Raw genomic sequence first — 112900 nt, 5'->3', positions numbered from 1 at the left:
GCACGCAGGTGCAGATCTCGATGCTGGCTCATAGACAGTCGGTGACAGGATGTAGCGCGTGAGCTCCTCAGAGAAGATCGTCGTCCCGCACGCCTCGCCGGCCGCATCGACCGGCTCCGCACACGTCGAGGTCCCCGTCGCCTACGATGGCATCCTGCTCGCCGGTTTCGGCGGTCCCGAGGGCCAGGACGACGTCATCCCGTTCCTGCGCAATGTGACCCGCGGCCGCGGCATCCCGGATGAACGGCTCGAGGACGTCTCGCACCACTACCGTCACTTCGGCGGCGTCAGCCCGATCAATGCGCAGAACCGCGCGCTGAAGGCGGCGCTCGAGGCCGAGCTCGCGGCGCGATCGATCGACCTGCCCGTGTACTGGGGCAACCGCAACTGGGCGCCGTACCTCGCCGACGCCGTGGCCGAGGCCGTCTCGGACGAGCACACCACTCTGCTGGCGTTCGCGACCAGCGCGTACAGCTCGTTCTCGAGCTGCCGGCAGTACCGGGAGGACTTCGCCGGTGTGCTCGACGGCACCGAGTACGACGGCCTCGTCACCATCGACAAGATCCGTCCGTTCTTCGATCACCCCGGCTTCGTGCAGGCGTTCGTCGAGGGGGTGCACGACGCCGTGCGACAGCGCCTCGACGAGGGGTTCGCGGCGGATCAGATCCAGGTGCTGTTCTCCACCCACAGCATCCCGATGGACGACGCCGTGCGCTCGGGCCCTCGCGACATCGACTGGGGCGAGGGCGGCGCGTACGCCCTGCAGCATGAGGCGGTCAGTGCGTGGGTGATGGCGCGGGTCGCCGAACTGACACCCGCCGCCGCAGACGTGCCGTGGGAGCTCGTGTACCAGTCCCGTTCAGGCCCCGCGTCGCAGCCGTGGCTCGAACCCGACGTCTGCGACGTCATCGGCGAGCTGCCCGAGCGCGGACGACGTGCCGTCATCGTCGTCCCGGTCGGCTTCATGAGCGACCACATGGAGGTTCTCTGGGACCTCGACACCGAGGCGAAGGAGGCGGCGGAGGATGCGGGGCTCGCCTTCGCGCGCACGCCCACCCCCGGTGTCTCGCCGGCCTTCGTCGCGGGCATCGTCGATCTCGTGCAGGAGCGACTGGAGGGCCGGCCTGCCGCCGACCGAGCCCACGTGACCGACCTCGGGCCATGGTTCGACGTGTGCCGTCCCGGATGCTGCGAGAACATCCGTGCCGGCTTCAAGCCCGCGGCAGCGGGCATCGCTCCCTGATCCCCACGCCCCACTCGAGACATCGCGTCGCGCTGTCTTGAGCCTCCGGCGCGCGTGGCGCCCTCGCCATGCGCCCTTCACGTCGAAATAGGATTGCATCATGCGCATCCACATCGCCACCGATCACGCCGGACTCGACTTCTCGACCCGCCTGCAGCAGCACCTGCGCGACGCCGGACACGAGGTCATCGATCACGGCCCGGTGGAGTACGACGCCCTCGACGACTACCCCGCGTTCTGCATCCGCGCGGCGCAGGCCGTCGTCGCCGATCAGCACGCCGGCGTCGAGGCGCTCGGGGTCGTGTTCGGCGGATCGGGCAACGGGGAGCAGATCGCCGCGAACAAGGTCGCAGGGATCCGTGCGGCTCTGGTGTGGAACCTCTCGACGGCCGAGCTTGCGCGCGAGCACAACGACGCGAACGTGATCTCGATCGGCGCTCGCCAGCACAGCTTCGACGAGGCCAGCTCGTTCATCGACCGTTTCATCGCGACGCCGTTCTCGGGGGACGAGCGCCATGTGCGGCGCATCGGGCAGATCGCCGACTTCGAGAACGACGGGTCTCTGCTACCCGACCCGCGTCAGGAGGGTGTCGGCTCCGCCGACGGGCGGGCCCGACATGCCTGAGGGGCATTCCGTCCACCGCATCGCCCGCCAGTTCGCGCGCAACTTCACCGGTCGGCCCGTCGCGGCGTCGAGCCCGCAGGGGCGCTTCGCCGAGGGAGCCGCGGTGCTCGACGGCCGCGAGATGCTGCAGGCGTCGGCGGTCGGCAAGCAGATGTTCCTCGAGTTCGAGGACTCCGTCTGGCTGCGCGTGCACCTCGGTCTGTACGGCGCATGGGACTTCGCCGGCGAGATCGTGGCGGACCCGACCATCGCATCCGCGAACGGACGCATGGGGCAGACCAATCAGCGCGGCACCGACCTCGATGAGGCGATCTACGACGACGCCGGCGAGAACTCACTGACCTCGATCGGCGCTCCGCGCAGGTCGCGGGTGCACGTGCGCATGTCGGAGCAGACCCGCGGGCTCGACGACGAAGGCGACGAATGGCCCCCGCCGGTGGTCGGACAGGTGCGGCTTCGGCTGCTGAACGAGACCACGTGCGCTGATCTGCGCGGGCCGACGGCGTGCGCGCTGCAGACCCCCGACGAGATGCTCGCCACGGTCGCGAAGCTCGGCCCCGATCCGCTGGTCGGTGACCCCGCCGAGGGTGAGGAGCGCTTCGTGCGGACCGTGCGCCGCAAGCCCACCCCGATCGCGCTGCTGCTGATGGACCAGTCGGTGGTCAGCGGCATCGGCAACGTCTACCGCGCCGAGATGCTCTTCCGGGCTCGGCTCGAACCGCACACCCCCGGTCGCGATGTGCCCGAGGAGGTCGTGCGCGCCCTGTGGCACGACTGGGTGGAGCTGCTCTCGATCGGCGTCGAGACCGGCCAGATGATGACCATGGACGGCCTCACCGGCGACGCGTACCGCTCGGCCATGGCCAGTCGCGACGACCGCCACTGGGTCTATCACCGCGCGGGACTGCCGTGCCGGGTGTGCGGCACGGAGATCGCCCTGGAGGAGATCGGCGCCCGCAAGCTGTATTGGTGCCCGTCCTGCCAGCGCTGATCGCGACCCGCGCGCGATGACCCGACCTGAGTGCACGCTGTGAATAGGATTGCTGAGTCCGTTCGCAACGTCGCACGACAGGAGACCTCATGGACCTTTCCGCGCTGCAGGGCGTGCTCGAGAACATCAGCTCATGGATCTGGGGGCCGTGGCTCCTCATCCCGCTGCTGCTGGGCACCGGCCTCTACCTCACCATCCGCCTGGGTGGACTGCAGTTCATCCGCCTCGGCGCAGCGCTGCGCCTCGGCCTGTTCACCCGCAAGGACCCCGGTTCCGACGGTGACATCTCGCAGTTCCAAGCGCTGACCACGGCTCTCGCAGCCACGGTGGGCACCGGCAACATCGTCGGCGTCGCCACCGCCATCGGCATCGGCGGCCCCGGCGCGCTGTTCTGGATGTGGGTGACCGGGCTGCTCGGCATGGCGTCGAAGTACTCCGAGGCGTTCCTCGGCGTGCGCTTTCGCACCACCGACTCCGCCGGCGAGAAGAACGGCGGACCGCAGTACTACCTCGAGCGCGGCATTCCGAACCGGTTCGGCAAGTTCCTCGCGATCTTCTTCGCCGTCGCCGCGGTCATCGCCTGCTTCGGCATCGGCAACATGACCCAGGGCAACTCGATCTCGGCGAACCTCGAGAACAGCTTCAACGTGCCCACCTGGGTCACCGGCATCCTGCTCACGGTGTTCGCCATGCTGGTCCTCGTCGGCGGGATCAAGTCGATCGGCCGTGTCACCGCGGGTCTCGTGCCGGTGATGATCATCTTCTACGTGCTGGGCGCCATCTACATCCTCATCGCCAACATCGGCGGCGTGCCGGCGGCCTTCGCGCAGATCTTCACCGACGCGTTCACCGGCTCGAGCGCCGTCGGCGGGTTCGCGGGTTCGGCGATCATCATCGCGGTGCAGTACGGCGTCGCGCGCGGCATCTTCTCGAACGAGTCGGGCATGGGCTCGGCCGCCATCGCGGCCGCCGCGGCCAAGACCAGTCACCCCGTGCGCCAGGGGCTCGTGTCGATGACGCAGACGTTCATCGACACGATCATCGTCGTCACCTGCACCGGCCTGGTGATCATCACCACCGGGGTGTGGAACATGACAGACCCTGCGACGGGCAAGCAGTTCGACCCCGCTGTGATGACCGGCGAGGCCTTCTCGCACGGACTGCCCGGCGAGTGGGGCCACTACATCGTCACGATCGGTCTCGTGCTGTTCGCCGGCTCCACGATCCTCGGCTGGTCGTACTACGGCGAGCGCAGCATCGAGCGTCTCATCGGGCGCCGGGCGGTGATGCCGTTCCGCGTGGTCTTCTCGCTGGTCGTCTTCATCGGATGCACCGTGCAGCTCGGCGTGGTGTGGGCTTTCTCGGACGTGATGAACGGCCTCATGGCGCTGCCGAACCTCATCGGTCTGCTGCTGCTCTCGGGCCTCGTGGCGCGGGAGACGAAGAAGTACCTCGACAACGACCCGAAGCTCACCGCGACACCCGAAGAGGTCAACGCGTTCATGGCCGGTGACAAGGCGTTCGAGGACTGGAAGACCCAGTCGATCCCGGTGGTCAAGACTCCGGTGTGAGATGTCGTTCGGCCGGGCCGGTCATAGGCTTGCAGGGTGCGCCAGAACCCCAGCTTCGCCATGACCGACCCGGCCGAACTGCGCCGGGTCATCGAACGCCATCCGTGGGCGACGATCGTCAGCGCCGCGGACGACAGCCTGGTCGCGTCGCACTACGTGGTGCTGCTGGACGACACCCGTGACGACCTGACCGTGGTCGGCCATGTCGGGCGTCCTGATGACCTCATCCACGGGCTAGGCGACCGCGAGCTGCTCATCTCGTTCCAGGGGCCGCACGGCTACATCTCACCGGGATGGTACGGCGACGTCGCTTCGGTCCCGACCTGGAACTTCGTCTCGGTGCATCTGACCGGTGTACCCGAGATCCTCTCCGATGCCGAGAATCTGCGGGTGCTGGAGCGCATGGTCGATGTCTTCGAGAATCGGATGCCGGATCCGCGGGGCATGTGGACGCTGCCCAACGACGAGGCGTTCGTGCAGCGCCTGGCAGCGGGCACCGTCGGCTTTCGGCTGACCCCGACGAAGATCGTCGCGAAGCGCAAGCTCAGTCAGAACAAGCCGCTCGAGACGGTGGACGAGATTCTGGCCGCGCTGGAGGGCAGCGGCGCGTACGCGAACGCCGACCTCGCGGCCGAGATGCGCCGCGCGCACGAGCTGCGCAGGGAGCGTCAGTCATGACCGCGGCCGGCGAGCAGGTCGACGTCGTCCGCGCCGTCCGTCTCACGGGACCTGCCGGGGTGCCGTTCGGCGACGATCCGGTCGATCTGCTCATCGAGCGCGGCCGCATCGCCGACATCGCCCCGACCGGGGTGCTTCCCGCCCGTGGGGTCGTGCTCGACGGCGAGGGCGGCCGGGTGATCCCGGGGCTCTGGGACCACCACGTGCACACGGTGCAGTGGGCACTGGACGCCGAACGGGTGCAGCTCGGCGAGGCGCGCAGCGCCGCCGAGGCGGCTCGCATGATGGCATCCGCGGTGCCGTTGGCCGACGACCGTGTGATCGGCGCGGGCATGCGCGACGCGCTGTGGCCAGACGAGCCGTCGCTGGAGGCTCTCGACGCGGCGTGCGGCGACCGGGCCGCGTACGCCGTCAACATGGACGTGCACAGCGTCTGGCTGAACTCCGCCGCCTTCCGCCGCGAGGGCCTCGCCCCGACCGCGGACGGGATGCTGCGCGAAGAGGACGCGTTCGAGATCTCGCGGCGGCTGAACACCGCCGATGACGCGATGGCGGATGCTGCGGTGCTGCGCGCCGCGGGGCGGGCGGCCGCCCGCGGCATCACGGGGATCGTCGACTTCGACATGGCGTGGAACGCGGCTGCGTGGCAGCGCAGGTCGGATGCCGGATTCGACGCGCACCGGGTGGAGTTCGCCTTCTACGCGGCGAACCTCCAGCGGGCGGTCGCCGACGGACTGCGCACCGGAGAGCTGCTGTCGGGCACAGACGGGCTGGTGCGCGTGGGCGCGCTCAAGCTCATCACCGACGGGTCGCTCGGCACGCGCACCGCTGCCTGCTCGCACGCTTACGGAGATGATCCGAGCAACTTCGGGACGTTCACGATCGACCCGGACGCCGTGCGCGGGTATCTCACGGTCGCGACGGGGGCGGGGCTCGACGTGGCGGTGCACGCCATCGGCGACCGCGCGGTGGCGTCGGCTCTGGACGCCTTCACCTACACCCAGGCGCGGGGCACGATCGAGCACGCCCAGCTCGTGCGGCATGCGGATCTCGCTCGCTTCGCGCGGCTGGGTGTCGTCGCGAGCGTTCAGCCCGAGCATGCGGTCGACGACCGCGACCTGGTGGGCACGCTGTGGCAGCATCAGCGGGCGATCAGTCACCCCGTGGCGTCGCTGATGGCCGCAGGCGTCCCTGTCCGATTCGGGTCGGATGCCCCCGTCGCACCGCTGGATCCCTGGTTGACGATCGCCGCGGCAGTGCACCGCACCGGCGACCAGCGCGAGCCGTGGCACCCCGAGGAGCGCGTGTCGATCGAGGCGGCGCTGCGGGCCAGCAGTCATCACGGCGAGACGGAGCTCGAGATCGGTGGCGTCGCCGACCTGGTGCTCTGCGCCGGCGACCCGCTCAGTGCGGATCGCGAGCAACTGCGTCGGATGCCCGTGACCGCCACCCTGCTCGGCGGGCGTCTCACTCACCTGGCCTGATGGAGGGAGGCGGAACGCCCGACCCCCGGTTGTCGGGAGTCGGGCGTCCAGGCGGTGCGCTTGCACCTGTCTAAAGGTCAGGCCGCGATGTGCGAGATGAGGAACCAGCGGTCCTTCTCGAGACCGCGCTGGATCTCGATCGCCACGTCCTGGCTGGTGAGGTCGACCTCGTCGAGACCGTCGACTGCGGCCTTCACGTCGACGAGGATGGCGTCGATGTCGCTGATCACGGCCCGGATGAGCTCATCCGACTGCTCGAAGCCCGCCGGCACGGCGGTGCTGCCGGCCCGCTCGGCCACGGTCTGCACCCGGGCGTCGATGGGCAGGCCGAGGGCGACGATGCGCTCCGCGGCCGTGTCGGCGAAGTCTCCGGCGTGCGCAACGATCGTGTCGAGCAGCTCGTGGACGCCGACGAAGTTCGCCCCGCGGACGTGCCAGTGAGCCTGCTTTCCGTTGACGGTGAGGGCCTGCAGGCCGTGCACCACGGGGGAGAGGAACTGTGCGGCGGCAGCGGCGACGGTCGGGTCGGCAGCGATGCTGGGAACGGTCTGGGCCTTGCTCATGTGAACCTCCGAGGTATCTGCTTGCACGTCTACTGAGTACAACGCTACTCAGCGCGAACCATTCCGCAAGCAAGCGTAGGCAACGCTTACCGGCCCCATCTTCCCCGGAATCACGCGGAAGTGAGGGTAGTCTCACCTTCATGAGCATCGCCGGGAACGCCTCCCTCATCGCCCTCGGAACGCAGGTTCCCCGCATCGCCGCGGGGGCCTTCGTCGCAGACGGCGCGCGCATCGTCGGCGATGTCACTCTGGGCGATGCCGCGAGCGTCTGGTACAACGCGGTGCTGCGTGCGGATTCGGCATCCATCGCCGTCGGCGCGCGCAGCAATGTGCAGGACAACGCCTCGGTGCACGTCGACCGCGAGCATCCCGTCGTCATCGGCGTCGACGTGTCGATCGGTCACAACGCCGTCGTGCACGGGTGCACGATCGGCGACGGCTCGCTCGTCGGCATGGGAGCCGTCGTGCTCAGCGGCGCGGTGATCGGCGCCGGATGCCTGATCGCGGGCGGCGCTGTCGTGCTGGGTGGAACGCAGGTGCCGGAGGGGTCGCTCGTGGCGGGCGTGCCCGCTAAAGTGCGCAGGCCGCTGACCGACGACGAGCGTCGCGGCCTCATCGCGAACGCGGAGATCTACCTCGACCACACCCGCACGCATGCGGCCGCGCAGACGCGGTAGCCGGCGCTCCGGAGGGTAGGCTGGTCGTCTACGGGGCGGTGGCCAAGCTGGTTAAGGCAGTGGGCTCATAACCCAACGATCGTCGGTTCAAGTCCGACCCGCCCTACTCCTCTGCCGTCACTCGCTCAGTCATCGGTACGGAATCCGGAGGTCTTGTGCGCACCATCGCAGAACGGCTTGATCGACGACAGCCCGCACCGGCACAGCGCGATCGTGCGACGGTGGCGTTCGATCGGTCTCCCCGCAGCCGACTGCAGATCGACGTCTCCCCGCACGAGCAGCGGGCCGTCGGTGCATGCAATGATCGTCGGCGGGTCGGTCCTCGCGGTCATGTGATCTCCTCGTCGCGGTGAGCTCCGAGTCTTCTGCCCGGACGCTGCGGCCGGCAAGGACTTGACTGTCGGCCGCATGCCGTGTCAAGGCCTGTGATCGCGCGTCCGCACCGACCTAGGGTTGTGTCTCGCGCGCCGAGGACCCGGTCGGATCCTCGCCTGACGAAGGAGCCCCATGACACTCAGCCTGTCCTCCGATGCGACAGCCGTCGCCATCACACCGCGTGGCCCGCTCAGCGCCGCCCTGCTCGAGGTGCTCACGGAGCAGGCCTCGGAGCAGGCAGAAAGCCTGCCGCAGCTGGCCAGGGATGCGGTTCTCGTCGACGACCCGATCACCGATGACGACGTGCAGCTCTCGCTGTTCCTGCTGTACTCCCTGGCGTACGGGTCGCTGCCACAGTTCGGCGCGCACTGGGAGTGGGACCTCTCGCTGCTCACCGCGCGCGCAGCTCTCGAGCGGGCATTCGAAGATGCCGTGCGCGCCGCGGTGCCGCTGCCCGAGCCGCCGGAGCCCACCCGCGAGGCCGTCGCTGCGGCACTGTTCGCCCTGGCGGCTCCGCAGCCTGGGCCGAGTCTGTCGCACTTCGTCAGCCGGAAGGCCGACATCGAGCAGGCGCGCGAGCTGCTCATGCAGCGCAGCATCTACACGCTGCGCGAGGCGGATGCGCATTCGTGGGCGATCCCTCGACTCACTGGCCGGGCCAAGGCGGCCCTGATCGAGATCCAGGCCGACGAGTACGGAGGCGGACGGGTGGAACGCATGCACCAGGTGATGTTCGCCGACGCGATGCGCGGCGCCGACCTCGATGACACCTATGGCGCCTACGTCGACGCCGTGCCGGCGATCACCTTCGCCTCATTCAACCTGATGACGATGTTCGCTCTGAACCGCCGACTGCGGGGCGCCGTGGTGGGTCACCTGGCTGCCTTCGAGATGACCTCGTCGCTGCCGAGTCGAGCGATCGCCGAGGGACTGAGGCGGATCGGCTTCGGTGACGACGTCGCGGCGTACTACGATGAGCACGTCGAGGCCGATGCGGTGCACGAGCAGATCGCGGCGCGCGACCTGGCCGGCTCACTGGCCGAGGACTCACCTGAGCTTCTCGACGACATCATGTTCGGAGCCGCGGCCTGCCTCGCCGTCGACGGACGGGCGGGGGAGCACATCCTGCACGCATGGGAGGCGGGCCGCAGCTCTCTGCGCATCGAGCGTCAGCCGGCCTGATCGTCCTCGGGCGCCGGCGCGGATCCCCGATCGGCGGTGCCACCCGGATCGGCGGTGTCGCTCTGCGGACCGCCGATGACGCCGATGCCGACCGCTTCGTGGTCGGGCTCGGGGTCATCCGGATGCTCGACCTTGGGCTCCTCGCCCGGCTCCTTCTCGGTGCTCGGCTCGTCGAGCTCCTCGGTCGTGGGTTCCTCATCGGGCTGCTCGTGGATGTTCGACATCTCAGCTCCTTTCCGGCTTCCACGGTGGCCGAGGCGAGACGAGCGGGCAACGGGGTTGACCGGCGGGCGGGCCGAGGTAGCATCGCGCTCGGACAGGATGCAAGGCCGGTGCTCCATCCGCCCGGACGCGGCATCCTGAACCCATGGCCACAGATGCGCGGGACGCCGATGTGCACGACGACGGTGAGCGTCGGGAGGCGACGGCGCTCATCGTGCGGCGTGTCGCGCGAGGGTTCTTCCGCACCTATTGTCCGGATGCCGCGGCCGGGCTGACGTTCTACGCGATCCTCGCGATGTTCCCCGCCCTGATCGCGGCGTTCTCGGTCATCGGCGTGTTCGGTGAGAAGCGCGGTGCGACCGAGGCCGTGCTCGACCTGCTGCGCGAGGTCGCTCCGAAAGACATCGTGCAGGCGCTGCGGCAACCTCTGGAGCAGCTCGCATCGACAGCCGGCGCCGGGTGGGTGATCCTGCTGGCGCTCGTGTTCGCGCTGTGGTCGGTCGCCCGGTACGTCACCGCGCTCGGCCGCGCGATGAACCGCATCTACGGCGTGCCCGAGGGACGGATGTTCTGGAAGGCGAAGCCCGCGCATCTGCTCGTCACGCTGGCCGTGTTCGTGCTCGTCACGATCGCCTGCGCCCTGGCGGCTCTCAGCTGGCCTCTGGCGCAGGCGCTCGGACGATCGTTGGGCGCGGGCGAGGTCGCACTGACGATCTGGCGCATCGCGCGCTGGCCCGCCGTCGCCCTGGTCGTGTGCCTGATCGTTGCGATCCTGTACTACTTCGCGCCGAACGTCGACCACCCGCGCTTCCGCCTGATGAGTGTAGGGGCGCTGGTCGCGATCGCCGCCTTCGCCGCGGCATCCGTCGGCTTCGGGTTCTACGTCAGCAACCTCGCCGACTACGACCGGATGTACGGATCGTTCGCGGGAGTCGTGATCTTCCTGCTGTGGCTGTGGATCGGCAACATCGCCCTGCTCGTCGGTGCGCTGTTCGACGCCGAACTCGAGCGCGTGCGCGAGCTGCGTCGTGGGGTGCCTGCCGAGCGCGACCTGCAGGTGCCGCTGCGCGACACCATGCGCCTCGACAAGACCGCCGAGAACGATGTGGCAGACGAGCGGCTCGCACGCCGGCTGCGTCGCTCGCGCCGCTGAGCGGGTCAACCGTCGCCTGGACCGTCGCCGACCAGACGCGCGAGGGCGACCGCGTCGTGTGGCGCATGGCCGCGGACGTCGTTGTCGAAGTAGACGAAGACGTCGCGGCCCGTGCCCTGCGACGCCCACCGGCGGCACCGCTCCGCCCAGTCCTGGAGCTCGCGGGTCGTGTACCCGCTCGTGTACAGCTCTGACGCGCCGTGCAGCCGCACATAGACGAGGTCCGCGTCGCCGGGCTCGAACCGGGGCCATCTGCTGGCCGTGTCCGCGACCGTGAGGGCGACACCGTGTCGATTCAGGATCTCCGGGAGCCGGGGATCGTCGAAGGTGGCCGAGCGCGGCTCGAGGGCGTAGCGCAGCGGACGATCTTCGACATCCTCCAGCCAGGTGCGATCGCGCATCCTCGCGTCATGCTGCGCACCGAGGGCTTTCGCCTCGGCTGTGCTGCGCGGCAGCCCGGCGAGGAAGGCGTCGAGGACGACAGGGTCGAACTTCTGCCGCTCCGGCAGCTGCCAGAGGATCGGTCCGAGAGTCGGGCCGAGCGCGAGAACACCCGACGCGAAGAAGTTCGCCAACGCGGTGGAGGTGTCGCGCAGGCGCAGCATGTGCGAGATGTATCGAGACCCCTTGACCGCGAAGGTGAAGTGATCGGGCACTGCGTCGCGCCAACGCAGGTAGCTCTTCGGGCGCTGCAGAGAGTAGAACGAGCCGTTGAGCTCGACTGTGGAGAGGTGCTCGCCGATGTACGCCAGCTCGGCACGCTGCACCAGGCCTTCGGGATAGAAGTCACCGCGCCACGAGCTGTACCGCCACCCGGATGTCCCGACGCGGATGCGCGGCGGGGAGGCGGAGCGATCAGGCGGCGTCATCCCGATCACCATAGGCGCGGGCCCGGATCGGCGCGACGGCCTTGACGCGGGAGGGGACTGCGGTCACGCTGGGAATCATCGCGGAGGAGGACGACATGAGCGGTCATCACGACGATGAGAGCATCGGGATCCCCGAGGCGGATGCCGTGGAGCAGAGCCGCGAGGTCGCCGAGGAGCCGCACGATCCCGAGCGCACCACAACCCACCCCCTGCCAGACGGGCTCGACGCCGACCCGGCAGACGTCATCGATCAGAGCGTCGACGTCCCCGTGGACGACGACGAACGCGACGAGACGATCTGAGCGCCGCTCAGCGCACGCGGCGGTCGTGCGCGAGATCGATCAGGCGGGGAAGCACGTCGCCGGCGCGCAGGCCGTTGTGCTCGTGCTCGCTCGTCACCCAGGTGCGCACCCCGGGAAGCAGACGGGCGGTCTCCATCGAGAACTCGTACGGCACGTACACGTCGTCGACGTAGACCGCGGCCGCGCCGACGGCTCCGGATGCCTGCACCGCGGCCGCGTCGTAGATCCGCGGCCACTCGTGCTCCGCCAGCGCGAGGGCGACGTCGCGCCAGGGGCGGAACGCCGGCACCGTCTCCGTCCAGTCGCGGCGGATGTGCTCGCCGGTGAAGAGCGTCGGATCGGCGGCGAAGTCCGCCGGCTCCATGCGCTCCGCCGACCAGCGGCTGGCGTGGCCTGACGCGTAGCTCGACTCGTGGAACACGAAGTAGAGGGGGTTGCGCCCGTCGTACGGCATCGCCGCGGCCAGGTCGTGGCGAAAGGCGTTCGAGGTGGGATCCAGCTCGAGCAGCGACCAGAGCGACTGCCAGCCGTCGTTCGTGCCCAGAGCGGAGCCCGCCGAGCGCAGCCGCGACAGCGAGACCACCTCTCCGTCGGGCAGCGTGAGAGCGCCCGCGAGCGCGAGGTCTGCGAGCCGGCGCATCCGGTCGCGATGCTCGGGGAAGCGCCGGTAGTACCGCTCGGAGGCGTCGCGCATCTTGTCGTAGCAGAGCGCGTACACCTCGTCGGGGGAGCGATCGAGCGTGCTCAGACCGCCCGTGATGTAGACCCGCTCGAGCGATGACGCGTCGGTCGAAAGGTAGGCGAGGGTCGTGAACCCGCCGAACGACTGCCCGAGCACATTCCAGCGCTCCGCGCCGAGATGCTCGCGGAACGCCTCGCAGTCGCGCACGATGGCATCCGCCCGCAGGTGCGTGAGGTGCTCGGCGACCGCCTCCGTGCCTCGCACGAGATCCCCGTCTCCGACCGGCGTCGAGCGCCCCGTCCCGCGCTGATCGAGCAGCACGACACGATGCTCGGCGAGAGCGGCATCCAGCCACGAGGGAGCCGACGGCGAGTGGAACGGCCGGGGTGCCTCGTGTCCGGGACCGCCCTGCAGGAACACCAGGTAGGGCAGATCCTCGCCGCCGTCACGGCTGACGACGGCGGCGAAGACGTCGATCGTGCGCGTGTCGGCCGCATCGCCCCACACCAGGGGGAGGGTGAGGGTGTGCTCTTCGACGGCGAGGTCCTGCATGCGGCGCACGGTGGTCCTGGCGGTGATGGTCGCGGTCATCACATCACGTTCCCTATGTACGAGTACTTCACGAACACCTCGGCGGCGATGCCGCACTCCTCCAGCACGCCCTGCAGGGCCGTCATCATGTAGTGCGAATCCCAGCCCATGTAGAGGAAGTGCGATTCGTCGAGCTCATCCCACTGGCCCTTCCAGGCCATCTCGCCGTAGATCGGGCCGCCGTGCTTCGCGCTGTACGAGAGCGCGGCGGCGCGGTCGTCGGTCCACGCGCGACGGAAGATGCGGTTGAACAGCGCGCGGACGTCCTTGATCTCCCAGTGCTCACCGCGGTACTCGCAGTAGTCGAACTCGCGATCCCATCCGGCGGGCCAGCCGCGCCGGCGCACCGCATCGAGCACGGGGGTGAGCCCGTCGTCGTCGATCTCACCCGCATCCGGCCGGGGCCAGATCCGCAGCAGCTCCGCGGTCAGCCGCACCGTGCGGGCGGCGATGGCCGCCGTGTTCCACGCCGGGATCTCCGCCAGCTCCCTCGTGGCAGAGACGGCGCTGCGGGCGTAGGCGAGATCGCGCTTCTCGGGGAACGACGCGCCGAACACGCGCAGGGTGAGCGAGTCCTCGAGCAGCGTGAGGTTGCCGAGCGTCGGAGTCAGCGCCCGGTGCGCGTTCTGCTCGTCTTCGCTGTACTCGTTCCACGGGCGGATGCCGTCGCCGCTCCAGGTCGTGGCGGGAACAGGCGGGACGATGGTCTCCACGTCGTAGTCGGACAGGTCGTCGACGCCCTCGATCCGTCCGAGCACGTAGGCGGGGTGGGGGAGTTCGCCGTACTTCAGCACCGCGCTGACCCGCTCGTCGGACGGCATGATGCGGCCGATGGCCCGCATCAGCGCGTCGTGACCCTCGCTGCGCGCGCGGCACAGCCGGGCGATGAGACGGTCGGCCGGAAGCCCGACGATCGCGCGGCGCAGGAACAGCGCCTGCACCCACTCCAGCACGTCGATGAGCTGCTCGCGCGGGATGACGCCACGGCGGTGATCGGCGTAGGCGCTCATCACCAGCGGGTACGCGGTGCGTCCGAACGTGTTCAACAGCTCCAGCTGCAGTCGGAGGTCGGTGTCCGACTCGCGAGAGGGATCGAGCAGGATGCCGTAGATCTCGGCGTATTCGCGCCAGACGGCCGCATCGTGGCGGAGGTGCTCGAGATCGAGCCGGGGGAACGACCCGCGGAACGCCGCGTACACGCCGTGCTCGCCCGCCGCGTCGATCTCCCGCCCGGTCGTCATCACGAGGTAGTGGCGCCAGAAGGCGCCAATCGTCTCGCCGGTGTGCTGCTCGATCGGCAGCCAGAACTCCCGCTCGATCCGCAGCTGCTCGGCGTGCGAGAGGCCCATCAGGATGTAGTTGTGGATCAGCTCGTGATCGCGCAGCGGCCGCCCGGTCGAGTTCAGGCTCTCGAAGATCTGCTGAGCGCTGGCCTGGGGTCCGAGCGTGATCGACACGTGCTCGAGACGCTGCAGGCCGCGCCAGATGGCGGGGGCCTCGTCGGCGTGCACCTGGCTGCGGAAGAAGGCGTAGTTGTCGTCGAAGCGCGACTCGCGGTCCGCGTCATCGCGTCGGTCGAGCACCACCGACTCGTAGAGACCGGCCCACTCGTCGTGAGGGCGCAGCTTCGTGCGCGCGGGATCGTCGGCGCGCACGAGCACCCGCTGCAGCTCGGCGGCGAAGGCCGGGTCGCTGTCGCGGACGGCGTGGTGCAGAGCGGCGATGAGCAGCATGATCGTCGTGATCCGCTGCTGACCGTCGATGAGGATCAGGTCGTCATCCGTCGCTCCCGCGGCGTCGGCGGCGGCATCCCGGCCCGAGAGGATCGACCCGATGAAGTGCCGGTGACCGTCATCCTCACCGGCCACCGCCCGGATGTCGGAGAGCAGCTTCTCGCAGCCGCCGATGTCCCATCGGTACTGGCGCTGATAGACCGGGACGACGATGTTCGTCGTCGAAGCGGAGAGCCATTCGATCGTTCCCGTCGCGTGTGCTTCGACATTGGTCGCCGTTGCCATGACTGCGTGATTCCTCCGGATGGCGGGGTGACGAGCCGCCGCATCGAGTCTAGTCCGGGGCGATTTTCTCCGGCCGAGCAGCGGCGGTGCGTTCAGGACCCCGATGTAGGCTTGCCTAAGTAGGGCCTGTTAAAACGTGCTGGCCCATTACGAAAGGACATGACTCAGATCATGGGATACATCAAGTCCGCAGCCCTCGAAGACAAGGGATTCGTCATCCTCGACAGCTACGGCGGGGAGATGGACCCGAAGGAATGGCTCGACATCGAGTATGTCGACTGGAAGTCTTCGGGCGACACCCGCTTCTCGCCTCTCGCCAGCGCGAAGGGCGAGATCGAGTGCAACGGCTTCTGGAACCACAAGCCGCCGCGCACGGACAAGGACGGCGTCTGGATCGACTCGCAGACCGCGATCGCCCCGACCCTGACCGCTCGCGCCAAGGAGCCGGGTGCCAACGTCGGTCGCTGCCGCGTCATCGAGCTGCAGCCCACCCCGTACGGCGAGTGCCTGTACAACCTGCACCAGGACGACAACAACCGCCTGAACCCCGACGGCACCGGCTGGGTCGTGCGCGGGTTCTTCAACCTCACCGACGACAAGGACAGCTACTTCGTCCTGCGTGAGAACCGCACCGACCCGAGCGTCGAGTACCGCATCGCCCTTCCGGCCGGCGCTCAGCTCATCGTCGACACCCAGCGTCTGTGGCACGCGACCACCCACAACGGCACCGAGCCGCGCTACTGCCTCATCACCTCGTGGGAGTCGGGCCCCGAGCTCGACGCCTACATCGAGAAGTACAACGGCACCGACCAGCACGAGCAGGTCGAGGTCGCGCAGGACGTGCTCGAGGCCGGCTACGCGGAGCAGGCCCGGCGGGATGCCGCTCGCGCGGCCTACTACGCCGCGAAGGGCCAGCAGGCCAAGCTCGCGATGAGCGAGGCGTAACCTTTCGACAGGCTCGGGGACCGGCCTTCGACAGGCTCAGGGACCCATCGACAGAGCGGCCCCGGTCACTGCGACCGGGGCCGCTCTGGCATCCGGAATCACACGCTTGTGATTCGCGCGGTTCTGGGCGATAATCGCCGTACAACCGCATAGTTCGCCGCATCTTCGGTTCAGGTCGTAGGGGAAGACGTACCTGATGAAACGGAGAGATCATGGCGACGGGATACGCACGCGGAGTGGTGTTCATCCACTCCGCTCCACGCGCGCTCTGCCCGCACCTCGAATGGGCGGTGGGACGCGCCATCGGTCGTGCCGTCAACTTCGACTGGAGCGACCAGCCCGTGCAGCAGGGCACCCGCCGCGCGGAGTTCTACTGGGATGCGCCTGCCGGCACCGGTGCGGCGCTCGCGACGGCGATCCGCGGCTGGGAGCATCTGCGCTTCGAGGTGTCGGAGGATCCGACACCGGCCAGCGAGGGCGGCCGCTGGTTGCACACTCCCGATCTCGGCATCCACTACGCGCAGACCGATTCGGCGGGCAACATCGTGATCGGCGAAGACCGCATTCGCTATGCGATGGAGATCGCCGCCGGCAACGCGGCCGAGCTGCAGCGCGAACTCGACGTCGCTCTCGGCTCGGCGTGGGATGAGGAGCTGGAGCCGTTCCGGCACGCCGGTGACGACACGCACGTCGTCTGGCTGCACAAGGTCGGCTGATCGGGCCGACGCCGCCGCGCAGGACGTGCGGGCGAGGCGCGAGTAGCGGGATCCGGTGATCGCACCCGGAGACCGGGAAAGCGAATCTCCCGCATCAGACAGAAGCCCCCGCCGGGGAAGGCGGGGGCTTCGTCGTGTCTGTTCGGTTCGGTCGGGTCAGGCGCTGCGGAACGCGACGACCGCGTTGTGACCGCCGAAGCCGAACGAGTTGCTGATCGCGAGCAGGTCGCCCTCGCCCAGCGGCTGCGGCTCGGTGGAGAGCTTGAACGGCACCGCGGGATCGGGCTCGGTCATGTTGATCGTCGGGGGAGCGACGCGGTCGCGCAGCGCGAGGATCGCGAACACGGCCTCGAGCGCGCCCGTGCCGCCGAGCAGGTGACCGGTCGACGCCTTGGTCGCCGAGACCGGGATCTCGTCGATGCGGTCGCCGAACACGCGCTTGAGGGCTTCGTACTCGTTGGGGTCGCCGACCGGAGTGGAGGTCGCGTGCGCGTTGATGTGCGCGACCTCGTCCGGCGACGCGCCGGCTTGGGCGAGGGCCGCCTCGACGGCGCGTGCGGCGCCGGCCCCTTCGGGGTCGTTTCCGGTGATGTGGTACGAGTCGGCCGTCACGCCGCCGCCCACCAGGTAGGCGTAGATCTTTGCCCCGCGGGCGGTGGCGTGCTCCTCGGTCTCGAGCACGAGAGCGGCGCCGCCCTCGCCCATCACGAAGCCGTCGCGATCGATGGCGCCGGGGCGGGAAGCCGTGGCCGGGTCGTCGTTGCGGCGGGAGAGCGCCTGAGCTGAGGCGAACGATGCCATGGTGATCGGGTGGATGGCCGACTCGGCGCCGCCGGCGATCACGACATCGGCGAGGTCGTCCTGCAGGTGCTGGTAGGCGTTCGCGATCGACTCGGTGCTCGAGGCGCACGCGCTGACCACGGTGCGGGCGAACGCCTTCGCGTTGAAGTGCAGGGAGAGGTTGCCTGCGCCGGCGTTCGGCATGAGCATGGGCACGGTCAGCGGCATGACCCGCCGCGGACCCTTCTCACGCAGCGTGTCCCAGGCATCCAGCAGCGTCCAGACGCCGCCGATGCCGGTCGCCCAGTCGACTCCCAGACGCTCCGGGGCGACGTCGGGCGCACCCGCGTCCTCCCACGCCTCGCGAGCGGCGATCATCGCGAATTGCGTCGACGGGTCGAGGCGCTTCGCCTCGTGACGCGGCAGCACCTCTTCGGGACGCACGCTGGCCTCCGCAGCGAAGTGCACCGGGATCTGGTACTTCTCGATCCAGTCGTGCGGCAGGGTGCGGGTACCGGACTGGCCGGCGAGCAGGTTCGCCCAGTTCTCGGGAGCCGTGCCGCCCAGAGCGGACGTGGCGCCGATACCGGTGACGACGATGCGCTTGGTCATGGGAGTCCTTCGTGAGGAGGAGGGATCGGGGCAGGAGGATGCCACACCCCGCGGTCCGCGGGGGTGGCATCCGCGGGTGTCACTCCTGGCCGGCGACGATGAAGTTGACGGCGTCGGCGACGGTCTTCAGGTTCTTGACCTCGTCGTCGGGGATGGTGACGCCGAACTTCTCCTCGGCGTTGACGACGATCGTCATCATCGAGATCGAGTCGATGTCGAGGTCGTCGGTGAACGACTTCTCCATCGTGACCTCGGACGCGTCGATGCCCGTCTCGTCGGTGACCAGCTCAGCAAGGCCGGCGAGGACCTCGTCGTTGGTGAGAGCCATGGTGTTTCCTACTTTCTCGGAATGGGTTGAACCGGTGAACAGTCTAGGGAAGGCGCGCACCCGATCAGGGCAGCACGACCACCTGCGCGCCGAAGACCAGACCGGCGCCGAACCCGATCTGCAGGGCCAGACCGCCGCTCAGTTCGGGGTGCTCCTCGAGCAGCCGGTGCGTGGCGAGCGGGATCGAGGCGGCCGACGTGTTGCCGGTGGTCTCGATGTCGCGGGCGATGACGGTGGTCTCGGGCAGCTTGAGCTGCTTGGCGAACTCCTCGATGATGCGCAGGTTCGCCTGGTGCGGGATGAAGGCGGCGAGGTCGGATGCCTCGATGCCGGCGCGCTCGAGCGCTTCGCGGGCGACCTTGGCCATCTCCCACACCGCCCAGCGGAACACGCTCGGCCCCTCCTGGCGGAGCGTGGGCCACGGAGCCTTGCCGTCGCGGAAGTCGGTGAGGGTGTGGTTCATGCCCACGAGGTCGGACTTCGAGCCGTCCGAGCCCCAGACGGTCGACGAGATGCCGGGCGTCTCGCTCGGGCCGATGACCACGGCGCCGGCGCCGTCGCCGAGCAGGAAAGAGATGCTCCGGTCGGTGGGGTCGACGACGTCCGAGAGCTTCTCGGCGCCGACGACGACGGCGTGGCGGGCGGCTCCGGCGCGGATGAGCGCATCCGCCTGGGCGATGGCGTACGCGTACCCGGCGCATGCCGCGTTCATGTCGTAGGCGGCGGCAGGCGTCGCCCCGATCCGGTCGGCCACGATCGCGGCCACCGAGGGCGTCTGCTTCGGGTTGCTGATCGTCGCGATGATCACGAGATCGATCTCGGCCGGGTCGACGCCTGAGCGCTCGACGGCTTCCTTCGCCGCGTCGGTGGAGAGCTCGATCACACTCGTCTCGGCGACCGCACGGGTGCGGGTGATGATGCCGGTGCGCTGCCGGATCCACTCATCGCTGGAGTCGATCGGCCCGACCAGATCGTCGTTGGGGACGGCGTTCTCGCCGCGCGCCGCGCCGACCGAGTAGATGCGCGTGTAGGCGGGGCCGCTGGCTTGCTTGAGGATGGTCACGAGACTGCTCCGTTCTGCGATGACCCGGCGAGCAGCTCCGCGGCTGCGTCGAGGTCGTCGGGGGTCTTCACTGCGACATTCGGCACGCCGCGCAGGCCGCGCTTGGCGAGGCCGGTGAGAGCGCCGGCAGGGGCGACCTCGATGAATCCGGTGATGTCGGCGGCGGCGAACGCCTCCATGCAGAGATCCCAGCGCACCGGCGACGACACCTGGGTCACGATGCGGTCGAGGGCGGCATGTCCGTCGTCGACGACCGCGCCGTCGCGGTTCGACCAGAGTGTGACTGTCGGGTCGCTCGCCGAGATGGTGGAGACGGCGGCGCGCAGCGTGTCGACGGCGGGAGCCATGTACGAGGTGTGGAATGCCCCGGCGACCTGCAGCGGCATCACGCGCACCGCGCGCGGAGCCCGCTCGGCGAGCTGCGCGAGCGCGGGCAGCGCGCCCGCCGCGACGATCTGCCCGGCGACGTTGTAGTTGGCCGGGGTGAGCTCGAGCTCGTCGAGCAGCGCGAGCACCTCGTCGGCGTCGCCACCGAGCACCGCGCTCATCCCGGTGGGCGTGTGCGCGGCGGCATCCGCCATCGCGCGTCCGCGGATGCCGACCAGGCGCATGGCCTCGTCGGCGGCGAGCACCTCAGCGCCCGCGAGCGCGGCGAGCTCTCCCACCGAGTGGCCGGCGACCCCGTCGGGACGCCGCCGGGCGCGCAGGGTCAGCTGCTCGGCGGCGATCAGCGAGGCGGCCACGATGAGCGGCTGCGCGATGCGGGTGTCGCGGATGGTGTCGGCGTCCGATTCGGTGCCGTGCGCGATCAGGTCGACCTCGGCGGCCTCGGAATATGCGTCCAGCCGTTCGGCGACGCCGTCCAGCTCGAGCCAGGGAGCGAGGAAGCCGGGGGTCTGGGAGCCCTGACCGGGCGAGGCGACGACGATCACCAGACCAGTCTGCCAACGATCGGACGATGGTGGTGGATGAAACATCACAACAATCAGAGAATCGATTGTGCGTGGCGCACATCTCCCGGGCGGTGAGGCTCTGACGACTCAGCGACGCCGCGTCACGGCACGACGCCGGGCAGGCTCTGCCGTGCCGATCGAGCCGAGGATCAGGGCGGTCTGCAGGATCAGGGCCTCGCGTGGACCGGTCGCGTCCCAGCCGATCACCTCGGTCACGCGCTTGAGTCGGTAGCGCACCGTGTTCGGGTGCACGAACAGCTCGCGCGCGGTCGCCTCGAGCGAACGGCCGTTGTCGAGATAGCTCCACAGCGTCGTCACGAGGTCGGTGGAATGCGCCTGCAGGGGGCGGAAGATCCGCTCGATGAGCGTCTGCTTGGCCAGGGAGTCACCGGCCAGGGCGCGCTCGGGCAGCAGGTCGTCCGCCTCGACCGGGCGGGGCGCGCCGCGCCACGCGCGAGCGACCGCGAAGCCGGCGAGCGCCGCACGGGCACTCTGCCCGGCGTCGACGAGGGCGGTCACCGGCGGGCCGAGCACCACATAACCGGGGCCGAACGAGGGCTCCAGGCGCAGCGCGATCTCGCTGAACGGCAGATCCTCGGTCTCGTCCTCTTTGCCGGGCACGCGCGCGCGCCCGATGACGAGCACGAGTCTCGACCCCTGCACGCCGATCAGCACGTCGACGGACATACGCCGGGCCGTGCGTCGCACCAGGTCGACGTCGAACTGCGGGGGCGTCGTGCCGACGATGACGCTGACCTCGCCATGGCCGTGCCAGCCGAGGGCGGCGATGCGGCTGGGCAGCTCCTCGTCGGCCTCGCCCGTGAGGATCGAGTCGACCACGAGGGCCTCGAGTCGGGCATCCCACAGCCCCCGCGCCTCGGCGGCGCGGGCGTACACGTCGGCAGACGCGAACGCCACGTCGCGCGAATACAGCAGGATCGCCTCGCGCAGATCCGCGCCGCGTCCCGCGACGCGCTCCTCGGTGACCTCGACCGTGACGCGGATCAACTGCAGCGTCTGCTGCAGGCTGACGCTGCGCAGCAGCTCACGCGGTGCGGCGGCGAAGATGTCGGCGGCGATCCAGGGGGTCGACGTCGGATCCTCATACCACTGGATGAACGACGTGATGCCGGCCTGGGCCACCAGCCCGACGGCGGAGCGTCGGGCTGGTGGCATGTCGGCGTACCAGGGCAGGGTGTCCTCGAGCCGCTTGATCGTCACCGTCGCGATGTCACCGGAGATCCGGCGCAGCCAGGCGAGCGTCGCGGCCTTGTCCATGGCCTGCTGGGCGGTACTGGTCACGGGTTCAGCTCTCGCCGCCTGCGTTCCCGCTGGTGCCGGCGTTCACGTCGAACAGACGGTACTTCTCGATCGCCTGGCCGATGACCGCACGGTCGATCCTGCCCTCGTCGGCCAGGGCCTGCAGAGTGCGGACCACCATCGACGGACCGTCGATCTTGAAGAAGCGTCGAGCAGCGGCACGGGTGTCCGAGAAGCCGAAACCATCCGCGCCCAGCGTGTAGTACGGGTTCGGCACCCACGGGCGGATCTGGTCCTGCACGGCGTGCATGAAGTCGCTGACGGCGACGACCGGGCCGTCTGCGCCCTGCAGCTTGCGGGTGAGGTAGGCCGTCTGCGGCTCCTCCTCGGGGTGCAGGAAGTTGTGCTCGTCGACCGCGAGACCGTCGTGGCGCAGCTCGCTCCACGAGGTGACCGACCACACATCCGCGCTGACGCCCCAGTCGCGCTGCAGCAGCTCCTGCGCCTCCAGAGCCCACGGCACGCCGACGCCCGAGGCGAACAGCTGGGCCTTGTGTCCCTCGCCCGTGCCCGGCTTGATGCGGTGGATGCCGCGGATGATGCCGTCGATGTCCGCATCCTCCGGCTCGGCCGGCTGCACCAGCGGCTCGTTGTACACCGTGAGGTAGTACATGACGTCGGGGTCGGGGTGCGACCCGCCGTACATCCGCTCCAGACCCGAGCGCACGATGTGCGCGATCTCGTAGCCGTACGCGGGATCGTACGAGACGGTGGCGGGGTTGGTGGATGCCAGCAGCGGCGAGTGCCCGTCCGCGTGCTGCAGACCTTCACCGGTCAGCGTCGTGCGTCCTGCCGTGGCGCCGATGATGAATCCACGCGCCATCTGGTCGCCCGCGGCCCACATCGCATCTCCCGTGCGCTGGTAGCCGAACATCGAGTAGAAGATGTAGATCGGGATCAGCGGCTCGCCCTGCGTGGAGTACGACGTGCCTGCGGCGGTGAAGGCCGCCATGGCACCGGCCTCGTTGATGCCGACGTGCACGATCTGGCCCTGCGGGCTCTCCTTGTACGCGAGCAGCAGCTGGCGGTCGACCGAGGTGTAGTGCTGACCGTTCGGGTTGTAGATCTTCGCGGTCGGGAAGTACGCGTCGATGCCGAAGGTGCGCGCCTCGTCGGGGATGATCGGCACGACGCGGTTGCCGAAGTCCTTCGCCCGGAGCAGGTCCTTCAGCAGACGGACGAACGCCATCGTCGTGGCGATCTCCTGGGTGCCGGAGCCCTTGCGTGGCAGCGCGTAGGTCGACTCCTCGGGCAGCGTGATCGAGGTGTGCGCGGTGCGGCGTTCGGGGATCATGCCGCCGAGGGCGCGACGACGCTCCAGCATGTACTGGATGGTCTCGTCGTCCTTGCCCGGGTGGTAGTACGGGGGCAGGTACGGGTTCTCTTCCAGCTGCGCGTCCGTGATCGGGATCTGCATGGTGTCGCGGAACGTCTTGAGGTTGTCCAGCGTCATCTTCTTCATCTGGTGGGTCGCGTTGCGGCCCTCGAAGTGCGGTCCGAGACCGTAGCCCTTCACGGTCTTGGCGAGGATGACGGTCGGCTGGCCCTTGTGCTCCACCGCCGACTTGTACGCCGCATACACCTTGCGGTAGTCGTGACCACCGCGGCGCAGGTGCCAGATGTCGTCATCCGAGAGGTCCTTGACGAGGGCGGCGGCGCGCTCGTCGCGACCGAAGAAGTTCTCGCGGATGTACGCACCGGACTCGGCCTTGTACGTCTGGTAGTCGCCGTCGGGGGTGGCGTTCATGATGTTCAGCAGAGCGCCGTCGGTGTCGCGGGCGAGCAGGTCGTCCCACTCCCGGCCCCAGATGACCTTGATGACGTTCCATCCGGCACCGCGGAAGAACGACTCGAGCTCCTGGATGATCTTGCCGTTGCCGCGCACCGGGCCGTCGAGACGCTGCAGGTTGCAGTTGATCACGAACGTGAGGTTGTCGAGGCCCTCGTTGGCGGCTACCTGCAGCTGGCCGCGGCTCTCGACCTCGTCCATCTCGCCATCGCCCAGGAAGGCCCAGACGTGCTGGTCGCCGGTGTCCTTGATGCCGCGGTTGGTGAGGTACCTGTTCGCCTGTGCCTGGTAGATCGCGTTGATCGGGCCGAGACCCATCGAGACAGTCGGGAACTGCCAGTACTCGGGCATCGACCGCGGGTGCGGATACGAAGGAAGGGCGTGACCTGCGTGCGACTTCTCCTGACGGAAGCCGTCCATGTCGGCCTCGCTCAGGCGCCCCTCGAGGAACGACCGGGCGTAGATGCCGGGGGAGGCGTGACCCTGGATGAAGATCTGGTCGCCGCCGCTCGGGTGGTCCTGACCGCGGAAGAAGTGGTTGAAGCCGACCTCGTACAGCGACGCGGCGCCTGCGTAGGTGGAGATGTGTCCGCCGACGCCGATGCCGGGCCGCTGCGCGCGGTGCACGGTGATGGCCGCGTTCCAGCGGATCCAGTGGCGGTAGCGGCGCTCGATCTCCTCGTCGCCGGGGAACTCCGGCTCGTTGGACGCGGCGATCGTGTTGATGTAGTCGGTGGTCGGCACCATCGGCACGCCGAGGTGACGCTCCTTCGAGCGCTTCAGGAGGCTGAGCATGATCTCCCGGCCGCGGCCGGGGCCCTTCGCATCCACCAGCTCGTCGAGCGACTGCTGCCACTCTCCGGTCTCCTCTGGGTCGCTGTCCAAAGGTGCCTGGGAGTACGGATCCTGGTCGTGGACGGTCACGTGGAGCCTTTCGTCAAGCTGGCAGGTCGTGCCAAGGAAACGGGATGCGGCGCGGTCGGGCCTTGTCGGCACCGCACAACACGCGCTGTGCTCAGCCTATATCCGTTCGGAAGGACGGGTTCCGCACATTCCACACCGTAGAATCGGGATACCAGGGCCTTTAGCTCAGCTGGTAGAGCGCCACGTTTACACCGTGGATGTCGTCGGTTCGATCCCGGCAGGGCCCACCGTACTCCGCGAGGCGACCGTCAGCGTCGCCGGCCGGCCCGGCCCGCGATTGCGCCGATCAGCACCGCCACCGCCAGCCACGGACCCGCGACGATGAGCGGATCCATCCATGTGTGCCGCAGATCCAGGCGTCCTGTCCCGAACCGCGACCGCAAAGGGTGCCGGTGCGCCTCGGAGAGCACCCCGGTCTGAGTGATCGGATTGTCGGGACGTGTGCTCAGGAACGAGCGGAGGTGGGCGCCCACTGCCTCGACCCGATCGCCGAGCACGAGCAGCAGCCAGCGTGTGTTCTTGGTCTCGCTGAGCCTGTCGTAGGCGAAGCGCCGGATCCTCCCCGAGACGCCGTGCAGCGGCTGCGCGGTGCCGAATACCGGCGGCAGCATCATGTGCTCGATCGAGCGCTCGCGCTGATCCCCGCCCGGTTGACGTTCGGGAAGTCGCCAGTGCGCGCCCGTGTCGCCGATGTCATCCCTCTGCTGCCAGGTGCGGCGGTGCTCGGCGTCGGCGTCGGCTCCCCAGCCGGGGATCCTCGCTCGCAGCTCGTCATTGCTGGGGCTGCGATCGGGCTTCACGGATTCATAAGGCATGCTCAGTCCTCTCCGACGGTGATGATGGGCTTGATGCATCCGTCGAGCTTCGCCGAGAAGACGTGATATGCCTCGCCGATGTCCTCGAGCGTGAAGCGATGCGTCAGGAGCTCTCCCGGATGCAGGTGACCGGCGCGGATGTGCTCGAGCAGTCTCGGCCACTGCCGCGCCACCGGCGCCTGATTGGCTCTGAGGGTCAGGCCCTTGTTCACCACGTCCCCCATTCGCACCGCCGAGACCAGCGGTCCGTACGCGCCCACGACGGAGACGGTGCCGCCCTTGCGGGCGGAATCGATGGCCCAGTTCAGGGCGACGGGGGAGCCACCCTGCAGCTTCAGCTTGGCGCCGGTGACATGCTGCAGCACGCTCCCATCCGCTTCGGCTCCCACGGCGTCGATGACCACGTCGGCGCCCAGACCATCGGTGGCCTTCTTCAACGCCAGCACGATGTCGCTGTGCTCGGCCAGATGCATGGTCTCTGCGTACGCGAAGTCTCGAGCCTTCTCGAGGCGGTGCGCGATGTGGTCAACGACGATGACGCGACCGGCGCCGAGGAACCAAGCCGAACGCGCAGCGGAGAGGCCCACGGGACCAGCGCCGAATACGACGACCGTGTCGCGTTCGGCGATGTCACCGAGCTGCGCGCCGAAGTACCCGGTCGAGAACGCGTCGGTGAGCATCAGCGCGTCCTCGGCCGAGAGCCAATCCGGAATGGTCTTGGGCCCGACGTCGGCAAAGGGAACGCGGACGTACTCCGCTTGGCCCCCGTCGTATCCGCCTGCGGTGTGCGAGTAGCCGTACATCCCGCCCACGGCAGTGGCGTTCGCGTTGACGTTGTGGCAGTTGGAGAACAGGCCTCGCGAACAGAAGTAGCAGGACCCGCAGTAGATGTTGAAGGGCACCATGACGTGATCGCCCGGGGCGAGGTTCTGCACATCCGCGCCGACTTCATGGACGACGCCGACGATCTCGTGGCCGAACGTGTGGCCGATTCGGGTGTCGGGGATCATCCCGTGATAGAGGTGCAGGTCAGATCCGCAGACCGCGGCATGCGTGACCCGCACGATCGCGTCACCCGGATGCTCCAGACGCGGGATCGGCTTGTCCGTCACCTGGATCTTGTACGGGCCCCGGTAGGTCATCGCGCGCATCGGCTTCTCCTCCGTGCTCGAGGTGCCGTCGACGGGTGCCGCGTCCGCGTGTCGGACGTGCCGGGCGGCGATGAGCACCGCTGACGTTAGCGCCAGACCCGAGCGCCGGTGAGGGCGTTGACCCTCAAGCGCCGACGTCCTATCGTGTGACGGCTGAGGTCACTCCTCGAACGTCTGGCCCGGATAAGCGTCGCGCAGCAGAGCTGTCGCATCATCCTGCAGCGCCTGTGTGTCGGCGCGCAGGCGTCCCGCCTCCGCCTCGGCCCGCTCGAGCTCTGCGCGACGGGCGTCGTGCTCGCCCTGAATGCGATTCAGATCGTCCTCGCGGTAGGCGAACGACGCCTCCCACGACATCGTGACGGGCTCGCCGTTCCGCGGCGTGAGGGTGACTCTCCACCGCTCTCTCTCCTCGGGGCCCGTCGCGTCGAACGCCGCCCGATCGCTGTCCAATTTCGCCACGGCCTCGGAGAGGGCACGGGCATCCGCCTCCAGCTGAGCGCGGGTATGCGCGTTCGTCTGCTCGGCGTCGGCCACCTCCTCCCAGGCCTGGGCGACCGCCGCGCGAACCTCGTCCAGCACGGCGACGGCGTGTCGGTGCGTCTCGACGAGAGCAGCGCGATCGGTGATCGTGCGTGCGTAGATCTCCTCCAGCTCGACGGGGAACCCGATGTCGGGGTGCACCTGCGAGCCGAGGTAGGCGAACTGCTCGGTGGCCCGCTTCTCGTCGTCGCCGTTCATCGAGGCGGCGATCTGATCGTGAACGGGGTCGTCGGAGGGAACCCGAGCCGTCGCCGTGGACACGAGCTCGGCCACAAGCGTCTTCTCCTCCGAGGACATGCGCGCGTACACCGCGTGCAGCAGTTCGTGGGCTGCCGTGGTCACCATCGACTGGGCGAGTCGCTCGTCGGTGGAACGGTAGATGAAGATCCGATCCTGGGCGCGCGACTGCTCGAGGCCCGTGAAGCAGCCCAGCGTGGACTCGTTCCCGGGGTCGTGGGACTCATCTCCGCAGAGCTCGGCGATCTCGCCGGCGTCGGCATATCGCGGCTGCGTGAAGGCGAAGACCTCCCTGCCCTCCGCGGTCAGCATCATCCGGTCGGCGAGGTCGGCGAACTCCGCGCTCAGCGGCGGTGCAGGTGCGGCAAGCGCGGGGAAGATCCGCTCGAGCAGCGGCTCGTCGGCCTTCGCGTCCAGCGACATCAGCCACAACCCGCCGACGGTGCCCGCAGCGAGCACGACGAGCACCGCTGCTGTGCTGATGCGCCCGACGACGGATCGTCGCCTGCGGGAGGCGTGGCGGCCCATCGGCGCCTGTTCGAAGAAGGTCATGCCCGCATGGCGGGATCGGACCGGTGCAGGGCCTCCCGGAGAACGGTCAGGGGCATCCGGACCTCACATCTCCTCGTGCGTGGCCGGGTCGCCGTCGAAGAGCCGCCCGTCTGCGCGACCGAGCCCGGTGATCGCCTCGACCTCGGCGGCGTCGAGCACGACGGACGCCGCCTCGAGATTGGTGCGCTGATGCTCGGGTGAAGAGGCCTTCGGAATCGACACGGTGCCTCGGGCGACATGCCAGGCGATGATCGCCTGCACCGGGGAGATGCCGTGACGTTCGGCGATCTCGACGATCACGGGCTCATCGAGCACCTGCCGTGCACGGCCGAGCGGCGACCACGCCTCGGTGAGTATGCCCCGCTCGGCATGCAACGCGAGCGCCTCCTGCTGCGGGAAGTAGGGGTGCACCTCGATCTGGTTCACGACGGGCCGCACGCCCGTCGCCGTCTCGATGCGCTCCAGGTGCTCGGGAAGGAAGTTGGACACGCCGATCTGGTGGACGGTTCCGCGCTGCTGCGCGTCGACGAGGCCCCGCCAGGCCTGCTCGTACCGGCCGGTGAGCGGGTTGGGCCAGTGGATCAGGTGCAGGTCGGTGACGTCCAGCCCGAGCCGGAACCGGCTCTCCTCGATGCTGGTGCGCGCCTGGAGGGTCTCGTGGTGCCGGCCCGGCAGCTTCGTGGTGACGATGATCTCGGAGCGGTCGATTCCGGATGCCCGTACTCCGGCGCCCACGGCGCCCTCGTTCTCGTAGTTGAACGCCGAGTCGATCAGGCGGTAGCCGAGGCGGATCGCCGCGGCGACCGACTGCGCGCCGGCCTCGCCGTTGAGCCGGTACGTGCCCAGTCCCACGGCGGGCAGCTGGAATCCGTTGTGAGCGGTGAAGACGGGAACAGCGGTCATGGGGTCCTCCGGGTCGTCGGTCAGCCCCAGCCTACGGCCGGGTCCGCGGGCGGTCGCGTGTCAGCATGGATGCATGTCGAGACCCGCGAGCGATGAGCGATGCCCCTGCACGAGCGGAGACGTGTTCGGGTCGTGCTGCGGCCCGGTGCTGGCATCCGGATTGGCGCCGACCGCCGTGCGCCTGATGCGATCCCGGTTCACGGCGTTCGCGACAGCCGACGCGGAGCATCTCCTGCGCACCTGGCACCCGTCCACTCGCCCGAACCGGCTCGATCTCGACGATGGCATCCGCTGGCAGCGCCTCGACATCCTCGATCAGAAGCACGGCGGGCCGTTCGACGACCGCGGCGTGGTCGAGTTCGAGGCCTTCTATCGTGATGAGCACGGGCGAGGCACGCTGCGCGAGCGCGGTCGTTTCGTGCGCGAGGGCGGGCTCTGGCTGTACGTCGACGGTGTCATCTTGACGGACTAGATTTGAGGGGTGAAAGCCAGCCCTGAGCACCAGCGCCGCCTCCTCGACATCGCCGACCTTGATCGGAAGATCGCGCAGGCGGAGCGCGCCCGCACCACCCCCGCGCAGGGTGCCCGCATCAACGAGCTCGCCGCTCTGCGCCAGCAGCAGCTGGGCGAGCTGACCGGACTCGCCGGGGTGCTCGACGACGCGAACGCCGAGCTGAGGCGGCTGGAGTCCGACGTCCACCTCGCCGCGCAGCGGCGCGACAAGGATGCGGAGCGGCTCGCCGTCGCCACCGACCCGAAGCAGGCGCAGGCGCTCGAGAACGAGATCGAGAGCCTCGGCCGGCGCATCACCATGCTCGAGGATTCCGAGCTCGAGGTGATGGCGCGCGTCGAGGAGGCGCAGGCAGCTGTCGACGCCCAGCAGGCGCTGATCGACCAGACCCAGTCCGAGGGTGCGCAGCTGACCGCGGCCGCGAAGGCCGACATGGCTGCCGCAGCAGCGGAGGGCGAGCACCTGACCCGCGATCGTGCGGCCCTGACCGAGAGTGTGCCCGCCGAGTTGATCGCCGAGTACACCCGTCGCGCCGCGCGCGGCGGCATCGGCGTGGGTCTGCTGCGCCGGCGGATCTGCGAGGGCTGCCAGATGATGCTGGCCGGCAGCGAGCTGGGCGCCGTGCGCGCAGCGGCCGACGACGACGTCGTGTCGTGCCCGGAGTGCGGGGGGATCCTCGTGCGCACCGACGAGTCCGGTCTGTGACGACCGACCGTCCTCTCGGCGCGGGCGCCGACGTCGGACGCGGGTGATAGACCGGATGCCGTGACCCCTGCAGCAGAGCCGCCGCATGCCCTGGTGGGGCGAGCCCGGGGTGGCGGGTGGGTCATCGCCGTGCATGCCGACGGCGGGCCGCTGACCACCGAGGTCTCCGACCGTGATCTCGTGCCGCAGGTGCGCGAGATGGAGCAGCTGCTGTCACCGCGGTGGACGGTGCGGAGCCTGCGCACCTTCTATCCGCCGCTGCTCGCCGCGGGGGTGCGGCTGCGCCGGGCGCACGACCTGCTGCTCTGCCACGCGATCCTGCGCGACACGGCATCGCTGTCGCATGCGCTTGCGCCGTCGGGCCGCTGGCTGCGCACCGACGACGTCGACGACGCCTCCGCACCGCCGAGCCTGTTCGATGTGGCCGCGGTGAGCCCGGAAGGCGACGAGCACATCGACGAAGTGAGCGCGCAGTGGCGAGCGCAGCTGACGGCACTGGCTTCTGCGCCCGACTCCCGCCTCGCGCTGCTGTGCGCAGCCGAGTCCACGGGCGCCCTCATCGCGGAGGAGATGACGGCGGCAGGGCTGCCGTGGAACACGGTCGCCCACAACAGCATCCTTGAGCGGCAGCTCGGATCCCGTCCGCTGCGCGGTGCGCGACCTGCGCGCATGGCGGCGCTGGCCGCTGAGGTCGGGCGCTGTCTCGATGACCCGAGCCTGAATCCCGACAGCCCGCCCCGCCTGCTGCGTGCGCTGCACCGCGCCGGCGTGTTCGTCGACTCCACCTCGCGATGGGAGCTGTCGCGTGTCGAGCATCCGGTGGTGGCACCGCTGCTGGAGTACAAGAAGCTCGCCCGGCTGTTCACCGCGAACGGGTGGGCGTGGCTCGATGACTGGGTGCGCGACGAGCGGTTCCGCCCGGTCTACCTCACCGGCGCAGTGGTGACGGGACGCTGGGCGTCATCCGGGGGCGGTGCGTTGCAGATTCCTCGTCAGCTGCGCAGCGCTGTGCGCGCCGACCCCGGCTGGACCCTGGTCGACGCCGACGTGGCGCAGCTCGAGCCGCGCGTGCTCGCCGCCATGTCTCGCGACACCGCGATGGTCGAGGCCGCGCGTGGGCGCGACCTGTACGAGGGTGTCGTGCGCTCGGGAGCGGTCGCGACGCGTGACGAGGCGAAGTACGCGGTGCTCGGAGCCATGTACGGCGCGACCACGGGAAAGAGCGGACAGCTCGTGCCGAGGCTGCGTACCGTGTACCCGCGGGCGATGGGGCTTGTCGACGCCGCGGCGCGAACCGGCGAGCAGGGCGGGGTGGTGAGCACGCTGCTCGGCCGCAGCTCGCCCCACCCCGACGACGCGTGGCGCCTCGCCCAGTCGCGGGCCGGCGGGCCCGACGCCGCGGGGGCCGAGGAGAGCCGTGCACGCAGCTGGGCGCGCGATCGCGGACGCTTCACCCGCAACTTCATCGTGCAGGGCACGGCAGCCGAATGGGCGCTGCTGTGGCTCGCCGAGATCCGCCACCGTCTCATGGCGCTGCCAGCGGCATCCGTGCCCGCGGCGGCATCCGGACCGATCTTCCGCGACCGCGCGCATCTCGCGCTGTTCCTGCACGACGAGGTGATCGTGCACGCTCCCACCGAGCAGGCGGAGATTGTGACGGGCATCCTCCGTGATGCCGCGGACGCGGCCACCGCCCGGCTGTTCCCCGGCTTCGCCATCGACGTCCCCCTCGACGTGCACGTCGCGGTGGACGCCGCGAAGGACGCGTAGAATCGAGGGGCGAGTGGGTCGGCCGGACGGCCGCGTGGCGCGTGAGCGCACCGAGGAACGTCCGGGCTCCACAGGGCAGGGCGGTGGGTAACACCCACCCGGAGTGATCCGCGAGACAGTGCCACAGAGAGAAGACCGCCCGTCCGACCCGCAAGGGCCGGAGGGGTAAGGGTGAAAGGGTGGTGTAAGAGACCACCGGGGAGCGCGGTGACGCGCTCTGCCAGGTAAACCTCGCCCGGAGCAAGACCAGACAGAGGACGTTGACGCGGCTCGCCGAGTCCTCGGGTAGGTCGCTGGAACGACACGGCAACGTGTCGTCGAGAGAGATGGCCGTCAAGGGAGCGAAGAACTCCTGAACAGAACCCGGCGTACAGGCCGGCCCGCTCGCCCCGAACAAAGGAAGGCCCGGTCGACGACCGGGCCTTCCTGCTGCGTGCTGATCAGTCGACGGACAGTGCCGCCGCACCGATGATGCCCGAGGCGTTGCGGTGCACGGCAGACACGATCGGGGTCCGCAGATCGAGCAGCGGCAGGAACTTCTCGGGGTGCTTCGACACCCCGCCCCCGACCACGAACAGATCGGGGCTGAACAGGAACTCGACGTGCGAGTAGAACTCCTGCAGCCGCGCCGACCAGTCCTCCCACGACAGGTTCTCGCGCTCCATCGCCGAGTACGCGGTCCAACGCTCGATCGACTCGCCGTCGCGCTTGAGATGCCCGAGCTCCGTGTTCGGCACGAGCACGCCGTTGTACAGGAAGGCCGAGCCGATGCCGGTGCCGAGCGTCGTCATGATGGTGAGGCCGCGCGCGTCGCGGGCAGCACCGTGACGCGCCTCCGCCACGCCGGCCGCGTCGGCGTCGTTCACGAACGTGATGCTGCGGCCCAGTCCGCTCTCGAAGAACTTCTCGGCCTCGAAGTCGACCCACTCCTTCGAGATGTTGGCCGCCGAAAGGGTCTTGCCGTACTTCACGATCGCGGGGAACGCCACACCCAGCGGCAGCGTCGACTCCGCGACGCCCAGGGTGTCGAGCACCTCGCGCACGGTCTCGACCACGTCGGCGGGGTGCGCGCCCTCGGGCGTCGGCACGCGCACGCGATCCGAATCCAGTGTGCCCGTGTCGAGGTTGACGATGCCCGCCTTGATGCCCGTTCCGCCGATGTCGACGCCGATTGCCTGTGCCATGGCGAATAGCCTAGCGATGCACGACCCAGCGATTAGGATCGTGACGAGATCCCGACGAAGGAGCTGACATGTCCGACGGCGACGAGAAGTACTGGTACAACCTCAGCACCGGGGAGGTCGAGTTCGGCATGCAGTCCGCATCGGTCGACCGGGTCGGTCCGTTCGACACCCGCGAGGACGCGGCTCGTGCCCCCCAGACCCTGCGCGAGCGCTCTCGCGCGTGGGCCGAGGAAGACGCGGCCGACGATGCGTGGGGCTCCAGCGCGCACGAGTCCGGCCAGTGAGGGTCGACAAGCAGCGCGATTTCGTGCTGCGCACCATCGAAGAGCGTGGCGTCAAATTCGTCCGGCTCTGGTTCACCGACGTCATCGGCACGCTCAAGTCGGTGGCCATCGCCCCCGCTGAGGTCGAGGGCGCGTTCGCCGAGGGGATCGGCTTCGACGGCTCGGCGATCGAGGGGCTGACTCGCACCTACGAGTCCGACCTGCTCGCGCAGCCCGACCCGACGACGTTCCAGATCCTGCCCTGGCGCGGGGAGATCGACCCGACCGCCCGCATGTTCTGCGACCTCACCACCCCCGACGGCCGCCCCGCCGTCTCCGACCCCCGCAACGTGCTGCGGCGGGCGCTCGCGAAGGCGGCAGACGCCGGATTCACGTTCTACACGCACCCCGAGATCGAGTTCTACCTGCTGAAGTCCTCGCAACTCGGCCCGGAGGGCCCTGTTCCCGCCGACAGCGCGGGCTACTTCGACAACGTGCCGGGCGGCACGGCACACGACTTCCGCCGCAGCGCCGTGCGGATGCTGGAGGACCTGGGCATCTCGGTGGAGTACAGCCACCACGAGGGCGGCCCGGGGCAGAACGAGATCGATCTGCGCTACGCCGACGCGCTGACGACCGCCGACAACATCATGACCTTCCGCACCGTGGTCAAAGAGGTCGCGATCGAGCAGGGCGTGTACGCGACGTTCATGCCGAAGCCGCTGAACGACCACCCCGGCAGCGGCATGCACACACACATGTCGCTGTTCGAGGGCGACGTCAACGCGTTCTACGAGGCCGGCGCCGAGTACCAGCTCTCGCTCACCGGACGCCGGTTCATCGCCGGTCTGCTGCGTCATGCGAACGAGATCGCCGCAGTCACCAACCAGTTCGTGAACTCGTACAAGCGGCTCTGGGGCGGCGACGAGGCGCCGAGCTTCGTCACCTGGGGTCACGCGAACCGCTCCGCGCTGATCCGCGTGCCGATGTACAAGCCGAACAAGGGCCAGTCGACGCGCATCGAGTACCGCGCGCTCGATTCGGCGGCGAACCCGTATCTCGCCTACGCGCTGATGCTGGCAGCCGGCCTCAAGGGCATCGAGGAGGAGTACGAGCTGCCGCCGGAGGCCGAGGACAACGTGTGGTCGCTCAGCGACTCCGAGCGCCGCGCTCTCGGGTACGCGCCCCTGCCGGCCAGCCTCGACCACGCGCTCGAGTACATGCGGGACTCCGAGCTGGTCGCCGAGACGCTCGGCGAGCAGGTCTTCAACTACGTGCTGCTGAACAAGCAGAAGGAGTGGGAGGCCTACCGCGGCCAGGTGACGCCGTTCGAGCTCAAGAACAACCTCGGGCTGCTCTGAGGCGGCGATGGCGCGTCCTGATGCGTCCATTTCGCTGTCCGCCCTGGCACGGCTCGGCTTCGTCGAGCTGACCTCGGCGTCCGCTGATCTCACCGAGCTGTCGGAGCTCACCGGACTCGATCGCGTGCAGCTCGCCGACGGGATGGTCGCGGCCGACCCGGATGCCGCCGTGCGGGGCCTCGTGGGCGTCGCACGCCGCGACGCCGGTCAGGTCACGGCCGTGCTCTCCGATCCCGCAGCGCGGGAAGCGGCGTGGCGGCTGTTCGGCGTGTCCCGCGCGCTCGGCTCGTTCTTCGAGCGGCATCCCTCCCACCTGCGCGCCGACGTGCTGCTGCGGACGGAGCTGCCGGATGCCGCGGAGCTGACCGAGCGGCTGCTCGCGGCCACGGGCGCGGAGGGGGGCTTCGCGCGCGCCGCCGATCCGGTCACCGCGCTGCGCGTCGAGTACCGGTGCGCGCTGAGCGAGATCGCGGCTGCGGACCTGGCGTCGGAGTCGGCGACGGTCGCGATCGCCGGCGTCTCGGCTGCGCTCGCGGATGCCGCAGCGGCGGCGCTGGAGGCAGGACTTGCCATCGCACGTACGGTGGTCGAGCGATCCGGTCGCGCCCGCACCCACGAGGAGATCGCCGCGACGCGGCTTGCGATCATCGGCATGGGCAAGGCGGGTGCCCGCGAGCTGAACTACCTGAGCGACGTCGATGTGATCTTCGTCGCAGGCACGGCCGACGAGAGCGTCGTCAGCGAGGCGAGGGCGATCGACATCGCCACGCGTCTGGCGCGCGAGACCATGACGGCGCTGAGCGGCGTCGAGGTCGAGCCGCCGCTGTGGGAGGTCGACGCCGCCCTCCGTCCGGAGGGGAAGCAGGGCGCGCTGGTGCGCTCTCTGGCATCCCATCTGGCGTACTACGACCGCTGGGCGAAGAGCTGGGAGTTCCAGGCGCTTCTCAAGGCGCGCCCGCTGGCGGGCGACGCCCAGCTCGGCGAGGAGTACATCGCGGCCGTGCAACCGAAGGTGTGGACGAGCGCCGAGAGATCCGACTTCGTCGAGAGCGTGCAGCGCATGCGCGAGCGCGTCACCGACCACATCCCGGCCGACGACGTGCCGTACCAGATCAAGCTCGGCCCCGGCGGCCTGCGCGACATCGAGTTCACCGTGCAGCTGCTGCAGCTCGTGCACGGACTCGGCGACGCCAGCATCCGCACCCGCGGCACGCTGGAGTCGCTCGACGCGCTCGTCGAGGGCGGCTACATCGGCCGGGCGGAGGCGAGCGCCTTTGGCGAGCAGTACCGCATCCTGCGGCTGCTCGAGCACCGGCTGCAGCTGCACGACCTCACCCGCACGCATCTCATGCCGCGCGACGACGAGGGCATGCGGCACCTCGCCCGGGCCACGGCGTTGGCCGACAGCGCCTCCGGCCTGCAGGAGATCTGGGACGAGGTGCGCCTCGCGGTGCGCGATCAGCACGTGCGCCTGTTCTACCGTCCGCTGCTCTCGGCCGTCGCCGCGCTGCCGGCCGAGGAGCGCACGCTCTCGACGGCGCAGGCGGGTTCGCGTCTCGCCGCGATCGGATTCCGTGATCCCGCCGGTGCGCTGCGGCACATCGCCGCGCTCACGTCGGGCCTGAGCCGCAAGGCCACCATCCAGAAGCACCTCATGCCCGTGATGCTGCGCTGGTTCGCCGACGGCACCGACCCCGACTACGGGCTCGTCGCCTTCCGGCGCATCAGCGAGAGGCTCGGCGACACGCACTGGTTCCTGCGGATGCTGCGCGACTCGTCCGGCGCCGCCGAGAGGCTGACGAGACTGCTGTCGGGTTCGCGCTACGTCGGCGAGCTGATGGAGTGGATCCCCGAGTCGGTGGCGTGGCTCGACACGCCGGCTGCGCTGCGTCCGCGCGGCGGGGCGGCCCTCGATGAGGAGGCGCGCGCGATCCAGACCCGGCACGCGACGACGAAGGCCGCGCTGCGAGCTGTGCGGGCGCTGCGGCGGCGTGAGCTGCTGCGCACGGCGATGGGCGCGGTGCTCGAGCAGGTCGGCGTCGACGAGATGGCGAGGGCGCTCACTGAGATCACCGAGGTGACGATCCAGGCCGCACTGCGCGCGGTGCGCCGCGAGGTCGTGCCGCCCGAAGACGACGCGATGGACTTCTCGATCATCGCGATGGGCCGCTTCGGCGGCGCCGAGCTCGGTTTCGGCTCCGACGCCGACGTGCTGTTCATCTATGACGCGAACGGCATCGATCCGCAGCGCGCCCAGCAGCACGCCGCGAAGATCGTCGCCGGCCTGCGCGAGCATCTGGCCGATCAGCGCGTGCCGCTGGAACTCGATGCCGACCTGCGCCCCGAGGGGCGCAACGGTCCGATCGTGCGCACCATCGAGGCGTACACCCAGTACTACCGCCGCTGGTCGCTGTCGTGGGAGGCGCAGGCGCTGCTGCGCGCGCGGGGGATCGCCGGCAGCCTGAAGCTGATCGCGCGGTTCACGGAGCTGGCCGACAGTATCCGCTACCCGCAGAGCGTCTCGCTGCAGGACGTGCGCGAGATCAAGCGCATCAAGGCGCGTGTCGAGGGTGAGCGGCTGCCGCAGGGTGCCGACCCCCGGCGGCACCTCAAGCTCGGGCCGGGCACGCTGAGCGATGTGGAGTGGATGGTGCAGGTGCTGCAGCTGCAGCACGGCCACCGGGTGCCGGACCTGCGCACGACGTCGACCCTGCAGGCGCTCGACGCGGCGGTGCTCGCCGATCTGCTTCCCGCGGACGACGCGGAGCGACTGCGGGAGGCGTGGGTGCTCGCCAGCCGGCTGCGCTCGGCCATGACGCTGCTGACCGGCCAGACGAAGGACGTGCTGCCGGCCGAGATCCGCGAACTGGACGGGGTGGGTCGTCTTCTGGGATATCCTGACCGCGCTGCCACCGTGCTCGAGGAGGACTACCTCCGGGTCACGCGCCGGGCGCGGCGAGTCTTCGAAAAGCAGTTCTACGGCTGACCTTCAGCCGTGTGAAGGGGGAGCAGATGGCGCAGCGCTTCGGGATCATCTGGAATCCGACCAAGATCGAGGGCGATGAGCTTCGGGATGCCGTGACCGCCGCCGTCCCGGCCGACACCGAGCTGATGTGGTGGGAGACCGCCGCCGACGACCCCGGCCGAGCCATGACGACCGAGGCGGTGCGTGCCGGCTGCGACGTCGTCATCGCCGTCGGTGGCGACGGCACGGTGCGCACGGTCGCCGAGATCCTCGCATCGGCCGAGAACGCTCCGGCGCTGGGAATCGTGCCGCAGGGCACCGGAAACCTGCTCGCCCGCAATCTCGGGATCCCGATCGGCAGCATCCCGAACGCGCTGAAGGTCATCGCCGCCGGCAACGAGCGTCGCATCGACATGGGCTGGACGCGCACCGATGATGCGGAGGTCGAGACCGGATTCCTGGTCATGGTCGGTTTCGGTCTCGACGCGCACATGCTCGCCGAAACCGACGACGAGCTGAAGAACAAAGCCGGCTGGCTCGCCTACGTCGCCGCGATGGGACGCGCGGTCACGGCTTCCGAGACCGTCGACTTCCACATCACGCTCGACGACGGCGAGCAGCAGCGGCTCAGCGGGCACACCCTGCTGATCGGCAACTGCGGCGACATCCAGGGCGGGGTGACGCTGCTGCCCGACGCCGTGGTCGATGACGGGCGCCTGGACCTGCTGCTGATCAGCGCCGAAAACGTCACCCAGTGGCTGCAGACCCTGCGCACCGTGGTCTGGGACAACGGCATCCGCCGTCTGCTCGGCGGTGACGACGAGACCGTGAGCATCGATTTCGCGCAGCATCTCACCGGCGAGGCGATCGCCGTCGCCCTGCCGGGCCCGGTGCCCTTCGAGATCGACGGCGAGGAGGCGGGCGACATCTCCAAGCTCGCCGTGCGCGTGCAGCCGGGTGCGCTGCGCGTGCTCTGCTGAGAGGGTCGTCGCGGTGCGGTGCGGGCGCCGGCCTGATCTAAGCTCTGAGGGAAAGGACGGTGCATGACGACCCTCGACTCGCCGCTTCCCCCGGTTCGCATCGTGATCCCCTGGCGTCCCGCGCCCTCCCGCCTTGACGCCTACGAACGCGTGATCGCGTGGTACCGCGAGATGCTGCCGCACGTTCCGCTCGAGACCGTCGACACGGGGGATGTGCCCTTCGTCCTCGCCGCGTGCCGCAACACCGCCATGCGTAACGCCGACGTGGACGAGGTCGTCGTCGTGGGCGATGCGGACACCATCCCGGAGCGCGAGCCGCTGATCGCGGCGATCCGCGCCGCTGCCGACAGCCCGTTCGTCCACCTGCCCTACGACGAGTACCGCTGGCTCGGACGCACCGGCTCGGCCGATCACGCCGCCGGTGTGCCCCTCGCGGACTGCACCGTCGAGCAGTACGTCGACAGCGCCTGCTCGGGCGTGTATGTGGCGACGCCGCGCACCTGGCGAAGCCACGGCGGTCAGGATGAGGGCTTCCGGGGCTGGGGCTTCGAAGACGCCGCGTGGTTCCTCGCGCACTCGACGATCCTCGGCGCACCGCCCGTCCGGCACCCCGGACGCGTGTACGCGCTGCACCATGTCGGCGAGGTGCGCGCGGGCGCCGCGTACGATGCGAACGCCGCGCGCATGCAGCGCTACCGTGCAGCTGCTGGGGACCCGTCGGCGATGGCGCGGCTGGTGGGGGCGGTGGGCGCTGCCGATGTCGCGCTGGCCGAGACCGTCGCGTAGGCGATCGACGGGCCCGGATGCGCCGCCTGTGCGGCAGCCGCGGCACCCAGCAGCGAGCGCCCGTCGAACGCGGGATCGGCGATCTCCCGCAGTGCCGCGGTGAGCTCGTCGATCGATGCCCCGTTCGGATCGAGCGCCCGCCCCGTGCCCGTGCGCTCGATCGCGGCGGCGCCCGCGAACTGGTCTGTCGAGAAGGGCAGCACGAGCAGCGGAACCCCGTGCCCGACGGCCTCGGTGACGGAGTTGTTGCCCCCGTGCGTGACAGCCGCCGCGGCTGACGCGAGCAGCCGCACCTGCGGCAGATACTCCGCGACCAGCCAGTCATCGGGGATTGGGCCGAGTGCAGCGGCATCCGTCGCGCCGGTCGCGATCGCCGCACGCAGGCCCGCCCGGCGCAGCGCCGCGGCCACGCGGGCGAGCACGTCGCCGCGGACCGACAGGAAGCTGCCGAAGCTCACGTACACGTACGGGTCGCCCGTGGCGATCCAGCCCTCCACGCCGGATGCGGAGGCCTCGTCGCGCGGTGTCGAGCCGAGGAAGCGGTGCGGAGGCAGCTCCCGCCCGTCGCCGGCGGCGAGCTCGGCGGGGTAGTTGTACAGCACGGTGTCGCCGTGCAGCGCGAACGCATCGGCGACGGGCCGGGCGCGCGGATCCAGCGCCGCGGCCGCGTCGTTCCACTGGGTGGTGAAGCGCCGCGACACCTCCTCGCACAGCGTGCGCAGGTCGCGCAGCTCCGCAGGGTCGGGGGTGAAGGCCGCGGGCCACGCGGGCGGGCAGCCGTAAACCTCGCCCTCGACCGGCAGCGCGCTCGGGTGGCCGAGCACGACGTCGCCGTACGGGATGCCGTGGGTGTGCAGGGCAAGGCGCGCACTGTAGGCGAGATGGTCGACGAGGATCGCGTCGGGGGAGACCTCGTCGATGACTTGCAGCGTCGCTCGCGCTCGGTCGACCGGCTGCCACATGAGGTCGGTGAGACGCTCACGCGCCTGGTAGGCGAGGGTCGGGATCATGCCGGCGCGCGTCGCGGCGAAGAAGCCCTCGAGCGACGCCGCCTCGTCCGCCTGCTGTTCGGAGCTGCGGATGACTCCCGCGTTCGCACCGCGGCCGAGGGGCAGGTCGACCCGCCGGTAGCCGAAGCCTGCGACGATGCCGTCCGTCGCAGGCCCCGTCGCCACGACCACCTCGTCGCCGGCATCGCGCCACGCCGTGCCGAGAGCGGCCAGCGGCAGCAGGTGCGAGGCGTAATCGGGGCTGATGATCAGCAGGGTCATACCAGCAGCTCCGCCGCGCGCTGCAGCTCGGCTTCGCTGTGCGCGACCGATTCGTACACCGGCGCGAGCTTGGCAGCCATCCCCTGGATCGTGAAGCGCTCGGCCACGAGGTCGCGCGCGCGTGCCGCTGCACCGTCGTCTCCGGCCGCAGCTTGCGTGAGCGCGCGCTCGGTCGTGGTGACGAGCTTCGCCGGGTCTGCGGTCTCGGTGAGGTAGCCTGTCACGCCGTCGTCGACGTAGGTGGCGGGGCCGCCGCTGTCGGGCGCGACCACCAGCAGACCGGTGGCCATCGCCTCGAGGATCGCCAGGCCGAACTCCTCCTTGAGGCTCGCACAAACGTACACGCCGTCGGGCGCGGCGCGGCCGGGGACTCCGAAGCGTGCGGCCGCGAGCCACTCCGCCGCGACGTCATTGGATCGATGGCCGGTCAGCAGCAGTCCGCGCGTCGCGTGCTGAGCGGGAGGGAGGGCTGCCCGGATGCGGTGGAGCTGCTCCTGCTCGTCTGCCGACGGATGCTCGAGGTCGCCGCCGATCACGAGCAGGTTGGCGCGGTCGGAGAGCGGGCTCTCAGCCCACGCGCGCACCAGGGTCGCCATGCCCTTGATGCGATGCATCCGGCCCACCGTGACGAGCAGCGGCAGGCGACGCCGCGCGGCGGGCAGGGCGTCGAGCAGGCCGGCGAGCTCGGCGAGCGCCCCGGTCGGCTCGGCACCGTCGGCGACCTGGCGGGCGCGCGCGACAGCGCGGTCGACCACCGAGAGGTCGACACCCTCGGCGACGACCGTGTGCCGCTCGGGGTGGGAGGACATGTCGATTCCGACGAGCGCGCGCATGTCGCGCTCGAGCTCGGGCCGTGGGAAGAACACCGAGTGCGCGGCGGAGGCGGCGAGACTCTGCACCAGGCGGGTGCGGAACCAGAAGTGCTCGGCGAGGTCGGCGGGCCCGAACGCCTCCCGGGTGAGGGTGCCGGACCGCTCGAGCGACGCGATGACGCTGTGCGGGTCGGGCGCCACGGTGAACACCGTGGGGATCCCGAGTTCACGCGCGACATCCGCAGCTGCGAGGCTGCCGACATCCGCCATCCGCAGATGCAGCACGTCGACGCGACCCGCGGCACGCAGCAGACGCCTGATGCCGCGACGCACGCTCACCCGCAGCGGCCAGGCCGCCGCCGAGCTCACAGGCGGCGAGTTCAGCGGAATATGGCCGTACAGATGGCCGGCACTGCCGCCGGCGACATGCAGCAGGTCGGGGCCGGCCTGAGCCGCCGTGCCCCGCGACAGGGTCAGCACGCGCTGCACGGCGGCGGGCTCGGCCACCAGCGCATCCCCCAGGCGAACGAGCAGCGTGGCGATGCCGCCGTTGTCTCCGGAGCCGGCCGAGGACAGCGTCGGGTCGACGTCGGCGTGCAGGAACAGCTGGGCGACGGTGAGCCCGTCGCGCCCGTCGCCTCCGTCACGAACCGCCGGTGCCGGCTCGGCGTCGATCAGGGCGAGGCGCGCGAGGTCACCGAGTTCGCCGCCCTCGACGACGATTCCTTCGAGCGTCGAGATCGCGGCGGGTTCGCGGCGCTGTCCGAGAGCTGCGACGGCCGCCTCGCGGACGACCGGCGCGGCCGAGACGTCACTCGCCCAGGCCCGCAGCGGCCGCACAGCGAGGGGGTGACGCACCAACCCCATCGTCTCGACGAGTCGAGCGCGGGCATCGGGGGGGAGCGTGCCCGTGCACGCGGTCTCCAGGGCCACCGCGAGCAGCTCGCCCGCGCCGACCGACCACTTCTCCAGGGTGTGCTGGGCGAGCATGCCGGCGAATCCGCCGTCGGCGACGAGGCGCACGAGGCGTCCGACGGCTTCCGGGCGCGCGGGGCGCCGGCCGAGGGCGTCGGCCGCGTGCTCGACGATGTAGGCGCGGGGAGATGACAGCAGGCTCGACAGCAGCCGTCCTGCCTCCTCATCGTTCATCTCCGCAAGCGCGTGCACGGCGGCGATCGCGGCCAGGTCGTCATCGGCCGACAGGGCCGCCGACAGCACGCGCAGCGTGCGCAGGCCGGGGTCGCGGCCCGCCTCGAAGGCCAGGTCGTCTGCGGCGCGCATCGCTTCGACGATCGATGCGGATTCGGTGATGCGGTCCATCGCCGTCTGAATACCCACGCTGCCCTCCCTGCGGGCGCCGACACCGGCACCGACTCGAATGGTACTGCGGCGAGAAGAAGTGAGCCTACGGTTGACAAGGCGCCGATCATCGGCTCCGGATTCTGAGCGAAAGGCAAACGTGAGCGTTCTCACCATCGGCGACATCGGCGTCGTGTCGGGCATGGTCCACATCGGCGATGAGGCGATGTTCGAGGCGGCGCGTGACGAGCTCGCCACTCGCGGTCTCGCGGTCGTGGGCGTCTCGTCGGCGCCCGAGGAGTCCGCCGCCCGCTACGGGGTGCGCAGCGTGCCGCGTCTCGGCTTCGTCGGGCTCGAGCGCGAAGCCGCCGCCCGCCGGTCGGCTCTGCTCGTGGACGCGGCGGCCGGGCGCACCGAGCTCGCCTTCGACGACCCGGCCCGGCCGGTACTGAACGCGCTGGACGAGGCGTCGGGCGTGCTCATCGCGGGCGGTGGCAACCTCGCGTCGCGCTGGCCGGTGCATGTCTACGAGCGCACGACCCTCGCGGCGATGGCGCAGGCCCGCGGTCTGCCGGTCGTGGTGTCGGGGCAGACCTTCGGGCCCGACCTGGAGCCCGCGGATGCCGACCGGGTCGCCGCCATGGCCCGCGCCGCGGCGCTGACCGGCGTGCGCGAGCACGCGTCGGCGCAGCTCGCCCGCGGGTGGGGCGCGCAGGTGCACGCCGGCGTCGACGACGCGTCGTTCCTCGGGGGCGGACCGACAAGCGCAGACGGGCCCTCCGCATCCGACCGCGTGCTCGTCAGCCTGTCGGGCTGGTTCGCCGGTCGCCCCGCAGACGAGGTCGAGCACGGCATCGCGGCGCTGCTCGATCACGCGGCTGACACGGTGGGGTCCGTCGTGTTCCACGCGCACTTCGGACCGGAGGGGGCGGGAGCCGAGCCCGCCGGCGACGCGGCGCTGCACGAGCGGGTGCGCGCCCGGATGCGGCGCCCGAGCGTGGTGCTGCCCAGCGGCGACTCGCCGACTGCCGCGCGGCTCGCCCGCACGTCGCGCCTGCTCGTGACCAGCCGCTACCACCCCGCCGTGTTCGCCGCACCGGCGGGCGTGCCGATCCTCGCGCTGGCCGCCGACGAGTACACGCACATCAAGCTGTCCGGCGCGCTCGGCCACTGGCACCAGGACGGCGTCGTCGACCTCGACGCTCTTGCGGATGCCCCCGCGCGCCTCACCGAGATCGCCGCATCCGCGTCGGCCACGACAAGCGCTGCCGCCGAGCGTCTCGACGGGCACCGCGCGGATGCCGCCGCGTGGTGGGACGCCGTCGCCGACGCGCTGCGCGGACCCACCCCTCTCCCCGCGAGAAACCACTTCCCGCGCGAGACACACGCTCACACGTGATGTCTCAGGCCGGAAGTGGTTTCTCGGAGAGGGTGCCGCTCAGCAGCCGTAGTACAGCTCGAACTCGTACGGGTGCGGGCGCTGCGCCATCGGCAGGATCTCCTTCTCGTACTTGTACGAGATCCAGGTGTCGATGAGCTCCTGCGTGAACACCCCGCCCTCGAGCAGGAAGTCGTGGTCGTTGCGGAGCGCCTCGAGCGAGTCGAGCAGCGAGTTCGGCACCTGCGGGATGTTCGCGGCCTCCTCCGGGGGCAGCTCGTACAGGTCCTTGTCGATCGGCTCCATCGGCTCGATGCGGTTCTTGATGCCGTCGAGGCCGGCCATCAGCTGCGCGGCGAACGCGAGGTACGGGTTCGACGAGGCATCCGGAACGCGGAACTCGATGCGCTTCGCCTTCGGGTTCGAGCCGGTGAGGGGGATGCGGACGGCGGCCGACCGGTTGCCGGCGGAATAGGCCAGGTTCACCGGCGCCTCGAAGTGCTTCACCAGACGGTGGTAGCTGTTCAGGGTCGGGTTCGTGAACGCGAGCACCGCGTGAGCGTGCTTGAGCAGGCCGCCGATGTACCAGCGTGCGATGTCGCTGAGCTGGCCGTACCCGGCCTCGTCGAAGAACAGCGGCTTGCCGTCGAGCCACAGCGACTGGTGCGTGTGCATGCCCGAGCCGTTGTCGCCGAACAGCGGCTTGGGCATGAACGTGACGGTCTTGCCCCACTCCTCGGCGGTGTTCTTGATGATGTACTTGAACTTGAGGATGTCGTCTGCCGCGCTGACCATCGTGTCGAAGCGGTAGTTGATCTCCTGCTGGCCCGCGGTGCCCACCTCGTGGTGCGAGCGCTCGAGGTGGAAGCCCGAGTCGATCAGGCGCAGGGTCATGTCATCGCGGACGTCTGCGGTCTTGTCGACCGGTGCGACGGGGAAGTAGCCGCCCTTGAACGGCGTCTTGTTGCCCAGGTTGCCGCCCTCCTCCTCGCGGCCCGAGTTCCACGCCGCCTCCTCGGAGTCGACCTTGTAGAAGCTCTCACCCGAGGTGACCGAGTAGCGCACGTCGTCGAAGATGTAGAACTCCGCCTCGGGGGCGAAGAACGCGGTGTCGGCGATGCCCGTCGAGGCGAGGTACTTCTCAGCCTTCTTGGCGACCTGACGCGGGTCCTTGCTGTAGATCTCGCCCGTGCGCGGGTTGTAGATGTCGAAGATCATCACCAGGGTCTTCGCCGCACGGAACGGGTCGAGGTAGGCGGTGGTCACGTCGGGGATCAGCTGCATGTCCGACTCGTGGATGCTCGCGAAACCGCGGATCGACGACCCGTCGAAGAGCTGCCCGTCGCGGAAGAAGTCGTCGTCGACCGTCGAGGCGGGGATGTTGAAGTGCTGCTGGACCCCGGGAAGGTCGGTGAATCGGATGTCGAGGAACTTGACGTCGTTCTCCTCGATGTAGCGGATGACCTCAGCGGGCTCTGTGAACATGTACGACTCCTGATCGGGTATCGGTTGCATCAACCTTACGCAGGTTATGCGTACGGAGTTTCTCAGCCGTGTCCGCTGTGTTTCGGGCATGTTACAGCCGCTCGGTAGGCTGGAGGGGTGAGTGACTACCCCGGCGAACGCCTCGGAATGCCCGTCTCCGGACCGGGGAGCATCGCCCGTCCCGGTCGCCGGATCGGCGCCCTGCTGATCGACTACTTCGCCGCGACGATCATCGCGATCGGCTTCCTCGGATACGACCCGCTCGAACTGCCCTCCGAGGCCGGCTGGCGTCAGTTCGCGCCCATGATGGTCTTCGCCGTGCTGCAGATCGTGTTCCTCCCGACCGCGAACGGCAGCCCCGGCCACCGGATGCTGGGCATGCGCGTGCTGCGTCTGGACGGGGCGTGGGTGGGGCTGTGGCGCCCGATCGTGCGGACCCTGCTGCTGGTGTTCGTCATCCCGGCGGTGATCTGGGATGCCGATCAGCGCGGCCTGCACGACAAGATCGCCGGCACGGTGCTGATCCGCGGCTGAGTCCCGGAGCCCTCCGTCGAGTCAGCGCCCGCGGTTGCGGTTGCGCATCTCACGCGGGGCGCGACCGCCGAGGAAAGAGCGTGCCGGGTCGACGAGGAACCCCTGGCGCAGCGCCTCGCGACCGATCAGCATGCGGAAGCCCATCTCGTCCCGGTTGGTGAGCGTGACCTCGGCATCCACCTCCCGGCCGACGAGCCGGACGCGCATCGTCACGACGATGCGATGCTCGGTGTGGCCCGATGAGCTGCGCACGGCTCGCCGGTCGTGCACGCGTGTCTCGTGCACCACGGCGTCGGCGGTGCTGTCCTGCCATGGGTGCACGGCGAAACGCACCCACTCCTCGCCATCGCGCTCGAACTCGGTCACATCGAAGGCGTGCAGCGACGACGTGCGCGCGCCGGTGTCGACCTTGGCCTTGAGCCAGTCGATGCCCAGATCCGGCAGCCCCACCCACTCCCGCCAACCTGTGGACGTGTTTGAATGAGAGGACCGTTTCACCCCTACATCCTGGCAGGAAACCTCTGTGAAGATCGCTGTTCTCTCGCGCGCCCCGCACTCGTACTCGACGCAGCGACTCAGAGCCGCGGCGCAGCAGCGCGGACACGACGTCAAGGTGCTGAACACACTGCGATTCGCGATCGACCTCACCGCCGACGCGCCCGATCTCTTCTTCCGCGGCAAGCAGCTCAGCGAGTACGACGCGATCCTGCCCCGCATCGGCAACTCGATCACGTACTTCGGCACCGCCGTGGTGCGTCAGTTCGAGCAGATGGACGTCTACACGCCGAACACGGCGAACGGCATCTCGAGCGCGCGCGACAAGCTGCGTGCCAACCAGATCCTGTCGCGGCACAACATCGCGATGCCCGCGACGGCGTTCGTGCGCAACCGCGCCGATGTGCGCCCCGCGATCGAGCGGGTCGGCGGCGCGCCCGTCGTCATCAAGCTGCTCGAGGGCACGCAGGGGATCGGCGTGATCCTCGCCCCGCAGGTCAAGGTGGCCGAGGCGATCATCGAGACGCTGCACTCGACCAAGCAGAACGTGCTCATCCAGAAGTTCATCGCCGAGAGCCGTGGCCGTGACATCCGCGCACTCGTGGTCGGCGACCGGGTCGTCGCCGCCATGCGCCGCGTCGCAGACGGCGACGAGTTCCGCTCGAACGTGCACCGCGGCGGCCGGGTGGAGCCGGTCACCCTCGACCCGGTGTACGAGCAGACGGCGGTGCGTTCGGCTCAGATCATGGGCCTGCGCGTCGCGGGAGTGGACATGCTCGAGAGCGACGACGGCCCCCTGGTCATGGAGGTCAACTCGTCGCCCGGGCTGCAGGGCATCGAGACGGCGACGAAGCTCGACGTGGCGGGCGCCATCATCGACTACATCGCGAACCAGGTGGCGTTCCCCGACATCGACGTCCGTCAGCGGCTGAGCGTGTCGACCGGGTACGGCGTGGCCGAGCTGCTCATCCACTCGGGCGCAGGCCAGGTAGGCATGCAGCTGGGCGACCTGGGGCTGTGGGATCGCGACATCACCGTGCTCACGCTGCACCGCGGCGTCAGCGTGATACCCAACCCGCGCAAGCACGTCGTGCTCGAGGCGGAAGACCGCCTGCTGTGCTTCGGCAAGCTCGAGGAGATGCGCTCGATGATCCCCGAGAAGCGCCGCCGCCGTCCGCGCGTGCGCCGGCTGCCGAAGGAGCCGCTGGGCGAGTGATGCGCCGGCGACTCACGGAGTCGCTGAGCCGGTGATGATCAGCAGAACGGCCCCTCTCGATCACGAGAGGGGCCGTTCTGCGGCTGAGGGCTCTGCGCCGGTCAGCGCGGACGCTGCGAGCGCACGCGGGTGGGGTCGATGCCCTTGGGGATGGGCAGCGACGACAGCGACTGCGACACCGACTCGATGCGGCGGATGACTGCGGCCATGGTGGCCTTGTCGATCGCCTTCGGCAGCTTCTTGATGGTCTTCGACAGGTCGGCGATGGCGACGTCGTCATCGCCGTGGCCGACGTAGAGCACCGTGACCGGCACGCCGTGGGCGACGCGCTGCGACTTCTGACGCTCTTCGTTGATGAGGCGGGTGAGACGACCGCGGGCGCCCTCGCCGACGATGACGATGCCGCCGCGACCGACCACGCGGTACACGGCCTCCTGGGTCTTCGGGTTGATGCCGACGGGGGTGTCCGAGGCCGACCACCTGCGACCGAGGCTGGTGCTGAGGACGTGGCCGCTCGCTCCGGGCATCCCGTCGATCTTCGCGTACATCGCCGTCGTCGACAGACGCGTCATGAGGAACATCGCGCCGAGGATTCCGAACATCAGGCCGGTGACGCCCCACAGGATCAGGCCCAGGACGGATGCGCCGCTGATGAGGAAGCCGATGATCAGACCGATCAGCACGCCCGCGATGAGGATGGCGATCTGCGCCCACGGGAGCCAGCCGTACACGTCCCGCGTGAAACGGAACAGGGAACGGATCTGCGAGAAGAAGCCGGGCCGCTTCTCGGTGACGGGAGCACTCTTTGCCATGCGTACAGCCTACCGATTCCGGGCTGATCGTTCTTCCTGCACAACCCGCGAAATCGTCCCGATCATCCCCAGATCCGCTCTTCTCGGCGGCGACGGCCGACGTGGCGCGCTGAGATGGTCGGATGGATGAGACGGCAGCGCTGATGCCGGGCGCGCATCGCGCGATCCGGATGCTGGATGCGCAGGAATCCGCGTACACCGGCGAGCTGATCACCGATGGTGAGCGACGGGGCGTGCGGGTGGACGCGGAGACGGTCGGCGAGCATCTGTGGCTGCTCGCCGATGCGGAGCACGTCGCCGGCGTGCGCGACGTGCTGCGCAGGCCGGACGGTCACGACGCCGTGCTTCCGTGGTGCACGGATCGCGTCGAGGTGTTCCTCGGGCGCCGTGCGGCGGCGGAGAGCGCCTTGTCGGCGGGGGAGACGGTCACGCTGGTCGGCAGTCTGCTGCGCGGCATCGTGGAGATCGGCGAACGGAACATCACCGGTCGATGGTGGCTCACCGACGAGGCGCGTCCGGTGTTCGTCCCCGGCGAGGGCATGGCCTGCACCGAGGCGGCCATCGCACTCATCGCCCGGCTGCGGGAGGGCTGCAGGGATCGCGCCATGAGCAGGCTGCTCGGCGAGATCGGGGCGGCGGCGGGCGATCAGCGCATGGTCCGCCGTGAGATCGAGCGGTGGGAACGCGAGCTGACCGAGCTGGCGGCACCGCGCGCGCTGGTCCGCGAGGCGTTCGCACCCGAGCGGGTGATCGCGATCGACGCGCATGCCGCCCGTCTGCATCAGGATGCCGACCTGCTGGCTGCTGAGCCGCGCCCGCTGCAGCGCCTGCAGGCCCGCCTGCTCGCCGCGGGTGCACCCCTGATAGCGGGTGTGAGCAGCCGTCTCCGGCGGAATCGGGCGGCGGTCGTGCCGGCACGCGGCGCGGCGCAGCCGACCGCTCGCGCCCCGCGTGGCCGCATGCTGATCGTCGGCGGGACGGCAGCCGCGCTCGTCCTGGTCGGCGGCCTGATGTGGCCGACGACGGAGGAGGACTCCGCCGCGACCGAGCAGGCGGGAGAGGCGATCCCGGGGGCATCGCGGACCGCCCCGGACGCCCCGACGGAGCCGCAGGACGGGCATCCGGAGACGACTGATCGCGATCCGTCGTCGCCGACACCGGTTCCCGAAGCCGGTCAGGGGGAGGATGCCGTGGTCGACGGCTCCGCAGAACAGCGCGCCGCGATGCTGCTGGCGATCCTGTGGGAGTGCGCGCGGACGGGTGATGCCGCGTGCCCCGCCGCTGTGGTCGACGGTGCAGCGGCGGCGGTGCAGGAGCGGCTCGCGGGAACGGATGCGAAGCGCACGATCTCGGCGGTGGAGGACTACGGCGATGTGAGCGTGCTGCGCCTCGGGGAGTCGGGCGAGCGCGGCGAGCAGATGCTCGTGCTCGTCAGGCAGGAAGACCAATGGCTGGTCCGCGACGTGTACGACGTCGCGAACCAGCCATCGGGTCAGGGGTGAGCGCGCTCAGATCCCCAGGTTCGCCGCGAACTCCGCCGACTCGAGGCGGGTCTTGATCGCGCCGAGGAAGCGGGCTGCGTCCGCGCCGTCGATCGTGCGGTGGTCGTACGAGATCGCCAGATACACGTACGAGCGGACTGCGATGGCATCCACACCATCGACCGTGACCACGCCGGGGCGCTTGAACACGACGCCGGTGCCGAGGATCGCCGACTGGGGCAGGAACACCAGGGGCGTGTCGAACAGCGCGCCGCGCGAGCCCGTGTTGGTCACCGTGAAGGTGCCGCCGGCGAGCTCGTCGGGCTTCAGCTTGTTGTCGCGGGTGCGAGCCGCCAGGTCGGCGATCTCCTGCGCGAGCTGGGCGATGTTCTTCGTGCCCGCGTCGCGGACGACCGGGGTGAGCAGGCCGCGCTCGGTGTCGACCGCGATCGAGATGTTCTCGCTCGCGGGGTAGACGATCGAGTCGCCGTCGACGGTCGAGTTGATGATCGGGAAGGCCTGCAGCGCCTCGGCGGCGGCGAGCGTGAAGAAAGGCAGGAACGACAGCTTCGCGCCGGTCTTCTGGTTGAACTCGCCCTTCTTCGCGTTGCGGAACGCCGCGAGCTTGGTGACGTCCACCTCGACGAAGGTCGTCAGCTGAGCGGTCTGCTGCATCGAGGCCACGGCCCTCTCGGCGACGACCTTTCGCAGGCGCGACATCTTCTGCGTCGTGCCCCGCAGCGGCGAGACCTCGAGCGCGGGAGCCGACGGAGCTGCGGCCTCAGCGGTCGGTGCCTGCGACTTCGATTCGGCAGCCTTGAGGACGTCCTCCTTGCGGATGCGTCCGCCCACACCGGTTCCGGTGACGGTCGACAGGTCGACGCCCTGCTGGCTGGCCAGGCGGCGCACCAGCGGAGTCACGTAGAGCGAGTCGGAGTCGGCCTGCTGGGCCGGTGCTTCCTGGGCCGGTGCCTGCTTGGCCGGTGCCTGCTGGGCCGGTGCCTGCTGGGCCGGTGCCTGCTTGGCGGGCGCTTCCTGGGCGGGTGCCTGCTGGGCGGGTGCCTGCTGGGCGGGTGCCTGCTGGGCGGGTGCTTCCTGGGCGGGTGCTTCCTGGGCGGGTGCTTCCTGGGCGGGTGCTTCCTGGGCGGGTGCTTCCTGCGCGGGCGCTTCCTGGGCGGGTGCTTCCTGGGCGGCGGGCGCCCCGGAGCCGATGCGGGCGAGAACAGCGCCGACCTCGATGGTCTCGTCCTCGCCGGCCAGGATCTCCTGCAGCGTTCCGGCGACGGGCGACGGGATCTCGGTGTCGACCTTGTCGGTCGAGATCTCGAGCAGCGCCTCATCGACGGCGACGTCGTCGCCGACCTGCTTCAGCCAGCGCGTGACCGTGCCCTCGGTCACGCTCTCGCCGAGCTCCGGCAGAACCACGTCGGTGGCGTCGCCCGACGCTGCCGGCGCGGGCGAGTCGCTCTGCGACGACTCCTGCGCGGCCTCGACCTCGTTCTCGGCCGGGGATGCGGGCGACTGGGCCTGCTGCGCGGGCTGGGACTGCTCCGCGGACTGCGACTGCTCAGCCGGTGCCTCGGCGGCCGGGGCGTCGCCGCCGGATACCGCACCGCTGCCGTCGCCGATGCGCGCGAGCATCGCGCCGACCTCGACGGTCTCATCCTCTGCGACGAGGATCTCCTCGATCACGCCGCTGATGGGGGACGGGATCTCGGTGTCGACCTTGTCGGTCGAGATCTCCAGCAGGCCTTCGTCAGCCTGCACGGTGTCGCCGACCTGCTTCAGCCAGCGAGTGACCGTGCCCTCGGTGACGCTCTCCCCGAGTGCGGGGAGGACCACGGCTGTGCTCATGTCGAGTCTCCTTCGGAAAATTGTGATGCCCCAAGCTTAGTGACCTGGGAGTCTATGGATATCTGGTGCGTTCCTACAGGGCGTGCAGCGGTTTTCCGGCGAGAGCGAGAAAAGCCTCGCCCAGTGCCTCGCTCTGCGTGGGATGCGCGTGGATGAGCGGCGCGATGTCTTCGGGGTGCGCCTCCCAGGCCACGGCGAGCTGCCCCTCGGTGATGAGCTCGCCGACGCGGTCGCCGATCAGGTGCACACCGAGAACCGGCCCGTCCTTACGGCGGACGACCTTCACGAGGCCGCCCGTGCCGATGATCTCGCTCTTGCCGTTGCCGGCGAGGTTGTACTCGTACGAAACCACGCCGTCGGCGCCGTGCGCGGCGACGGCCGCCTCCTCGGTGACGCCGACCGAGGCGACTTCGGGGCTGCTGTACGTCACCCGGGGGATCTGCGACTCGGGAGGAGTCGGCACATCCATCCCCGCGATCCGCTCGGCCACGGCGATGCCCTGCAGGAAGCTGCGGTGCGCGAGCTGCAGACCCGGCACGATGTCGCCGACGGCCCAGACGCCGGGCACGGCCGTGCGCAGCTGCTCGTCGACCGTCACGAATCCGCGCTCGAGACCGACACCGGCCTCCTCGAAGCCGAGGCCGTCGGTCACGGGTCCACGACCGACCGCGACGAGAAGGTAGTCGGCGCTGAAGCTCTTGCCGTCCTCGAGCGTCACGGTCACCTGCGCATCGTCCTGCTCGGCCTTCGCGAAGCGCGTGCCCAGGGAGTACCTGATGCCACGCCGGCGGAACGCGCGCTCGAGTCCCTTGCTCATCGCGATGTCCTCGTTCGGGACGAGGTGCGGCAGCGCCTCGACGATCGTGACCTCTGCACCGAACGACTTCCACACGCTGGCGAACTCGACGCCGATCACTCCGCCACCGAGGATGATCACGCTGTCGGGCACCTCGTCGAGCGCAAGCGCGTGCTCGCTGGTGAGGATGCGTCCGCCGATCTCGAGACCGGGCAGCGAGCGGCTGTACGAGCCGGTGGCGAGGATGACATCCGCGCCCACGTAGCGATCGCCGCCGACCTCGACCGAACGATCGGCGGCCAGGCGACCCTCTCCGTGCACGGTCGTGATGCCCCGCGCCGCGATGAGGCCCTCGAGGCCCTTGAACTTCTTGGCGACGATGCCCTCGCGGTACGCGCGAACCCCTGCCGCGTCGACCGCCTCGAGAGTGGCGCTCACCCCGACGGATGCCGCCGAGCGGACGTGATCGGCGACCTCTGCCGCGTGCAGCAGGGCCTTGGTGGGTATGCACCCCCGGTGCAGGCAGGTGCCTCCGACCTTGTCCTTCTCGATCAGGGCGACCTTCTTGCCGAGCTCGCTGGCGCGCAGTGCGGCCGAGTAGCCGCCGCTGCCGCCGCCGAGGATGACCAGGTCGAACTCGTGCGTGGCCATCAGGACTCCTTGACCGATGCTCGTGCGAATGCGATCAGCGAGCGCACCGCGGCGCCGGTCGGTCCCTTCTCGGTGAATCCGTACGGCGCGCCCTTGTGCTCGCCGGAACCGGCGATGTCGAGGTGCACCCAGGGGATGCGGGGTGCGTCCTCGGCATCCGACGTCCTGCCGACGAAGCGGCGCAGGAACAGTCCGGCGAAGAGCGACCCGCCGGAGCGGTCGGCCATGTTCGCGTTCACCATGTCGGCGATCTGCGAGTCGAGGCTCTCCTCCATGAACTCGGGAAGCGGCAGCGGCCAGGCATCCTCGCCGACCGACTCCGCTGCGGCGAGGTACTCGGCCACCGCGTCGTCGTCGCCCATCACACCCGTGTGGCGCATGCCCAGCGCGACGATGATCGCGCCGGTGAGGGTCGCCACGTCGATGATGACGTCGGGGTTCTCGCGGCTGGCCGCGACGAGACCGTCGGCCATGACCAGGCGGCCCTCGGCGTCGGTGTTCATCACCTCGACGGTCTGGCCGTCGAGCATCCGCAGCACGTCACCGGGTCGGGTCGCGCGGCCCGAGGGCATGTTGTCGGCGATGCACAGGAACGCGGTCACCCGCACCGGAAGGCCCAGCGCGGCGATGGCGCGGATGGCGGCCAGCGAGGTGGCTGCGCCCGCCATGTCGAACTTCATGCCGACCATGCTGGCGGCGGGCTTGAGCGAGAGGCCACCGGTGTCGAACGTGATGCCCTTGCCGACCAGCGCGATGTGACGCGCCGCCTCGGCGGGGGAGTACGACAGACGCACCAGCCGCGGCGGACGATCCGATCCTCGTCCGACGCCGAGGATGCCGCCGTAGCCCTGCTCGTCGAGCTGCTTCTCGTCGAGGACCTCGACGTCGATCGGCAGATCGGCGACCGTCTTCACAGCCTCATCGGCGAGCTGGGCCGGGCTCTGCCACTCCGCCGGCACCGAGACGAGATCCTTGACCAGTGCGACGGCCTCGGCGACGGCGCGAGCGTGCTCGAGCGCACCGTCCCCGATCGATGCGGCGTGCAGCACGATGGTCTCGGCACGAGCGGGCTTCCTCTCGGAGCGGTAGTCGTCGAAGCGGTACCCGCCGAGCAGTGCACCCTCGGCCGCGGCGTCGGCGAACCGGTCGAGGTCGCCGGCGAATCCGACCGACACCGTGGCGAAGCCGGTCAGCGAGCGCAGGGCGGTCGCGACGGCGTCACGCACGGCGGCGGCATCCGGGTCCTTTCCCGCGCTGACGACGGCCAGCGGCAGCGACGTCACGGCAGGCAGGTGCACGCGCTGGTAGGCGGAAGCCGTTCCCTTGTATCCGGTGGCCGCCAGGGTGTCGGCAAGACCCTCGTGTCCGCTCAGCGCGTCGGTCGCGGAGGCGGGATCGGGGATGACGAGCACTGCGGCGTCGGCGGTGCCTCCGGGGAACGGATCGGTCGTGTGGGTGATCACGGGAAGCGTCATGACTCCATCCTAGGGAGGGCCCCTCGCCGAGCCGAGGCGCTGCCGCCGTGTTCGCTGTCAGCATGCACATCGTCGCCCAGGCCCGAGATGCGACTCGTAGCATGGACACATGCCGTCACCTGCTGACCTGTTCGAACCGGTTTCCGGGGCCCCGGACGCACCGACCGGCCTGCCCCTGGTCATCCTTCTCACCGGCTTCACCGATGCCGGCAGCGCCGTCGCCGGTCTCATCGAGCACCTGAGCGCGACGACCGACCCGAAGCCGCTCATCGTTTTCGACAACGACGTGCTGCTGGACTACCGCGCGCGCCGCCCGATCGTGCTCTTCGATCAGGATCACCTGACCGAGTACCGTCCGGCGCGGCTCGAGCTCTCCCTCGCTCACGACGCCCTCGGTCAGCCTTTCCTCCTGCTCTCCGGGTACGAACCCGACTTCGCGTGGAACGCCTTCGCACGCGCGGTCGTCGATTTCGTGGATGCTTTCCAGGTGTCGACGGTCACGTGGGTGCACTCGATCGCCATGCCCGTGCCGCACACGCGTCCGCTGGGTGTCACGGTGAGCGGCAACAGGCGCGACCTCACGGCCGTGCATTCGGTGTGGCGCCCCCGCACCCAGGTGCCGGCCACGGCCGCCCACCTGCTCGAGTTCCGCCTGGTCGAGCACGACGTGCGCGTGGCCGGATTCGTGCTGCTCGTGCCGCACTACCTCGCCGACACCGACTACCCCGACACGGTCGCCGCCGCGGCGGACAAGCTGATGGCGGGCACCGGGCTGGTGCTGCGGATGGATGCCGTGCACGAGCGCAGCGAGGAGTTCCACGCCCGCGTCGCCGAGCAGGTGCAGGGCAGCGAGGAGCTGGTGCAGATGCTGCACGGGCTCGAGCAGCGTTACGACGCGTACATGGCGGGCCGGGACGACACGGGCGACGAGGGCGGTTTCGACGAGCGCGACCTCCCCAGCGCCGACGAGCTCGCGGCGGAGCTCGAGCGCTATCTGGCCACGCGACGCCCGGGAGACGACGACAAGCAGCGCTGAGACGCGCGCTGATTCACGAATCGGAGGAAGCAGCCGTCGTCGTGTGTGATAATGGATGCTCGACCCGTTGTCAACAGATTCCTCGCGGATGCACTTGACAAGGGTCTTACTAGTGTCCGAAACGGCTCGGAGCGCGTGCACCGCTCCATGAAAGGCGAAACGTGACTCCTGCTACGAGCAAGAACTCCCGGACGACCACGAAGACCACTGCCGAGACCGAGATCGTCGAGGCCGAGGTGACCGACGTCGCCGAGGCGGCACCCAAGAAGGCGACGAAGACCGTAGCCAAGGCGCCCGCGAAGAAGGCGGCCGCGAAGGCACCCGCCAAGAAGGCCCCCGCTCGGCGCACGGCGAAGAAGAAGGACGAAGAGGCCCCGGTCGACGACGAGGTCGTCGAGACCGAGGACGGCGACGAGGACGAAGGCGACAAGAAGCCGGCCTTCACCGAGCCGCTGCCCACCGGCGCGATCGTCATCTCGTCCAAGGACGAGGACGACGCCCCCGTCTACTCCACGCAGATCACCGGCGCGACCGCCGACCCGGTCAAGGACTACCTGAAGCAGATCGGAAAGGTCGCCCTGCTGAATGCGGCCGAAGAGGTCGAGCTCGCGATGCGCATCGAGGCGGGCCTGTTCGCCGAGGAGAAGCTGTCGACGATGTCGGCGGCCGAGAAGTCCGGCCAGCTCGGCCTCGACCTGCAGTGGGTCGCGCGCGACGGTCAGCGGGCGAAGAGCCACCTGCTCGGTGCCAACCTGCGCCTGGTCGTCTCGCTCGCGAAGCGCTACACCGGTCGTGGCATGCAGTTCCTCGACCTGATCCAGGAGGGCAACCTCGGCCTGATCCGTGCGGTCGAGAAGTTCGACTACACCAAGGGCTTCAAGTTCTCGACCTACGCGACGTGGTGGATCCGTCAGGCCATCACCCGCGCCATGGCCGACCAGGCGCGCACCATCCGCATCCCGGTGCACATGGTCGAGGTCATCAACAAGCTCGCCCGCGTGCAGCGTCAGATGCTGCAGGACCTGGGGCGCGAGCCCACGCCCGAGGAACTCTCGCGCGAGCTCGACATGACTCCCGAGAAGGTCGTCGAGGTGCAGAAGTACGGCCGCGAGCCGATCTCGCTGCACACCCCGCTCGGCGAGGACGGCGACAGCGAGTTCGGTGACCTCATCGAGGACACCGAGGCCGTCGTCCCCGCGGATGCGGTCGGCTTCACCATGCTGCAGCGTCAGCTCGAGCAGCTGCTCGACTCGCTCTCCGAGCGCGAGGCCGGCGTGATCCGGATGCGCTTCGGGCTCGGTGACGGTCAGCCGAAGACCCTCGACCAGATCGGCGACACCTTCGGCGTGACGCGTGAGCGCATCCGTCAGATCGAGTCGAAGACGATGGCGAAGCTGCGCCACCCGAGCCGGTCGCAGTCGCTGAGGGACTACCTCGAATGAGTTCGCCCGCACCTCAGGCGCGCTCAGCCGGCCTGCGGTACGTCTTCCCGGTGCTGGCGGGAAAGCTCGCGCGTTTCGCGACCCGTCTGCGCGGGGGAGGATCCGCCTTCCCCGGCTACCTCACCAACCGTCTCGCCCCGACGCTGCTGCCGACGCTGGCCGACCAGTTCCGCTACGGCGTGGTCTTCGTGCTGGGCTCGAACGGCAAGACCACGACGACGCACATGATCAGCGAGGTGCTGCGTGCGCACGGGCTGACGGTGTTCACCAACCCGACCGGCGCGAACCTGCCGCAGGGTGTCACCAGCGCCCTGCTGGCCGATGCCACCCTCACCGGCCGGATCGATGCCGACGTCGCCGTGCTCGAGATCGACGAGGGCTTTGCGGCTGATCTCGCCGACCGCCTCTCGCCCTCGGTGATCCTGTCGCTGAACGTGCAGGTCGATCAGCTGTACCGGTTCTACGAGACCGAGCGGGTCGCGGACATGATGCTCGACGCGTCCCGGCGCGCATCGGCACACGTGATCATCAACCGCGACGACCCGTACCTGTCGAAGATCGACGTCGACGCCATGCGCGCCCCGGTGACGTTCTTCGGAGTCGCGTCCGACATCGTGGCATCCTCTGCAAACGGTCTCGCCAACGCAGTCGACACCCGCAGCGGCACGGCGGGCATCATCGACCGCGAGGCGTTCTCCGAGGTCCGCGAGGTCTCGGGCCGTGACGTGGTCGTGAACATCGGGGGAGCGGATGCCCGCATCACGCTTCCCGCGCGAGGCCTGCACTACGCCGCCGACGCCGCGGCCGCCCTCGCGGTGGCATCCGGAGTGCTCGGCGCCGAGTTCGACACCGAGCGCGCGGCCACCGGCTTCGCGAACATGGCACCGGCCTACGGCCGCGGCGAGGTCATCCCGCTGCGCCGCGACCCCGCCGGCGAGCAGGTCGAGTTCGTCATGTTCAAGAACGCCCCGAGCATCCAGATGAATCTGGACGCGCTGGACGGCAACCTCGAGCGCGCCCTCATCGCGATCGACGAGGGAACCCCGGACGTCTCGTGGCTGTACGACGTCGACTTCACGGCGCTGCCGCGCGTCGACGTGGTGACAGGGGACAAGGCCCATCAGCTGGCTCTCGCGCTGGCCTACGCGGGCGTCGAGATCGGCGCGGTCGAGCCCGACATGGAGAAGGCGGTCGCGATCATGCGCTCGTTCCCCGAGACCACGGCCGGCAGGCAGACGTGGTTCGTCAACTACGAGCTGATGATGATCGGTCGCCGCATCCTCGGGTACGGCGACCAGGAGGTGGCGCGCCGATGACGAAGATCAGCATCGTCCAGCTGTACCCCGCCGAGCTCGGCATCACGGGTGACCGCGGCAACGTCCGCACCCTCGAGGAGCGCCTTCGTGCGAGGGGCGTCGAGTACACCACCGCACACGTCGGCGTCGGCGAGCGGCTGCCCGACGACGTCGACATCGTCGTGATCGGCAACGGTCCGCTGTCGGCGCTGCGCGGTGTGCACGCCGACTTCGTCGCCCGTGCCGATGCGCTGCGCTCCTTCGTCGCCGACGACCGCACGCTGTTCGCGATCGGCGGTTCGGCCGAGCTGCTCGGTGAGCGCATCGATCTCACGGACGGCGACAGCGTGACGGGTCTCGGCGTGATGCCGTATCGGGTCGCGCGCACCCGCGACCGCCGGGTTGGGTACATCACCGTCCGCACCCCGGACACGGCCGTCGTCGGCTTCGAGGATCACGCCTCCGAATGGACCCTTGCCGACGGGGCCGGCGCGTACGGCACGGTCGTCGCCGGTCGCGGCAGCTATTCGCGCGGCGACGCCCGCGGCGAATTCGTGCGCCATCGCAACGCCGTCGCCGGCAACGTGCAGGGGCCCGTCCTCCCGCTCAACCCGGCGCTGGCCGATGTGCTCGTTCGGGCGGTGGCCGCCCGCCGCGGACTGGAGCTTCCGGATGCGGCGCCGAGCCCGTTCGACGAGTACGCGAAGGGCGCGCGTGATGCCATCGAGCGGTTCGTCCACGACAAGGGCTTCAAGACCATCCAGCTCTGAGAGCGGGAGACCGTCATGACTGTCAGCAGCGCGCTCCCACGGGTGCTCCTCTGCCGGGGGGCTCTCGAGCGAGCGGCGCGTGCGCTCGTGGCGCCCGGTGCGGTCGTCGACCTGCGGCACGACGGCTTCGGTCACGGCGCTGTCGAGGCAGCCAGGGTCCTCGCCGGTGCCGGGGTCACCGACGTGATCGCCGACGCCGAGCACGTCGCCGTCGTCTCCGGCCACCCGGGTCTGCGGGTGCACACCGATGGCGCCGCCGACGTCGACCCGGCCGGGCTGTTCGGGATCCCGGATGCCGCGGGCTCGGCGTCCGTCGAGCCCGTGATGAGCCTGCACGGCCGCGTGCTCTCCACCAAGCCGCTGCGCGCCGGGGAGGCCGTCTCGTACGGCTACACGCACCGGGCCGCCGAGGACACCCGCGTCGCACTGGTCACGGGGGGCTACGCCCAGGGCATCCCCCGTGTGCTCGGAAACCAGGTGCGGGTTCAGATCGGCGAACGGATGCTGCCGGTCGTGGGACGCATCGCCATGGACGTGTGCGTGGTCGACCTCGAGGGCGGCGATGTCGCAGACGGCACATCGGTGGTCTACTTCGGTGGTGCGGGCGGTGCCCGCGACGCCCTCGCCCGGTGGTCGACCGTGAGCGGGCTCACCGCACTGGAGATGGCCGTGGTCATCGGGCGGCACGCGCAGAGGGAGTGGACGGCATGACAGGACCTCTGCTCGAGATCTCGCGAGGTGCGTTCCGCCGCAACATCGCCGCGGTGCAGCGGCGCCTGTCGCCGTCGGACCTGCTGCTCGTGATGAAGGACGACGCGTACGGTCTCGGCATCGACTGGGCCGTGCGCGAGGCATCCGCGGTCGGAGTCACCTGGTTCGGCGGCTACGACATCCCCACCGCCCTGCGCATCCGTGCTCTCACCGATCGGCGCGTGTACGCGTGGGCGACGTCACCGCGCGCCGAGATCGCCCAGGCGATCGCGGCCGACATCGACCTCGGCGTGGGATCGGCCGCCTATCTCGACGACGTGATCGCCGAGGCCGACGCCGCCGGCGCGCGCGTGCGGGTGCACCTGAAGATCGACACCGGCCTGCACCGCAACGGGTTCCGACCCGAGCAGTGGCACGACGCCGTCACCGCCGCGCTGGCGGCCGAGCGTCGCGGCAGCGTCACGGTCTCGGGCGTATGGAGTCACCTCTCCGAGGCCAGCGATGCGGAGGACGACGCCGCACAGCGGGTGTTCCTCGACGCGGTCGCCCAGCTCGTCGACGCAGGCGGCGAGCCCGAGGTGCTGCACCTCACGGCGTCCGCCGCCGCGTGGTGGCGTCCCGAGCTGCGCGGCTCGCTGAGTCGCATCGGCGCGTTCTGCTACGGCATCCGCTCCGCCGACGGCCCGCCGCTCGACGGGCTCCGTCTGATCGCCCGGCTCAGTGCCCCTGTGGAGCAGATCGATGCCGACGTGGTCCGCGTCGGCATCGGAGCCTTCCACGGTCTGCCCTCGACCCTGCGCGGCGTGCAGATCGCCACGCCGGGCGGGCTCCGTCGCATCGTCGACATCAGCGGCACCGCCCTTACGGTCGAGCGATGGGACGCAGTGACCGCGGGTCAGCGGGTGGTGTTCTTCGGGCCGGGCGCCGATGGCGAGCCGGATGCCACCGCCCTGGCCGAGCACGTGGACACGGTCGGCGAGGAGATCATCACCAGGCTCACTCCCGCGGTGCGTCGACTCGTGGTCGACTGACCACCTCAGACCTCGATGAGGCGGGCGGTCTCGTCGTGCCACGAGGTGGCGACGGCGCGCAGCTTCTCTTCGTACTTGCGTCCGTGGTGCGCGCAGAACAGCATCTCGGTGCCGTTGACCTCGGCGGCGATGTAGGCCTGCGCCCCACAGGAGTCGCAGCGGTCCATGGCGGTGAGGCGGTACTCGACGGTCTCGCGCTCAGTCGTGGCGTTCATCTCGGTGCCTCCTCAGCGGGTCGGATCCCTTGTGGTCGTAGTCAATACAACCATGCGCGCCCCGTGTGCATGCCCGGATCGCGGCGTGTTTCGCTGTGCGCGTACGCCGGGTGCGCCGCCTTGCCTGGCGGGGAGTGTCGCGGTCCGACCCCTGGTCGCGCGGAAATAAGATGGATGACTGTGACTGCCGAGTATTCCGCCCACCATCTCCAGGTTCTCGAGGGCCTCGAGGCCGTGCGCAAGCGCCCCGGCATGTACATCGGCTCGAACGGGTCGCCGGGCCTCATGCACTGCCTGTGGGAGATCATCGACAACTCGGTCGACGAGGCCGTCGCCGGCAACGGCTCGAAGATCGACATCGCGCTGCACGCCGACGGGAGCGTCGAGGTGGCCGACCGCGGTCGCGGGGTGCCTGTCGACGTCGAGCCCCGCACCGGACTCACCGGCGTGGAGGTCGTCTACACGAAGCTGCACGCGGGCGGGAAGTTCGGTGGCGGCTCCTACGCGGCATCCGGCGGGCTGCACGGTGTCGGCGCCTCGGTCGTGAACGCGCTCTCGGAGCGCCTCGACGTCGAGGTCGACCGCGGCGGCAAGACGTACGCGATGTCGTTCCACCGCGGTGAGCCCGGCGTGTTCGCCGACGACGGCGAGCCGCGCCCCGACGCCCCGTTCACGCCGTTCGAGCAGAAGAGCGAGCTGCGCGTGGTCGGCAAGGTGGCCAAGGGCGTGACCGGCACCAGGGTGCGCTATTGGGCGGACCGGCAGATCTTCACCAAAGACGCCGCCTTCCAGCTTCCCGAGCTCGAGACCCGCGCGCGTCAGACGGCCTTCCTCGTCCCCGGGCTCGAGTTCGAGATCCGCGACGAGCGCCCGGCGACAGGCTCGGCGACCCATGCGGAGGGTGCCGCTGAAGCGGATGCGGCCGCCGGGCCGCGCGTGACCACCTACCTGTACGAGGGCGGCATCTCGGAGTTCGTCGAGTACCTGGCATCCGACGCACCCGTCACCGACACGTGGCGCATCCACGGCAGCGGACGCTTCACCGAGACGGTTCCTGTGCTGCAGGCCGACGGGCACATGAAGTCCACTTCCGTCGAGCGCGAGTGCGAGGTCGATATCGCCCTGCGATGGGGCACCGGCTACGACACCACGGTGCGCTCGTTCGTCAACATCATCGCCACGCCCAAGGGCGGCACGCACCAGCAGGGGTTCGAGCAGGAGCTGCTGAAGACCCTGCGCGCCCAGGTCGAGCAGAACGCCCGGCGTCTCAAGGTCGGAAACGACAAGCTCGAGAAGGACGACGTGCTCGCGGGACTCACCGCGGTGCTCACCGTCACCGTGCCCGAGCCGCAGTTCGAGGGGCAGACCAAAGAGGTGCTCGGCACGCCCGCCGTGCGGACGATCGTCGCGCAGGTGGTGCGCACGCAGCTCGCCGAGCGCTTCGCGTCGACCAAGCGCGACGACAAGAACCAGGCGTCGATGCTGCTCGACAAGATCGTCTCCGAGATGAAGGCCCGCGTCTCGGCGCGAGCGCACAAGGAGACGCAGCGGCGCAAGACGGCGCTCGAGTCGTCGTCGCTGCCCGCGAAGCTGGTCGACTGCCGGTCGAAGGACTTCGAGCAGAGCGAGCTGTTCATCGTCGAGGGCGACTCGGCGCTCGGCACCGCACGGCACGCGCGCAACAGCGAGTTCCAGGCACTGCTGCCGATCCGCGGCAAGATCCTCAACGTGCAGAAGGCGTCGGTCAGCGACATGCTCGGCAACGCCGAGTGCGCGGCGATCATCACGACGATCGGCGCCGGCTCCGGTCGCTCGTTCGACCTCAGCGCCGCCCGCTACGGCAAGGTGATCCTGATGAGCGACGCCGACGTCGACGGAGCGCACATCCGGACCCTGCTGCTCACCCTGTTCTTCCGCTACATGCGCCCGCTCGTCGAGGCCGGTCGGGTGTACTCCGCCGTCCCGCCGCTGCACCGCGTGATCGTCATGAATCCCGGCTCGAAGCCGAACGAGACCATCTACACCTATTCCGAGGCCGAGCTGCACGCTCTGCTCGCGAAGCTGCAGAAGTCAGGCAAGCGCTGGCAGGATCCGATCCAGCGCTACAAGGGCCTGGGGGAGATGGATGCCGATCAGCTGGCCAACACGACGATGGAGAAGTCCGGCCGGCTGCTGCGCCGCGTGACGATCGAGGACGCCGAGTCGGCGGATGCTGCGGTGCGCACCTTCGAGCTGCTGATGGGCAGCGAGGTGGCGCCGCGCCGCGAGTTCATCATGAGTTCGAGCGACCGGCTGAGTCGCGAGGCCATCGACGCCTGACACCTGGGCCCTGAACCCGCCGAAGGGCCCTGAACCCCGCCGTGGGGTCAGCCGATCGCGGTGCCGATCGACCCGATCACGGCCTCCAGCGGCTGGCCCGAGCCATCACGCTTCGCGCCGGACTCGGGAAGAACGCGAGCCGCGCCGTCGGTCCCGACCGCGCGCGGATCCGCACCCACCCAGGCCAGGCGAAGACCGTCCTCGCCCTTCAGCAGCGCGTGCGCCCGCACCCCGCCGGTCGCACGGCCCTTCGCGGGGAACTCGGCGAACGCTGAGACCTTCGCCCGACCGGCGTCCGCGCCCGCGAGGGTTCCCTCGGCACCCGAGACGGTCACGACCACGGCGTCGTCTGCCGCGCCGACCACCGTGAACGAGATGACCTGGCTCTTCGCACCGAGTTTCATCCCCGCCATGCCGCCGGCGGGTGCCCCCTGGGGGCGCACGTTCGACGCCGTGAAGTGCAGCAGCTGGGCATCCGAGGTGACGAAGACGAGCTCCGCGTCGTCGGGGGCAGGCGCCGCGCCGACGACCACGTCATTCGGCTTCAGCCCGATGATCTCCAGCTCGGGTCGCACCGCGAGCGTCGAAGGGACGACACGCTTCACCACGCCGTCCCTGGTGCCCAGGGCGACAGGGGTGTCGTCGTCGAAGCGGATGAGGGCGATGACCCGCTCGCTGCGGTCGGTCAGCCCGAGGTAGTCGGAGATGCGCACACCGGCACCGAGACCGACCGACGAGGCGGGCACGGCAGGGATGTCGAGGGGCGTGAACCGCACGACGCGTCCCGCGGTCGTGACCGCGCCGATCTCACTGCGCGTGGTCGTCTCCAGGCGGGCCTGGATGGCGTCGTGCTTGCTGCGCCGCAGCGGCGTCGCGATCACGACGCCGGGTTCCACGTCGACCCGCACGGCACGACCCGTCGTCGACAGCAGCAGCGTCGTCGGGGCGTCCGCGATCTGCAGCTCCGCAGCCGACTTCGTGGTGCGGGCCTTCGGCGGTGCGGCGTTGAGCAGCAGGGTGCGCCGGTGCGTGCCGAACTGGTCGGCCACGGCGTCCAGCTCCCGCGCGACCTGAGCACGGATCAGGGCCGGATCGGCCAGCAGAGTCTCGAGTTCGGCGATCTCGGCGAGCAGCTTGTCGCGCTCCGCCTCGAGCTCGAGACGCGAGAACTTCGTCAGGCGGCGCAGGCGCAGCTCGAGGATGTACTCGGCCTGCACCTCGTCGAGCTCGAACACCTGCTGCAGGCGCGCGCGTGCGGTCTCGGAGTCGTCGGACGAGCGGATGACCTGGATGACCTCGTCGATGTCGAGGATCGCCAGCAGCAGGCCGCGCACGAGATGCAGCCGCTCGTTACGCCGCGCCAGGCGGTATCGGCTGCGCCGCGTGACGACCTGGACACGGTGCTGCAGGTACACCCGCAGCAGCTCCTTGAGGCCGAGGGTGCGCGGCTGACCGTCGACCAGCGCGACGTTGTTGATCGAGAACGACTCCTCGAGCGGGGTGAAGCGGAACAGCTGCTCGAGCACCGCGGCCGGGTCGAAACCGGTCTTGACGGTGACGACCAGCCGCAGGCCGTTCTTGCGATCGGTCAGGTCCTGCACATCGCTGATGCCCTGCAGCTTCTTCGCGGTGACCGCGTCCTTGAGCTTCTCGATGACGCGCTCGGGCCCGACCTGGTAAGGCAGCTCGGTGATGACGATGCCGGTCTTGCGCGGCCCCAGCGGTTCGATCGAGGTCTTCGCGCGCAGTCGGAAGGCCCCACGGCCCGACTCGTACGCGTCCCTGACCCCGTCGAGGCCCATCAGTATCCCGCCGGACGGGAAGTCGGGGCCGGGCACGAACTCCATCAGCTCGGCGGTGGTCGCCTCGGGGTTCTCGAGCAGGTGGGTGGCCGCCGCGACGACCTCGATGAGGTTGTGCGGCGCCATGTTCGTCGCCATGCCGACGGCGATGCCGCTCGCGCCGTTGACGAGCAGGTTGGGGAATGCCGCCGAGAGCACGGCGGGCTGCTGGAACTGGCCGTCGTAGTTGGGCACGAAGTCGACGACGTCTTCGTCGAGGTTCTCGGTCATCGCCAGAGCGGATGCCGCCAGACGCGCCTCGGTGTATCGGGACGCCGCCGGTCCGTCATCGAGCGAACCGAAGTTGCCGTGCCCGTCGACCAGGGGCACGCGCAGCGCGAAGTCCTGGGCGAGGCGCACCAGAGCGTCGTAGATGGCGGAGTCGCCGTGCGGGTGCAGCTTTCCCATCACCTCGCCCACGACACGGGCGCTCTTGACGTGCCCGCGATCGGGACGCAGCCCCATTTCGGCCATCTGATAAAGGATGCGCCGCTGCACGGGCTTCAGACCGTCGCGCGCGTCGGGCAGTGCGCGGGAGTAGATCACCGAGTACGCGTACTCGAGGAACGAGCCCTGCATCTCCTGCGACAGGTCGATGTCCTGGATGCGCTCCTGAACGGGCTCGGATGACGAGGGCTTTGGCATGGACTTCCTGCAGGTCGCTCGGTGCGGACTCGCGACGGCGCTCGGGCGCGGCGCGTCGGGCCACCTGTGCGAGACTGACCCGGATGCCTCTCATCCTACCGACCAGCCTTGATTCGACGCGGAGCATCAGCGGGGTGGCGCCACAGCTGCTCGCCTCGCTGCGCGGCGGTACCGCCGACCTTCGCGCGGTGCGGTCTGTCGTGCTGGTGGTCGTGGACGGACTGGGCGCGTCGGCACTGCGCACGCACGCCGGACACGCGCGCACGCTGTCGTCGGCCATGGCGAAGAAGGACGTCGCGGGATCCGTGTTCCCCACCACGACGGCAGCCGCGCTGACAAGTCTGCTCACAGGGGTGCCTCCCGGAACGCACGGCCTGGTCGGATACCGCGTGCGCGATCCCGAGTCGGACGTGCTGGTGAACCTGCTCAGCGGGTGGGAGGCCGCAGGCGCCGACCCCGTGCAGTGGCAGAGCAGCCCGACGGTGTTCGAGCAGGCCGCGGTGGCCGGGCATCCGGTGTTCGCCGTCGGCATCCCGGCCTACGCCGGCAGCGGATTCTCCGGGGCGACGCTGCGCGGCGCGGACTTCCGGTCGGCGCGCGGCGCGGCCGAGCGTGTGGAGCTGGCCTGGGAGCTCGCGGATGCCCACGACGGGGCCCTCGTGTACTGCTACCTGCCGGAGGTCGACAAGGCGGGCCATCGCCACGGCGTCGACTCGGCCGAGTGGGTCGCCGCCCTGGAGGACGTCGATGCCGCGCTCTCGCGGCGGATTCCCGACGGGGTGGGGGTGCTGGTCACCGCCGATCACGGCATGATCGACGTGCCGCACCACCGTCAGCTCGTCCTGGACGCCGCGGGCGGCTGGCACGACGGCATCCGGCACATCGGTGGCGAGCCGCGGATGCTGCACGTCTACGCCGAGCCTGACGCCGACCAGGCAGGTGTGCTCTCGCGCTGGCGACGGGACCTGGAAGGGGCGGCCGACGTGGTCGGCCGCACTGAGGCGATCGATGCCGGCCTGTTCGGACCGGTGGAGTCGGATGCCGTGCGCGAGCGCATCGGCGACCTGCTGGTGATCGCACGAGGCAATGTCGCGCTCTACGACGCCGAGGCCGACGACCAGCGCGGGCGCGGCATGGTGGGCCAGCACGGCGCACTGACACCGGAGGAGTGGCGCGTGCCGTTCATCCGACTCGGCGCCTTCCGGCGCTGACGGGCGTGCCTGCGCTCACTCGTCGGTGCGCGCTCCGAACACGATCTCGTCCCAGGAGGGCATCGCGTTGCGGCGCTTCCGGCGTCCGCTGGGCTGCTCGGCTGCCGGCTCGGGTTTCGTCTCGGACGGCTTCGTCTCGGCGGCCTTGTCGTCAGGCTCGTCGAGTGCGTCGAACAGCGCCAGCGGCGACGCATCCTCGTCGTCGCTGCCGTCGAAAAGCGGCGCGGACTCGCGCTGGCCGCGACGGCGGCGCAGCGCCTCGAGCAGGTCGGCGGTCTCAGAGCTCGTGCGGTGCTCATCGGGGGCGCGGCGGGCGGCGGCATCCTGAACGGCAGCGCTGGAATGCTCGGCGACCGGAGGCTCCTCGGTTTCCTCCGGCGGGGGCAGCAGCCGCGGGCCGAACGCGCCCGAGTCGAAGCGGCTCTCGTCCTTGTACGGCGAGACGCGCTCCGCCTCGACCGCGCGCAGGCGCGGGATGAGGCCCTCGGGAAGCGAACCCTGCCGGGAGAGCTGTGTGGCGTCGGCGTTGATCGGCGACAGCGTACTGCGGCGTGGGTCGAACACCCAGCGTGCATCGTGCGCGACCTCGTTCGCCGTGAACTCGAGCTTGACCGTCCAGCCGGCCTCGTCCTTCCAGCTCGCCCAGCGCTCGTCGGACGCCGCCAGGTCGGCCAGCTTGGCGCGCACAGCGGAGCCGAAGGTGGGCTGCGCATCGGGCTCCACCTCGCTGCCGATCAGCACCGGCACGGCGAGAGCCTGGTTGACAATGTGCTCGCGTTCGGCGAGGACGGGGCCCTCGAAGCGCGCCACATCGGACTCGCTCACGCCGAGCAGGGCGGCGACCTCGGCAGCCGTCAGACCCGCGCGGATCTGCGCCTGGATGTCTCGCGGGCTCGCGGCCAGACGCGCCGGAGCAGGTTCGGCCTCGCGAGTCGCTCGACGCACCTCTCGATGCAGGACGTCGTCGATGGGGAGCGCGAAGCGCTGCCCGGATTCGGTCGCGAGGACGAGGACTCCCGCTTCCGTTCCGACGATGGTGACGTTTTCCATGCCAATGCCCCTCTGATGGGTGTGCATTCATGGTGTCATGGGCAGGCTGATCGAGCGGGGAATACAGCGGGCGTGCCGCGAGTTTTCCCGACCGAGCCGACAGGCATTTGCTTATTGGTGCGCAGTCGTGCAAACTATGGCCCGCCGATCACCCGATATCGGATCCCCCCACCCCCAGATCACACACACCACGGAAGTGGAGAATCACCGCATGGCAACCGATTACGACGCCCCTCGCAAGAGCGAAGACGACTCCGAGTCGATCGAAGCCCTCAAGGAGCGCGTGCCGAGCACCCAGTCCGGCGCCGGCGACGTCGAGGACTCGGACAACCCGACGGGGTTCGAGCTCCCCGGCGCCGACCTCTCCGACTTGGAGCTCGATGTCGTCGTGCTGCCCGCGCAGCAGGACGAGTTCACCTGCATGAGCTGCTTCCTCGTGAAGCACCGCTCGCAGCTCGACCACGACGGCGCGGACGGCCCGATCTGCAAGGAATGCGCCGCCTGATCACCGACACGCACGCGCCCCGGCCTGATGGCTCGGGGCGCGTTCTGCATCCCGGCGCCTCAGTCGCGCTGTGCGCGCGCCGTCCGAATCGCCGCCGCGAGACGGTCGGGGGTGCGCGAGGAGATCGTCCAGCTGTTCACCGGGTCGTCCGGATCGGTGACCGGCACGACGACGACGCCGTCGATGCCGCCGCGCAGCAGGTTCCAGCCGTCTCTCGCGATCTGATGCGTGCGCCGGGCTCTGGCCTCCTCGCCTGAGAACTCGCCGGGCTCACCCAGCCAGGCGGCGTCGATGTGCGCGCGCCCCGCATGCAGCACACCGTCGACCACGCGGATGGTGGGGGAGAGGGCGATGCTCACGACCACGAGCACGAGCGAGACGGCCGCTCCGACCATCAGTGCGAGGCTCGCGTCGAGCGGTGTCAGCACGAGCGACACCATCGGGCCGGCGAAGGCGATGGTGATCAGCAGCGCCAGGCCGGGGGCCAGTCGCTCGCGGTAGGTCTCGCGCGTATCGGGGTGAAGGTTCTGCATTAGCCTCATGGGGTGACTCATTCCGTTGCCGTCCCCATTATCTCGGCGAACGTCCCGTTCTACGCGCACCCCGGGGATGCCGGGGCCGATCTGGTGTCGACCGAGGCGGTCCGGCTCGAGCCCGGTGAGCGGGCGCTGATCGGCACGGGCGTGCGCATCGCGCTGCCCGAGGGGTACGCCGCCTTCGTCGTGCCGCGCAGCGGCCTCGCCGCCAAGCACGGCATCACCGTGGTCAACTCGCCCGGCACCGTCGACGCCGGCTACCGGGGCGAGATCAGGGTCAGCCTGCTGAACACCGACAGCAGGGAAGCGTACGATGTGGCGGTCGGCGATCGCATCGCGCAGCTCATCGTGATGCCCGTCGTGCAGGCTCGTTTCGAACCCGTCGACGACCTGCCCGACAGTGTCCGCGGTGACGGCGGATTCGGGTCGACCGGCTACACCCAGGGAAAGAGCGAATGACTGAAGAGATCGAACCCACGCTGAAGTCCGCACCGGCCGACCGGGCGACCGCTGGCCCGTTCGACGACAGCGAGGCGAACCCCGTGCGCCCGTACATCGACCTCGGCGGCATCAAGGTGCTGCCCCGTGAGGGCCTCAACCTGCGTCTCGAGGTCGAGGAGCAGAGCAAGAGGATCGTGGCCGTCGGCCTCGACTACGCCGGCTCGTCGCTGCAGGTGCAGCCCTTCGCCGCGCCGCGCTCGCGCGGGCTGTGGGATGAGACACGCGTGCAGCTGCGCGACCAGATCCGCACGCAGGGCGGGCGGGTCGAGGAGCGCGAGGGCACGCTGGGCAAGGAGCTGCTCGCCGAGGTGCCTGCCACGGCGGCGGAGGGGTCCGGCATGCGACTGGCGAGATTCGTCGGCGTCGACGGCCCGCGTTGGTTCCTGCGCGGAGTCATCGGCGGCGACGCTGCGTCCGACCCCGCCGCGGCCGAGCAGGTCGAGGACCTGTTCCGCTCGATCGTCGTCGTGCGGGGCGCCACGCCGATGCCGCCGCGCGACCTGATCCCGCTGAAGATGCCCTCCACGCCGGGATCGGCGTGACACCGGCCGACGACCGGGACGACACGCCCGCCCCCGGGCATCCGTCATCCGAGCCGGTCGGCTCCGCCGACCCGACGACGGCGGACGTGATCGGTGCCGCTCTCGGCGGCGCCGCGCGCCGGGCTGGACTCAGCACGGAGACCGATGAGAGCGCCCACCGGATCGTGTGGAGTGCGATGGGCGGCTGGCGCGGGATCGTCGAGTCGGTGCTGCCCAGCCTCGCGTTCGTGATCCTGTTCACTCTGCGCCCGGAACCCCTGACGCTCTCCCTCGGCGTGTCGGTCGGGCTCGCCGCCGTGTTCACGACCCTCCGCCTCGTGCAGAAGTCGCCACCCGCCGCGGCGTTCGGAGGCCTGGTGGCCGCGGGCGCAGCGGCAGGTCTGGCGCTGTGGACGGGACGCGGGGCCGACAACTTCGTGCCAGGTCTGATCACGAACGCGGTCTACGGCACGGTGATGGTCGTCGCCGCCCTGGTCGGCTGGTCGGTCATCGGACTCGCGGTGGGCTTCCTGATGGGCGAGGGCACCGCGTGGCGCGGTGACCGCCGCAAGCGCCGCGCGTTCTTCTGGCTGGGGCTGGCCTGGGGCGTGCTGTTCCTGCTGCGACTGTCGGTCCAGCTGCCGCTCTACCTCACGGATCAGGTGACCCTGCTGGGCACGCTCAAGCTGGTCATGGGCCTGCCTCTCTTCGCGCCCATGGTCGCCGTGACGTGGCTCGTCGTCCGCGCGCTCTATCGACGCGCCGAGTAGCAGCCGACCGTCGTCCGTTCTGGTAGATTTATCTTGACGTCAAGATAAATTGCTCATTCCGTCGCGCGGTCGTCCGACGCAGACTGGTAAGGACAACCTTGCTAGCCGTGGCGATCATTCGGCGAGCAAGATGGAAGCGCCTGTCGCTCCCATCCGATCAGAAGGAGACGGATTCGTGTCCACGGTGAACAGCTTCGGTGCCAAGAGCACCCTGACAGTCGGCAGCACCGACTACGAGATCTTCCGCATCGATACGGTGCCGGGGAACGAGAAGCTCCCCTTCGCTCTGAAGGTGCTCCTCGAGAACCAGTTGCGCACGGAGGACGGCGCCAACGTCACGAAGGCGCAGATCGAGGCGCTCGGATCGTGGGACCCCGCCGCGGAGCCCGACACCGAGATCCAGTTCACGCCCGCGCGCGTGGTCATGCAGGACTTCACGGGTGTCCCCTGCATCGTCGACCTCGCCACCATGCGCGAGGCAGTCACCGCGCTCGGCGGCGACCCGAACCGCATCAACCCGCTCTCTCCCGCGGAGATGGTGATCGACCACTCCGTGATCGCCGACCTGTTCGGGCGTCCGGACGCGATCGAGCGCAACGTCGAGATCGAGTACCAGCGCAACGGCGAGCGGTACCAGTTCCTGCGCTGGGGCCAGACGGCGTTCGACGACTTCAAGGTCGTGCCCCCGGGGACGGGCATCGTGCACCAGGTGAACATCGAGCACCTGGCCAAGGTCATCTACGACCGCACCGTCGACGGCGTGCTGCGCGCGTACCCCGACACCTGTGTCGGCACCGACTCGCACACCACGATGGTCAACGGCCTGGGCGTGCTCGGCTGGGGCGTCGGCGGCATCGAGGCCGAGGCCGCGATGCTCGGTCAGCCCGTGTCGATGCTCATCCCGCGGGTCGTCGGCTTCAAGCTGACCGGTGAGATCCCGGCCGGGGTCACCGCCACCGATGTGGTGCTGACGATCACCGACATGCTCCGCCAGCACGGCGTGGTCGGCAAGTTCGTCGAGTTCTACGGCGCCGGCGTCGCATCCGTCCCGCTCGCGAACCGGGCCACGATCGGCAACATGTCTCCCGAGTTCGGGTCGACCGCTGCGATGTTCCCCATCGACGACGTGACCCTCGACTACCTGCGTCTCACCGGCCGCGACGACCACGCCGTCGACCTGGTGGAGCAGTATGCCAAGGCTCAGGGCCTGTGGCACGACGTCGACAAGGAGCCCTCGTACTCGGAGTACATGGAGCTCGACCTGTCGACGGTCGTCCCCTCGATCGCCGGACCCAAGCGTCCGCAGGACAGGATCCTGCTGTCCGAGGCGAAACAGCAGTTCGAGCAGGACATCGTCAACTACGCGGAAGCGACCACCAGCGACGACATCGTCGACCTCGAGTCGAAGCACTCGTTCCCGGCATCCGACCCCGGTCAGGTGCCCGGTGAGGAGTCGCCGACCACGCGCCCGGTGCACATCAACAGCGGCGCGCCGGCGAACGTCTCGCGCCCGGTGCCCGTCACCACGCCCGACGGGCAGAAGTACATCCTCGACAACGGTGCCGTGACGCTCGCCGCGATCACCTCGTGCACCAACACGTCGAACCCGTCGGTGATGATCGCCGCCGGTCTTCTCGCCCGCAAGGCGCGTGAGAAGGGACTCACGCAGAAGCCGTGGGTCAAGACCACCCTCGGCCCCGGCTCGAAGGTCGTCACCGACTACTACGAGAAGTCCGGCCTCGACAAGGACCTCGAGGGCCTCGGCTTCTACACCGTCGGCTACGGCTGCACGATCTGCATCGGCAACTCCGGACCGCTGATCGAAGAGGTGTCCGAGGCGATCAACGAGCACGACCTCGCGGTGACCGCGGTGCTCTCGGGCAACCGCAACTTCGAGGGTCGCATCAGCCCCGACGTGAAGATGAACTACCTCGCAAGCCCGCCGCTGGTCGTCGCGTACGCGATCGCCGGTTCGATGCACTTCGACTTCGAGACCGATCCGCTCGGCAAGGACGAGGCCGGCAACGACGTCTTCCTGAAGGACATCTGGCCGGCCCCCGAAGAGGTGCAGGAGATCATCGACTCGTCGATCTCGCGCGACCAGTTCATCAAGCAGTACGCCACCGTGTTCGACGGTGACGAGCGCTGGAAGAACCTGCCGACGCCGACCGGTCCGATCTTCGAGTGGGACGACGCGTCGACCTACGTGCGCAAGGCGCCCTACTTCGACGGCATGGAGCTGACCCCGGCACCGGTCACCGACATCACCGGCGCTCGCGTGCTGGCGACGCTGGGCGACTCGGTCACCACCGACCACATCTCGCCGGCAGGAAACATCAAGGCGGGCACCCCGGCCGCGCAGTACCTCACCGAGCACGGTGTCGAGCAGCGCGACTTCAACTCCTACGGATCGCGCCGAGGCAACCACGAGGTGATGATCCGCGGCACGTTCGCGAACATCCGCCTGAAGAACGCGCTCGTCAAGGCCGTCAACGACGGTCAGCAGATCGAGGGTGGCTTCACCCGCGACTTCACGCAGGAGGGCGGTCCGCAGGCGTACATCTACGACGCGTCGCAGAACTACCAGGATCAGGGCACCCCGCTGGTGATCTTCGGCGGTAAGGAGTACGGCTCGGGATCGTCGCGCGACTGGGCGGCCAAGGGCACCAACCTGCTGGGCGTCAAGGCGGTCATCACCGAGAGCTTCGAGCGCATCCACCGCTCCAACCTCATCGGCATGGGCGTCGTCCCGCTGCAGTTCCCGGCGGGCGAGACCTGGGAGTCCCTCGGGCTCGACGGCACCGAGGTCATCTCGATCGAGGGCCTGACCGCCCTCAATGAGGGCACCACGCCGAAGACGGTCAAGGTGACGGCCACGCCGAGCGAGTTCTCGGCAGAGGGCCGCGAGCCCATCACCTTCGACGCGGTCGTCCGCATCGACACACCCGGTGAGGCCGACTACTACCGCAATGGCGGCATCCTGCAGTACGTGCTGCGTTCGCTGCTCTGACGCGAGCCGACAGGGGCCCGGATGCTTCGGCATCCGGGCCCCTGTCGTATCCCCGACGGGCTCGGATGCGTCGGCATCCGGGGCCGGTGGCTCTACCCGAGATAGAATATCCGGATGCGCGCGCCGTCCCCGGCGGGCGATCAACGTCGCGGAAGGGTGTCCATGCCGATCCTGCCGAGCATCACCGGCCCCCGAGATCTCGATCGACTCTCCAGCGGGGAAATGGTCGAGCTGGCGGCCGAGATCCGGGCATTCCTCGTCGAGAACGTCGCTCGCACCGGCGGTCACCTCGGGCCGAACCTCGGCGTCGTCGAGCTCACCATCGCCCTGCACCGGGTGTTCTCCTCGCCCGATGACCCGATCATCTTCGACACCGGTCACCAGTCGTACGTGCACAAGCTGCTCACCGGACGTCAGGACTTCTCGAGCCTCCGCTCCCGCGGCGGGCTCGCCGGATACCCGCAGCGTTCGGAGAGCGTGCACGACGTCGTCGAGTCCTCGCACGCATCGAGCTCGCTGAGCTGGGCGGACGGCATCTCGCGGGCCCTCACCGCGACGGGACGGGCTGATCGGCATGTCGTGGCTGTCGTCGGCGACGGCGCGCTCACCGGCGGGATGACCTGGGAGGCGCTGAACAACATCAGCGACGACAACGAACGCAACCTCGTCATCGTCGTGAACGACAACGGCCGCTCCTACGCGCCGACGATCGGCGGAATGTCCCGCTATCTGAACCGCGTGCGCACCGCGGGCGTGTACCGCGAGATGCACCGCAAGTCCGACCGGCTGTTCCGCGCCTTCGGTCCGCTCGGGCGCGCGGTGTTCCGCGGCGTGCGCGGTGGAACGCACGGCTTCCTCTCGCGATTCACGAACAACGTGGCGCTGTATTCCAACCTCGACATCAAGTACCTGGGTCCCGTGGACGGCCACGACGTCGACGCACTCATCGAGACGCTGCGCTTCGCCAAGGAGTACGGCGCCCCGGTCATCGTGCACGCGATCACCGAGAAGGGCCGCGGATACCAGCCCGCCCTCGACGACGTGGCCGACCAGTTCCACGCCGTCGGACGCATCGATCCGAAGACCGGCGGTGCGCTGTCGTCATCGTCCGGCACGTCGTGGACCTCTGTGTTCTCGGACGCGCTCGTGGAGATCGGCGGTCGCGACGACAAGGTCATCGCGATGACCGCCGCGATGCTGCGTCCGACCGGCCTCGCCGCCTTCGCCGAGCGCTTCCCCGATCGGGTGTACGACGTCGGCATCGCCGAGCAGCATGCCGTGGCGTCCGCCGCGGGGCTCGCGTTCGGCGGTCTGCATCCCGTGGTGGCGATCTACGCCACGTTCATGAACCGCGCCTTCGACCAGGTGCTGATGGATGTCGCGCTGCACCGCGCCGGAGTCACGTTCGTGCTCGACCGTGCCGGCGTGACCGGCCCGGACGGGCCGAGCCACAACGGTGTGTGGGATCTGGCGATGCTGCAGATGGTGCCGGGCATCCGGGTCGCCGCCCCGCGCGACGCAGTGCGCCTGAGCGAGTGCCTCGCGGAAGCCGTCGCCGTCGATGACGCGCCCACGGTGATCCGCTATCCCAAGGGCGACGTGCCCGACCCGATCACTGCCATCGAGCGCCTCGCCGACGGCACCGACGTGCTCGCCCGCGGCGACGAGGAGGACGTGCTGATCGTCGCGATCGGCTCGTTCGCCGAGATCGCCGTGAAGATCTCCGAGCGGCTGCGCGACCGCGGGATCGGCGTCACCGTGATCGACCCGCGCTGGGCGGTGCCCGTGCAGCCCGCGGTCGTGTCGCTGGCCGCTCGGCACCGTCTCGTGATCACCCTGGAGGATGGCATCCGGGTCGGGGGCATCGGCACGCGCGTGCGCCAGGTGCTCCGGGAAGCCGGCATCGACACCGGGGTGGACGAGCTGGGACTGCCGGACGAGTTCCTCGACCACGCGTCCCGCGAGCAGATCCTCGAGGATGCCGGGCTGACGATCGACAAGATCGCGGCCGACATCGTCGCGCAGGTGGGCGGGACACGCATCCCGGTGGCGAAGGCTCCCGGGCAGACCGAGGCCATCGACGTCTCACTCATCCAGAAGCGCTGAGCTCTGCGAGCGTCCGCTCCACGATCTCGGTGACCTGGGACAGCAGCGCCGCGCGCCGCGACGGCACGAGTCCGACGCGCAGCCGGCGCTCGAGCACGTCATCGGCGCTGAGAGCGCCCTCCTCCCGCACGGCATCGACGACGTCCTGCTCGGTCGCCGTCACGCCGTCGACGAGGGGCCGCTGGGGGAGACGCTCAGGCAGCGGCACGAGTCTCAGGGACGCGGTGCGGCACGCGGCGGCATCGAGCCGGCCCACTTGGACCGCCAGGTCGACGGCATCCTCGGCCATACGTCGGTAGGTGGTCAGCTTTCCGCCGAGCACGCTCACGAAGCCGTCGCCCGACTCGCTCACGAGATGCCGACGGGAGATGTCGGCGGTGGCGGCATCCCCGCTGTCGACCAGCGGACGAAGACCCGCGAACGCCCCCAGCACCCGTTCCCGCGGCAGGGGCGCGTCGAGCACGCGGTTCAGCGTGTCGAGCAGGAAGGTGATCTCGGCGTCGGTCGGCTCGGCGACATCGGGTACCGCACCGGGGGCGTCCTCGTCGGTCAGCCCCGCGTACACGAGTCCGTCCGCCTGGGGCAGAGCGAACACGTAGCGGCTGACCGAGCCGGGGTGCGGGATGGCGAGGGCGGCGGTGGGATGCCCCAGATCGGCGGCGTCGAGCACGATGTGCGTGCCGCGGCTGGGTCGCACCCGGATCGCGTCATCGAGTGAGCCCGCCCAGACACCGGTGGCGTTGATCACGGCGCGAGCACGCAGGTGCAGACTCTCTCCTGTGAGCAGGTCCTCGGCGTCGGCCGCGTGCGCGTGCAGCGTGTGGGCGCGCACCCGGGTGAGGATCTTCGCGCCGAGCGCGGCCGCGGTGCGCGCCACGGTGACGACGAGGCGAGCATCGTCGTCGAGCTGTCCGTCGTACCCGACCATGCCGCCGCGAAGCCGATCCGGTGCCAGCGCCGGCACGAGGCGGCGGGCCCCGCGGGCGGACACGGCGTGCGGCGCCGGCAGCACGGTGCGCGGTGTGTGCGCGTGACGGCGCAGCGCGTCTCCGATCGCCATTCCCGCGGCGCCTGCGCCGCGCTGCCGGATGTCGATGCCGGGGGCGAACGGCAGCAGCTGGGGGAGCGGGTGGATGAGGTGCGGTGCGATGGCGGTCATCAGCAGGTGGCGCTCCATCGCGCTCTCCCGGGCCGTCGCGATGTCGCCGGTCGCGAGGTACCGCAGACCGCCGTGCACGAGCTTCGAGCTGAACCGGCTGGTGCCGAAGGCGAGATCCTGCGCCTCGATCAGCACGACGCTCAGCCCTCGCGCGGCAGCGTCGAGCGCGGCGCCCGCCCCGGTGATGCCCCCGCCGACCACGAGCACATCGGCCGTGGTCTCGGCAGCCGCGGTGAGTTCGACTCGCCGTCGAGACGCGTTCAGAGCCGCAGCCGGTGCTCTCATGGCCGCAGCATCCCGTCGACGGCGGCGCGCAGCTCGTCGTCCCAGGCGTCATCGCTGATGAGATCGGCGACGGTGCCGTGCGACAGGATCGCGGACTGCGTCATGACCAGGAGCATCACGGCGATGTGCGCCGGATCGCCGTGTCGCACGGATCCGGCCGTCTGCGCGGCGGAGACGGATGCCGAGAGCCAGCCGAGGATGGCGCGCTGGCTCGCTCCGAACCGGTGCAGGGTGTACCGCGTGAAGATCTCCGGCTCGCGCTCGAGCAGTGCGGCGTACAGGGCGTCGGATCGGAATGCGCGGGTGAGCTCCTGCACGGCTGCGACAAGGGAGGGGCGGTCTGCGGCGACAGGGATGCCGTCGAGAAGGCGAAGCATGCGCCGCAGCAGCGTCGAGCGCACCACCCCGTCGGCGCTGGCCCAGCTGCGATAGACGGTGGGACGGCTGATCCCGGCGGTGCGCGCGAGTTCGGCGATCGCGAGCCCCCGCACGCCGCGCTGTGCGATCAGTCGCTCAGCGGCGTCGAGGATGCGATGCTGCATGGCGTCCCAGTCATCCGGGTGCCCCGCGGCCATCAGCAGTTGACGATCTTCCATGATCTGTCACACTGTAACGCATGAGGTCCACGAGCGACACCGCTGTCGAGCCGCCCGAGATGCGCTGGAACGGGTGGGGCGACCCCGACGGTGCCATCGGGCTGCCCCGTGCGGTGCGCGCGCTGCTGCCTCTGCTGCTGGGACGGGTGCCACGGCCGGAGCCTGCGCCACAGCTCGACGCGGTGGAGGTGGCGTCCCCCCGCCTCTCCGGCGCCGACCTCGCGGCTCTGGCCGGTGTCGTCGGCGACAGCGAGGTCCGCACCGACGCCGAGTCCCGGGTGCGGCGATCCGGCGGAAGATCCACGCCCGACCTGCTGCACCGGCGCGCCTCTCGCCAGCAGGTGCCTGACGCGGTCGTGCGTCCCGCGACGCACCTGGACGTCGCCGCGGTGCTGCAGGTCGCGCACGAGCGGGGCATCGCGGTCGTGCCGTTCGGCGGCGGGACGAGCGTGGTCGGCGGCGTCGACCCGGACACCGGCCGCCACCACGCCGTGATCGCACTGGATCTCGCGCGGCTCAGCGGTTTGGTTCACCTCGACGCGGTCAGCGGCGAAGCGGTGCTTCTCGCCGGCACGCGCGGCCCCGAGGCGGAGCGTCTGCTCGCAGAGCACGGCCTCGAGCTCGGGCACTATCCGCAGAGCTTCCGCTACGCGAGCATCGGGGGATTCGCGGCTGCGCGATCGTCCGGCCAGAACTCCGCAGGGTACGGCCGATTCGACACCATGGTCACCGGACTGCGCATGGCGACGCCGACCGGTGATCTCGATCTCGGCCGCGCCCCCGGGTCGGCGGCCGGCCCGGACCTCACTCGACTGCTGCTCGGCTCGGAGGGGGCCTTCGGGGTGATCACCGAGGTGCGCGTGCGCGTGCATCCGACACCGAGAGATCGCATCGTCGAGTCTTGGACGTTCCCCGACTTCACCACCGGCGCGAACGCCCTGCGCGAGGTCGTGCAGCGCGGCGGCACGCCCACCGTCATCCGCCTCTCCGATGAGGCCGAGACCGGTGTGAGCCTGGCCCAGGTGGGACGCATCGGCAAGGTGCTCGCGAAGGGGGCGAGCGCGGTGACCGTGTTCGAAGGCGAGGATGCCGAGCACAGGCGGGCGCGCACAGCCGAGCTGATCGCCGCCGCAGGCGGCACGAGCACGGGGCAGAGCGCCGCCGAGGAGTGGGCGAGAACCCGCTTCGAGGGGCCCTACCTGCGCGACGCGCTGCTCGATGCGGGCGTCTTCTGCGAGACGCTCGAGACGGCCACCACCTGGGCGAATCTGCACCGGCTGCGTGCCGCGGTGACCTCGGCTCTCAAGGACGGGTTCACCGATGCCGGTGCGAGAAGCTTCGTGATGTGCCACATCTCGCACCTCTACCCGACGGGCGCCTCGCTGTACTTCACCGTGCTCGCCGGGGTCAGAGGTGACCAGCTGGGCACCTGGGACGCCGTGAAACGGCGAGTGGGCGACGCGATCATGGCATCGGGCGGCACCATCACCCATCACCACGCGATCGGTCGCGATCACGCCGCCTGGCTGCCGCAGGAGATCGGCGAAACGGGCATCCGCATCCTTCGCGCGGTCAAACGTGAACTCGACCCGCAGGGCGTCATGAACCCGAATGCGCTGCTTCCCGAGGAACCGCTCCGTGAATGAGCGCGTGCGCCTCGTCGTCATCGTCAACCCTCAGGCGGGCAAGGGTCACGGGGCACGCGTCGGTGCCGATGCCGAGAGAGCACTGCGAGCGGCCGGCGCCGAGGTGAGCGTCCTCACGGGACGATCGGCCGAGCAGACCCGATCCCTCGCACGCGGGGCGGTGCGCGCAGCGCCCGACGGGATCGTCGTCGTCGGCGGCGACGGCACCCTGACCGGGATCATCGACGTGCTCATCGAGAACGGGCATCCGGTCACGCTCGTGCCGGCGGGCACCGGGAACGACCTCGCCCGGGCGCTCGGCATCCCCACGGACGACCCGCGGAAGGCCGCCCTCGCCGCGCTGCACGGGGTGGTCCGCACCATCGACCTCGGCACGATCGAATCCCAGGGCGCGAAGCGGGTGTTCCTCACCGTGGCAGCACTCGGGTTCGATGCGAAGGTGAGTGAGCGCACGAACACGCTGCGTCGTCCGAGCGGCCGACTGCGCTACTACCTGGCGCTCATCGTCGAGCTCGTGCGGCTGCGTCCGACGGTGTTCCGGATCTCGGTCGACGGAGACGACGATCAGGTGCAGCCCGGCACTCTGCTGGCCGTCGGCAACACTCGCAGCTACGGTGGCGGGATGCCGATCTGCGCCGACGCCCAGGCGGATGACGGACGACTCGACGTCGTGCACGTCGCGCCGCTCAGCCGCACCCGGCTGATCCGCCTCTTCCCGCTGCTGCTGCGCGGCAGCCATCTGGGGCGACCCGAGGTGCGGCACCTGCAGGCCACCTCGGTGCGGGTCTCGGCCCCTGACCTGGTCGTCTACGCCGACGGTGAGCGCGTCGGCGCGGAGGAATGCCTCATCGGCGTCCGACCGGCCGCCGTCACCATGATGATTCCGAGGGACTGAGCACATGTCGTACGACGAGGACGTCGTGATCGTGGGATCGGGCTTCGGCGGATCCGTCGCTGCCCTGCGCCTGTCCGAGAAGGGATATCGGGTGCGGGTGTTCGAATCCGGTCGACGGTTCGAAGACGACGACTTCGCGAAGACATCGTGGGATGTGCGTCGCTACCTGTGGGCGCCGCGGCTCGGATGCTTCGGCGTGCAGCGCATCCATCGCCTCCCGCATGTCATGATCCTCGCCGGCGCGGGCATCGGAGGCGGGTCTCTGAACTACGCGAACACCCTCTACGAGCCGCCGCAGACGTTCTTCACCGACCGGAACTGGCCCGCGGGCACCGACTGGCAGAGCGAGCTCGCCCCGCACTACACGACGGCGAAGCGCATGCTGGGTGTCGTCGAGAAGTACCCGCACACCGGCCCGGTCGAGCGGATCATGGCCGGTGCGGCTCAGGATCTCGGCGTCGGCGGCACGTTCCGACACGCCCCGGTGGGGGTCTTCCTGGGCACGCCGGGGCTGCGGGTGCCGGATCCGTTCTTCGACGGGGAGGGGCCGGATCGCACCGGATGCACGCTGTGCGGCAACTGCATGATCGGCTGCCGGGTCGGCGCGAAGAACACTCTCGCGAAGAACTACCTCGCCCTCGCCGAACGGCGCGGTGCGCGGATCGAAGCCCTGCGCACCGTCGTCGAGGTGCGCGAGGATCCGCGCGGCGGCTTTCTCGTCACCACCGAGCGCTCGGGCGCGTGGCTGCGCCGTAGGCGGCAGACCGTCCGCGCCGAGCAGGTGGTGCTGGCGGCCGGTACGTGGGGCACGCAGCAGCTGCTGCACCGCATGCGGGCGTCGTCGGCGCTGCCGCGCATCTCGGATGCCGTCGGCCGGCTCACCCGCACCAATTCAGAGGCCCTGGACGGCGCGGTGGCGACCAGGGTGCCGGATGCCGCGGGCTACGCCCGTGGCGTGGCCATCACCACCTCGTTCCACGTCGACGAGCGCACGCACGTCGAGAACGTGCGCTACGGTCCCGGCTCGAACCTGATGGGTGCCCTCGCGACGGTCCTCGTCCCCGGAGACCGCTCCTTCGGCAAGAGGATCGGGCTGCTGCTCGGCGCACTTTTCCGGCATCCGATCCGCCAGCTCCGCCTCGCCAGCCTGCACCGGTGGAGCGAGCGCGGCATCATCGCCCTGGTCATGCAGACCGCCGACAACTCGCTCACCCTGGCGCTGCGCCGCCGGTTCGGCCGCGACGTGCTGACCAGCCGGCAAGGACACGGCGCGCCGAACCCGTCGCACCTGCCGCAGGCGCATCGGGCCGTCGCGGCCATCGCAGGGCGGATGCAGCAGGAGACCGGTGTGCGAACCGAACCGCGCGGATCATGGCCGGAGGTGTTCGGCATCCCGCTGACCGCGCACTTCCTCGGCGGTGCGGTGATCAGCGACTCGCCCGACCGCGGCGTGGTGGACCCGTGGAACCGCGTCTGGGGGCATCCCGGCCTGCACGTCGTCGACGGGGCGGCCGTGCCGGCGAATCCCGGCGTGAACCCGTCGCTGACGATCACCGCGATCGCGGAGCGGGCGTTCGCCCACTGGCCGAGTCTCGGCGACGAGGATCGGCGGCCCGTTCAGGCCGGCTGACCGCACCACTCGAGGAGACGACACAGGGGTCGCACCCGAAGGTGCGACCCCTGTCTGACCCAGCGTCAGCGGTGCGCGATCCCGCGGATCGGCGGGTTGTGGAACGTGGCTCCGAAGACCCGCTCCGATGCCCCTTCGCGATCGAGGTACGGCGATGCGCCGCCGTCGATGAACGGCCAGCCGGCGCCGAGGATCAGGCAGAGGTCGATGTCCTCCACCTCGGGAACGACGCCTTCGTCCAGCATGAGGCGGATCTCCTGCGCCAGGCCGTCCTGCACGCGCTGCAGGATGGTGTCGGCGGATGCCGGGAAGCTGCCGACCTGACCCTTGAGCGCCTTCTCGGCGTTCTTGGTCCAGCCGGTGACCCGCCCGCCCTTGTCCTTCTCGACGACGGCATCCAGCTCGGCGAGAGCGTGGAAGTTCTCGTTGGCGTAGAAGCGGTCGGGGAAGTGGCGCACCATGGTGTCCTGCACATGGGCCGCGACCTTCCAGCCGACCAGGTCGATCAGCTGGAACGGTCCCATCGGCAGGCCGAGCGGTCCGAAGGCACGCTCGACATCGGCGATGGGAGTGCCCTCGTAGACCGCGCGTGCCGCCTCGCCCATGACCTTCGCGAGCAGGCGGTTCACGACGAAGCCGGGAGCATCCGCGGTCAGGACGGCGTTCTTGCCCAGGCCCTTCGCGACGACGAACGCCGTCGACAGTGCGGCCTCTGCTGTGTGCGGCGTCTTCACGATCTCGATCAGCGGCATGACCGCGACCGGGTTGAAGAAGTGGAAGCCGACCAGACGCTCGGGGTGAGCGAGCGTCGCGCCGATCTCCTCGACCGACAGCGATGAGGTGTTCGTCGCGAGGATGGCGTCGTCGGCGATGATCTTCTCGATCTCGCCGAACACCTGCTGCTTGACGCCGACCTCCTCGAACACGGCCTCGATCACGAAGTCGCAGTCAGCGTACTGGCTCTTGTCGGTCGTGCCGGTGACGAGCGAGCGCAGCTTGTTGGCGGTGTCGCCGTCGAGGCGGCCCTTCTGCTCGAGCTTGCCGATCTCGTCGTGGATGTACGCCACGCCCTTGTCGACGCGTGCCTGGTCGAGGTCGGTGATCAGCACCGGCACCTGCAGCCTGCGCACGAACAGCAGCGCGAACTGGCTGGCCATCAGACCCGCACCGATGATGCCGACCTTGGTGACCTTCTTCGCGAGGGTCTTGTCGGGAGCGCCGACAGGGCGCTTGGCGCGCTTCTGCACGAGGTCGAAGGCGTACATCGACGCGGCGAACTGATCACCGGCGACGAGATCGGCCAGAGGTTCGTCCTCACGGGCGAAGCCCTCGGCCTTGGTGCCGCTCTTCGCCTTGTCGAGCAGGTCGAGGGCGACGTAGGGCGAGCGGGGCATCGTGCCGATCTTCGACTCGAGCATGCCACGGGCCATCTTGATCGCGATCGGCCACTTGACCGTGCGCTCGATCTTGCCCGGCTCGTTCCTGCGCTCGACCTTCATGCCGCCGAGCACCGCGTCGGCCCAGGCCAGCGAACTCTCGAGGAACGTGGAGGCGGGGAAGATGGCATCCATCAGACCCAGCTCGAACGCCTGCTGCGGCTTGAGCATGCGGTTCTGCTTGAGCGGGTTGGAGACGACCACCTCGAGGGCCTTCTCGATGCCGATGAGGTTCGGCACGAGGTAGGCGCCGCCCCAGCCGGGGATGAGACCGAGGAAGACCTCGGGCAGCGCGAGCGCCGCGGCGGATGCATCGACCGTACGGTAGGTGGAGTTCAACGCGATCTCCATGCCGCCGCCGAGCGCGAGCCCGTTGACGAACGCGAACGACGGCACGCCGAGCTCGGACAGCGAGCCGAGCACCTTGTGCCCGAGTTGCGCGATCAGGCGTGCGTTGTCCTTGGATCCCACCCGGCTGATGTCGGAGAGGTCGGCGCCGGCGGCGAGGATGTACTGCTTGCCGGTGATGCCGACCGCCTGGATCTCGCCGGCGACCGCGCGCGCCTTCAGCGTCTCGAGCGTCTCGCCCAGCTCGATGAGCGTGGCGGGACCCAGCGTGTTCGGCCGGGTGTGGTCGCGACCGTTGTCGAGGGTGATGAGGGCGAGCACCTTGCCCGAGGCGAGACGGATGTCGCGAACGGGGGAGTGCGTGACGACCTCGCCCTCGGCGAGGACGGAGAGCGGCGTGAAATCGACGTCGGCGTACTGCTCGTTGATCGTGTGGGCCATCGCGGTCACTTCCTCTTCTTGCCGTCGTAGAACGGGTTCTCCCAGATGACCGACCCGCCCTGGCCGAGGCCGACGCACATGGCCGTGAGGCCGTAGCGCACGTCGGGTCGCTCCGCGAACTGCGCGGCGAGCTGGATCATCAGTCGGACTCCGGATGCCGCGAGCGGGTGTCCGAGCGCGATCGCACCGCCCCACTGGTTGACGCGCGGGTCGTCGTCGGCGATGCCGAAGTGATCGAGCAGCGAGATGACCTGGATCGCGAACGCCTCGTTCAGTTCGAACAGTCCGATGTCGGAGATGTCGAGACCGGCCTTCTTCAGCGCCTTCTCGGTCGACGGGATCGGGCCGATGCCCATGATCTCGGGCTGGACGCCGGCGAAGGCGAACGAGACCATCTTCATCTTCGGGGTGAGTCCCAACTCCTTCACCGCGCCGCCGCCGGCCAGCAGCGACATCGTCGCGCCGTCGGTGAGCGGTGAGGAGGTGCCTGCGGTGACGCGACCATGCGGACGGAACGGCGTCTTCAGCGCGGCGAGGTCCTCCATCGTGGTCTGCGGGCGACGGCCCTCGTCCTCGGTGGCCAGGCCCCAGGCGCCGTCGGCGCCCTTGATCGCGACCGACACGAGGTCGGGCTGGATCTTGCCCGCGTCGTATGCAGCCTGCACCTTGTGCTGGCTGAGCATGCCGAAGCGGTCGGAGCGCTCCTTGGTGAGGTGCGGGAAGCGGTCGAAGATGCGCTCGGCGGTGACACCCATGTTGAGGGCGCCGGGGTCGACCATCTTCTCGGCGACGAAGCGCGGGTTCGGATCGGCGTTGCCGCCGATCGGGTGGTGGCCCATGTGCTCCACACCGCCGGCGAGGGCGAAGTCGTACATGCCGACGCCGATCGACGCGGCCATCGTGGTGACACTGGTCATCGCGCCGGCGCACATGCGCTCGACGGCGAGACCGGGGACGGTCTGCGGAAGGCCGGCGAGGATGGCGACCGAGCGGCCGAGGGTGAGACCCTGGTCACCGGTCTGCGACGTCGCGGCGATCGCGACGTCGTCGATGCGGTCGGCCGGCACCGCGGCGTTGCGCTCCATCAGCCCGATGGTCGCCTTGACGGCGAGGTCATCAGCGCGGGTGTTCCAGTACATGCCTTTTTCGCCGGCGCGCCCGAAGGGGGTGCGCACGCCATCGACGAAGTAGACGTCCGAGATCTCGGCCACTCTGCCTCCATAGGTTGGGGTTCTCGTCCAGCCTAGGAGCGGGGTTCGAGCGCCCGGAATCGGTTGGATCGAACCTACGAAGCGTTCGGGAACCCCTCGACTGCCGTTTGCGGCCCCTCTACAAACGCATCGACGATCTTCTGTGCGGTATGCGCAACCTGCCAGGGGCGGGCGCCGAGCTCGAGCAGTGCGGCAGCGACCGACTCCGCGGTGAGGTCGGCGGGCGGCTGCCAGGCGACCCGGCGCAGGTGGTCGGGGGTGAGCAGGTTCTCGGTCGGCATGTGCAGCTCTTCGGCGAGGGCCTCGACCACGGGGCGGGCCGCCTTCAGTCGCAGATCGGCGTCGGGATTGCGATCCGTCCAGGATCGGGGCGGCGGAAGGGCGTCGCTCGGCACGCGCTCGCGAGGCAGATCCTCGGTGGTGCGACCGCGCTCGATCGCCGCCCACCAGCGATCGATCTGGGTGCGGCTCGCACGCCCGGTGAACTCCTTGAGGCCGGAGAGCTCCTGCTTCGACCGCGGGGCGGCCAGCAGGGCTGCGAGCAGCGCACGGTCGGGCACGAGACGACCCGGGGAGACGTCGATCTGCTCGGCGTACTGCTCGCGTGCCGTCCACAGCTCCCGGGCCACGGCCAGCTGACGGGCGCCGCGCACCTTGTGCAGGCCGCTCAATCGCCGCCACGGCTCCTCGCGGGGCGGTTTCGGCAGGCGGTGCAGCGTCGCGTCGAACTCCTCCGCGGCGATCTCGGACTTGCCGGCGCCCTCCAGCTCGTCGACGAGTGCGTCGCGCACGTCGACGAGGTGCAGGACGTCGAGCGCCGCATACTCCAGCCACGGGCCAGGCAGTGGCCGTGTCGACCAGTCGGCGGCGGAATGCGCCTTCGCGAGGGTGATGCCCAGGGTGTGCTCGACGACCGCGGCGAGCCCGAAGCCGTCGCTGCCCAGCAGCCGCGAGGCGAGCTCGGTGTCGAAGATCCGCGCCGGCTCGAGCTCGAGCTCGCGCAGCGACGGCAGGTCCTGACTCGCGGCGTGGAACACCCATTCGGTGTCGCCGATGGCATCCTGAAGCGGCTGGAAGCCGTCGATGGCGGGCGGATCGAACAGGAACACGCCCGCGTCGCGGCGGAACACCTGCACCAGATACGCGCGCTGGGAGTAGCGGAATCCGGATGCCCGCTCCACGTCGACGGCCACCGGGCCCGAACCCTGGGCGAGCGCCTCGACCGCCTTCTCGAACTCCGCCCGGTCGTCGATCACGGAGAATTCAGCCACGTGCGCCCTTTCTCGCGCCGAACACGGCGACGTCCTCTGATCCGGGCGGGAGCCCTGCGAGCATCCCGACCAGCTCCGCCCATGCTTCCACATGCGGGCGCAGCGGGGCATCCGGAGTCCACGACGCGCGAAGCTCGATCTGCGCCCCGTCGCCCTCGGCGGCGAGCGCGCCGAACCCCTTCGAGAGCATCTTCGTCGAGGTGCCGGATGCCGAGTGGTATGCGGCCTCGCGTGAATCGAGCGCGTCCACCAGCCACGACCAGGCGACGTCCGCCAGCAGCGGGTCGGTGCCGATCTCGGGCTCGAGCGGAGCCTGCGCGAACGCGACGATGCGCCAGGCGCCGTCCCAGGCATCCGGTTCGTCCGGATCGTGCAGCAGCACGAAGCGACCGGTGCCGTACACCGAGTCGCCGTGATCGTCGGGTCGCACGTCGGCCGCGAGGGCCAGGGTGAAGGGCGCGAGCCCGGCGGGTGACGGGATCTCCCGCACGACGATGTCGGTGCGGAACGCCGTCTCACGAAGCTCTGCCGCCGCTGCATCGAACAGCGCTGCGGCGTCCGGGTGTGCGCTCACGTGGACAGGCTAGAGTCGGGAGGCGATGAAGAGTCTCAGGCACGCCGTAGCCTTCGCCCTCCCCGCTGTCATCGCCGCAGGCGCTGCGGCGGGGGCAGCCGCTGTCCTGGCGACCGCTCGCCGCGTGGTGATGCCCTCGATGCGTCGCAACGACACGGAGATCCTCGCCGTCGACACCGGTGCCCAGACCATCGAGCTCTCGCGCACGCCCGACACCGAGCTGCCGGGACGGTACGGCCTGTTCACCACCGGAACCTACGGCTACGTCAAGCTCGGGGCGGTGCTCAGCGCCGACGCCACGAGCGTGCGCCGCAAGCTGCTGACGCAGATCGAGCCGGGCGCCCGCGTCGACCGCGACGCCGCGTTCAGCGGCTGGTACCACGTCTCACCGAGCGAACTGCACCTGCCCTGGGAGAACGTGCTCATCGGATCGCCCGCCGGTCCCTGCCCGGCGTGGCTGTTCCCGGCGGGCTCGTCGACGTGGGTGATCCAGGTGCACGGGCGCGGCACGCTCCGCTCGGAGTGCCTGCGCGCCGTCCCCGTCATGAACGCGCTGGGCCTTCCGACCCTGGTCGCGTCGTACCGCAACGACGGCGAGGCGCCGCGCACCCGCGGCGGGAGCTACGCGCTCGGCGCGTCGGAATGGCGCGATGTCGATGGGGCGATCGGCTACGCGCTGCGCCAGGGCGCGCAGCGCGTCGTGCTGATGGGCTGGTCGATGGGCGGGGCCATCGCGCTGCAGACGGCCGTCTCGTCCGAGCATCGGGATGCCATCGCCGGCGTCATCCTCGAGTCGCCGGTGGTCGACTGGCGCACGGTGCTGCGCTTCCAGGCGCGAGAGGCCGGGCTGCGCGAACCGCTGCCCGGGCTCGCGATGGGAGCGCTGGGGAACACGTTCCTGGCCCGGCTCAGCGGCGCCGAGGAGGCGATCCCGTTCGACCGACTAGACATGGTCGCCCGGGCCTCCGAACTCGCCGCCCCGATCCTCATCCTGCACAGCGACGACGACGGGTTCGTGCCGGCGGACGCCTCGCACGCCCTGGCCGAGGCTCGACCCGATCTCGTGACGATGCCCGAGTTCCGCGTGGCACGACACACGAAGATCTGGAACTACGACGAGGACGGCTGGTCGGCGGCGATCACCGACTGGATGACGGCGCAGAACCTCGTCTGACCTCCGGTGCCGCGCGGTGGGTCGCCCGTCAGCGCTTGGCTTCGACCTGGCGCTTCGCGCGCATCAGCATCCCGGTCATTCCCCCGATCCGCAGCGGTGAGACGAGCCGCGTCAAGCCGATGCTCTGCGGATAGTCGTTGGGCACCGCGAGCACCTCGTCGGGCGTGAGGCCGGTCAGACCCTGCGCGAGGATGCTCGCGAAGCCGCGCGTCGTCGGGGCCTCCGGCGGCGCCGTCGCGTGCATGGTGACGACGCCGTCGGCGACCTCGACGTAGATGTAGACGGGGGACTGGCACTCGGCGACACGCTCGGCCATCTCGGGATGAGCCGCGATCTCATCGGAGACGGGAGGGAGTCCGTTCGCGAACTCGAGCAGCAGCTCGAGGCGATCGGACTCGGGCAGCTCGAGGAACTCGTCGCGGAACTCGGCGAGGACGGCGGGGACGTGCGTGTCAGTCATCCCTGCCATCATCCCATCCCGCCCGGGCCGAGGCGTCAGAGGGTGCCCGGCTCGCTGCCGCTGACGATGGGCACGCGCACGGCGCTGCCCCACTCGGTCCACGAGCCGTCGTAGTTGCGCACCTTCTCGATGCCGAGCAGGTGCTTCAGGACGAACCAGGTGTGGCTGGAGCGCTCACCGATCCGGCAGTAGGCGATGACGTCGTCGGAGTCGTCGATGCCCGCCCCGTCGCGGTAGATCGCCTCGAGCTCGGCGCGCGGCCGGAAGCCGCCGTCCTCGGCGACCGCCCTGCCCCACGGCACGCTCTGCGCGGTGGGGATGTGCCCGGCGCGCAGGCTGCCCTCCTCGGGATAGGCCGGTGCTGTGGTCCGCTCGCCGTTGTACTCCTCGGGCGAGCGCACATCGATCAACGGACCTGTCCCGATGAACGCGAGGACGTCCTCCTTGTACGCACGCACCTGCGAGTCATCGCGCTCGACGACGGGGTACTCGGTGGCGGCACGCACCGTCTTGTCGGTGGTGATCTCGCGACCCTCGGCGATCCAGCGGTCGCGACCGCCGTCGAGCAGGCGCACGTCCTCGTGTCCGAACAGCGAGAACACCCACAGCGCGTAGGCGGCCCACCAGTTGTTCTTGTCGCCGTAGATGACCACGGTGTCGTCGCGGGCGATGCCCTTGCGGCTCAGCAGCTCGGCGAAGCCCTCGCCGTCGACGTAGTCGCGCACGACGGGGTCGTTGAGCTCTGTGTGCCAGTCGATCTTCACCGCGCCCGGGATGTGTCCGGTCTCGTAGAGCAGCACGTCCTCGTCGGATTCCACGACCACGAGGCCGGGGGCGCCCAGGCGGGCGGCGAGCCATTCGGTCGACACGAGGCGGCCGGGCTCGGCGTACTCGGCGAACTTGGGGGATGACGTGTCGTGATCGACGGCCACAGTGGCTCCTCTGGGTCGGGCTCGGGCGGGCATGCGACGGCGTAAAGTTGAGCCGTCCCCCTACGACGATAGATCCCCCGGAGCGCACCCGCATCCGGATCGTAAGACTATGACCTCAGGAACGTGATGACCCAGCAGATCAGCACGGGCGTCGTGCACCTCACCGAGCGCACGCCAGTCGTGACCGGAACCGAGATGCTGGCAAGCCTCGTCCCGCCTCCCCAGTTCGACGGCGCGACCTTCGACAGCTACCGCTCGGACGAGCGCTATCCGTCGCAGGAGGCCACCAAACAGCTGCTGCAGCGCTTCGCCGGCAAGGCGGACGCCCCGCTGAAGAAGGCGGGCCTGTTCCGCCGCGCGCCGAAGCAGACGCCGATGAAACCCGGCGTGTACCTCGATGGCGGGTTCGGCGTCGGGAAGACCCACCTGCTGGCATCCGTCTACCACGCTCTGCCCGCCCGCCGGAAGTACTTCGGCTCGTTCATCGAGTACACCGCCCTCGTCGGCGCGCTCGGCTACAAGAACACCGTCGACCTGTTGCGCGGTGCGGATCTGCTGTGCATCGACGAGTTCGAACTCGACGATCCCGGCGACACCATGGTGATGACGCGCCTGCTGGGCGAGCTGGTGTCGTCGGGCACGAAACTGGCGGCCACCTCGAACACCCCGCCAAACGCGCTGGGTGAGGGCCGCTTCGCCGCACAGGACTTCCTGCGCGAGATCCACGCGATGTCCGAGAGCTTCGAGACGCTGCGCATCGACGGCGTCGACTACCGGCAGCGCGCACTGGACGGCAGTGCGGTCGTGTCGGATGACGCGCGCTACGCGCACGTCATCGAGAGCGCCTCGGCGTCCGGCGCAGCCTCGGATGACGAGTTCGCGACGCTCATCCGGCACCTGGCCCAGGTGCATCCGTCTCGCTACATCCGCCTGATCGACGGGCTCTCGCTGGTCGGGCTGCGCGACGTGCGCACGCTGACCGATCAGTCCGAGGCGCTGCGCTTCGTCGCGTTCGTCGACCGGGTGTACGACGAGCAGCTGCCGATCGTCGCCACGGGAGTGCCGCTGGATCAGGTCTTCGCCGACGAGATGCTCTCCGGCGGCTACCGCAAGAAGTACCTGCGCGCGATCTCGCGTCTGAACGCGCTGACCCACTCCCTCACCTGACGACGTCGAGTAACACGATCGTCACATCGACTGCCGGGGTGTAACACCCCGGCAACACAGCGCGCCGTCGCCGGAAACATCGCCCGCGCAGACTGACCTCGTTCGTTCTACGGAGGAGGTTTCGACATGGATGCCACAGGCAACGTCTCGTGGGTGATCACCGCGACTGCGCTCGTGCTGCTGATGACGCCGGGGGTGGCGTTCTTCTACGGCGGCCTCGTGCGGGCGAAGAGCGTCGTCAGCATGATGATGATGAGCTTCGGTGCGATCGGTCTGATCGCGGTGCTCTGGGTGCTGTACGGGTACTCGATGAGCAGCGTGTCGTCGCCGACGCACTTCGCCGGGGATCCGCTCGCGGACCTCGGGCTGGCAGCGGCCGCCTCGGCACCGGATGCCAACGTCGCCCTGCTCGGCGTCGCCTACGGCGCGACGTTCGCGATCATCACCGTCGCGCTCATCTCGGGGGCGATCGCCGATCGCGCCCGATTCGGACCGTGGCTGATCTTCGTGGGTGTCTTCGGCACGATCGGATACTTCCCGATCGCGGCCTGGGTGTGGGGCGGCGGGTGGATCATGCACCTGGGCACCGCCCTGTTCGGAGCGGACAGCGGTGTCGCCGTGATCGACTACGCCGGCGGCACAGCGGTGCACATCAACGCGGGGGCGGCGGCGCTCGCGCTCGCCCTCGTACTGGGCAAGCGGATCGGATTCGGACGCGAGCTGAACAAGCCGCACAACGTCCCTCTGACGCTGCTCGGCGCCGCGCTGCTGTGGTTCGGCTGGTTCGGTTTCAACGCGGGAGCGGAGTGGCTCTCAGACGACATGGGCGGCGTGGGCCTGATCGCGATCAACACGCTCGGGGCCGCGGCCGCCGGCATCCTCGGGTGGGTGCTGGTGGAGAAGCTGCGGGTCGGCAAGCCGACCTCGGTCGGCGCGGTGTCGGGCCTGGTCGCCGGTCTCGTCGCGATCACCCCGGCGTGCGCGGATCTCACACCGGGCTGGGCGCTGCTGCTGGGGGCTCTGTCGGGCGCGTGCTGCGCGCTGGCCGTCGAGCTGAAGTTCCGTCTCGGCTTCGACGACTCGCTGGACGTCGTCGGCCTGCACCTGGTCGGCGGCCTGCTGGGCACGCTGTACCTCGGCTTCTTCGCCACGGGGCAGGGTCTGTTGACGGGAGGCGACGCGCGACTGCTGGCCGTGCAGGCGATCGCCGCCGGGGGAGTGATGCTCTATTCGTTCGTCATCGCGTACACGATCGGGTTCGTCATCGAGAAGACCATCGGGTTCCGCGTCACGCAGGACGACGAGGTCGCCGGCGTCGACCTCGCGGTGCACGGTGAGGCGGGCTACGCGCTCGCGCGATGACCGGCGGCTAGGGTGAGCGGGTGAGCTCGAGCAGCAGGTTCCTCTCGGTCATCGTCGACATCCTCGGCAGGGCGCTGTCACGCAGCGGCGGGGGCGGGCAGCGGTCCCGCCCCCGTCCGCGTGCCACGCTCCGCCGCGATGGTGCGGGCGGCCAGCAGCACACGACGGTTGACGCGGGACGGATGCCCGGATCCGAGACCGTCCGGATCGCTCCCGAGCGCGTCCGTGACGTGAGCGTCGGCTACTCGCCATCGCGAAACGGCCTGCCCGATTCCGGGGAGATCATCTGGACCTGGGTGCCGTACGAGGAGAACGACGGACGAGGAAAGGATCGCCCGGTGCTGGTGATCGGCCGGCAGAGCGCCGACCGGGTGTACGCGGTGCGGATGACGAGCACCCGACATGATCGCGACCGCGACTTCATCCCGATCGGCTCGGGTGGCTGGGATTCGCAGGGGCGCGAGTCATGGGTCGACATCGAGCAGCTGTACAGCGTGCACGACGACGGGATGCGTCGTGAGGCCGCCGTCCTCGACGCGGGACGCTATGGCCGCGTGGCGCAGGCTCTCATAGGCCGCTACGGGTGGGCACGCGCCTGACCGCGGGACGCGGAACAGCACGCCGCGTGCCCGTCATCCCATCCGAGCGGGACGGGGAGACGAACCCCCGGCGATCGTCGTGGTGATCTTCTCTGAGCCGCAGCCCGCTCGCACCACTCTCGCCCGCGCGCGGGCCTGAACGCTCACCGATACCACCCCCGCGGGGCGACGGCAAGGCACGTACGTGTCTTCTGTCGTCGCCCCACAGTGGTGTCATGAGAACCACAGCGACGGGATGGACGGAACCGGCTCCCGGCGTGCACCGGCTCGATGTCGCGCACGTCAACTGCTACCTGATCGAGGCGGAGGGAGGGCTGACCCTCGTCGATGCCGGACTGCCGCGCTCCAGCCGGCTGCTCGGAGCGCTGCTGAAGCGCATCGGCGCGCGAGTTCGCGATATCGACGCGGTGCTGCTCACGCACGGGCACTTCGACCACGTCGGGATGGCACGCCCGCTTGCAGATCGCGGCGTCGAATCGCTGGTGCATCCGGATGATGAGCGCCTGGCTCTGCACCCCTACCGCTACGCGCACGAGGCGCCGATCTGGTCGTATCCGCTTCGCCATCCGCGCATCCTGCCCACGGTGGCGTCGATGGTGCAGGCGGGCGCACTCCGAGTGAAGGGCGTGGCCGCGGCACCCGGCATCGCCGACGGCGAGGTGATCGACGTACCAGGACATCCTCGGGCGATCTGGACGCCGGGCCACACGAACGGCCACTCCGCGTACTTCTTCGAGAAGGCCGGCGTGCTGCTCTGCGGCGACGCGCTCGTCACCTTCGACCCCTACACCGGCCAGCGCGGGCCGCAGATCGTCGCGGGCGCGGCCACGGCCGACAGCGCGCGGGCGCTGGCGTCGCTCGATGGGCTGCGCGCGGTCGACACCGGTGTTCTGCTCCCCGGGCACGGAGACCCGTGGACGGACGGCATCGGATCGGCTGTCGACCACGCGCTGCGCGCCGGAGCGCACTGACCTCAGCCCAGCACGGCGCCGAGCGCCTCCGGCGCGGACGGATGCCGGAACTCGAACCCGCTGCGGGCGAGGGCGTCGGGCACCGCGTCGGCATCCGCCAGCAGCAGGGAGTCGGCGGCTGCGCGACCGAGACCCAGGCGCAGCGCCCACGCCGGCGCGGGAACGAGGTATGGCCGGTGCATCAGAGATGCCAGGGTGCGCCCGATCCCGCCTGCCGTCGCGCGATGCGGCCCCGTGAGGTTCACGGGGCCGTGGATGTCGGAGTCGATGACGTGCCGGATCGCGCGCACCTCGTCTTCCAGGGAGATCCAGGGCCATACCTGGCGGCCGGGGCCGAGGGGGCCGCCGAGCCCGAACCGGGTGAGGGCGATCATGGGCTTCAGCACGGCATCCGGATGCAGGATCGGTGCGGTGCGCAGCAGCGCGACCCGGGTGACCGCCGCCGCCCGCATGGCTTCCCGCTCCCATTCCACGCAGAGGCCGGCGAGGAAGGTCTCGCCGGGTGCGGCCGTCTCGTCGAGACGCGTGCCGGGCTGGTCGCCGTAGTAGCCGACGGCCGATGCCGAGAGCAGTGCCGGAGCGTCGGTGTTCAGGGCGAGCAGCGCGTCGGCGAGAACCGAGGTGGGCTCCAAACGCGACTGGCGCAGCGCGTGCCGGTAGCGCGTGCCCCACGGCAGCCGGCCGATGCTCGCGCCGTTGAGGTTGACGACGGCGGCAGCGTCCACCAGCACATCGGGGTCGAGATGGCCGTCGGTGAGCCACTCCACCTCGTCGCCGTTGCGGGCGGGGCGCCGCACCAGGTGCACCACGCGGATGCCGTCCGCGCGGAGCGATCGCGTGAGCGCGCTCCCGATCAGTCCGCTCGCTCCGGAGATGACGATGCGTGAGTCGCTCATGCTCCTGCACTCAGCACGACCTTGATGCAGCCGTCCTCCTTGCGCTGGAAGATGCGGTACAGGTCGGGCGCGTCATCGAGTGGTGCGCGGTGCGTGACGAGATCCATCACACCCAGCGGGTCGGCATCGTCTTCGACGAGGGGGAGGATCTCGTCGGTCCAGCGCTTCACGTTGCATTGGCCCATCCGCAGGCTGATCTGCTTGTCGAACATCGTCTTCATCGGCAGGATGTCGGCGTCGCCGGCGTACACACCGCTCAGCGAGACCGTGCCGCCCCGACGCACCAGATCGATGGCGGCGTGCAGCGCCGCCAGCCGGTCGACGCCGGCGTGCTCGAGCATCGGTCGGGACAGCGGGTCGGGCAGCAGGCCCACGGCCTGCTGTACCAGGGAGATCGCCGGGCTGCCGTGCGCCTCGAGTCCGACCGCGTCGATCACCGAGTCGGGGCCGCGGCCCTCCGTCACGTCACGCAGATGAGGGATGGCGTCGTCATCGAGATCGAAGACCTCGATGTCATGACGCGCGGCCATGGCCCGGCGTTCGGGAACGGGGTCGATGGCCAGCACACGGTGTCCGTGCGAGCGGGCGATGCGAGCCGCGAATTGCCCGACCGGACCCAGCCCCAGCACGGCGACGGTGCCGTCGGCGGGGATGTGGGCGTACTCGACGCCCTGCCAGGCGGTGGGCAGGATGTCGCTGAGGAACAGATAGCGGTCGTCGGGCAGCTCGCCGCCGACCTTCACGTGGTTGTAGTCGGCCAGTGGCACGCGCAGGTACTCGGCCTGCCCGCCGGGCACCTGTCCGTACAGCTTCGTGTACCCGAACAGCGCGGCGCCGCTGGCGTACTCGCGCACCTGGGTGGTTTCGCATTGCGACTGCAGACCGCGCTGGCAGAACCAGCAGGTTCCGCACGAGATGTTGAACGGGATGACGACGCGGTCGCCGACTGTCAGATCGCGGATCTCCGAGCCCACCTCGACGACCTCGCCCATCGTCTCGTGGCCGAGGATGTCACCTCGGTCGATGAACGGCCCGAGCAGCTCGTAGAGATGCAGATCCGAGCCGCAGATCGCGGTGGAGGTGACGCGGATGATGGCATCGGTCGGTTCGAGGATGCTCGGGTCGGGCACGTGCTCGACGCGGACGTCGCGCTTGCCGTGCCAGGTCAGTGCCTTCATGAGGTGCTCCTCTGCTCGTCGTGCTGATGGTCGTGGATCGGCTCTGCTTCTCGTGCTGCTGCCGCGTGCACGCATCCGCCCGAGGCGGGCATGGTGGGCAGCCGACGTCGATCGACGTCGAGCCCTTCGGGCGAGATCTGCACCCGCGGGTCGCTGAGAGCGGCGATCGCGGCGGAGAGCCCGGCGATCGCCAGCTTCTCGCCGGGGCAGCGGTGGCCGGTGGCGACATCGGCGCCGCCGTGCGGGATGAACGCGGGGATCGCCTCGTAGTCGGGTCGGTGGACGAAGCGCTCCGGGCGGAACTCGCCCGCCTCGTCCCAGGAGGCGTCGTCGAGGTCGGTGCCGAGGATGTCGATGACCACCCGACCGCCGGCCGGAACCTGCTGGCCGTCGAAGTCGATGTCGGTGATCGCGCGCCCGGGCAGCATCGGCACGAACGGCGACGTGCGACGGATCTCCTGCGCGAACGCCACGGCGAGCTGCCCGCCCACGAGCTGTTCGCTGCGTGCGGTCTCGGCGTGGATGCGCAGGCGCCAGTCGGGGTTCTCGAGCAGCCGCTTGGCTGCGTAGGCGACGAAGCGGGCGACGGCGATGAGGGGACGGATGCTGTTCTGCAGCTCGACGCCCGCCAGGCGCTCGGGGAGAAGCCGTCCGTCCGGCCCGCGGTGCCAGGCCCACTCGTGCAGCGCCGTGCCCTCCGGCGGTGTGAGGTGTCCCGCGCGCACGTCGTGGATCAGCCGGGCGGCGCGCCGATCGGACCAGACGCGGTTGAACAGGGCCTCGGCGAAGGCGGGGGAGAGCGGGCGACCGAAGCCGTCGACGATCTGGGCGAGCCGGGCCGCCCACCTCGTGCGCGCCTCGTGGGAGCCGGGAAGGCCGGCCCACTGCATCGCGGCGCGTCCGAAGGCTGCGACCGCGGCGTCGTACGCAGTGCGGTCACCGCCCGCGATCCACTCGTCGAGCTCGCGTTGCCATTCCCGCTCGAGCTCGGGGGTCAGGCGCCGGACCTGCTCGTCTTCGTACGCGACGTCGACGAACGTGGCCTTGCGGTGCCGGTGATCCGCGCCGTCGAGGCTGTGCACCGAGCCGTGCCCGAACAGCGTCTCCTGCACGAAGCTCGGCATGGCACCGTGACGGGCGACGCGGGTCTCGTCGTAGAACAGGTTCACACCCTCCGCGCCGCGCACGAACACCGCCCGATGACCGAGCAGCCGCATAGGCGCACCGCGCGCCCCGTCGCGGACCCGTGACCAGATTCGGGAGCCGAGGTCGTAGCCGTGCACGAGCAGAAGGGGAGCGTCGTCCGTGATCCGATGAAGCATGCCACCAGCCTGAGCATCGCGCGCGGGTGTGTGAACGGGGGCGCTTTTCGCTGGGGTCTGTGCTACGAGCCGTGGCGTGCGGAGGCCCCGGGTGCGAACGACGAAGCCCCGCCAGGCGACTGACGGGGCTTGTGGATGGTGGGCGATGCCGGACTCGAACCGACGACCTCTTCCGTGTGAAGGAAGCGCGCTACCAACTGCGCCAATCGCCCTTGTGGAGTTGTGTCGTGCGCGGTGGCACAGTCAGAAAGCATACCCGATCCGTGCACGCGCCCCGACACCGTGCGACGGGCCGGGCGTGGCGTCTCGCACTGCAGGGCGGACACGCCCGGCGACGTGGGGCGGTTTGGCGATGTGCCGATCCTGGGCTAATGTATTTCAAGTGCCCGGGACGCCGGAAACGACAACAGAATATGCGGATGTAGCGCAGTTGGTAGCGCATCACCTTGCCAAGGTGAGGGTCGCGAGTTCGAGTCTCGTCATCCGCTCGAGTGCAGGAGCCCCCTTCAGGGGGTTTCAGCATGTGGGTTCGAATCCACCTCGCGGTGGCGTGGCCGAGAGGCTAGGCACCGGCCTGCAAAGCCGTTTACACGGGTTCGAATCCCGTCGCCACCTCTCTGACAACTGAACAGCCTTCTAGGCGCGATTGGCGCAGCGGTAGCGCGCTTCCCTGACACGGAAGAGGTCACTGGTTCGATCCCAGTATCGCGCACAGACAGAAACCCCCGGCTGAGTCCGGGGGTTTTTCGTTTCAGGGGCTGAGCGCGCCGCGCGTCTTGCTGGTCGATGCGGCCAGCGCAACCCCCTCTTCCATGTCGGAGTAGATGATTACGGTCGCTGACATGACCACAGGGCAGAGGCAGCAGGCGATCATCGTGATCGACGACGACGACAGCATCCCCCTGGGGCGCGACCAGGACATCGGTGATCTGAAGAGCCGTATCGAACAGGCGGCCGCCGACAGCCGATTCGTGGACTTCCGCACCGCCGAGGGTGCAGAGGTCTCTGTTCTGCTGTCGCCTGCAAGCCGGGTGCGGATCGCTGTTCTGCCGCGCCGTCAGGATCCACTCGACATCCCGCAGCCCGCCGGGCTCTACGACCTCCCCGCGGATCTCATGTAGCCACCCGGCGCCGCATCGCGTCAGCGAGATCGGCGCATCTGCTCATACGCGGCGAGCGCAGCCTTGCGCGTCTCGCCGAGATCGACGATCGGCGCGGCCGGGGCGTCCCGAGCCCACTCGCGGAGGTACAGTCCGTCGCGATCGAACTTCTTCGCCTGCAGTTCCGGGTTGAAGACGCGGAAGTAGGGGGCTGCGTCGGCGCCGGAACCTGCGACCCACTGCCAGTTGAACGGGTTGGACGCGTCGTCCGCGTCGACCAGGGTGTCCCAAAACCACTCCTCGCCGTGCCGCCAGTCGATGAGCAGGTTCTTGATCAGGAACGACGCGGTCACCATCCGGATGCGGTTGTGCATGAACCCCGTGTGCCAGAGTTCGCGCATCCCCGCATCCACCAGGGGGATGCCGGTCTCGCCGCGTTGCCATGCGGCCAGGTGCGTCGGCTTGAGACGCGGCCAGGGGAACGCGTCGAACTCGGTGCGGAGGTTGCGGGACGAAAGCTCCGGGAAGTGAAAGAGGGTGTGCCAGGCGAACTCGCGCCAGCCGAGCTCGGAGAGGAAGCCTCCCGTGCCCTCGTGCTCGGTCGCCGCGTGCCAGACGGTGAACGGGCTCAGCTCGCCCCAGCGAAGACGCGGAGACAGCAGAGAGGTCGCGCCCGCCGCCGGCTCGTCGCGGGCGGTGTCGTACTGCGCGAGGTCCTCGCGGAGGAACTCGTGCAGCCGCGCACGCGCGGCCGGCTCGCCCGGCTCCCATGTCTCGCGCAGCCCGCCCGCCCAGTCCGGTGCGGTCGGCAGCAGTGACCAGTCATCGAGGTCCTCGGATGCGGGGGTCCGGGCGGGCCGGTCGAGCTCTCGCGGCTCCGGCAGGGGAGCGCGCGGCGCGGGAAGGGACAGGCAGGCGCGCCAGAACGGCGTGAACACCGAGAAATGTGTTCCGCTTCCGGTGCGCACGGTCCACGGTTCGAACAGAAGGGACGCCGCGAACGAGCGCACCTCGATGCCGCGCTCGCCCAGATCCGTCTTGATCTGCGTATCGACGTCGCGCTGCGGACCGCCGTAGCGGCGGTTCCAGAACACTGCCCCGGCGCCGGACTGCGCGACCAGCTCGGCGATCACCTGCGCCGCGGCGCCGCGGCGCAGCACGAACGCTCCGCCGCGCTCGATCACCCGAGCCCGCAGCGAGGCGAGCGAGTGGTGCAGCCACCAGCGGGCCGCGCCCCCGAGCATCCGGAATCCGGGCGACTCCTGGTCGAGGACGTACACGGCGATGATCGGCTCGCCGCGGTCGACCGCCGCTCGCAGCGCGGGGTTGTCTGTCAGCCGCAGGTCGTCGCGGAACCACACGATCGAGGGGGAGGTCATGCGCACAGCATTCCAGACGTCTCGGACGGATCGCATCGGTGGCACGGTTCGAGTCACCGAGTCAACCCCCTACGGTGACGGCGCCGCGCAGCCGTACTGTCGTCGTATCGAAGCTCGCGTGAGCTTCAGAACAGAAAGGAGCGGTCATGAACCCTCTTCTCATCATCGTCGCGGTGATCGCGATCATCCTTGCAATCACGGGTGGACTGGTGCAGTCCCTGAACTTCCTGCTGTGGGTCGGACTGGTCCTTCTTGCGCTCGCGGTCATCGCGTGGCTCATCAGGGCGGTCTCGGGTCGAAACACGAGCGTGTGACCTCCGACCCCGTGTCGGTCGTCAACGGGTAGACGATCGGCGCCCAGCCCCGGTGTGCAGAGCAGATGCTCTCGCGCCGGGGCTTTCGTGTGTCCGCACGGCGGATGCGGGATGCCAGGATCCGGCGGCGTAGACTTCGAGACATGGAATCCGCGTCGATCTCTCTCGTGACCTCTGTCACCGGTGTCGTCGCGCGAACTACGGACGCCTGAGCGGGCAGGGCGCATTCGCGCCTGCAGCTGAGTCGTCGTCTTCCATCGCCTATCTGGAGAATCCCGTGTCAGACACCGCCCAGCCCCGTGCCGACGAGCGCGACGGCTTCGCCCTGTTCACCGATCGTTCCGTCATCGCCATGCAGGTGAACGGCGAGTTGAAGGACCTCGCCGCGACCGTCGGCCAGGAGGACGTCGTCGAGCCGGTCACCGTCGACAGCCCCGAAGGGCTCGCCATCCTGCGTCACTCCACCGCGCATGTGCTGGCGCAGGCCGTGCAGCGCATCCGTCCGCAGTCGAACCTCGGCATCGGACCGCCCATCGCCGACGGCTTCTACTATGACTTCGGCGTCGACGAGCCCTTCACACCGGAGGATCTCAAGGCGATCTCGAAGGAGATGCAGCGCATCATCCGCGAAGGCCAGCGTTTCACCCGCCGGGTCGTCACGGAGGACGAGGCGCGCACCGAGTTGGCGCACGAGCCGTTCAAGCTCGAGCTCATCGATCTCGCCGGAGGCCCCGGTTCGGGCGCTGACGCGGCTGAAGGGGCATCCGCTGAGATCGGCGCCGGCGAGCTGACGATCTACGACAACGTCACCAAGGACGGCGAGGTCGCCTGGAAGGACCTCTGCCGCGGTCCGCACGTGCCCAGCACGCGCATGATCGGCAACGGCTGGGACCTCACCCGCGTCGCCGCCGCCTACTGGCGCGGCAGCGAGAAGAACCCGCAGCTTCAGCGCATCTACGGCACCGCGTGGCCGACGAAGGACGAGCTGCGCGCTTATCAGGAGCGGCTGGCCGAGGCCGAGCGCCGCGACCACCGCAAGCTGGGTGTCGAGATGGACCTGTTCTCGTTCCCCGACGAGATCGGCTCGGGGCTGGCGGTGTTCCACCCCAAGGGCGGGATCATCCGCTACGAGATCGAGGAGAACCTCCGCCGGCACCTGCTGCGCAACGGCTACGAGGTGGTGAACAGTCCGCACATCACCAAGAAGGATCTGTTCATGACCTCCGGTCACCTGCAGACCTACGCAGACGGCATGTTCCCGCCCATGCACCTCGACGAGGCCCGCGACGACGAGGGCAACATCACGCGTCAGGGTCAGGACTACTACCTGAAGCCGATGAACTGCCCGTTCCACAACCTCATCTTCCGGGCGCGTGGACGCAGCTACCGCGAGCTGCCGCTGCGGATGGCCGAGTTCGGCACCGTGTACCGCTACGAGAAGAGCGGCACCCTCTCGGGCCTGACCCGCGTGCGCGGCCTGACCCAGGACGACGCGCACATCTACGTCACGCAGGATCAGGTGCGCGACGAGCTCGCGACGAACCTGAACCTCGTGCTCACGCTGCTGCGCGACTACGGTCTCAACGACTTCTACCTCGAGCTGTCGACCAATGAAGAGGGCAACGACAAGTTCCTCGGCGAGCCCGAGCAGTGGACGACCGCGATCGACACCCTTCGCGAGGTCGCTCTCGAATCCGGCCTAGAACTCGTCGCCGATCCGGGCGGTGCGGCGTTCTACGGCCCGAAGATCTCGGTGCAGGCGCGTGACGCGATCGGCCGCACATGGCAGATGTCGACCATCCAGCTCGACTTCAACCAGCCCGAGCGGTTCGAGCTCGAGTACACCGGTCCCGACGGGCAGAAGCACCGTCCGGTGATGATCCACCGCGCGCTGCTCGGATCGGTCGAGCGGTTCTTCGCGATCCTGCTGGAGCACTATGCCGGCGACTTCCCGCTGTGGCTGGCGCCCGTCCAGGTGATGGGCGTGCCGGTCGCGGATCAGTACGCGGAGTACCTCGACGGCGTGATCGGCCAGCTGCGGGACGCCGGCGTGCGTGCCGACGTCGACCACTCCGACGACCGGATGCAGAAGAAGATCCGCAACCACACCACGGCGAAGGTTCCGGTGATCCTCATCGCCGGCGAGCAGGATCGTGCCGCCGGCACGGTCTCGTTCCGCTTCCGGGACGGGTCGCAGGAGAACGGTGTGCCCATCGCGGATGCCGTGTCCCGCATCCGCACGGCGATCGCCGACCACGCGCGCGTCATGACCTCGGAGGATCTGGCTTGACCGAACTCGAGGACGGCAGTCGTCTGGCCGGAGTGCCTGACGAGTTCCAGCGGCTGTGGACCCCGCACCGGATGGCGTACATCCAGGCGGGGCCGCAGCCACTGCGCGACGCGTGCCCGTTCTGCGAGGCTCCGAAGCATCCGGATGAGGAGCGGCTGATCGTGGCGCGCGGCGAGACCGCATTCGTCGTGCTCAATCTCTTCCCGTACAACTCTGGCCACCTGCTCGTGTGCCCGTACCGCCACATCGGCACCTACGACCAGGCCACGCCGGAGGAGGTCGCCGAGATCGGGGCGCTCACGCAGACCGGCATGCGGGTGCTTCGCGAGGTCTCGCACTGCGACGGATTCAACCTGGGCATGAACCAGGGCGAGGTCGCCGGGGCCGGCGTCGCCGCCCACCTGCACCAGCACATCGTGCCGCGGTGGGCGACGGATGCCAACTTCTTCCCGATCATCGCGAAGACCAAGGCGCTGCCGCAGCTGCTCGACGAGATCCGCGAGGCTGTCGCGAACGCCTGGCCGCATTGAGCCCGATCGCAGGGTCAGCGCACGCGGTGTGCGCCGAACTGCATCCGCGGGTTCGCGTAGGCCTCCTGCGACTCGACCAGACGCAGTTCGCGGTCGCCCGCATCGAGCGTGTTCTGCAGCAGGTCGAACACGCTCGAGACCGTGCGCTCGAGGGCGATCCTGATGTCGCCCGTAGACGTGTAGTGCGCGGTGAACAGGGCCGCGGTCACGTCTCCTGATCCGTTCGCCTTCAGCGGCAGATGCGGGGTCGCGACCAGCCAGGCACCCGAGTCATCGGCGGCGAGCATCTCGATCGTGCCCTCCTCGCGATCGGGGCGCTCGACCGAGGTCACGAGCACGGTCGACGGCCCCATCGCCATCGCGGCGTCGACCGAGGCGAGCGTGGAGGAGAGGTCAGACGGCTCGGTGCCGGTGAGGAAGCCGAGCTCGAACTGGTTCGGGGTGATGATGTCGGCGACCGGCACGACCCTGTCCCGCAGCAGCACGGGGATCGCCGGGGCGACGAAGCACCCCGACTTCGCGTTTCCCATCACGGGGTCGCAGGCGTACACGGCATCCGGATTGGCGGCCTTCACGCGGGCGACGGCGTCGATGATGACGTCGGCGATGCCCTCGCCGCCCTGGTACCCGCTGAGCACCGCGTCGATCCGGTCGAAGACGCCGCGCTCCTCGATGCCGGTGATGACCTCGCGCACGTCAGCCGGGTCGATCATCGGCCCGCGCCACGCGCCGTAGCCGGTGTGGTTCGAGAAGTTCACCGTGTAGACCGGCAGGACGTCGACGCCGAGGCGCTGCAGCGGGAAGACGGCGGCCGAGTTTCCGACGTGTCCGTGCGCGACGGCCGACTGGATCGAGAGGATCTTCATCCTGTCATCCTCTCACTGCGGCCGCGGCCAGATCGTCGACGAGGCGGGCCGCCTCGGCATCCGTCAGGTCGTGCACGGTGAGGCGCAGATGCCGCGACGGACCCGCGGTCTCGTCGAGCAGGAACTCGTCGCCGGGGCGGGCGAGCCAGCCGCGTCGCATCAGCCGCTCGGCGGCGACGCGGGCGGTCGTGTCGAGCCGAACCCACAGGCTGAGGCCGTCGTTCGACACGGTCGGGATGCCTCGGGCTGCCAGCGCCCGGGTGAACGCCAGGTTGCGCGCGGCGTAGTGTGCGGCCGCGCGCGAGATCTGCGCACGCGCGTCGGCATCGGTGAGCTGGGCGTGCGTGAGCCGCTGCAGCAGGTGGCTCACCCACGTCGTGCCCGGGCTGAGCCGCATCGCCAGGCGCTCGGCGGTGGTGGGGTCGGTGCCGGCCAGCGCCAGGCACATGTCGGGGCCCAGGAACTTCGACACCGAGCGGATCAGAGCGTACCGGCGATGCGTTTCAGAGATCAGCGAGGCGTACGGGTGCGGCGAGAGCAGCGAGAAGTGATCGTCTTCGATGATGAGCACGTAGGGGTGATCGGCGAGCACCTCGCGCAGCGCTGCGGCACGCTCGGGGGAGAGACTCACCCCGGTCGGATTCTGTGCTCGGGGAGTGCTGATCACGGCACGCACGCCCGCATCGAGTGCGGCACGCAGTCCGTCGACCGTCATGCCCTCCTCGTCGACCGCGACCGGCACGGCTCGGTAGCCGCCGAGACGGACGGTGTGGATGCTGGAGAGGAAGCACGGATCCTCCAGCGCCACGGCGTCGTCGCGCATGAGCGCCTGCGCGAGCAGTCGCTCGACCGCATCCACGGCGCCGCTGGTGACGACGACGTGCAGGTCGTCGCGGGGGAGGTCGGCGAGCATCCATTCCCGCGTCCACTGCTCGAGCTCGGCGTCGATCACCGGCTCGCCGTACAGCACGGGGCGCCCGACGATCCGCCCCAATGCGGGCGTCGGATCGGGGATCAGCGCGGGGTCGGGGTTCCCGGACGCCACGTCGCGCAGCACCGTGTCGGCGACACCCTCCTGCGCGACGGGCGCACCCCCGGCGATGACCGTTCCCGCGCGTGCTCGCGAGACGACGAGACCCGCCTGCGCGAGCTGGCGGTACGCGGCCACGGCCGTGTTCCGGTTCACCCCCAGAGTCGTCGCGAGCTCGCGCACCGGGGGCAGCGGATCGCCGGGCCGCAGCGCTCCGCGCTCGCGCAGCCCCCGCACGCTGTCGGCGATCTCGGCGGCGGAGGTTCCGGTGATCATGACGTTCATTCCTCTGATTGTATGGTGCTATCGTTTGGCATAGGCCAAAGCGCGGATTGTCACAACGAGGAGTGATCATGGCATCCACCGAAAAGAACCCCACCACCGGATCGCAGCGCGTCAAGCGCGGTCTAGCCGAGATGCTGAAGGGCGGCGTCATCATGGATGTCGTCACCGCCGAGCAGGCGAAGATCGCCGAAGACGCCGGTGCCGTCGCCGTCATGGCCCTCGAGCGCGTGCCCGCCGACATCCGCGCCCAGGGCGGCGTGTCGCGCATGAGCGACCCGGACATGATCGACAGCATCATCGACGCCGTCTCGATCCCCGTCATGGCGAAGGCCCGCATCGGCCACTTCGTCGAGGCACAGGTGCTGCAGGAGCTCGGCGTCGACTACATCGACGAGTCCGAGGTGCTCTCGCCCGCCGACTACGTGAACCACATCGACAAGTGGCCGTTCACCGTGCCGTTCGTCTGCGGTGCCACCCACCTGGGCGAGGCGCTGCGTCGCATCACCGAGGGAGCGGCGATGATCCGCTCGAAGGGCGAGGCCGGCACCGGCGACGTCTCCGAGGCGATGAAGCACATCCGCAAGATCCGCGGCGAGATCGCCGCCCTCGGCGCCCTGTCGAAGGACGAACTGTACGTCGCCGCGAAGGAGCTGCAGGCTCCGTACGAGCTGGTCGCCGAGATCGCCGAGACGGGAGAGCTGCCCGTCGTGCTCTTCGTCGCCGGTGGCGTCGCCACCCCGTCCGATGCCGCGATGATGATGCAGCTGGGCGCCGACGGCGTGTTCGTCGGGTCGGGCATCTTCAAATCGGGCGACCCCGTGGCCCGCGCGAAGGCGATCGTCAAGGCCACCGCGTTCTACGACGACCCGAAGGTGATCGCCGAGGCGTCGCGGGGCCTCGGTGAAGCCATGGTCGGCATCAACGTCTCCGACCTTCCGGCACCGCACCGCCTCGCCGAGCGCGGCTGGTGACGATGCCTCGCGTCGGGGTGCTCGCGCTGCAGGGGGACGTGCGCGAGCACGTCACTCTGCTCGAGCACCTCGGCGCGGAGGTCGTGCGCGTGCGCCGACCGGAGGAGTTCGCCGCCGTAGACGGCCTCGTCATCCCGGGCGGCGAATCGAGCGTGATCGACAAGCTCACCCGCATGTTCGGGCTCGCCGAGCCGATCCGTGCGGCCATCCGCGACGGGATGCCGATGTTCGGCACGTGCGCGGGACTGATCATGCTCGCCGACCGCCTCGTCGACGCGATCCAGGGCCAGCAGACCTTTGGCGGTCTCGACGTCACCGTGCGCCGCAACGCCTTCGGCCGGCAAATCGACTCGTTCGAGGGTGCGGTTACCGTGCCGGCCCTCGGCGGCGAGCCCGTGCACGCCGCATTCATCCGTGGTCCGGTGGTCGAGACGGTGGGCCCGGATGCCACGGTGCTCGCATCGCTCGACGACGGCACCGTCGTCGCCGTCGAGCACGGGAGCCTGCTCGGGATCAGCTTCCATCCGGAGATCTCCGGCGAGCCGAGGTTTCACGAGCGCTTCCTGAAGCGCGTCGCCGCGCGGCGCTGAGGGGGATCGCTGTCGCAGCACGGAGCGCGACCAGCACGCGCGCGATGTCAGAGGTCGTCGTCGCCCACGACGACATCGAGCATCGCAGGGCTTGCCGTCCGCGCCACTCGGCACCCACAGTCCGAACGCGCCGTCGACGTGCACCCACGCGCCGTTCTCGTGCGCGATCCGGATGAGAACCTCGAAGTCGTCGAATGCGCCGGTGTGCACCTCGCCGGCCTGCAGGCACACGATCAGAGGTCCCTCGCCGCCGGCGAGGGCGGTCTGCAGCGCGTCGGGGCGCATCCGCCCCTGGTCGTCGGCGTCCACGACCAGCATCTCGTCGCGCCCGATGCCGAGGAACCGCGCTGCCCTGTCGATCGAACCATGCCGGTCGGCGCCGACGACGAGCCGCAGCGGCGCGGCATCGCGCAGGCCACGTGCGGCCAGGTCCCATCCGCGCCTGGCGTAGACGGCGTTTCGAGCTGCGGCGAGACAGGTGAAGTTCGCCAGCTGCCCACCGGTGACGAAGCCGACGCTGGCCGCACGCGGAAGATCCAGCAGCTCCAGCATCCACTGTCCTGCCACTCGCTCCATCGCGACCGTGGCCGGGGTGAGCCGCGACGAGCCAGAGTTCTGGTCCCACGCCGACACGAGCCAGTCCGCGGCGAGCGCCGCCGGGTGGGTTCCGCCGATCACGAACCCGAAGAAGCGGCCGCCCGGTATCGCGACGAGGCCGGGATCTGCCAGCGTCGCCATCTGCTCGACGACCGATGCCGGATCCGCGCCGTTCTCGGGCAGGGGACCGCCGAACGCGGTGAGCATCTGATCGATGTCTGCGCGCGGCCAGACCGGCCTGTCGTCGAGGGTGTGCAGGAATCGCGTCGCGAGCTCGTGCGCGGCGTCGAGAGCCCGCTCCCGATCGTCCATGCTCGTCAGTCAAGCACCAGCCCGATGCACCGGCAAGAGTATGCGCCGCGGGCGGTCATCGTCGCTCGCGGGACGCTCGTTGCTAGAATGGTCGACGCCCTGGAGGCGACTCCGGGCGGATAACGAGCGGAGACATATGTCCGGGCATTCCAAGTGGGCCACGACCAAGCACAAGAAGGCGGTCATCGACTCGCGCCGTGCCAAGTCGTGGGCGAAGCTCATCAAGAACATCGAGGTCGCCGCAAAGCTGGGCGGCGCCGACCTGGCCGGCAACCCGACGCTCTTCGACGCGGTGCTCAAGGCGAAGAAGATGTCGGTCCCGAAAGACAACATCGACCGCGCAGTGAAGCGCGGCGCGGGCATCGGCGGCGAGGCCGTCGAGTACACCTCGATCATGTACGAGGGCTACGGGCCCAACGGCGTCGCCCTGATGATCGAATGTCTGACCGACAACAAGAATCGCGCCGCCGCCGAGGTGCGCACCGCCCTCACCCGCAACGGCGGCACCCTGGCCGACCCCGGGTCCGTCGCCTACAACTTCACTCGCAAGGGCGTGATCGTCGTCGGGTCCGAGGGAACCAACGAGGACGACGTGATGATGGCGGCCCTCGAAGCCGGCGCCGAAGAGGTCGAGCCGCACGCCGAGGGCTTCCAGGTGATCGCCGAGGCCACCGACCTGGTGGCCGTGCGCACCGGGCTGCAGGAGGCGGGCATCGACTACGACTCCGCCGACGTCGAGTTCGTGCCCAACCTCAAGGTCGAGATCGACGCCGACACGGCCCGCAAGGTGTTCCGCCTCATCGATGCGCTCGAGGACAGCGACGACGTGCAGAACGTGTTCGCGAACTTCGACCTGACACCGGAGGTGCAGGCCGAGCTCGAGAACGACGACGAGGAGTAATCCTTCGGCGGACGCGACTGCGTACGACGGCGAGAGGCCCCGGGCGCGCCTGCGTCCGGGGTCTTCCGCATGCTCCTAGCCTGGGGGAGTGAGCTCTCTGCGCGTCCTCGGCATCGATCCCGGTCTCACCCGCTGCGGCATCGGGATCGTCGACGTCGACCGTTCGCGCCGGGCGTCGCTCGTCCACGTCGGCGTGGTGCGCACGCCGGTCGATGACGACCTGTCGACGCGGCTGGCGGCAGTGGCGGCCGGCATCCGCGCGGCGATCGACGAGCACCGGCCCGCCGCGGTGGCGGTGGAGCGGGTCTTCGCCCAGCACAACGTCCAGACCGTGATGGCCACGGCCCAGGCATCCGGCGTCGCCCTGCTCATCGCGGCGGAGGCGGGCCTGCCCGCCGCCACCCACACGCCCAGCGAAGTGAAGGCGGCCGTCACCGGGTACGGCTCGGCCGACAAGCGCCAGGTGCAGTCGATGATCGCGCGGATCCTGCGCCTGGATGCCCCGCCGCAGCCCGCCGATGCGGCGGACGCCCTCGCCATCGCCCTGTGCCATGCGTGGCGCGGCGGCGCGGCTGCGGCGGCCGCCGGCCCGAGCCTCACCCCGGCGCAGCAAGCGTGGGCCGACGCCGAGCGCGGCGCGCGCGGCCCCTCGCGAACGATGCGGGCCCGTGTCGGTCGAACGGATGTACGACCTGCTCGGTAGGCTGGCGGCATGATCTCGTCTCTGCGCGGCACGGTGCTGCACGCCGACTCGACCCACGTCGTCATCGAGACGGGCGGAGTCGGATTCTCGGTCTTCGTCCCCGGAGATGTGGCGCACACCGCGGTGGTCGGCGATCAGCTGCAGCTGCACACCAGCCTGATCGTGCGCGAAGACGCTCTGACCCTCTTCGGGTTCAGCGACCGCGACGAGCTCGAGATCTTCGGTCAGCTGCTCAGCGTCACCGGCGTCGGGCCGAAGTCCGCGCTGGGTGTGCTGTCGCACCTCACCGTCGATCAGATCGCCGAAGCGGTCACCTCTGAAGACGACGCTCCGTTCCGGCGCGTCTCCGGGATCGGTCCGAAGACCGCCAAGCTCATCGTCGTGCAGTTGGCAGGCAAGGTGACGCCGCGCGTGGCATCCGCTCCCGCCGGTGCACCCGCCACCGCGACCGTCGATCAGGTCGCTGCGGCGCTGGTCGGCCTGGGCTGGTCGGAGAAGATCGCTGCCGAGGCCGCCGCGCAGTCGGCGGAGGATGCCACCGATGCCGAGCGCGAGTCGGTTCCGGCGCTGCTGCGCCGGACGCTCGCCGCGATGGGACCGGGTGCCAAGCGTGGCTGACACCTCACGCGACGCGGGCGAGGCGCTCGACGAGACGGAACTCGCGATCGAGGGCGCGCTGCGGCCCAGCAGCCTCGACGAGTTCGTCGGGCAGCCGAAGGTGCGCGGTCAGCTGCAGCTGCTGCTCGAAGCCGCGCGCATCCAGGAGCGCCCGGCCGACCACATCCTGCTCGCGGGCCCCCCCGGGCTCGGCAAGACCACCCTCGCGATGATCGTCGCGCACGAGAGCGGCCGGCCGCTGCGACTGTCGAGCGGCCCCGCGATCCAGCACGCCGGTGACCTCGCCGCCCTGCTGTCGAGCCTCACACCGGGCGAGGTGCTGTTCATCGACGAGATCCACCGCATGGCGCGCTCCGCCGAAGAGATGCTCTATCTCGCGATGGAGGACTTCCGCATCGACATCATGGTCGGCAAGGGAGCCGGCGCCACGAGCATCCCGCTCGACCTCGCTCCCTTCACGATGGTCGGCGCGACGACCCGCTCGGGGCTGCTGCCCAACCCGCTGCGCGACCGCTTCGGATTCACGGGGCACCTCGAGTTCTACGACGACGACGATCTCGAACGGGTGATCGCGCGCTCGGCGAACGTGCTCGGCGTGCGGCTGCCCGATGACGCCCTCAGCGAGATCGCGCGACGCTCGCGCGGCACTCCGCGCATCGCGAACCGGCTGCTGCGCCGCGTGCGCGACTACGCCCTGGTGCACGGCGGCGGCGCCGCGGCGTCGATCTCCGACGTGCGGTCAGCACTCGAGCTGTACGACGTCGACGCGATCGGCCTCGACCGGCTCGACCGAGCCGTTCTCGAAGCGCTCGTGCTGCGGTTCCGCGGTGGGCCTGTGGGGCTCAGCACGCTCGCCGTCGCGGTCGGCGAGGAGGCCGAGACCGTCGAGAGCGTCGTCGAGCCGTACCTCGTGCGCATCGGATTCCTCGGCCGCACCCCGCGTGGGCGGATCGCGATGCCGGAGGCGTACCGGCATCTCGGTATCAGCCACCCCGACGGCGTGGCATTGTTCGATGACCTATAATCGCTGAAGCTTCCCTGAACCCTTGTGCGCTCATCGGCGTGCGCTCTTCGAAAGGCCCATCCCCATGGAAATCATCCTCTTCGGTCTTCTCGGCGTGATGCTCGTGTTCATGTTCGTGAACACCCGCAAGCGCCAGAAGCAGATGAAGGAGCAGCAGGAGGAGAAGGCCACCAAGACCGTCCCCGGCGTCAAGGTGCTGCTGCAGGGCGGCCTCTACGGCACCGTCGTCTCGTACGACCCGGTGGACCTCGACAAGCCCGCTCAGATCGAGATCGCACCCGGCGTGGTCATCGAGGTGCACAGCCAGGCGATCCTCCGCCTCGTCGAGGAGACTCCGGAGGATGACGTGGTCATCGACGCGCCGGTGACGGACCTCGACGCCGCGCCCGTTCGGGAGCGCACCGACGACATCGAGTCGATCCAGGTCGAGACGCCGGAGGAGACCAAGGCGCGCCTCGAGCGCAACGACGAGAACTGACGCGTCGGCACCTCACTCGAAAGCGGAACTCAGTGGCATCATCATCTCCGACTCGCCACGCGTGGCGCGTCCTCCTCGGCCTGCTCATCGTCACGGCAGTGCTGTTCGGCATCAATGCGCTCGGCGTCTACGTCTTCAAGACGGATGCCGGCAAGCCTGCCAGCTCGTGGGCTCCTGAGCTCGCACTCGACCTGCAGGGCGGAACGCAGATCATCCTCGGCGCCGAGTCGCCCGACGGCGCCGCCCCCACCGAGGACCAGCTCAACCAGGCAGCCGCGATCATCCGTCAGCGTGTCGACGCCTCCGGTGTCGCCGAGGCCGACATCACCACCGAGGGCGGCCGCAACATCGTCGTGCAGATCCCCGGTGCAGCCGACCAGGCGACGCGGGATCGCATCCAGGCCAGCGCCAAGCTCGAGCTGCGCCCGGTGATCCTGGCGACGGATCCTGCGACCTCCTTCGTCGGCGAGGACGGCGAGGAGACCCCGTATCCGACCCCGGATGACGCGCTGAACGCGACGCCCACGGCCAAGCCGACCGATGCGTCCGACCCCAGCTGGGCGACCGAGAAGCAGATCGCCGAGCTGCAGGCCCACGACTGCTCCACCGAGCAGGACTCTGCGAACGCGCCGGAGGACGAGCCGCTGATCGCCTGCGAGGAGAACGGCAGCGCCAAGTACCTTCTCGGGCCGGTGGAGCTCGACGGCACCGTGATCAACGACGCGACCGCCGGACGCGAGCAGCAGAGCGGCCGCTGGACGGTCAACCTCGTCTTCGACGCCAAGGGCACCGAGATCTTCGGCAAGGTCAGCCAGCGACTGAACGCCAACCGCCTCGCGCAGCAGTCGCCGCGCGACCAGTTCGCGTTCGTGCTCGACGGAAAGGTGCTCTCCGCACCGACCATGC

The 112900-nt window shown here is 69.7% G+C and carries 101 protein-coding genes, 6 tRNA genes, 1 other RNA gene and 1 pseudogene (1 of these 109 running past the window's edge); 64 read left to right on the top strand and 45 right to left on the bottom strand.

The window, feature by feature from the left end:
- Window positions 1–58: 58 nt before the first annotated feature.
- The 6 genes from ACWGSM_RS00795 (at window position 59) to ACWGSM_RS00770 (ending at window position 6592) form a co-directional block, all read left to right on the top strand.
- Window positions 59–1243, top strand: a complete 1185-nt coding sequence (locus ACWGSM_RS00795) for a ferrochelatase (RefSeq protein ID WP_452321093.1) — start codon at window positions 59–61, stop codon at window positions 1241–1243.
- Between the two features lie 100 nt (window positions 1244–1343).
- A complete protein-coding gene (locus ACWGSM_RS00790) occupies window positions 1344–1868 on the top strand; it encodes a ribose-5-phosphate isomerase (protein ID WP_452321092.1) in 525 nt (174 codons plus the stop codon).
- On the top strand, window positions 1861–2859 hold the full coding sequence (locus ACWGSM_RS00785) for an Fpg/Nei family DNA glycosylase (protein WP_452321091.1): 999 nt from the start codon (window positions 1861–1863) through the stop codon (window positions 2857–2859). The genes ACWGSM_RS00790 and ACWGSM_RS00785 overlap by 8 nt, the downstream gene beginning before the upstream one ends.
- An 89-nt stretch (window positions 2860–2948) precedes the next feature.
- Window positions 2949–4430 (top strand): alanine/glycine:cation symporter family protein, encoded by a 1482-nt coding sequence (locus tag ACWGSM_RS00780; RefSeq protein WP_452321090.1) that lies wholly within the window; start codon window positions 2949–2951, stop codon window positions 4428–4430.
- A gap of 36 nt (window positions 4431–4466) precedes the next feature.
- Window positions 4467–5108, top strand: coding sequence for an FMN-binding negative transcriptional regulator (locus ACWGSM_RS00775; RefSeq protein WP_452321089.1), 642 nt, complete (start codon window positions 4467–4469; stop codon window positions 5106–5108).
- A complete protein-coding gene (locus tag ACWGSM_RS00770; protein WP_452321088.1) occupies window positions 5105–6592 on the top strand; it encodes an amidohydrolase in 1488 nt (495 codons plus the stop codon). The genes ACWGSM_RS00775 and ACWGSM_RS00770 overlap by 4 nt, the downstream gene beginning before the upstream one ends.
- A 77-nt stretch (window positions 6593–6669) precedes the next feature.
- Here ACWGSM_RS00770 and ACWGSM_RS00765 read toward each other — a convergent pair whose 3' ends face one another.
- A complete protein-coding gene (locus tag ACWGSM_RS00765; RefSeq protein WP_452321087.1) occupies window positions 6670–7155 on the bottom strand; it encodes a Dps family protein in 486 nt (161 codons plus the stop codon).
- Window positions 7156–7295: 140 nt separating this feature from the next.
- Here ACWGSM_RS00765 and ACWGSM_RS00760 point away from each other — a divergent pair, with 140 nt between their 5' ends.
- Window positions 7296–7832, top strand: a complete 537-nt coding sequence (locus ACWGSM_RS00760; protein ID WP_452321086.1) for a gamma carbonic anhydrase family protein — start codon at window positions 7296–7298, stop codon at window positions 7830–7832.
- A gap of 32 nt (window positions 7833–7864) precedes the next feature.
- Window positions 7865–7938: transfer RNA gene (locus tag ACWGSM_RS00755), tRNA-Ile, on the top strand.
- Between the two features lie 19 nt (window positions 7939–7957).
- Here the strand turns inward: ACWGSM_RS00755 and ACWGSM_RS00750 are convergent.
- The gene (locus ACWGSM_RS00750) at window positions 7958–8164 is read right to left on the bottom strand and encodes a CDGSH iron-sulfur domain-containing protein (RefSeq protein ID WP_452321085.1); all 207 of its coding nucleotides are present in this window, start codon (window positions 8162–8164) and stop codon (window positions 7958–7960) included.
- A gap of 175 nt (window positions 8165–8339) precedes the next feature.
- Here ACWGSM_RS00750 and ACWGSM_RS00745 point away from each other — a divergent pair, with 175 nt between their 5' ends.
- Window positions 8340–9389, top strand: a complete 1050-nt coding sequence (locus tag ACWGSM_RS00745) for an iron-containing redox enzyme family protein (protein ID WP_452321084.1) — start codon at window positions 8340–8342, stop codon at window positions 9387–9389.
- Here the strand turns inward: ACWGSM_RS00745 and ACWGSM_RS00740 are convergent.
- On the bottom strand, window positions 9377–9613 hold the full coding sequence (locus ACWGSM_RS00740; protein WP_452321083.1) for a hypothetical protein: 237 nt from the start codon (window positions 9611–9613) through the stop codon (window positions 9377–9379). The two genes, ACWGSM_RS00745 and ACWGSM_RS00740, sit on opposite strands and share 13 nt — an antisense overlap.
- A 143-nt stretch (window positions 9614–9756) precedes the next feature.
- Here ACWGSM_RS00740 and ACWGSM_RS00735 point away from each other — a divergent pair, with 143 nt between their 5' ends.
- Entirely contained in the window at window positions 9757–10764 is a 1008-nt protein-coding gene (locus ACWGSM_RS00735) for a YihY/virulence factor BrkB family protein (protein WP_452321082.1), read from the top strand.
- A 5-nt stretch (window positions 10765–10769) separates the two neighbouring features.
- Here the strand turns inward: ACWGSM_RS00735 and ACWGSM_RS00730 are convergent, their stop codons facing one another.
- Window positions 10770–11633 (bottom strand): DUF72 domain-containing protein, encoded by an 864-nt coding sequence (locus ACWGSM_RS00730; protein ID WP_452321081.1) that lies wholly within the window; start codon window positions 11631–11633, stop codon window positions 10770–10772.
- A gap of 95 nt (window positions 11634–11728) precedes the next feature.
- Between ACWGSM_RS00730 and ACWGSM_RS00725 the strand changes: the two genes are divergently transcribed.
- Complete coding sequence (locus tag ACWGSM_RS00725) at window positions 11729–11935, top strand: hypothetical protein (RefSeq protein WP_452321080.1); 207 nt, start codon at window positions 11729–11731, stop codon at window positions 11933–11935.
- A 7-nt stretch (window positions 11936–11942) separates the two neighbouring features.
- On the opposite strand, the gene ACWGSM_RS00720 is transcribed toward ACWGSM_RS00725, so the two are convergent.
- Both ACWGSM_RS00720 and ACWGSM_RS00715 read right to left on the bottom strand, forming a co-directional pair.
- The gene (locus ACWGSM_RS00720) at window positions 11943–13208 is read right to left on the bottom strand and encodes an alpha/beta fold hydrolase (RefSeq protein ID WP_452321079.1); all 1266 of its coding nucleotides are present in this window, start codon (window positions 13206–13208) and stop codon (window positions 11943–11945) included.
- Window positions 13208–15226, bottom strand: a complete 2019-nt coding sequence (locus tag ACWGSM_RS00715; protein WP_452321078.1) for a DUF262 domain-containing protein — start codon at window positions 15224–15226, stop codon at window positions 13208–13210. The genes ACWGSM_RS00720 and ACWGSM_RS00715 overlap by 1 nt, the downstream gene beginning before the upstream one ends.
- 171 nt (window positions 15227–15397) lie before the next feature.
- Between ACWGSM_RS00715 and ACWGSM_RS00710 the strand changes: the two genes are divergently transcribed.
- Both ACWGSM_RS00710 and ACWGSM_RS00705 read left to right on the top strand, forming a co-directional pair.
- Window positions 15398–16171 carry a hypothetical protein gene (locus ACWGSM_RS00710; protein WP_101186975.1) on the top strand — a complete coding sequence of 258 codons (774 nt, stop codon included), beginning with the start codon at window positions 15398–15400 and terminating at the stop codon, window positions 16169–16171.
- Window positions 16172–16383: 212 nt separating this feature from the next.
- A complete protein-coding gene (locus ACWGSM_RS00705) occupies window positions 16384–16887 on the top strand; it encodes a DUF3145 domain-containing protein (protein WP_313357983.1) in 504 nt (167 codons plus the stop codon).
- Between the two features lie 156 nt (window positions 16888–17043).
- Here ACWGSM_RS00705 and ACWGSM_RS00700 read toward each other — a convergent pair whose 3' ends face one another.
- The 6 genes from ACWGSM_RS00700 to aceE all read right to left on the bottom strand — a co-directional run bounded on the left by ACWGSM_RS00700 (window position 17044) and on the right by aceE (window position 24656).
- Window positions 17044–18279, bottom strand: coding sequence for a beta-ketoacyl-[acyl-carrier-protein] synthase family protein (locus ACWGSM_RS00700; protein ID WP_452321077.1), 1236 nt, complete (start codon window positions 18277–18279; stop codon window positions 17044–17046).
- A gap of 79 nt (window positions 18280–18358) precedes the next feature.
- Window positions 18359–18607, bottom strand: a complete 249-nt coding sequence (locus tag ACWGSM_RS00695; RefSeq protein ID WP_071641880.1) for an acyl carrier protein — start codon at window positions 18605–18607, stop codon at window positions 18359–18361.
- Between the two features lie 64 nt (window positions 18608–18671).
- Window positions 18672–19670, bottom strand: coding sequence for a beta-ketoacyl-ACP synthase III (locus ACWGSM_RS00690; protein WP_452321076.1), 999 nt, complete (start codon window positions 19668–19670; stop codon window positions 18672–18674).
- Complete coding sequence (locus ACWGSM_RS00685; RefSeq protein WP_452321075.1) at window positions 19667–20602, bottom strand: ACP S-malonyltransferase; 936 nt, start codon at window positions 20600–20602, stop codon at window positions 19667–19669. The genes ACWGSM_RS00690 and ACWGSM_RS00685 overlap by 4 nt, the downstream gene beginning before the upstream one ends.
- A 108-nt stretch (window positions 20603–20710) precedes the next feature.
- Window positions 20711–21901 (bottom strand): PucR family transcriptional regulator, encoded by a 1191-nt coding sequence (locus ACWGSM_RS00680; RefSeq protein WP_452321267.1) that lies wholly within the window; start codon window positions 21899–21901, stop codon window positions 20711–20713.
- A gap of 28 nt (window positions 21902–21929) precedes the next feature.
- The gene (gene aceE / locus ACWGSM_RS00675) at window positions 21930–24656 is read right to left on the bottom strand and encodes a pyruvate dehydrogenase (acetyl-transferring), homodimeric type (RefSeq protein ID WP_452321074.1); all 2727 of its coding nucleotides are present in this window, start codon (window positions 24654–24656) and stop codon (window positions 21930–21932) included.
- A gap of 154 nt (window positions 24657–24810) precedes the next feature.
- On the opposite strand from aceE, the gene ACWGSM_RS00670 reads away from it, so the two are divergent.
- Window positions 24811–24883, top strand: a tRNA-Val gene (locus ACWGSM_RS00670).
- A 21-nt stretch (window positions 24884–24904) separates the two neighbouring features.
- Here ACWGSM_RS00670 and ACWGSM_RS00665 read toward each other — a convergent pair.
- The 4 genes from ACWGSM_RS00665 to ACWGSM_RS00650 all read right to left on the bottom strand — a co-directional run bounded on the left by ACWGSM_RS00665 (window position 24905) and on the right by ACWGSM_RS00650 (window position 28854).
- Window positions 24905–25471: a hypothetical protein gene (locus ACWGSM_RS00665; RefSeq protein WP_452321073.1), complete on the bottom strand. Its 567-nt coding sequence runs from the start codon at window positions 25469–25471 to the stop codon at window positions 24905–24907.
- A gap of 2 nt (window positions 25472–25473) precedes the next feature.
- Complete coding sequence (locus ACWGSM_RS00660) at window positions 25474–26622, bottom strand: zinc-dependent alcohol dehydrogenase (protein ID WP_452321072.1); 1149 nt, start codon at window positions 26620–26622, stop codon at window positions 25474–25476.
- 159 nt (window positions 26623–26781) lie between these two features.
- On the bottom strand, window positions 26782–27951 hold the full coding sequence (locus tag ACWGSM_RS00655) for a hypothetical protein (RefSeq protein ID WP_452321071.1): 1170 nt from the start codon (window positions 27949–27951) through the stop codon (window positions 26782–26784).
- Between the two features lie 63 nt (window positions 27952–28014).
- Window positions 28015–28854 (bottom strand): aldo/keto reductase, encoded by an 840-nt coding sequence (locus ACWGSM_RS00650; protein ID WP_452321070.1) that lies wholly within the window; start codon window positions 28852–28854, stop codon window positions 28015–28017.
- A 73-nt stretch (window positions 28855–28927) separates the two neighbouring features.
- Here ACWGSM_RS00650 and ACWGSM_RS00645 point away from each other — a divergent pair, with 73 nt between their 5' ends.
- The 4 genes from ACWGSM_RS00645 (at window position 28928) to rnpB (ending at window position 32227) form a co-directional block, all read left to right on the top strand.
- On the top strand, window positions 28928–29326 hold the full coding sequence (locus ACWGSM_RS00645; RefSeq protein ID WP_452321069.1) for a YchJ family protein: 399 nt from the start codon (window positions 28928–28930) through the stop codon (window positions 29324–29326).
- A gap of 9 nt (window positions 29327–29335) precedes the next feature.
- A complete protein-coding gene (locus ACWGSM_RS00640; RefSeq protein ID WP_452321068.1) occupies window positions 29336–30070 on the top strand; it encodes a zinc ribbon domain-containing protein in 735 nt (244 codons plus the stop codon).
- Window positions 30071–30130: 60 nt separating this feature from the next.
- On the top strand, window positions 30131–31840 hold the full coding sequence (locus ACWGSM_RS00635; RefSeq protein ID WP_452321067.1) for a bifunctional 3'-5' exonuclease/DNA polymerase: 1710 nt from the start codon (window positions 30131–30133) through the stop codon (window positions 31838–31840).
- Between the two features lie 14 nt (window positions 31841–31854).
- An RNA gene (rnpB, locus tag ACWGSM_RS00630) (RNase P RNA component class A) lies at window positions 31855–32227 on the top strand.
- A 53-nt stretch (window positions 32228–32280) separates the two neighbouring features.
- Here rnpB and ppgK read toward each other — a convergent pair.
- Window positions 32281–33024, bottom strand: a complete 744-nt coding sequence (ppgK, locus tag ACWGSM_RS00625; RefSeq protein WP_313358114.1) for a polyphosphate--glucose phosphotransferase — start codon at window positions 33022–33024, stop codon at window positions 32281–32283.
- Between the two features lie 68 nt (window positions 33025–33092).
- Between ppgK and ACWGSM_RS00620 the strand changes: the two genes are divergently transcribed.
- The 5 genes from ACWGSM_RS00620 to ACWGSM_RS00600 all read left to right on the top strand — a co-directional run bounded on the left by ACWGSM_RS00620 (window position 33093) and on the right by ACWGSM_RS00600 (window position 39379).
- Window positions 33093–33308, top strand: a complete 216-nt coding sequence (locus ACWGSM_RS00620; protein WP_452321066.1) for an SPOR domain-containing protein — start codon at window positions 33093–33095, stop codon at window positions 33306–33308.
- Window positions 33305–34648, top strand: coding sequence for a glutamine synthetase family protein (locus tag ACWGSM_RS00615; protein ID WP_452321065.1), 1344 nt, complete (start codon window positions 33305–33307; stop codon window positions 34646–34648). The genes ACWGSM_RS00620 and ACWGSM_RS00615 overlap by 4 nt, the downstream gene beginning before the upstream one ends.
- 7 nt (window positions 34649–34655) lie before the next feature.
- A complete protein-coding gene (locus ACWGSM_RS00610; protein ID WP_452321064.1) occupies window positions 34656–37634 on the top strand; it encodes a bifunctional [glutamine synthetase] adenylyltransferase/[glutamine synthetase]-adenylyl-L-tyrosine phosphorylase in 2979 nt (992 codons plus the stop codon).
- Window positions 37635–37660: 26 nt separating this feature from the next.
- The gene (locus tag ACWGSM_RS00605) at window positions 37661–38593 is read left to right on the top strand and encodes a diacylglycerol/lipid kinase family protein (protein ID WP_452321063.1); all 933 of its coding nucleotides are present in this window, start codon (window positions 37661–37663) and stop codon (window positions 38591–38593) included.
- Between the two features lie 63 nt (window positions 38594–38656).
- Window positions 38657–39379: a hypothetical protein gene (locus tag ACWGSM_RS00600; RefSeq protein ID WP_452321062.1), complete on the top strand. Its 723-nt coding sequence runs from the start codon at window positions 38657–38659 to the stop codon at window positions 39377–39379.
- Here the strand turns inward: ACWGSM_RS00600 and ACWGSM_RS00595 are convergent.
- Together ACWGSM_RS00595 and ACWGSM_RS00590 are read right to left on the bottom strand one after the other, a co-directional pair.
- Window positions 39286–40650, bottom strand: a complete 1365-nt coding sequence (locus ACWGSM_RS00595; RefSeq protein ID WP_452321061.1) for a glycosyltransferase — start codon at window positions 40648–40650, stop codon at window positions 39286–39288. The genes ACWGSM_RS00600 and ACWGSM_RS00595 overlap by 94 nt on opposite strands.
- The gene (locus tag ACWGSM_RS00590; RefSeq protein WP_452321060.1) at window positions 40647–42800 is read right to left on the bottom strand and encodes a glycosyltransferase; all 2154 of its coding nucleotides are present in this window, start codon (window positions 42798–42800) and stop codon (window positions 40647–40649) included. The genes ACWGSM_RS00595 and ACWGSM_RS00590 overlap by 4 nt, the downstream gene beginning before the upstream one ends.
- 121 nt (window positions 42801–42921) lie before the next feature.
- Here ACWGSM_RS00590 and ACWGSM_RS00585 point away from each other — a divergent pair, with 121 nt between their 5' ends.
- The gene (locus ACWGSM_RS00585; protein WP_452321059.1) at window positions 42922–44160 is read left to right on the top strand and encodes a polysaccharide pyruvyl transferase family protein; all 1239 of its coding nucleotides are present in this window, start codon (window positions 42922–42924) and stop codon (window positions 44158–44160) included.
- 39 nt (window positions 44161–44199) lie between these two features.
- Here ACWGSM_RS00585 and glnA read toward each other — a convergent pair whose 3' ends face one another.
- On the bottom strand, window positions 44200–45624 hold the full coding sequence (gene glnA, locus ACWGSM_RS00580; protein ID WP_452321058.1) for a type I glutamate--ammonia ligase: 1425 nt from the start codon (window positions 45622–45624) through the stop codon (window positions 44200–44202).
- Between the two features lie 147 nt (window positions 45625–45771).
- On the opposite strand from glnA, the gene ACWGSM_RS00575 reads away from it, so the two are divergent.
- A complete protein-coding gene (locus ACWGSM_RS00575; RefSeq protein WP_452321266.1) occupies window positions 45772–46158 on the top strand; it encodes an RDD family protein in 387 nt (128 codons plus the stop codon).
- Between the two features lie 21 nt (window positions 46159–46179).
- Here the strand turns inward: ACWGSM_RS00575 and ACWGSM_RS00570 are convergent, their stop codons facing one another.
- The gene (locus ACWGSM_RS00570) at window positions 46180–46656 is read right to left on the bottom strand and encodes an ATP-dependent zinc protease family protein (RefSeq protein WP_452321057.1); all 477 of its coding nucleotides are present in this window, start codon (window positions 46654–46656) and stop codon (window positions 46180–46182) included.
- A gap of 25 nt (window positions 46657–46681) precedes the next feature.
- On the opposite strand from ACWGSM_RS00570, the gene ACWGSM_RS00565 reads away from it, so the two are divergent.
- A complete protein-coding gene (locus ACWGSM_RS00565; RefSeq protein WP_313357453.1) occupies window positions 46682–47869 on the top strand; it encodes a RimK family alpha-L-glutamate ligase in 1188 nt (395 codons plus the stop codon).
- Between the two features lie 101 nt (window positions 47870–47970).
- Here ACWGSM_RS00565 and ACWGSM_RS00560 read toward each other — a convergent pair whose 3' ends face one another.
- Window positions 47971–48681: a DUF4191 domain-containing protein gene (locus tag ACWGSM_RS00560; protein WP_313357455.1), complete on the bottom strand. Its 711-nt coding sequence runs from the start codon at window positions 48679–48681 to the stop codon at window positions 47971–47973.
- A 122-nt stretch (window positions 48682–48803) separates the two neighbouring features.
- On the opposite strand from ACWGSM_RS00560, the gene ACWGSM_RS00555 reads away from it, so the two are divergent.
- On the top strand, window positions 48804–50183 hold the full coding sequence (locus ACWGSM_RS00555; RefSeq protein ID WP_452321056.1) for a hypothetical protein: 1380 nt from the start codon (window positions 48804–48806) through the stop codon (window positions 50181–50183).
- Between the two features lie 6 nt (window positions 50184–50189).
- Here ACWGSM_RS00555 and sucB read toward each other — a convergent pair whose 3' ends face one another.
- The 3 genes from sucB to ACWGSM_RS00540 form a co-directional block, all read right to left on the bottom strand.
- A complete protein-coding gene (gene sucB / locus ACWGSM_RS00550) occupies window positions 50190–52016 on the bottom strand; it encodes a 2-oxoglutarate dehydrogenase, E2 component, dihydrolipoamide succinyltransferase (protein ID WP_452321055.1) in 1827 nt (608 codons plus the stop codon).
- Window positions 52017–52089: 73 nt separating this feature from the next.
- A complete protein-coding gene (gene lpdA, locus ACWGSM_RS00545; RefSeq protein ID WP_452321054.1) occupies window positions 52090–53463 on the bottom strand; it encodes a dihydrolipoyl dehydrogenase in 1374 nt (457 codons plus the stop codon).
- On the bottom strand, window positions 53463–54938 hold the full coding sequence (locus ACWGSM_RS00540) for a leucyl aminopeptidase (protein WP_452321053.1): 1476 nt from the start codon (window positions 54936–54938) through the stop codon (window positions 53463–53465). Before ACWGSM_RS00540 ends, lpdA begins: the two co-directional genes overlap by 1 nt.
- A gap of 109 nt (window positions 54939–55047) precedes the next feature.
- Between ACWGSM_RS00540 and ACWGSM_RS00535 the strand changes: the two genes are divergently transcribed.
- The 6 genes from ACWGSM_RS00535 (at window position 55048) to ACWGSM_RS00510 (ending at window position 61223) form a co-directional block, all read left to right on the top strand.
- Complete coding sequence (locus tag ACWGSM_RS00535; protein ID WP_452321052.1) at window positions 55048–55974, top strand: proteasome assembly chaperone family protein; 927 nt, start codon at window positions 55048–55050, stop codon at window positions 55972–55974.
- A 161-nt stretch (window positions 55975–56135) separates the two neighbouring features.
- A complete protein-coding gene (locus tag ACWGSM_RS00530) occupies window positions 56136–57416 on the top strand; it encodes an RNA polymerase sigma factor (RefSeq protein ID WP_452321051.1) in 1281 nt (426 codons plus the stop codon).
- On the top strand, window positions 57413–58732 hold the full coding sequence (locus ACWGSM_RS00525) for a MurT ligase domain-containing protein (protein ID WP_452321050.1): 1320 nt from the start codon (window positions 57413–57415) through the stop codon (window positions 58730–58732). Before ACWGSM_RS00530 ends, ACWGSM_RS00525 begins: the two co-directional genes overlap by 4 nt.
- Entirely contained in the window at window positions 58729–59481 is a 753-nt protein-coding gene (locus ACWGSM_RS00520) for a type 1 glutamine amidotransferase (protein WP_452321049.1), read from the top strand. Before ACWGSM_RS00525 ends, ACWGSM_RS00520 begins: the two co-directional genes overlap by 4 nt.
- Before the next feature lie 15 nt (window positions 59482–59496).
- A complete protein-coding gene (locus ACWGSM_RS00515) occupies window positions 59497–60192 on the top strand; it encodes an alanine racemase C-terminal domain-containing protein (protein WP_452321048.1) in 696 nt (231 codons plus the stop codon).
- Window positions 60189–61223, top strand: coding sequence for an alanine racemase (locus ACWGSM_RS00510; protein ID WP_452321047.1), 1035 nt, complete (start codon window positions 60189–60191; stop codon window positions 61221–61223). The genes ACWGSM_RS00515 and ACWGSM_RS00510 overlap by 4 nt, the downstream gene beginning before the upstream one ends.
- Before the next feature lie 5 nt (window positions 61224–61228).
- Here the strand turns inward: ACWGSM_RS00510 and ACWGSM_RS00505 are convergent, their stop codons facing one another.
- Window positions 61229–61438: a DUF7455 domain-containing protein gene (locus ACWGSM_RS00505; protein WP_452321046.1), complete on the bottom strand. Its 210-nt coding sequence runs from the start codon at window positions 61436–61438 to the stop codon at window positions 61229–61231.
- A gap of 174 nt (window positions 61439–61612) precedes the next feature.
- Here ACWGSM_RS00505 and ACWGSM_RS00500 point away from each other — a divergent pair, with 174 nt between their 5' ends.
- Window positions 61613–63757, top strand: coding sequence for a DNA gyrase/topoisomerase IV subunit B (locus ACWGSM_RS00500; protein ID WP_452321045.1), 2145 nt, complete (start codon window positions 61613–61615; stop codon window positions 63755–63757).
- Between the two features lie 47 nt (window positions 63758–63804).
- Here ACWGSM_RS00500 and ACWGSM_RS00495 read toward each other — a convergent pair whose 3' ends face one another.
- Window positions 63805–66243, bottom strand: coding sequence for a DNA gyrase/topoisomerase IV subunit A (locus ACWGSM_RS00495; RefSeq protein ID WP_452321044.1), 2439 nt, complete (start codon window positions 66241–66243; stop codon window positions 63805–63807).
- 83 nt (window positions 66244–66326) lie between these two features.
- On the opposite strand from ACWGSM_RS00495, the gene ACWGSM_RS00490 reads away from it, so the two are divergent.
- Entirely contained in the window at window positions 66327–67454 is a 1128-nt protein-coding gene (locus ACWGSM_RS00490; protein ID WP_452321043.1) for an alkaline phosphatase family protein, read from the top strand.
- A gap of 15 nt (window positions 67455–67469) precedes the next feature.
- Here ACWGSM_RS00490 and sepH read toward each other — a convergent pair whose 3' ends face one another.
- Window positions 67470–68504: a septation protein SepH gene (gene sepH / locus ACWGSM_RS00485; protein ID WP_452321042.1), complete on the bottom strand. Its 1035-nt coding sequence runs from the start codon at window positions 68502–68504 to the stop codon at window positions 67470–67472.
- A gap of 211 nt (window positions 68505–68715) precedes the next feature.
- Between sepH and ACWGSM_RS00480 the strand changes: the two genes are divergently transcribed.
- Complete coding sequence (locus ACWGSM_RS00480; RefSeq protein WP_452321041.1) at window positions 68716–69009, top strand: DUF4193 domain-containing protein; 294 nt, start codon at window positions 68716–68718, stop codon at window positions 69007–69009.
- Between the two features lie 59 nt (window positions 69010–69068).
- On the opposite strand, the gene ACWGSM_RS00475 is transcribed toward ACWGSM_RS00480, so the two are convergent.
- Window positions 69069–69551, bottom strand: coding sequence for a DUF3093 family protein (locus tag ACWGSM_RS00475; protein ID WP_452321040.1), 483 nt, complete (start codon window positions 69549–69551; stop codon window positions 69069–69071).
- Window positions 69552–69554: 3 nt separating this feature from the next.
- On the opposite strand from ACWGSM_RS00475, the gene dut reads away from it, so the two are divergent.
- The 5 genes from dut (at window position 69555) to dxs (ending at window position 76453) form a co-directional block, all read left to right on the top strand.
- Complete coding sequence (dut, locus tag ACWGSM_RS00470) at window positions 69555–70004, top strand: dUTP diphosphatase (RefSeq protein WP_452321039.1); 450 nt, start codon at window positions 69555–69557, stop codon at window positions 70002–70004.
- The gene (locus ACWGSM_RS00465; RefSeq protein WP_071640401.1) at window positions 70001–70588 is read left to right on the top strand and encodes a DUF3710 domain-containing protein; all 588 of its coding nucleotides are present in this window, start codon (window positions 70001–70003) and stop codon (window positions 70586–70588) included. The genes dut and ACWGSM_RS00465 overlap by 4 nt, the downstream gene beginning before the upstream one ends.
- Window positions 70585–71337, top strand: coding sequence for a DUF3159 domain-containing protein (locus ACWGSM_RS00460; RefSeq protein ID WP_452321038.1), 753 nt, complete (start codon window positions 70585–70587; stop codon window positions 71335–71337). The genes ACWGSM_RS00465 and ACWGSM_RS00460 overlap by 4 nt, the downstream gene beginning before the upstream one ends.
- Before the next feature lie 130 nt (window positions 71338–71467).
- The gene (locus ACWGSM_RS00455; protein ID WP_452321037.1) at window positions 71468–74347 is read left to right on the top strand and encodes an aconitate hydratase; all 2880 of its coding nucleotides are present in this window, start codon (window positions 71468–71470) and stop codon (window positions 74345–74347) included.
- Window positions 74348–74509: 162 nt separating this feature from the next.
- Window positions 74510–76453, top strand: a complete 1944-nt coding sequence (dxs, locus tag ACWGSM_RS00450; RefSeq protein WP_452321036.1) for a 1-deoxy-D-xylulose-5-phosphate synthase — start codon at window positions 74510–74512, stop codon at window positions 76451–76453.
- On the opposite strand, the gene ACWGSM_RS00445 is transcribed toward dxs, so the two are convergent.
- A complete protein-coding gene (locus ACWGSM_RS00445; protein ID WP_452321035.1) occupies window positions 76437–77897 on the bottom strand; it encodes a glycerol-3-phosphate dehydrogenase/oxidase in 1461 nt (486 codons plus the stop codon). The two genes, dxs and ACWGSM_RS00445, sit on opposite strands and share 17 nt — an antisense overlap.
- On the bottom strand, window positions 77894–78493 hold the full coding sequence (locus tag ACWGSM_RS00440) for a TetR/AcrR family transcriptional regulator (protein ID WP_452321034.1): 600 nt from the start codon (window positions 78491–78493) through the stop codon (window positions 77894–77896). Before ACWGSM_RS00440 ends, ACWGSM_RS00445 begins: the two co-directional genes overlap by 4 nt.
- Window positions 78494–78513: 20 nt before the next feature.
- Between ACWGSM_RS00440 and ACWGSM_RS00435 the strand changes: the two genes are divergently transcribed.
- The 3 genes from ACWGSM_RS00435 to ACWGSM_RS00425 are packed head-to-tail and all read left to right on the top strand — an operon-like array spanning window position 78514 to window position 82664.
- A complete protein-coding gene (locus ACWGSM_RS00435) occupies window positions 78514–80139 on the top strand; it encodes an FAD-binding oxidoreductase (protein ID WP_452321033.1) in 1626 nt (541 codons plus the stop codon).
- Entirely contained in the window at window positions 80132–81034 is a 903-nt protein-coding gene (locus ACWGSM_RS00430; RefSeq protein WP_452321032.1) for a diacylglycerol/lipid kinase family protein, read from the top strand. Before ACWGSM_RS00435 ends, ACWGSM_RS00430 begins: the two co-directional genes overlap by 8 nt.
- Window positions 81035–81038: 4 nt before the next feature.
- Window positions 81039–82664: a GMC oxidoreductase gene (locus tag ACWGSM_RS00425; RefSeq protein WP_452321031.1), complete on the top strand. Its 1626-nt coding sequence runs from the start codon at window positions 81039–81041 to the stop codon at window positions 82662–82664.
- A 65-nt stretch (window positions 82665–82729) separates the two neighbouring features.
- Here ACWGSM_RS00425 and ACWGSM_RS00420 read toward each other — a convergent pair whose 3' ends face one another.
- From ACWGSM_RS00420 to ACWGSM_RS00405, 4 genes are all read right to left on the bottom strand, one after another.
- The gene (locus ACWGSM_RS00420; protein ID WP_452321265.1) at window positions 82730–84889 is read right to left on the bottom strand and encodes a 3-hydroxyacyl-CoA dehydrogenase NAD-binding domain-containing protein; all 2160 of its coding nucleotides are present in this window, start codon (window positions 84887–84889) and stop codon (window positions 82730–82732) included.
- 5 nt (window positions 84890–84894) lie between these two features.
- Window positions 84895–86100 (bottom strand): thiolase family protein, encoded by a 1206-nt coding sequence (locus ACWGSM_RS00415; protein ID WP_452321030.1) that lies wholly within the window; start codon window positions 86098–86100, stop codon window positions 84895–84897.
- Window positions 86101–86174: 74 nt separating this feature from the next.
- Complete coding sequence (locus ACWGSM_RS00410; protein ID WP_452321029.1) at window positions 86175–87371, bottom strand: ribonuclease D; 1197 nt, start codon at window positions 87369–87371, stop codon at window positions 86175–86177.
- A complete protein-coding gene (locus ACWGSM_RS00405; protein WP_452321028.1) occupies window positions 87364–87945 on the bottom strand; it encodes a DUF3000 domain-containing protein in 582 nt (193 codons plus the stop codon). Before ACWGSM_RS00405 ends, ACWGSM_RS00410 begins: the two co-directional genes overlap by 8 nt.
- A gap of 25 nt (window positions 87946–87970) precedes the next feature.
- Here ACWGSM_RS00405 and ACWGSM_RS00400 point away from each other — a divergent pair, with 25 nt between their 5' ends.
- Window positions 87971–89119 (top strand): alpha/beta hydrolase family protein, encoded by a 1149-nt coding sequence (locus ACWGSM_RS00400; protein WP_452321027.1) that lies wholly within the window; start codon window positions 87971–87973, stop codon window positions 89117–89119.
- Between the two features lie 28 nt (window positions 89120–89147).
- Here ACWGSM_RS00400 and ACWGSM_RS00395 read toward each other — a convergent pair whose 3' ends face one another.
- Both ACWGSM_RS00395 and ACWGSM_RS00390 read right to left on the bottom strand, forming a co-directional pair.
- Window positions 89148–89579: a SufE family protein gene (locus ACWGSM_RS00395; protein WP_452321026.1), complete on the bottom strand. Its 432-nt coding sequence runs from the start codon at window positions 89577–89579 to the stop codon at window positions 89148–89150.
- A gap of 35 nt (window positions 89580–89614) precedes the next feature.
- A complete protein-coding gene (locus tag ACWGSM_RS00390) occupies window positions 89615–90511 on the bottom strand; it encodes a sulfurtransferase (RefSeq protein ID WP_452321025.1) in 897 nt (298 codons plus the stop codon).
- 126 nt (window positions 90512–90637) lie between these two features.
- On the opposite strand from ACWGSM_RS00390, the gene zapE reads away from it, so the two are divergent.
- The 4 genes from zapE to ACWGSM_RS00370 all read left to right on the top strand — a co-directional run bounded on the left by zapE (window position 90638) and on the right by ACWGSM_RS00370 (window position 94610).
- On the top strand, window positions 90638–91678 hold the full coding sequence (gene zapE / locus ACWGSM_RS00385) for a cell division protein ZapE (protein ID WP_452321024.1): 1041 nt from the start codon (window positions 90638–90640) through the stop codon (window positions 91676–91678).
- 126 nt (window positions 91679–91804) lie between these two features.
- Entirely contained in the window at window positions 91805–93040 is a 1236-nt protein-coding gene (locus tag ACWGSM_RS00380) for an ammonium transporter (protein WP_452321023.1), read from the top strand.
- 20 nt (window positions 93041–93060) lie between these two features.
- Window positions 93061–93639: a type II toxin-antitoxin system PemK/MazF family toxin gene (locus ACWGSM_RS00375; RefSeq protein WP_452321022.1), complete on the top strand. Its 579-nt coding sequence runs from the start codon at window positions 93061–93063 to the stop codon at window positions 93637–93639.
- A gap of 215 nt (window positions 93640–93854) precedes the next feature.
- The gene (locus ACWGSM_RS00370) at window positions 93855–94610 is read left to right on the top strand and encodes an MBL fold metallo-hydrolase (protein WP_452321021.1); all 756 of its coding nucleotides are present in this window, start codon (window positions 93855–93857) and stop codon (window positions 94608–94610) included.
- Between the two features lie 2 nt (window positions 94611–94612).
- Here ACWGSM_RS00370 and ACWGSM_RS00365 read toward each other — a convergent pair whose 3' ends face one another.
- From ACWGSM_RS00365 to ACWGSM_RS00350, 4 genes are all read right to left on the bottom strand, one after another.
- Entirely contained in the window at window positions 94613–95506 is an 894-nt protein-coding gene (locus ACWGSM_RS00365) for a TIGR01777 family oxidoreductase (protein WP_452321020.1), read from the bottom strand.
- Complete coding sequence (locus tag ACWGSM_RS00360; protein ID WP_452321019.1) at window positions 95503–96684, bottom strand: zinc-dependent alcohol dehydrogenase; 1182 nt, start codon at window positions 96682–96684, stop codon at window positions 95503–95505. The genes ACWGSM_RS00365 and ACWGSM_RS00360 overlap by 4 nt, the downstream gene beginning before the upstream one ends.
- A complete protein-coding gene (locus ACWGSM_RS00355; protein WP_452321018.1) occupies window positions 96681–98006 on the bottom strand; it encodes a cytochrome P450 in 1326 nt (441 codons plus the stop codon). The genes ACWGSM_RS00360 and ACWGSM_RS00355 overlap by 4 nt, the downstream gene beginning before the upstream one ends.
- 136 nt (window positions 98007–98142) lie before the next feature.
- A tRNA-Val gene (locus ACWGSM_RS00350) sits at window positions 98143–98218 on the bottom strand.
- A gap of 203 nt (window positions 98219–98421) precedes the next feature.
- Between ACWGSM_RS00350 and ACWGSM_RS00345 the strand changes: the two genes are divergently transcribed.
- The 4 genes from ACWGSM_RS00345 to ACWGSM_RS00330 all read left to right on the top strand — a co-directional run bounded on the left by ACWGSM_RS00345 (window position 98422) and on the right by ACWGSM_RS00330 (window position 99127).
- Window positions 98422–98494, top strand: a tRNA-Gly gene (locus ACWGSM_RS00345).
- A 56-nt stretch (window positions 98495–98550) separates the two neighbouring features.
- Window positions 98551–98621 (top strand) — tRNA-Cys (locus ACWGSM_RS00340).
- A gap of 25 nt (window positions 98622–98646) precedes the next feature.
- Window positions 98647–98718 (top strand) — tRNA-Val (locus ACWGSM_RS00335).
- Window positions 98719–98848: 130 nt separating this feature from the next.
- The gene (locus ACWGSM_RS00330; RefSeq protein ID WP_452321017.1) at window positions 98849–99127 is read left to right on the top strand and encodes a hypothetical protein; all 279 of its coding nucleotides are present in this window, start codon (window positions 98849–98851) and stop codon (window positions 99125–99127) included.
- Between the two features lie 20 nt (window positions 99128–99147).
- Here the strand turns inward: ACWGSM_RS00330 and ACWGSM_RS00325 are convergent, their stop codons facing one another.
- Complete coding sequence (locus ACWGSM_RS00325) at window positions 99148–100485, bottom strand: cryptochrome/photolyase family protein (RefSeq protein WP_452321016.1); 1338 nt, start codon at window positions 100483–100485, stop codon at window positions 99148–99150.
- 146 nt (window positions 100486–100631) lie between these two features.
- Between ACWGSM_RS00325 and ACWGSM_RS00320 the strand changes: the two genes are divergently transcribed.
- From ACWGSM_RS00320 to ACWGSM_RS00310, 3 genes are all read left to right on the top strand, one after another.
- On the top strand, window positions 100632–100799 hold the full coding sequence (locus ACWGSM_RS00320) for a hypothetical protein (protein WP_182253218.1): 168 nt from the start codon (window positions 100632–100634) through the stop codon (window positions 100797–100799).
- Window positions 100800–101151: 352 nt separating this feature from the next.
- Window positions 101152–103089, top strand: coding sequence for a threonine--tRNA ligase (gene thrS, locus ACWGSM_RS00315; RefSeq protein ID WP_452321264.1), 1938 nt, complete (start codon window positions 101152–101154; stop codon window positions 103087–103089).
- The gene (locus ACWGSM_RS00310) at window positions 103086–103619 is read left to right on the top strand and encodes an HIT family protein (RefSeq protein ID WP_452321015.1); all 534 of its coding nucleotides are present in this window, start codon (window positions 103086–103088) and stop codon (window positions 103617–103619) included. Before thrS ends, ACWGSM_RS00310 begins: the two co-directional genes overlap by 4 nt.
- Window positions 103620–103633: 14 nt before the next feature.
- On the opposite strand, the gene pdxY is transcribed toward ACWGSM_RS00310, so the two are convergent.
- Window positions 103634–104485, bottom strand: a complete 852-nt coding sequence (gene pdxY / locus ACWGSM_RS00305; RefSeq protein WP_452321014.1) for a pyridoxal kinase PdxY — start codon at window positions 104483–104485, stop codon at window positions 103634–103636.
- 4 nt (window positions 104486–104489) lie between these two features.
- Window positions 104490–105800 (bottom strand): aminotransferase class I/II-fold pyridoxal phosphate-dependent enzyme, encoded by a 1311-nt coding sequence (locus ACWGSM_RS00300; RefSeq protein ID WP_452321013.1) that lies wholly within the window; start codon window positions 105798–105800, stop codon window positions 104490–104492.
- 68 nt (window positions 105801–105868) lie between these two features.
- Here ACWGSM_RS00300 and pdxS point away from each other — a divergent pair, with 68 nt between their 5' ends.
- Both pdxS and pdxT read left to right on the top strand, forming a co-directional pair.
- Window positions 105869–106771 (top strand): pyridoxal 5'-phosphate synthase lyase subunit PdxS, encoded by a 903-nt coding sequence (gene pdxS / locus ACWGSM_RS00295; RefSeq protein ID WP_452321012.1) that lies wholly within the window; start codon window positions 105869–105871, stop codon window positions 106769–106771.
- A gap of 2 nt (window positions 106772–106773) precedes the next feature.
- A complete protein-coding gene (gene pdxT / locus ACWGSM_RS00290; RefSeq protein WP_452321263.1) occupies window positions 106774–107361 on the top strand; it encodes a pyridoxal 5'-phosphate synthase glutaminase subunit PdxT in 588 nt (195 codons plus the stop codon).
- 180 nt (window positions 107362–107541) lie between these two features.
- Here pdxT and ACWGSM_RS00285 read toward each other — a convergent pair.
- Window positions 107542–108099: pseudogene (locus tag ACWGSM_RS00285) on the bottom strand (pyridoxal phosphate-dependent decarboxylase family protein); the annotation flags it as partial.
- Window positions 108100–108406: 307 nt separating this feature from the next.
- On the opposite strand from ACWGSM_RS00285, the gene ACWGSM_RS00280 reads away from it, so the two are divergent.
- From ACWGSM_RS00280 to secD, 6 genes are all read left to right on the top strand, one after another.
- Window positions 108407–109171 carry a YebC/PmpR family DNA-binding transcriptional regulator gene (locus ACWGSM_RS00280; RefSeq protein ID WP_452321011.1) on the top strand — a complete coding sequence of 255 codons (765 nt, stop codon included), beginning with the start codon at window positions 108407–108409 and terminating at the stop codon, window positions 109169–109171.
- A gap of 88 nt (window positions 109172–109259) precedes the next feature.
- Window positions 109260–109874 (top strand): crossover junction endodeoxyribonuclease RuvC, encoded by a 615-nt coding sequence (gene ruvC / locus ACWGSM_RS00275; RefSeq protein ID WP_452321010.1) that lies wholly within the window; start codon window positions 109260–109262, stop codon window positions 109872–109874.
- A gap of 9 nt (window positions 109875–109883) precedes the next feature.
- A complete protein-coding gene (ruvA, locus tag ACWGSM_RS00270; RefSeq protein ID WP_452321009.1) occupies window positions 109884–110492 on the top strand; it encodes a Holliday junction branch migration protein RuvA in 609 nt (202 codons plus the stop codon).
- The gene (ruvB, locus tag ACWGSM_RS00265; protein WP_452321008.1) at window positions 110485–111516 is read left to right on the top strand and encodes a Holliday junction branch migration DNA helicase RuvB; all 1032 of its coding nucleotides are present in this window, start codon (window positions 110485–110487) and stop codon (window positions 111514–111516) included. The genes ruvA and ruvB overlap by 8 nt, the downstream gene beginning before the upstream one ends.
- Before the next feature lie 64 nt (window positions 111517–111580).
- Window positions 111581–111994 carry a preprotein translocase subunit YajC gene (locus ACWGSM_RS00260; protein WP_452321007.1) on the top strand — a complete coding sequence of 138 codons (414 nt, stop codon included), beginning with the start codon at window positions 111581–111583 and terminating at the stop codon, window positions 111992–111994.
- A gap of 32 nt (window positions 111995–112026) precedes the next feature.
- Window positions 112027–112900 carry the 5' portion of a protein translocase subunit SecD gene (gene secD / locus ACWGSM_RS00255; protein WP_452321006.1) on the top strand. 866 nt of this gene lie beyond the right edge of the window, so 874 of the gene's 1740 nt are visible here — the first part of the coding sequence; it begins with the start codon at window positions 112027–112029; the stop codon falls past the right edge of the window.

It is taken from the genome of Microbacterium sp. NPDC055521 (assembly GCF_053619695.1).
The sequence above is the reverse complement of the archived record's forward strand: the minus strand, read 5'-3'. Positions and strand labels throughout refer to the sequence as shown.

What these genes read in the sequence shown, in the direction of transcription:
- ACWGSM_RS00790 (WP_452321092.1), top strand. Translation starts at nt 1,344, where the DNA reads ATGCGCATCCACATCGCCACCGATCACGCCGGACTCGACTTCTCGACC.
- ACWGSM_RS00785 (WP_452321091.1), top strand. Translation starts at nt 1,861, where the DNA reads ATGCCTGAGGGGCATTCCGTCCACCGCATCGCCCGCCAGTTCGCGCGC.
- ACWGSM_RS00780 (WP_452321090.1), top strand. Translation starts at nt 2,949, where the DNA reads ATGGACCTTTCCGCGCTGCAGGGCGTGCTCGAGAACATCAGCTCATGG.
- ACWGSM_RS00770 (WP_452321088.1), top strand. Translation starts at nt 5,105, where the DNA reads ATGACCGCGGCCGGCGAGCAGGTCGACGTCGTCCGCGCCGTCCGTCTC.
- ACWGSM_RS00765 (WP_452321087.1), bottom strand. Translation starts at nt 7,155, where the DNA reads ATGAGCAAGGCCCAGACCGTTCCCAGCATCGCTGCCGACCCGACCGTC.
- ACWGSM_RS00760 (WP_452321086.1), top strand. Translation starts at nt 7,296, where the DNA reads ATGAGCATCGCCGGGAACGCCTCCCTCATCGCCCTCGGAACGCAGGTT.
- ACWGSM_RS00750 (WP_452321085.1), bottom strand. Translation starts at nt 8,164, where the DNA reads ATGACCGCGAGGACCGACCCGCCGACGATCATTGCATGCACCGACGGC.
- ACWGSM_RS00745 (WP_452321084.1), top strand. Translation starts at nt 8,340, where the DNA reads ATGACACTCAGCCTGTCCTCCGATGCGACAGCCGTCGCCATCACACCG.
- ACWGSM_RS00740 (WP_452321083.1), bottom strand. Translation starts at nt 9,613, where the DNA reads ATGTCGAACATCCACGAGCAGCCCGATGAGGAACCCACGACCGAGGAG.
- ACWGSM_RS00735 (WP_452321082.1), top strand. Translation starts at nt 9,757, where the DNA reads ATGGCCACAGATGCGCGGGACGCCGATGTGCACGACGACGGTGAGCGT.
- ACWGSM_RS00730 (WP_452321081.1), bottom strand. Translation starts at nt 11,633, where the DNA reads ATGACGCCGCCTGATCGCTCCGCCTCCCCGCCGCGCATCCGCGTCGGG.
- ACWGSM_RS00725 (WP_452321080.1), top strand. Translation starts at nt 11,729, where the DNA reads ATGAGCGGTCATCACGACGATGAGAGCATCGGGATCCCCGAGGCGGAT.
- ACWGSM_RS00720 (WP_452321079.1), bottom strand. Translation starts at nt 13,208, where the DNA reads ATGACCGCGACCATCACCGCCAGGACCACCGTGCGCCGCATGCAGGAC.
- ACWGSM_RS00715 (WP_452321078.1), bottom strand. Translation starts at nt 15,226, where the DNA reads ATGGCAACGGCGACCAATGTCGAAGCACACGCGACGGGAACGATCGAA.
- ACWGSM_RS00710 (WP_101186975.1), top strand. Translation starts at nt 15,398, where the DNA reads ATGGGATACATCAAGTCCGCAGCCCTCGAAGACAAGGGATTCGTCATC.
- ACWGSM_RS00705 (WP_313357983.1), top strand. Translation starts at nt 16,384, where the DNA reads ATGGCGACGGGATACGCACGCGGAGTGGTGTTCATCCACTCCGCTCCA.
- ACWGSM_RS00700 (WP_452321077.1), bottom strand. Translation starts at nt 18,279, where the DNA reads ATGACCAAGCGCATCGTCGTCACCGGTATCGGCGCCACGTCCGCTCTG.
- ACWGSM_RS00695 (WP_071641880.1), bottom strand. Translation starts at nt 18,607, where the DNA reads ATGGCTCTCACCAACGACGAGGTCCTCGCCGGCCTTGCTGAGCTGGTC.
- ACWGSM_RS00680 (WP_452321267.1), bottom strand. Translation starts at nt 21,901, where the DNA reads ATGGACAAGGCCGCGACGCTCGCCTGGCTGCGCCGGATCTCCGGTGAC.
- ACWGSM_RS00665 (WP_452321073.1), bottom strand. Translation starts at nt 25,471, where the DNA reads ATGCCTTATGAATCCGTGAAGCCCGATCGCAGCCCCAGCAATGACGAG.
- ACWGSM_RS00660 (WP_452321072.1), bottom strand. Translation starts at nt 26,622, where the DNA reads ATGCGCGCGATGACCTACCGGGGCCCGTACAAGATCCAGGTGACGGAC.
- ACWGSM_RS00655 (WP_452321071.1), bottom strand. Translation starts at nt 27,951, where the DNA reads ATGACCTTCTTCGAACAGGCGCCGATGGGCCGCCACGCCTCCCGCAGG.
- ACWGSM_RS00650 (WP_452321070.1), bottom strand. Translation starts at nt 28,854, where the DNA reads ATGACCGCTGTTCCCGTCTTCACCGCTCACAACGGATTCCAGCTGCCC.
- ACWGSM_RS00645 (WP_452321069.1), top strand. Translation starts at nt 28,928, where the DNA reads ATGTCGAGACCCGCGAGCGATGAGCGATGCCCCTGCACGAGCGGAGAC.
- ppgK (WP_313358114.1), bottom strand. Translation starts at nt 33,024, where the DNA reads ATGGCACAGGCAATCGGCGTCGACATCGGCGGAACGGGCATCAAGGCG.
- ACWGSM_RS00620 (WP_452321066.1), top strand. Translation starts at nt 33,093, where the DNA reads ATGTCCGACGGCGACGAGAAGTACTGGTACAACCTCAGCACCGGGGAG.
- ACWGSM_RS00610 (WP_452321064.1), top strand. Translation starts at nt 34,656, where the DNA reads ATGGCGCGTCCTGATGCGTCCATTTCGCTGTCCGCCCTGGCACGGCTC.
- ACWGSM_RS00605 (WP_452321063.1), top strand. Translation starts at nt 37,661, where the DNA reads ATGGCGCAGCGCTTCGGGATCATCTGGAATCCGACCAAGATCGAGGGC.
- ACWGSM_RS00600 (WP_452321062.1), top strand. Translation starts at nt 38,657, where the DNA reads ATGACGACCCTCGACTCGCCGCTTCCCCCGGTTCGCATCGTGATCCCC.
- ACWGSM_RS00595 (WP_452321061.1), bottom strand. Translation starts at nt 40,650, where the DNA reads ATGACCCTGCTGATCATCAGCCCCGATTACGCCTCGCACCTGCTGCCG.
- glnA (WP_452321058.1), bottom strand. Translation starts at nt 45,624, where the DNA reads ATGTTCACAGAGCCCGCTGAGGTCATCCGCTACATCGAGGAGAACGAC.
- ACWGSM_RS00575 (WP_452321266.1), top strand. Translation starts at nt 45,772, where the DNA reads ATGCCCGTCTCCGGACCGGGGAGCATCGCCCGTCCCGGTCGCCGGATC.
- ACWGSM_RS00560 (WP_313357455.1), bottom strand. Translation starts at nt 48,681, where the DNA reads ATGGCAAAGAGTGCTCCCGTCACCGAGAAGCGGCCCGGCTTCTTCTCG.
- ACWGSM_RS00555 (WP_452321056.1), top strand. Translation starts at nt 48,804, where the DNA reads ATGGATGAGACGGCAGCGCTGATGCCGGGCGCGCATCGCGCGATCCGG.
- sucB (WP_452321055.1), bottom strand. Translation starts at nt 52,016, where the DNA reads ATGAGCACAGCCGTGGTCCTCCCCGCACTCGGGGAGAGCGTCACCGAG.
- lpdA (WP_452321054.1), bottom strand. Translation starts at nt 53,463, where the DNA reads ATGGCCACGCACGAGTTCGACCTGGTCATCCTCGGCGGCGGCAGCGGC.
- ACWGSM_RS00540 (WP_452321053.1), bottom strand. Translation starts at nt 54,938, where the DNA reads ATGACGCTTCCCGTGATCACCCACACGACCGATCCGTTCCCCGGAGGC.
- ACWGSM_RS00535 (WP_452321052.1), top strand. Translation starts at nt 55,048, where the DNA reads ATGCCGTCACCTGCTGACCTGTTCGAACCGGTTTCCGGGGCCCCGGAC.
- ACWGSM_RS00525 (WP_452321050.1), top strand. Translation starts at nt 57,413, where the DNA reads ATGAGTTCGCCCGCACCTCAGGCGCGCTCAGCCGGCCTGCGGTACGTC.
- ACWGSM_RS00520 (WP_452321049.1), top strand. Translation starts at nt 58,729, where the DNA reads ATGACGAAGATCAGCATCGTCCAGCTGTACCCCGCCGAGCTCGGCATC.
- ACWGSM_RS00515 (WP_452321048.1), top strand. Translation starts at nt 59,497, where the DNA reads ATGACTGTCAGCAGCGCGCTCCCACGGGTGCTCCTCTGCCGGGGGGCT.
- ACWGSM_RS00510 (WP_452321047.1), top strand. Translation starts at nt 60,189, where the DNA reads ATGACAGGACCTCTGCTCGAGATCTCGCGAGGTGCGTTCCGCCGCAAC.
- ACWGSM_RS00505 (WP_452321046.1), bottom strand. Translation starts at nt 61,438, where the DNA reads ATGAACGCCACGACTGAGCGCGAGACCGTCGAGTACCGCCTCACCGCC.
- ACWGSM_RS00500 (WP_452321045.1), top strand. Translation starts at nt 61,613, where the DNA reads ATGACTGTGACTGCCGAGTATTCCGCCCACCATCTCCAGGTTCTCGAG.
- ACWGSM_RS00495 (WP_452321044.1), bottom strand. Translation starts at nt 66,243, where the DNA reads ATGCCAAAGCCCTCGTCATCCGAGCCCGTTCAGGAGCGCATCCAGGAC.
- ACWGSM_RS00490 (WP_452321043.1), top strand. Translation starts at nt 66,327, where the DNA reads ATGCCTCTCATCCTACCGACCAGCCTTGATTCGACGCGGAGCATCAGC.
- sepH (WP_452321042.1), bottom strand. Translation starts at nt 68,504, where the DNA reads ATGGAAAACGTCACCATCGTCGGAACGGAAGCGGGAGTCCTCGTCCTC.
- ACWGSM_RS00480 (WP_452321041.1), top strand. Translation starts at nt 68,716, where the DNA reads ATGGCAACCGATTACGACGCCCCTCGCAAGAGCGAAGACGACTCCGAG.
- ACWGSM_RS00475 (WP_452321040.1), bottom strand. Translation starts at nt 69,551, where the DNA reads ATGAGGCTAATGCAGAACCTTCACCCCGATACGCGCGAGACCTACCGC.
- ACWGSM_RS00465 (WP_071640401.1), top strand. Translation starts at nt 70,001, where the DNA reads ATGACTGAAGAGATCGAACCCACGCTGAAGTCCGCACCGGCCGACCGG.
- ACWGSM_RS00455 (WP_452321037.1), top strand. Translation starts at nt 71,468, where the DNA reads ATGGAAGCGCCTGTCGCTCCCATCCGATCAGAAGGAGACGGATTCGTG.
- dxs (WP_452321036.1), top strand. Translation starts at nt 74,510, where the DNA reads ATGCCGATCCTGCCGAGCATCACCGGCCCCCGAGATCTCGATCGACTC.
- ACWGSM_RS00445 (WP_452321035.1), bottom strand. Translation starts at nt 77,897, where the DNA reads ATGAGAGCACCGGCTGCGGCTCTGAACGCGTCTCGACGGCGAGTCGAA.
- ACWGSM_RS00440 (WP_452321034.1), bottom strand. Translation starts at nt 78,493, where the DNA reads ATGGAAGATCGTCAACTGCTGATGGCCGCGGGGCACCCGGATGACTGG.
- ACWGSM_RS00435 (WP_452321033.1), top strand. Translation starts at nt 78,514, where the DNA reads ATGAGGTCCACGAGCGACACCGCTGTCGAGCCGCCCGAGATGCGCTGG.
- ACWGSM_RS00425 (WP_452321031.1), top strand. Translation starts at nt 81,039, where the DNA reads ATGTCGTACGACGAGGACGTCGTGATCGTGGGATCGGGCTTCGGCGGA.
- ACWGSM_RS00420 (WP_452321265.1), bottom strand. Translation starts at nt 84,889, where the DNA reads ATGGCCCACACGATCAACGAGCAGTACGCCGACGTCGATTTCACGCCG.
- ACWGSM_RS00400 (WP_452321027.1), top strand. Translation starts at nt 87,971, where the DNA reads ATGAAGAGTCTCAGGCACGCCGTAGCCTTCGCCCTCCCCGCTGTCATC.
- ACWGSM_RS00395 (WP_452321026.1), bottom strand. Translation starts at nt 89,579, where the DNA reads ATGACTGACACGCACGTCCCCGCCGTCCTCGCCGAGTTCCGCGACGAG.
- zapE (WP_452321024.1), top strand. Translation starts at nt 90,638, where the DNA reads ATGACCCAGCAGATCAGCACGGGCGTCGTGCACCTCACCGAGCGCACG.
- ACWGSM_RS00380 (WP_452321023.1), top strand. Translation starts at nt 91,805, where the DNA reads ATGGATGCCACAGGCAACGTCTCGTGGGTGATCACCGCGACTGCGCTC.
- ACWGSM_RS00370 (WP_452321021.1), top strand. Translation starts at nt 93,855, where the DNA reads ATGAGAACCACAGCGACGGGATGGACGGAACCGGCTCCCGGCGTGCAC.
- ACWGSM_RS00365 (WP_452321020.1), bottom strand. Translation starts at nt 95,506, where the DNA reads ATGAGCGACTCACGCATCGTCATCTCCGGAGCGAGCGGACTGATCGGG.
- ACWGSM_RS00360 (WP_452321019.1), bottom strand. Translation starts at nt 96,684, where the DNA reads ATGAAGGCACTGACCTGGCACGGCAAGCGCGACGTCCGCGTCGAGCAC.
- ACWGSM_RS00355 (WP_452321018.1), bottom strand. Translation starts at nt 98,006, where the DNA reads ATGCTTCATCGGATCACGGACGACGCTCCCCTTCTGCTCGTGCACGGC.
- ACWGSM_RS00330 (WP_452321017.1), top strand. Translation starts at nt 98,849, where the DNA reads ATGACCACAGGGCAGAGGCAGCAGGCGATCATCGTGATCGACGACGAC.
- ACWGSM_RS00325 (WP_452321016.1), bottom strand. Translation starts at nt 100,485, where the DNA reads ATGACCTCCCCCTCGATCGTGTGGTTCCGCGACGACCTGCGGCTGACA.
- ACWGSM_RS00320 (WP_182253218.1), top strand. Translation starts at nt 100,632, where the DNA reads ATGAACCCTCTTCTCATCATCGTCGCGGTGATCGCGATCATCCTTGCA.
- thrS (WP_452321264.1), top strand. Translation starts at nt 101,152, where the DNA reads ATGCAGGTGAACGGCGAGTTGAAGGACCTCGCCGCGACCGTCGGCCAG.
- pdxY (WP_452321014.1), bottom strand. Translation starts at nt 104,485, where the DNA reads ATGAAGATCCTCTCGATCCAGTCGGCCGTCGCGCACGGACACGTCGGA.
- ACWGSM_RS00300 (WP_452321013.1), bottom strand. Translation starts at nt 105,800, where the DNA reads ATGAACGTCATGATCACCGGAACCTCCGCCGCCGAGATCGCCGACAGC.
- pdxS (WP_452321012.1), top strand. Translation starts at nt 105,869, where the DNA reads ATGGCATCCACCGAAAAGAACCCCACCACCGGATCGCAGCGCGTCAAG.
- pdxT (WP_452321263.1), top strand. Translation starts at nt 106,774, where the DNA reads ATGCCTCGCGTCGGGGTGCTCGCGCTGCAGGGGGACGTGCGCGAGCAC.
- ACWGSM_RS00280 (WP_452321011.1), top strand. Translation starts at nt 108,407, where the DNA reads ATGTCCGGGCATTCCAAGTGGGCCACGACCAAGCACAAGAAGGCGGTC.
- ruvA (WP_452321009.1), top strand. Translation starts at nt 109,884, where the DNA reads ATGATCTCGTCTCTGCGCGGCACGGTGCTGCACGCCGACTCGACCCAC.
- ACWGSM_RS00260 (WP_452321007.1), top strand. Translation starts at nt 111,581, where the DNA reads ATGGAAATCATCCTCTTCGGTCTTCTCGGCGTGATGCTCGTGTTCATG.